This window comes from Agrobacterium sp. 22-223-1 (genome assembly GCF_053522385.1).
In genome coordinates, this window is record NZ_JBNWCN010000001.1 from 1,066,399 (window position 1) to 1,180,195 (window position 113,797).

The window sequence follows — 113,797 nt, forward strand, 5'->3', positions numbered from 1 at the left end:
AAAACCATGGCGCCGCAATCGGGTCGTATCACCATCGATGGCACCGATCTGACCGCAATCGGCCGCGACGACTGGTTTGCCGTTGCCGGCATCGTTCCGCAGGAGGTGCAATTGCTGAACGATACGTTGCGCAGCAATGTCGTACTCGGGAGGGTGCTGGATGAGGAAAAACTGCGCCGCTCGGCCGAGCGCGCCGCGATACTCGACAGGATAGAGGCGATGCCGGAGGGTTTCGATACGATTGTCGGGGAAAGGGGGCTGAAGCTTTCCGGCGGCGAGCGCCAGCGGGTTGCGATTGCCCGTGCGCTTTACGGCGAACCCTCCATTCTGCTGCTCGACGAGGCAAGCTCGGCGCTGGACGAGGAGACGGAGCGGGAAATCATGGACCAGTTAAGACGGGTCGACAGCGATATCACTATCATCGCCATCACCCACCGCCAGAGCAGCATCCGCGCGGGCGATCAGGTCATTGCATTGCCGAGCGGTACAATCGATGAATCGGCTTCTGAGGTGTCAGTCCCAAGCCATTGAAAAGATTCCGCCCCATCCTGACGCAGGACGGAGCGTTTTTATCGATAGCCGGCGTGGCTGCGCCTCAGTGTTCTTCGTACTGGCTGAAGCTCGGATCGGCCAGATCCGTAAAGCGGGTGAATTCGGACTGGAAGGCGAGCTTCACCGTGCCGGTCGGTCCGTGACGCTGCTTGGCGATGATGACGTCGGCCGTGCCTTTCACCTTGTCGAACAGGGCTTCCCATTCAGCATATTTGGGATCGGAAATATCGCGCGGCTCCATGTTCTTGACGTAATATTCCTCGCGGAACACGAAAAGCACTACGTCCGCGTCCTGCTCGATGGAGCCGGATTCACGAAGGTCGGAAAGCTGCGGGCGTTTGTCTTCGCGGCTTTCCACCGCACGGGAGAGCTGTGACAGTGCGATGATCGGAACGTTGAGTTCCTTGCCGAGCGCTTTCAGACCCGTGGTGATCTGGGTGATTTCCTGCACGCGGTTTTCGCCGCTCTTGCCGGAGCCGGTCATAAGCTGAACGTAGTCGACTACCAGAACATCGAGGCCGCGCTGGCGCTTCAGGCGGCGGGCGCGGGCGGAAAGCTGGGCAATCGAGATACCACCGGTCTGGTCGATATATAGCGGCACCTTCTGCATCATCTGGGAGCAGGCGACGAGCTTTTCGAAATCGGCCTCGGTAATGTCACCGCGGCGGATTTTCGAGGAAGACACTTCCGTCTGCTCGGAAATGATACGGGTGGCGAGCTGTTCGGACGACATTTCGAGCGAGTAGAAGCCGACGACGCCGCCGTTCTTCGCCTTGTACGACCCGTCCGGCTGCACTTCCTGCTCATAGGATGCGGCGATATTGTAGGCGATGTTGGTCGCAAGCGAGGTCTTGCCCATACCTGGACGACCGGCAAGCACGATAAGGTCGGAACGCTGCAACCCGCCCATGCGGGCGTCGAGCGAATGAATGCCGGTGGAAATGCCGGAGAGATTGCCGTCGCGTTCGAAGGCGGCGCCGGCCATGTCGATCGCCAATGCCACGGCATCGTTGAAGGACTGGAAACCGCCATCGTAACGGCCGGTTTCCGCCAGCTCGAACAGGCGGCGTTCGGTGTCTTCGATCTGCGCCTGCGGCGGCATGTCGAGCGGCGCGTCATAGGCGATATTGACGACATCCTCGCCGATCTGGATCAGCGCGCGGCGCAGCGCCAGATCGTAGATCGCGCGGCCGTAATCTTCCGCGTTGATGATCGATACGGCTTCCGCTGCCAGACGTGCGAGATATTGCGCCACCGTCAGATCGCCGATCTTGTCGTCGGCGGGCAGGAAGGTCTTGATCGTCACCGGATTGGCGGTCTTGCCCATGCGGATGATATCGCCCGCCACCTCGAAAATCTTGCGGTGTAGCGGTTCGTAAAGATGCACGGGCTTCAGAAAGTCCGACACGCGGTAATAGGCGTCGTTATTGACGAGGATGGCGCCGAGCAGCGCCTGTTCGGCCTCGATGTTGTTCGGCGCTTCGCGGTAATGCGGTTCCGCCGGTTGCGCGGGGGTGATCTTTCTCACAGCGTCGTTCATGGTTTGCGCGATCTCCCTTTGCCTTTGTCCTTGAACCTCGGGTTTGGCTTCCTGGGGCATGGCAGTCAATGATAATGTTGCAACACTCTATGGCAGGCTGACGTCCGCTCTGCGAAGCTCGATCACTTCTTCAGTTGTCCCCAGCAATCCACAGGCGGGTTGGGGACAAGGCGCCGGATCCTTCCGGCAAGGTGATTCGCTGCCATGAGTTTATCGCATGGCAGACCCGGCGTGAAAGAAACTTGAAAATCGTCAGTCTTGCGAATAAATAGGCAGAAAATAAGTAGTGTGCTAATTATAAGGCTTGCTGACATGTCCCGCGAGACCGACAAGGAACAGCTTCTGGATGAAGTCTCCGCTTTCACCCGCAAACTGCGCGCGTTTTTCGATGCGCGGGTGGGGGAGAGCGGGCTGACGCTTGCGCGCGCGCGAGCGCTCTTTGCGCTCTCGCGTCGTGGACCGCTGACGCAGACGGAGCTTGCCGAGGAAATGGAAATCGAAACGCCGACGCTGGTGCGGGTGCTCGATGGCATGGAGAAACAGAACCTCATCGAGCGCCGTTCCGATGAGAACGACCGCCGCGCCAAACGCATCCACATGACGGCGGAAGGGGAGAAAACCTCCGAGACGGTGCAGGCGATGGCGAAGTCGCTACGCTCCGAGATTGCCGCCGATATTTCCTCGCAGGAACTGGCCATGGCGCTCGATGTCATGCGCCGGCTTTCGGCCAATCTGCAAAATCTGGCGGCGGGGAGGGTGCAGTCGTGAGTACCCCTGTGCCACAAACCGCAGATGAGGCCGCTGCCCGAAATGCCGAGGCGGTCTCCAAACGCGCCGACCTTCCGGAAGAGGCTGTGACGCCGATGAGTGCTTCGGACGCGGGTGAAACCGTGCCGGAGCCTGCCGCCGCCGCACCTCAGCCGGTCGAGCGGCCGCTATGGCTGCGGCTGTGTTTCATCTTCGCGGGCCTGTCGTTCTTCATTACCCAGGGCCTGGGCATGAACCTCGTCATGGCCAATATCTACCAGTTGCAGGGTGAGTTTTCCGCCACCGTGGCCGAGGTCGCCTGGCTCTCCGCCGCCTATATGGCGCCCTATGCCACCTTTTCCATCGCGCTCTTCAAGGTCCGGGCGCAATATGGCCTGCGGCCTTTCGCCGAAGTTTCGATTATCGTGTTTGTCGTCGCTTCCTGTCTCAACCTGTTCGTGACAGACCTGCATTCGGCAATCGTTATCCGTTTTGTCAGTGGCATGGCCGCCGCACCGATCTCGTCGCTCGGCTTTCTCTATATTCTGGAGGCCTTTCCGCCTGCGCGGAAATTCTCGCTCGGTTTCAGCATAGCGCTGACCGGCACGTTGCTGTCGGCGCCGCTCGCGCGCATCGTCTCGCCATCCCTGCTGGAAATCGACGGCTGGAATGCGCTCTATTCCATGGAAGTGGGATTCGCGCTGGTCGCTTTCGCCATGATCTATGTGCTGAAAGTCACCCCACCCCCGCGCGCGAAAGTTATCGAGCGCATGGATATTCTGAGCTATCTTCTGTTTGCGGGTGGTCTCGGCTGTCTGGCGGTCATGCTCACGCTCGGCCGGTTCTACTGGTGGTTCGAAACCTGGTGGCTGGGCGTCCTTCTGGCGACGTCGATCGCACTTCTGACCCTTATGGCTTTCATCGAATTGCCGCGCAAGAACCCGCTGCTCGACCTGCGCTGGATTTTCTCGAAAACCAACCTGCACATTATTGCGGTCCTGCTCGTCTACCGTGCGGTTTCCTCCGAGCAATCTTCAACGGCGGTCAGCTTTTACCAGCAACTCGGCCTGCTGAACGAACAGACAACGACACTTTATGCACTTGTGCTGTTGGCGACCGTTCTCGGCGGTGCGGCCTGTGCGTGGCTGATGCTCACGAAATACGTCGATACCGCCCACGTGATTGCGCTGGCGCTGATCGCCGCCGGTTCGTTCATGGATAGCCAGTCCAACAATCTGACGCGGCCGGGTGAGATGTATCTCAGCCAGATGATGATCGCCTTTGGCGCGGCCATGTTCCTGCCGCCCGTCATGGCCAAGGGTTTTGCCGCCGCACTGGCCCGGGGTGCGCCCTATCTGGTGAATTTCATCACCATCTTCCTGTTCACACAGATCACCGGATCGATGCTGATGACCGGCCTGCTCGGCAGTTTCGTGACGCTGCGGGAGAAATTCCACTCCAATATTCTGGTGGAAAATATTCTGCTCACCAATCCCGTGGTCGCCCAGCGCGTCTCGCAGCTTTCCGGCGCTTACAGCCATGTCATCACCGATCCGGCATTGCTGAAGGCCGAGGGGCTGTCGCTGCTTGGCCAGCAGGTCAGCAAGGAGGCCTATGTGCTTGCCTATAATGACACGTTCCTGCTGATCTCCGTCGTCTCTGCGCTGGCGCTGGCCACGCTTTTGATCCACCTTGCATGGCTGCGCATCCGTCCTTTCCTTTTCCGGGAAGAAATCGATGCCGCACCGGCACCACAGTCTTGAACATTCCAAGAGTGACAAAATGCTGAAGAAGTTTTTTACCCCCGTTTCCATTCTCGTGCTGCTCGGCGGTCTCGCCGGCGTGGCACTGGTGCTTTACGCCTGGCGGCTGCCGCCGTTCCTTTCCACCGTCGAAATGACCGACAACGCCTTCGTGCGTGGTTATGTTACGACGATGAGCCCGCAGGTGAGCGGCTATGTGGTGGACGTGCCGGTGAAGGACTATCAGGAGGTCAGCCAAGGCGCGCTGCTGGCGAAGATCGACGACCGCATCTACCGCCAGAAGCAGGCGCAGGCGGAAGCAACGCTCGATACGCAGAAGGCGGCGCTCGATAATTCCCGCCAGCAGGAAAATGCGGCCAATGCCAATATTCTTTCCAGCCAGGCGGCGGTCGACAGCGCGCAGGCCTCACTGAAACAGGCGCAGCTCGCATCCGACCGTCAGGATAACCTCATCAAGAGCGGTGCGGGAACCTCCAGCCTTCAGGAAGAGGCTCATGCCGCGCTCGAAAAGGCGCGGGCTTCGCTCTCGCAGGCCAAGGCGGCGCTTGAAGTTTCGCGGCAGGATCTGCAAACCATCATCGTCAACCGCAGCTCGCTGCAGGCGGCCGTCGCCAATGCTGAAGCGGCCGTCGAGCTTGCCCGGATCGACCTCGCCAATACCGAAATTCACGCGCCCGTGGATGGCAGGCTTGGCGAAGTCGGCGTTCGCACCGGCCAATATGTCACCGCCGGAACGCAACTGATGGCCGTCGTGCCGCATGATGTCTGGGTCATCGCCAATTTCAAGGAAACCCAGCTTGCGGGCATGCAGGTCGGCCAGCCGGTGACGATTGCCGTGGATGCGCTGCATCGCCGCAAGCTTACCGGCCATGTGGAACGGTTCTCGCCCGCCACCGGCTCGGAATTCGCCGTCATCAAGCCGGATAATGCGACGGGCAATTTCGTGAAGATCGCCCAGCGTCTCGGCGTGCGTATCGCCATCGATGCCGATCAACCGCTGGCGGCGGATCTGTCGCCCGGCATGTCGGTGGTGGTGCATGTGGATAAGAGCGTGGCGCCGGAGGGGGCGGAGACGGCGGAGAAGTAGTCGATAGGTCTCGTGCGTGTGGCTTACCCCCCTCTGCCCTGCCGGGCATCTCCCCCACAAGGAGGGAGATCAGCTAGATGCCTGCTCCTCGCCTAAGCTTCTACGTTAAAGATGGCCGGAAGGTCGCCACGATTCGATCTCCCCCCTTGTGGGGGAGATGCCCGGCAGGGCAGAGGGGGGTGCCCTCCACACTCCCACACGGCAACAAAAAACCCCGGATGTCGCCATCCGGGGTTTTCCTTTGACCGTTAAGCCAAATCTTATTCGTCGTCGCCGTCGCGATCGGCTTCCGGATCGAAGAAGTCTTCCGGACGCAGCGCGTCTTCGTCAACGCCGTAGATGGCGTCAGCGGAGGTGAGGCTTTCGCCCTTGGCCTGACGCTCGGCTTCTTCAGCCGAACGGGCAACGTTCAGCTCAACCTGCAGCTCGACTTCGGCATGCAGGTGAAGGGTAACGTTGTGCAGGCCGATGGTCTTGATCGGCGTGTTCAGTTCGACCTGGTTACGGCCGATGTTGAAGCCTTCTGCGCCGAGGATTTCAACGACGTCGCGAGCGGCGACAGAGCCGTAGAGCTGGCCGGTTTCGCCAGCCGAACGGACGACGATGAAGGACTTGCCTTCCAGAGCCTCGGCAACCTTCTGGGCTTCCGACTTGCGCTCGAGGTTACGGGCTTCGAGCGTTGCGCGCTCGGTTTCGAAACGTGCCTTGTTGGCAGCGTTGGCGCGCAGCGCCTTGCCCTGCGGCAGCAGGAAGTTACGGGCGTAGCCGTCGCGAACCTTTACGGTTTCGCCCATCTGGCCGAGCTTGTTGATGCGTTCGAGAAGAATGACGTCCATCTTCTTGATCCTTTCTATGGTTTGGTTTCGTTCGTATTGTCGGTTTTCCGCGTCGGAGTAAGAGAGATCGTGCTGCGCACGTCGCTCAGGCCGAACACGAGAATGATGAACAGCGGAAAGACAAAGACCGCCGAGAGATAAGCGAGGATAAGAACCGGCAGCCGCCAGTCCTTGCCGCGGGCGCGCTTGTGCAGCGAGGCGTAACCCGCCATCAGGAAGCCCGCGCCGAAGGTGCCGCAGATAACCGCGCCGACCATGGCCGCGACGCCGCCGAGGAACATGGCGACGATGCCGGCCAGAAAGATGAAGATGGCGTTGCGGTGCATGCGCAGCGCGGAAGCGATGTCCTCGCGCGGGCGAAGCCCCTTGCCGAAGGAGCCGACCAGCCGGGTCGCGAAATAATAGGCCGAAAACAGAAGGATGACCCACAGGCCTCCCTGAACGATCGGCAGCATCAGCACCAGCAGCGATTTCGTCTGGGCGAGCGCTTCGGCATTGGGTTCGAACAGCGGCTCACGGTTCTGCACCGAGGTCATCATGATATCGACCATGCGGGCGACCAGATCGGGACCGTAACCGATCATCCAGCCGAGAATGACGACGGCGATTGAGACCAGAATGCACAGGTGCAGGACGATGCCGGAGAGCGGATACCAGGCGAGCAGATCATCCGGGCCGCCGAGTTCGGAAGCCGGGCGCGCCAGATTGGCGAGATGCGAAAGCCAGCCCGCCGGGATCAGCGTGAAGATCGCGATGGTCAGCGCAAACAGCGGCGACATGACGAGAGCGCCGATGATGGCCGTGGTGATGATCGCGACGATGGCGGCGCGATTGCCCCAGCCCATGCCGGCGATCAGGATCGGCATGGCGGAACCGGCATAGAGCAGGAAGGAAAAGGACGACTGTGCCGTTGCGCCAAGCGTCAAAAACGCGGCGCATATGCCGGCGAGAACGCCGGTGATCAGCACTGTCTGGTTCAACTTTTGCACTTCGCTGTCCTGCTGAAACGAAAGCAGTTAGAGGATCGCTCCCTGGAGCCTCATCCCCAACATGGGTTTTATGGTATCGATCCGCGCCCAACGCGGAAGGATCTGAACTCGCAACCTACTGATTAAAAGTCAGTTGCTTCAAAGGAGAAAACGAGGCCGCGTCAAGACGCAGCCTCGCTTCAATTCATTACGCTACGACGTAGGGCAGCAGGCCGAGGAAGCGGGCGCGCTTGATCGCCTGGGCGAGTTCGCGCTGCTTCTTCTGGGAAACGGCCGTGATGCGGGACGGAACGATCTTGCCGCGCTCGGAAATGTAGCGCTGCAGCAGACGTACGTCCTTGTAGTCGATCTTCGGAGCGTTTGCGCCGGAGAAGGGGCACGTCTTGCGACGGCGGTGGAACGGGCGGCGTGCCTGGGAAGAGGATGCGTCAGCCATTGGTCAAAACTCCTTCTTATGCACGGTCTTCGCGCGGACGGCGCGGACGGTCTTCGCGGTCGCCGAAGCCACCTTCGCGCGGTGCGCGCGGGCCACGATCTTCACGCGGGCCACGGTCCGGACGGTCGCCATCGCGGCGCGGACGGTCGTCACGGTCGCGCTTCTGCATCATCGCGGACGGGCCTTCTTCGTGGGCTTCGACGGCGATGGTCATGTAGCGAAGAACGTCTTCGTTGATGCGCATCTGGCGCTCGACTTCATGGATGGCGGCCGCCGGAGCGTCGATGTCCATGAGAGCGTAGTGAGCCTTGCGGTTCTTCTTGATGCGGTAGGTGAGGGACTTCAGACCCCAGTTCTCGATGCGTCCGACTTTGCCGCCGAACGATTCGATAACGCCCTTGTACTGCTCGACAAGTGCGTCGACCTGCTGGGCAGAAATATCCTGCCGGGCAAGGAAGATGTGTTCGTAAAGAGCCATTTAAGCTTTGCCTTTCTTGCGTTTCGTCCTTCACCCGGCAACGGCGCTAAGCCTCAACGACTGCTCTTGGGTAAGGCGGTAAGGCCTTAAAGCAAGAAAAGCGTTGTTCGAGACGGTCGAGAGCGGAGACACGGGAGGCCGGAAAAACCTTATGGTTCCTGCTGTTCCGTTACCGGAACCAGCCCTCCGTTCAGCCACCAGCCAATTGGACCGGGTGTTGTGAACAGCGCGCTTATACGCAATTTTGCCCGGAATGCAAGGGCGAGCGGTGAAAAAGCGCGCTGTAGAGCCGTCAGATCGCCATCGGATATTGGCGATGGATTGCCGCAATCCCTTTTAGTACCTCTTCCGACAGCGTCACATCCGCAGCCGCAATATCCACCTTCAACTGTTCGATCGTCGTCGCGCCGATGATGGCCGAGGCCATGAAGGGACGCGTGAGGCAGAAGGCGATGGCGAGCTTTGCCGGATCGATTCCATGCTGTGCGGCAAGCTCCAGATAGGCCTTGACCGGCGCTTCCTGAAGCGGCTGCAGGCGGCCGCCGAGGTCTCTGTTGATGGTGCCGCGCGATCCCGCCGGGCGCGCGCCGTTCTGGTATTTGCCGGTCAGAAGGCCCGCTGCCAGCGGCGAATAGGCGAGCAGGCCGACATCCTCGTGATGGGCGACTTCCGCCATGTCGAGATCGAAGCTGCGGTAGAGCAGGTTATATTCGTTCTGGATCGTGGCGACGCGCGGCAGGCCGTTGGCCTCGGCGATGTCGATATATTTCTGCGTGCCCCAGGCGCTCTCGTTGGAAAGGCCGATGGCGCGGATCTTGCCGGCCTTCACCAGTTCGCCGAGCGTTTCGAGCTTTTCGGTGATTTCGGCGAGCGTGCGCTGCTTTTCCTGACCGGAGGCGTCGAAGCTCCAGACGCCGCGGAAATGATAGGTCCCGCGGTTCGGCCAATGAATCTGGTAGAGGTCGATGTAATCGGTCTTCAGGCGCTTGAGGCTGGTATCCACCGCCTCGCGGATGGCTGCGGCGTCGATATCGCGGCCGCCGCGAATATAATCGCGTCCCGAACCGGCAACCTTGGTGGCGAGCACGACCTGATCTCGCTTGCCGGTCTTTTCGAACCATGTGCCGATATAGTCTTCCGTTCGGCCCTGGGTCTCGGCGGAAACGGGGGTGGTGGGATAGAGTTCTGCCGTATCGAAGAAATTGACGCCGTTTTCGACGGCGTAATCCATCTGCGCATGCGCGTCGGCTTCGGTGTTCTGCGTGCCCCACGTCATCGTGCCGAGGCAGATTTCAGACACGGAAATATCCGTGCGGCCCAATAGTCTCTGTTTCATGGAAATGTCCCGGTGCTTGGCCAGATAGTTTGGAAGGTGGTGTGAAAGTAATGGGGAATTGCCGCAGTGCAAGAAAAAATATGATGAAAAGAAAGGGGAAAACAGGACGGCAAAACCCCTGACATGGGCCTGCCATGGGGCTTCAAGCCTTGACTTCGCTGGCGGGAATGTGAATGGAAGTCCGAAAGAATAAAGGCAAGGCCAGACAAGAAGGACGACATCCCATGGGTATTGCATTCACATTTCCCGGACAGGGAAGCCAGGCCGTCGGCATGGGCAAGGAGCTGGCGGATACCTATCCGGAAGCGCGCGCCGTGTTTCAGGAAGTCGACGAGGCGCTCGACCAGAAGCTTTCCGATATTATGTGGAACGGCCCGGAGGAGACGCTGACGCTGACCGCCAACGCCCAGCCGGCCCTCATGGCGGTGTCCATGGCGGTCATGCGGGTTCTCGAAGCGCGCGGTTTCAAACTGTCCGATACGGTTTCTTATGTCGCGGGCCACTCGCTCGGTGAATATTCGGCGCTCTGTGCCGCCGGCACCTTCTCGGTTGCCGATACCGCCCGTCTTCTGCGCATCCGCGGCAACGCCATGCAGGCCGCCGTGCCGGTGGGCGAGGGCGCCATGGCGGCGATCATCGGGCTCGAGCATGACGCCGTTTCGGCAATTTGCGAAGAGGCGGCCATTCTCGGCGTCTGCCAGATCGCCAACGACAATGGCGGCGGTCAGCTCGTCATCTCCGGCGGCAAGGCCGCCGTCGAAAAGGCTGCGGCAATCGCTTCCGAAAAGGGCGCCAAGCGCGCCATCATGCTGCCGGTTTCCGCCCCCTTCCACTCCGCGCTGATGGCGCCGGCGGCGGAAGCCATGCGCGAGGCGCTGGCGGCCGTCGAAAAGCACAACCCGGTCGTGCCGGTTATCGCCAATGTGCGCGCCGCCCCCGTTTCCGATGCCAATGAGATCGCCGCCCTGCTGGTCGAGCAGGTGACGGGTCAGGTGCGCTGGCGCGAGACGGTGGAATGGTTCGCCGCCAACAATGTCACGCAGCTGTATGAGATCGGCTCTGGCAAGGTGCTGACGGGCCTTGCCCGCCGCATCGACAAGACGGTGAACGGCGTTGCCGTCAACGGCGCTGCCGATATCGACCAGCTTCTTGCCACCCTCATCGGCTGAGACGGATACTCCGGCTGCCGCATTCATCGGGCGCAACTGCGCTGAACATTTTCAGTCCGAAGCTCTAAAGAAGGAATAGGACATGTTTGATCTGACAGGCCGCAAGGCTCTCGTAACCGGCGCGACCGGCGGCATCGGCGAAGAAATCGCCCGCCTTCTGCACAGCCAGGGCGCAACCGTCGGCCTGCACGGCACCCGCGTTGAAAAGCTCGAAGCGCTGGCGGCGGAACTTGGCGAACGCGTCAAGATTTTCCCGGCCAACCTTGCCGACCGTGCCGAAGTAAAGGCGCTCGGCGAAAAGGCCGAAGCCGAACTGGAAGGCGTCGATATCCTCGTCAACAATGCCGGCATCACCAAGGACGGCCTCTTCGTGCGCATGAGCGACGAGGACTGGGATAACGTCATCGAAGTGAACCTGACGGCAATGTTCCGCCTGACGCGCGAGCTGACGCATCCGATGATGCGCCGCCGTTTCGGCCGCATCATCAACATCACCTCCATCGTCGGCGTTACCGGCAATCCCGGTCAGGCGAACTACTGCGCCTCCAAGGCCGGCATGATCGGTTTTTCGAAGTCGCTGGCGCAGGAAATCGCCACCCGCAACGTCACCGTCAACTGCGTGGCGCCGGGCTTCATCGAAAGCGCCATGACCGGCAAGCTGAACGACAAGCAGAAAGACGCCATCATGGGCGCCATTCCCATGAAGCGCATGGGAACCGGTGCTGAGGTCGCCTCGGCCGTTCTTTACCTCGCCTCCAACGAGGCGGGCTACATGACCGGCCAGACCCTGCACGTCAACGGCGGCATGGCGATGATCTGACGGCGCCTGAGGCCGTCATGAAAAGGATTGCGGCGCTGTTTAAGCACCTTCTTGGGTAGCTGGCGCCGCAAGGCCCCGCCGACTGGTTTTCGGCGAAATTGCCTGTCATACGCTGTGCTTAGCGCGTTTTCAGGCTTTTCGACCGATTGAAACCATGTTAAGCGGGCCAAGACTGTGAACAGTCGTCCCGGAGAGACAGGAAGCCGTTGCGATTTTGCGTGACGATGTCTAGCTTGGACCGGGTTGAACGGGTTTGCCAGCAGTGCCGGATTTGAACGGCGCATGAGGGCTTCTAACAGGGCAGGGTGCCGCAAGGCATTCCCTTCAAAATAAAGGTCGAGGAAACCGACATGAGCGATATCGCAGAACGCGTAAAGAAAATTGTAATTGATCATCTTGGCGTTGACGCCGACAAGGTTGTCGAAGGCGCCAGCTTCATTGACGATCTGGGCGCTGATTCGCTCGACACCGTTGAACTGGTCATGGCTTTCGAAGAAGAATTCGGCGTTGAAATCCCCGACGACGCAGCTGACTCGATCCTGACCGTCGGCGACGCCGTAAAGTTCATCGAGAAGGCCCAGGCCTGATCGACCTTGATGGGGGAGGTGCAATATCCTCCCGTCCTTGGCCCGGCTCGTCCGGGCCAATGTTTTATAGGCAGACGGTAACATGCCCCTGACGGTGCGTGTTCCGGGCAATGCATGGGGTCACGGGCCGGAAACGGCGCCCACAACCGTCATGCTGAGATTTGAAATACTGCAGCATCCGATGAACATCTCCTGATGTCCGGCGTTGCATGAAGACCGATGATTTGGATAAGGGCGGAGCATTGGCGATGAGGCGTGTCGTTATCACCGGTACCGGCATGGTATCTCCTCTTGGATGTGGGACGGAAGTGACCTGGGAGCGGCTGCTGGCCGGCCAGAACGGCGCCCGTCTCGTGACTGAATTCGAAGTCGAAGACCTTCCGGCAAAGATCGCCTGCCGTATTCCCGTGGGCGATGGTTCCAACGGCACCTTCAATGCCGATGACTGGATGGAACCCAAGGAACAGCGCAAGATCGATCCTTTCATCCTGTACGGTATGGCTGCCGCCGACATGGCGCTTGCCGACGCGGACTGGCATCCGGAAACGGACGAGGACCAGATCGCCACCGGCGTTCTGATCGGCTCCGGCATCGGCGGCCTTGAGGGCATTGTCGAGGCGGGCTATACGCTGCGCGACAAGGGCCCGCGGCGCATTTCTCCGTTCTTCATTCCCGGCCGCCTGATCAACCTCGTATCCGGCCAGGTTTCCATCCGCCACAAGCTGCGCGGACCGAACCATGCCGTGGTGACGGCCTGCTCGACCGGCGCGCACGCCATTGGCGACGCTGCCCGTCTGATCGCGCTCGGCGATGCCGACGTCATGGTCGCCGGTGGCGCCGAATCGCCGGTCTGCCGCATCGCGCTTGCCGGTTTCGCCGCATGCAAGGCGCTCTCCACCCAGCATAACGACAATCCGGAAAAGGCCTCGCGCCCCTATGACCGTGACCGCGACGGTTTCGTCATGGGTGAAGGTGCGGGCATCGTCGTTCTGGAAGAGCTGGAACATGCCAAGGCGCGCGGTGCGAAGATTTATGCGGAAGTCGTCGGTTACGGCCTTTCGGGCGATGCCTATCACATCACCGCACCGTCCGAGGACGGTGAAGGCGCCTATCGCTGCATGTCGATGGCGCTGAAGCGTGCAGGTCTCACGCCTGACGATATCGACTACATCAACGCCCATGGCACCTCGACCATGGCCGATACGATCGAGCTTGGCGCGGTCGAGCGGCTTGTCGGGGAATCGGCCTCGAAGATTTCCATGTCTTCCACCAAGTCGGCCACCGGCCATCTTCTCGGTGCCGCGGGCGCTATCGAGGCGATCTTCGCGACGCTTGCGATCCGCGACAACATCGTTCCGCCGACGCTGAACCTCGACAATCCCGATGTGGAGACGAAGATCGATCTCGTGCCGCACAAGGCGCGCAAGCGGCGGGTCGACGTCGCGCTCTCGAACTCCTTCGGCTTCGGCGGCACCAACGCCTCCCTCGTGCTGCGTCGTTACGAAGCATAATTGCGGCGGCGGCTCTGCCGCCGCTGGCGCCCTCCCACCGGGTGCTGACAAAGGACGTTCTTTCCTTTGAAGAACGCATTGCGGCTTGCGAAAGCCATTCCGGTTTTCGCGCCGATATTGTAGTCGTTTATGGGAAGCGTTTGCCGGTTCGGGATGATTTCCGGCCGCAGGCTGCTTCCTCCATCGGCTTTGTCCGAAACGATGTTCGTGAAGCGGAATAGCAAGGCTTCACGATATCTCTATGTGGTGCAGGAAGACATTCCGAACCTGTTTTTGCCGCATTACCTGCGCAAAAAGCGCTGACAACGCCGAACTGAAAAGGACCGACGGTGAGCGACACGAACCAGAACAGCCAGGGACCATACGGACAAAACGGCGCGGGCGAAGGCAATCGCGGCCCGATCATTCCGAAATCCCCGACGGAAGCCCTGCGGCCGGAAAAAGTGCCGGCTCCGCCCAAGCGCTCCCGCAAGGCCCATGGCCAGCTTGTAATCTTTCTGAATTTTCTGATGACGCTTGCGGTTGCGGTCTGTGTGCTGGCCATTGCCGCTTTCTATTACATGATCGATGCGTTCCAGGAGCCCGGTCCGCTTCAGACGAACACACATTTCACGGTGCGCAACGGCGCCGGCATCATCGAGATCGCCAATAATCTCGAGCGTAACGAGGTCATCTCCAACGCCCGTGTCTTCCGCCTGATGACCGGCAGCTACCTGCAGAAGGACCAGACGCTGAAGGCCGGCGAATATGAGATCAAGGCCGGCGCATCGATGAAGGACATCATGATGCTGCTGGAGTCCGGCAAGTCGATCCTTTATTCCGTGTCGTTGCCGGAAGGCCTGACCGTGAAGCAGATGTTCGCGCGCCTTGGAGCGGATGAAGTGCTGGACGGCGAATTGCCCTCGGCCCTGCCGCCGGAAGGCAGCCTGCGCCCCGATACCTACCGCTTCACCCGCGGCACCAAGCGCGAAGAAATCATCAACCAGATGAGTGCGGCGCAGGACAAGCTGATCGACATGATCTGGGAACGGCGCGATCCGGACCTGCCGATCAAGACCATCGAGGAATTCGTGACGCTCGCCTCTATCGTCGAGAAGGAAACCGGCAAGGATGACGAGCGCGCCCATGTCGCTTCGGTGTTCTACAACCGCCTGAAGAAGGGCATGCGCCTGCAATCCGACCCGACGATCATCTACGGCCTGTTCGGTGGCGACGGCAAACCGTCGGACCGCCCGATCTACCAGTCGGACCTGCAGAAGCAGACGCCGTTCAACACCTATGTCATCAAGGGCCTGCCGCCGTCGCCCATCGCCAATCCGGGTCGGGCGGCGCTTGAGGCCGTGGCCAATCCATGGCGCACGGATGACCTTTATTTCGTTGCGGATGGCACCGGCGGCCATGTGTTTGCGAAGACGCTTGAAGAGCATAACGCCAATGTGCGCCGCTGGCGCAAGATAGAGGCCGAAAAGGCGGCCTCCGGCGCCAATCCCGATGTTGTCGTGGATGGTCAGCCGGGCGGGGCCGAGGCGGAAAAGCCGGCCAACAATTGATAATCCTGACCGGGCCCTGCGATCCGCACGGGCCCGGTTTTGCACAGCATGACGGGGGGCTTCCAGATATGACATTGCAATCGATGACCGGCTTCGCACGCAGCGAAGGAACCTCCGGCCGTTACCGCTGGGCTTGGGAATTGCGCTCGGTAAACGGCAAGGGGCTCGATGTGCGCCTGCGTCTGCCGACCGGTCTTGAAGCGCTGGAAACGGCCCTGCGCGAAATCGCAGGCGAGCATCTTTCCCGCGGCAATATCCAGGCGGGTCTGACGCTGGCGATTGCGGAAAACCGGCTGGAGGCGGTGATCAACCGCGATGCCCTGGCAGCGGTTCTGGCGCTGAAGAAGGAGCTTGGCGATGTCGTGGAAGACAAGCCGCTGAGCTTCGACACGCTGCTCACGCTGCGCGGGCTCGTCGATTTTCGCGAGGCGGAAGATGACGCGGAGGCGCAGGCCGCGCGCAACGGCGATGTGCTTGCCGGCTTCGCTGCCGCCGTCGAGAAGCTGAAGGATATGCGCGAGCGGGAAGGGGCGTCGCTGTTTGCCATCCTGTCCGGTCATGTCAACCGGATCGAGCAGCTCGCGGACATCATTGAAAACGATCCTTCCCGCCAGCCGGAACAGATCGCGGCACGGCTCGCCCAACAGATCGCCCTCATCGGCGACGGCTTGCATGGTCTCGACCGTGACCGGCTGCATGCCGAGGCGGCGCTGCTCGCCACCAAGGCGGATCTGCGCGAAGAGATCGACCGGCTGCACGCCCATGTTCAGGCGTCGCGGGAGCTTTTGGCCAATGGTGGGCCGGTAGGACGCAAGCTCGATTTTCTTGCACAGGAATTTAACCGCGAGTCGAATACAATCTGTTCCAAATCGAACGCCAGTGCGGTAACCGCAGCAGGCATAGAGCTGAAAGTGGTGATCGACCAGTTCCGCGAGCAGGTCCAAAATCTGGAGTAGACCCATGGCCCCGGTGAATAATTCTCCCGTCACGATTGCCCGCAGAGGGTTGATGCTGGTGATTTCTTCGCCATCCGGCGCGGGCAAATCCACGATTGCGCGCAACCTGCTCGACAAGGACAAGAATATCGGCCTGTCCGTCAGCGTCACGACGCGCCCGCGCCGCCAGAGCGAGATTGACGGCATCCACTACCATTTCATTTCCAAGCGGGACTTCGAGCGCCTGCGGGATAGCGATGCGCTGCTGGAATGGGCTGAAGTTCACGGCAATTTTTACGGCACGCCGCGCGGGCCGGTGGAAGATGCCATGGCTGCCGGCCGCGACATGCTGTTCGATATCGACTGGCAGGGCGCCGAGCAGCTTCAGGACAAGATGAAGGCGGACGTCGTTTCGATCTTCATCCTGCCGCCGACCATGACCGAACTTCAATCGCGCCTGCATCGCCGTGCCGAGGACACCGAAGAGGTCATCAAGACCCGGCTCCTCAATTCCCGCGCCGAAATCGAGCACTGGCGCGACTATGACTATGTCATCCTCAATGACGACCTGCAGGCCGCCTTCGAGGCCGTCGAAGCCATCGTGAAGGCCGAACGCGTCCGCCGCGACCGCCGCCACGGCATGTTCGATTTCGTGCGGGCGTTGCTCGAGGAAGAGCCGAAGCTCTGATGGAAGGTAGCGTATGGCTACCGGCCCCAAAATCTTGAAATCGAAGCGGTTAGGCGCTATGTATATCCCAGTAGGATATACGAGGCTCCGACAGTGGCAACGTCAACGGTTTTTATAAGCAATCGCAGTCAAGCTGTAAGGCTACCGAAGGCCGTGGCTTTTCCTGATGACGTGCATAAGGTCGATGTTCTGAAAATCGGTCTCGCGCGTGTTATAGTGCCGCAGGGAAAGCGCTGGGACGACCTCTTTCTGACCGGCCCACGTGCAACGGATGATTTTCTTTCCGTTCGCGAAGAGCCTGCATTGGATGAGCGCGAGCCCTTCTGATGCTCACATATATGCTCGATACCAATATATGTATCTATGTGATGAAGACTTATCCTCCGGAGCTGCGGGAGAAATTCAACGCGCTGGCAGATCAACTGTGTATTTCGAGCATCACACTTGGCGAGCTCTATTATGGTGCTGAAAAATCCGTCCGGCGCCAGGAAAACATCAACGCCATTGAAAATTTTACCGCGCGTTTGGACGTTCTGCCTTTCGCCGACAAAGGCGCCGCACATTACGGCCAGATCAGGGCCGAACTTGCCAAGGTTGGAACGCCTTGCGGCGTTCATGATATGCAGATTGGTGGTCACGCCCGTAGCGAGGGGCTGATCGTCGTAACCAATAATATGCGCGAGTTTGTCCGGATGCCCGGTTTGCGAGTTGAAAACTGGGTATAGTCTCAGAGCTTCGCATTTATCCCAGCGCGTTCGCCAAAGTGACGAACTCCTCCACCGACAGCGTTTCCGCTCGCCGTGTGGGATCGATCCCCGCTCTTTCCAGCAGCGTCTCGCCGCCAAGGCTTTTCACGCTCTGGCGCAGCATCTTGCGGCGTTGGCCGAAGGCGGCTTCCGTCACCTTTTCAAGCTTGGCGACATCGCAGGGCAGCGGCTTGTCCTTCGGCAGCAGGTGCACGACGGTGGAGGTCACTTTCGGCGGCGGGCTGAAGGCCTGTGGCGGAACGTCGAAGGCCATTTCGGAAACCGTGCGCCAGCCGGCGAGAACGCCCAGCCGGCCATAATGGTTATCGCCTTCTTCGGCCACGATGCGCTGGCCGACTTCCTTCTGGAACATCAGCGTCATGGAGAGCCAGAAGGGCGGCCATTGTTTCGGCAGCAGCCAGTTGACCAGCAATTGCGTGCCGACATTGTAGGGCAGGTTGGCGATGATGCGCACCGGTTCGCCGGCGGGAACCAGAGCCTCGAAATCGGTCTTGAGGGCGTCGCCCTCGATGACTTCGAGCCGTCCGGGATAATGCGCTTCGATTTCCGCCAGCGCCGGCAGGCAGCGGCTGTCGCGTTCGACGGCGATGACCTTTTTTGCCCCGAGCGACAGAATGGCGCGGGTGAGGCCGCCGGGACCGGGGCCGACCTCTATCACCGTCACGCCGTCTAGCGGCCCTGCTGTCCTTGCGATCTTCTGGGTGAGGTTGAGGTCGAACAGGAAGTTCTGGCCGAGCGATTTCTTCGCGTCGAGCCCGTGGCGCTGGATGACATCGCGCAGCGGCGGTAGTCCGTCGATGGCCGCCATTATGCGTTGGCCCGGCTGCGGAGGGAAATGTCCGCCGCCATCTTCAGCGCCGCCACGAGGCTCGCCTCATTGGCTATGCCCTGGCCGGCAATGCCGAAGGCGGTGCCATGGTCGGGCGAGGTGCGGATGAAGGGCAGGCCGAGCGTGACATTGACGGAATCGTCAAAGCCGAGCGCCTTGGCCGGAATGAGCGCCTGATCGTGATACATGCACACCGCCACGTCATAACGCTTGCGGGCGGCATCGTGGAACATGGTGTCGGCGGGCAGGGGGCCGAAGGCATCGATCCCGTCCTTCCGCAACCGCATGGTTGCCGGGTGAACGATATCGCGATCCTCGGTGCCGAGTGCGCCATCTTCACCCGCATGCGGGTTGAGGCCGGCAACCGCCAGACGCGGCGCCTCGATGCCGAATTTCCGCCGGAGATCGGCATCGATGATCCGGCAGGTCGTGACGATCAGCTCTTCGGTGAGAGCGGCCGGCACATCTTTCACGGGGATATGGATCGTCACCGGGACGACACGGACCTTGGGGCCGGCAATCATCATCACGGGGATGACTTGCTCGCCGGTCTGGCGCAGGGCGAGATCGGCCAGAAATTCCGTATGACCGGGAAAGCCGAAACCTGCCTCATAAAGCACCGATTTCGCGATCGGATTGGTGACGACGGCCGCAGCCTTGCCCTCGACCGTCAACGAAACGGCCGTCTCGATGGCCTTGATCGTCGCGTGCGCCGCGCCGACATGCGGCTGACCCGCTTGCACTTCGAAGCCGACAGGAAGGGAGAGGATGGGGAAAGCCTGTTCGAACAGGCCGACGGCGCTTTCCGCATCGCAGGTCCCGATATTGACCGGCACGCCGATCAGCGCCGCACGGCTCGCCACCACATCGGGGTCACCGATGAAGATGAAGGGCGGCACGCCGTTCTCCCGGCGCTTAGCCCAGGCGGTGATAGCGATGTCGGGGCCGATACCGGCTGGATCTCCCTGTGTCAGGGCAAGCGGCAGGGATGCATATGTCACGGAAAGACCGGCTCTCGTATCAATATCAGGTGTTGACGATCTGCGCCTTCTTGCGCAGCTCATCCATATATTTCTTTTCGTTCGGGTTTTCGCCGTCTTTGGCCTTCATCAGGTCTTCGGACTTGAACACCATTTCCGCCGCATAGTCGTCAGAAACCTGGCGCTGCTTGCAGATGGCCAGATATTCGACGCCCTTTTCGGTGACGCGGGTGCCAGTGGTGCCGCCCTCCTTGGTCTTCTCCACCAGCGCCTTCCAGTCTTCCGGTAGCTCTGGCGCCAGAATGCGGCCAAGGTCCTTGATCGCCACGTCGCGCATGGTTGCGGCGAAGCTCATGGCCTGGTCGCAGCCGGGATAACGCTTGCGCGAGGCTTCAGCCTCGGCCTTGCGCTTGCCGGTAATGGCGTTGCGTTTCGATTCCGGGATAACGAAGATGACCTGCTGCAGGAAATATTCCGTGGTGACAGGCTTGTCGCCGCGTTCCTTCAGTCGGGTAACGAGATCCTGCGTCGACATCTTGCCGCGTGCGCCATAACGGGCGTTGACAAGGCGCGGCCAGCTCATCTGAACGGCGATGAAGGCCTTGAAATGATCGGCTCCGACACCCGCCTGCGCAAGCACCTTCGTCAATTGCTGCGGGGTCATCTTGTTGTTGCCGGCAAAGCGTGCGAAGGCCGCATCGACATCGTCGGTGCTGACCGACATCTTAACGCGGCCGATTTCCTCGCGCTTCAGCGCTTCGTCGACAAGCTGCTCACGCGCCTTTTCATTGAGATTACCGGACTGGCGCTGCAGCTTGAGGAAGGCGACGCGCTTGGCGATATCGTCATTGGTGATGGGGGTCTTGTTGACGACGATCTTGACGGTGCTATCGGCGAAGGCCTGGCCGGCATAGGGCACAACGGCCATGGGAACGGCGAATATCGCAAAGGCGAAAGCAGCGCCACGCAAAGCCGTCTTTCCGAAATTCATCATATCCTTCTCCCTTTCGTCGAGCAGGGTCCTGTTGCCCTGTCCCGCCAATCTGTTCTGCCTGGTGAGGGAAATATTGAACTCTCCCACTTTTCAGACCTGCACCTGTGCATCCGCACCGCGAATTTGCCACGTATATATCATCGCGATCCGCAAGACGGCAATGTGTCGGTTTGTTGAAAGAAAACCCGATAGGTTCCATGTGCGGCCGACATTGGCGTGTTGTTGCGGCGAAACCGTGGCTTTACTGGCCAAATGGTAAAAAGGCAGGTCACGATGCTGCGTAACCTGCCTCTAAACTCAGTAGTTGTTTGGCTTCCAGCCGATATCCATGTCGTTCCAGTCATCATTGGCCGAGCCGACACTGATATCGCCGAGCGTACGGAAGGCCAGACGGGCGTTGATCGACCAATCATTGGCGGCCTGGCGGCTGGAATTGATATTGCCTTCGTCGGAATAGCTGACCGTCAGGATCGTGCATTCATCCTGATAGGCAATGCCGATGCGGCGTTCGGCGGCAAACTTCCCGTTCAGATCGTAATTGATCGAACCGAATAGCGACCAATTGTCGTCCATGCGCAGCGAACCGGACGCCTGGATGATATCGCGGTCTTCGTTATAGCCGTATTTCGGCTGCGCCTTGACCTGCGTATAGCTGAGCTTGCCGGTAAGGCGGCGGTCCGAATAGCTGATGCCCGTCTCCGAGCGGTTGATGTCGAAATCGTCCTTGTCGAGACGCAGGCTCGACGACAGCGAAAGTCCGATCGGCGCATCGAAAGCGGCCATGGCGACGTAATCCGAACGGTCGGATTCGAGGCCCGAATTGGCGCCCGCATTGACGAGGTCGTAGGAGGCGAAGGAATTGTCGCCCGCCAGATGGAAGGACTGGCCGGCAATGGCGCGAACGCCGTAGCCGTTGTCGAACGTACCGTTGTAGCGGAAGCCGATATTGGCGCGCGTGCCGCCTTCGATCCGGTCGAAACCGGAGAATTTGTCGCGTTCGAACAGATTGGTCGCGTCGAAGACGAATGCCTGTGCGTCCTCGTTCGGAAGGCGGCCGGCATATTGTTCGTTCGGGCGCACGAAAATCTGTGCAATGGGCTCGATCACATGGCTGCTGTTGAGCGCGGTGAACAGCCAGGGATAACGCACTTCCAGGCCACCGGTGACCATGCCGCGGAAAGCTGCGCCGTCATGCATCATGCCCTCATAGGCATAGGAGGTCCCGCCCGAGGTGAAGGCCGCAGGAGACATGTCCGTCCAGAGCGCGTCGCCGCGCGCAGCAAGGATCGGCGTGATCTGCAGGCCGCTGTCCATCGTGAAGGTGCGCTTCCACTCGGCTTCGGTGGAAAGGCGCGTATAGTCGCCCTCAAGCCCGCTGAAACGCGGATAACCGCCAAGCGCGTAAGCATCCTGACGCAGGCGCGTGATGCTCGTCAGGTTGGTGGTCAGCGAAAGTTCGCCGCCATAAACCGGATCCGGCACGAAATACCGGTAGTCGACGACCGGATGGACGATTGCCTGCTTGCGTTCCTTGGCTTCGGTATTGTCCGTATCCTGAACGTTGAAATAATAACCGCGGGCTTCGAAGCTGTTACGCTCACTCGCACCGCTCAGATAAATCTGGTTGGTCTGAACGTCGTTTTTATAACCCTTCAGCCCATAGGTGCGCGAAAAGTTATTGTCGGTCTGCACCATGGCATCCCAGCCGAACGCCCAGCGCGGGTTGATCGAGAAATCACCCTTGCTTGCGATCATGCCGCGATTGTCGTTGAGGGCGTCGCTGGTGCCGGCCGTGAAGGTTTCGGACTTCTGCTGGCTGATGCCAGCGATCGTGACCGTGTGCATGCCGGTTTCGAAGCGCTGGCGCAATTCCGCCTGCAGCAGCAGCCCCTGCGTCGTGTAATAGGTCGGCGTGACTGTCACGTCTGAGGTGTCGGACAGGACGTGGAAATAGGGGACGCCGATACCGAAACCGAGATTGTCGGTAATGCTCATCTGCGGGAACAGGAAGCCGGATTTACGCTTCACCGTATTGTCCGGAACCGTAAGGAACGGCAGATAGGCGATCGAATGGCCGAAAAGCTGCAGGCGGGCCTTTTCCAGCCGCACCGTATGGGTCTTGCCGTCCTGAACGACGCGCTCGGCCTTGACCTGCCATAGCGGCGCCTTTTCGGGCCGCTCGGCGCAGGGCAGACACGCGGTGTAGACACCGTTGTTGAGCACCATCAGGTCGCCTTCGAGACGCTCGGCGCTTTCACCGGCAATACGGGTATTGTCCGTGGTCTCGACGCGCAGCGCATTGACGAAGCCCTGACCGAAATCGTCGGTCACGTCCATCTCGTCGGCATAAATCTTGTTGCCGCCCGGCTCGATCAGCTCGATGTTGCCATGGGCGATCACGCGGCCGGTCTGCTGGTTATATTCCACTTGCTGGGCCACCATGCGGTAGCCCGAATATTTCATGCGAACCACGCCCTTCGCGATCACGCGCTGGGAATCGCGATTATAGGTCAGTTCATTTGCTGTAAGCAGGAGTTTCGAATCGTCTTGGCTTGCCGACGCAAGCAAACCATCCTGGCCGAAAGCGACCGGGCTGGATGCCAAATACGCGCACACAGCGGCACCTGTCAGAAGGGCCGTCCAAAGCCGCCTGATATTCCCGCGGTCATATACCGCCACTAGCCGTCCTCCTGATGAAGCAGAATGGTTGCCCCCAAAGCCAACGCCACGATGACTGGAACCCAGACCGCGACGGTGGGAGGGACAACGCCACCACTCCCGAATGCCCTTACGAGCACGGTTACTACATAAAGCACGAAGCCGGAAACGATTCCACCCAGAATCACGGAGCGCGATTGGGCGAAGCGGCTGAACTTTAATGAAACGGTCGCGGCGATCAAGGTCATCGCAACCAGAAGCAGGGGCGTCGATAGCAGGAAATGATACTGCGTCTCAAGCGCCTTCGAAGATAGTCCAAAGGACTTTGCAACTTCGATCTTGTGAGAAAGGTCAAAGAAAGCAACGGTTTCCGTCTGCGTCATGCGCTCCTGAACGAATTCCCGTCTCAGATTGGTACTGATCCGCGTGCTTTCTTGCCGAACTGGCACATGCCCGGCGCGGGTTTCCGAAACGCCGTTAAGAAGCCAGTAACCATCTTCCAATTTAGCCGACTTCGCATCCTTACGCGAGACGATGTTTCCGTCCTTGTCGATGTCGATCAGAACCACGTCAAGAAGCAGCGTTCCATTGTCCTCGAAGCTCTTGGCGCCGATGATCGTATCCTGGCCGCCGCTTGCCTGGCGCATCCACGGAATGATCTCCTGCTGGCGACCGCCGCCCGCTTCGTTGCGCAGGCCGGCTTCCATCGCCAGCGACTTGTTCTGGCCCCATGCCGCGATGGGGTTCAGGATGGTGACCGACAGGATGCCGATGAAAACCGCGCCGAGCACGAAGGGAAGGATGAACTGCCAGGCGGAAATGCCGGCGGCGCGCGTCACCACCAGTTCGTAACGCCGGTTGAGCGAGATCAGCGTCGTCATGCCGACGAAAAGCGCGATGAAGGGCACGGTCTGTTGCAGGATCAGCGGCAGGCGAAGCGCCGTCAGGCCAAGGGCGGCCGGAACGGAATAGCCGGGCAGGCCGGACATGCGCCGTGCCGTTTCGCTGAAATCGGCAAGGTAAATGATCGAGGATACGCCGAGCACGAACCAGATGGCGGTGATCAGATATCGCTTCAGGAAATAGCGGGAGAGCGTGTTGAAAATCATGCGTTGCCGCTCCCAGAGCTTTTCGCCATCCGGCTGGAGAAGAGACGGCGCAGACGACCCATCGCATCGGCGATGATTTTCGGCATTTTCGGCTTGCGGCCAGTCAGCAGAATGAAGGCGGCGGCGCCGCCGCTGAGGCCCGGCACGGCATAGACCAGCGGAATGAAGGCCGCGCTCTGCTTGATCTGATTGGTGACGTAAAAACCAAGCCACCGCAGCATGAAGGCCGTCACCAGCGCGGCGACCATCGGATGCAGGCGCGCCTCGCGGTGCGAACGGGCATCGGCGGCGATGACCAGCGAAATCAGCGCGAAGGAGAAAGCGAACATCCAGTCCGACAGGCGCTTGTGCAGCTCGCTGCGGAAGGCTTCCGGCGAGCGCTTGTAGCTCGCATTGTTCTCGTCGGGCGAAAGAAGGAAACCAAGGCTGGCATCGCCCGGCGAGAGCGACGGCTCGGAATCCTGCTTTTCCGACATGGTCGAAAGGTCGAAGGCATAGGACAGGAACTTGACGATCGAGACCTTGCCGTCCGGCGTCTTCTGCTGCACTTCGCCGTCGCGCATGGTCAGCGACGTGCCGCTTTCATCGATCATGCCTTCCTTGGCATAATAGATGAGATCGAAATTCGGATCGCGGCGGTCGGCGACGAACAGGCCCTTGAGGATGCGACCCTGCCGCTGGGCGATCTGCACGTAAAGACCGTCCTGAATGGTGCGGAAAGTCTTTTCTTCGATCACGGAGGACAGAAGGTCGGCATAGGCGGCCGCCACCATCTGCCGGGCGGAGCTGCGGGCGGGCGGCTCGATGAAATTGGTGATGGTGAATGAAAACGCGCTCAGAATGGCGGCCAGAATGAGAACCGGGCGATACATGATCGACCGGGGCGATCCGGCCGCATCGATGATGGCAAGCTCGGAATCGTTGTTCATCGTCGTGAAGATCTGGGTGATGCCGATCACCAGCGCGAAAGGCAGGACGACGGGGATCAGCGTCGGCAGGATCATCGTCGCGAGCGCCATGAAGGAACCCATCGACTGGCCGGTATCGGTGACGAGATTGATTCTCTGGAGAACCTGGATGGTCCAGATGATGGCCAGCACCGGCAGCAGCGCGACCAGAAACATCTGCGTTGTCCGCCGCAGGATATAGTTCTCGAGAAGCTTCATACGGCCCTGTTCGACATTGTTTTTCCGTGCGATCGCTCGCCGAATTTCCGCCTATCTAATCGCATCGTTTGCAATTGGCTATTCCGGCGTGCTCACAAATATGTTTTGCGCGATGATTTTTCCATCGCCTGTGTCTTTTTGTGGAACAAGCTGTCGGTTTCATGACGCGATTTCGCATTCCACAAAAATGCCTTTCCTTTAACGACTGTAGGCCTTTAAAGAATGCGGGGTTGCGCCCGGGGCCGAAAAGGCCATGATCATGCGCATCGTGCAAGTCGTAGAAGAAGAGCAGGAAAACATGTCCGCCAAATTCGATATTTCTTTCGCCAATTCCGCCGCGCTTGAAAACGCGCTCGCCGTTGTGCTGCAGGCCTCGGGTGAGGCGCAGGCCGTCGCCGGCGCCTCCGAGGCCGATCCGGGCGGTGTGATCGAAAGGGCGGCGAAGATTTCGGGCTTTTCCGCAAAGTCCATGACGACGCTCGACGTGATCGCGCCGCAGGGTTCCGCCGCCGACCGGCTGCTCGTCATCGGCCTCGGCAAGCCCTCGAAGCTGGTCGCCCATGACTGGCTGCGCGCCGGCGGCACCGCCGCCGCCAGTTTCAAGAAGGCGGACAGGGTCGTCATCTATCTCGATGCGCCGGGCGTAGAGGTCGGTGCGCAGGCTGCTGCGGATTTTGCGCTTGGCCTGCTGCTGCGCGCCTATAGCTTCGATGCCTACAAGACCAAGAAAAAGTCCGACGAAGAGAAGACGCCGAAGAAGGTGGAGATCGTCATCGTCACGGCCGCCCATCAGGAAGCGGAAAAGGCTTTTGCCGTGTCCGAGGCCGTTGCGGGCGGTGTTACCCTGGCGCGCGATCTCGTCAACCTGCCGCCGAACGCTCTCGGTCCCGTCGAATTTGCCGAGAAGGCGGAGGAGCTGCGCAAGCTCGGCGTCGAGGTGGAAGTCCTCGGCGAGAAGGAGCTGAAGAAGCTCGGCATGAATGCGCTTCTCGGTGTGGCGCAGGGGTCGGCGCGTCCGCCCAGACTTGCGGTCATGCAGTGGAACGGCGGCAACAAGAAGGATGAGCCGATTGCCTTCGTCGGCAAGGGCGTCGTTTTCGATACCGGCGGCATTTCGCTGAAGCCCGGCCTCAATATGGAGGATATGAAGGGCGACATGGGCGGGGCCGCCGCCGTGACCGGCCTGATGCATGCGCTGGCCGCCCGCAAGGCCAAGGCGAATGTGATCGGCGTCATCGGCCTTGTGGAAAACATGCCTGACGGCAATGCCCAGCGTCCGGGCGATATCGTCACCTCCATGTCCGGCCAGACCATCGAGATCATCAATACCGATGCCGAAGGCCGGCTGGTTCTGGCCGACGCGCTCTGGTACACCAAGGATCGCTTCAACCCGAAATTCATGGTGAACCTCGCCACGCTGACGGGCGCGATCACAGTGGCGCTCGGCAATCTTCAGGCCGGTCTTTTCTCCAATGACGACGAGCTTGCAGCACGCCTCACGCAGGCGGGCGATGTGACGGCCGAAAAACTGTGGCGCATGCCGCTCGGCAAGGATTACGACAAGATCATCGATTCCAAATTCGCCGATATGAAGAACAGCTCGGGCCGTCTGGCGGGTTCCGTCACGGCCGCGCAGTTCCTCAAGCGTTTCGTGGGCGAAACCTCCTGGGCGCATCTCGATATCGCCGGCACCGCCATGGGGTCGCCGCTGACCGAGATCAACCAGTCCTGGGGATCGGGCTACGGCGTCAGGCTGCTGAACGAACTCGTTCGTGCCCATTACGAAGATTGAAACGAGCGGAGCGGCACGTCTGCGGATGACTGAAATTCTGTTTTACCATCTGACGGAATCGAAGCTGGAGGATGCGTTGCCGCCCTTGCTCGAGAAATCGCTGGAACGCGGCTGGAAGGTCGCGATCCAGACGGTGGGCGAGGAGCGCCGCGATTTTCTCGACACGCATCTGTGGACCTTTCGTGACGACAGTTTCCTGCCGCACGCCACCGATACTTCGCCCGCACCGCAAAACCAGCCGATTCTCCTGACGGCGTCGGACGAGAATACTAATGCGGCAAGTGTCCGCTTTCTCGTCGATGGCGCAGAGCCGCCGGCGGTGGAAGCCTATGAACGTATCGTGTTCATGTTCGACGGATACGATGCCTACCAGCTCGAAATGGCGCGGAATCACTGGAAAAGGCTGAAAACAGAGGGGCATTCCCTGACCTACTGGCAGCAGTCGCCTGAAGGCCGCTGGCAGAAGAAGGCCTGATCTCACCGCCGATTGGGCGTCCCCACGATTGGTTCCATACGCAAACAGACCGGCAAAAATTCGCACGTGGCGTCAATTGCCGGTTTTTGCATTATGCGCCGAAAGGAAACGCAGCGGAATGGGCTTCCGCTTCGAGCGAGGCGGTTGGTTTGACCTGCTCTGCTTCGGGCGGCTTCCTGTAACGCAACAGCAGAAGGACATGAGTATGGGACAGGCGATATCGCGACCGGAGGGAGAAACCGAGCGTCTGGTCGCGGTGCGGTCGATCATGTCTTTCAAGAATGCCGAAATGCCGGAGCTGAAAGTGCTGTCGCAACTGGGGCAGGGGGTTTTTGGCGTGGCGCGTGCGGCGGTCAATATTGTCGATGAGGATTGGCTTCATATCGCCGAGCAGGCGGGAATGGAACTGTCGGAATGCCCGCGCGATCTGTCGATCTGCAATCGCGTCATCGCCAAGCAGGATGTGGTGGTGATTTCCGATCTGACCGAGCATCCGCATTTCCGCTTCATGTCCTATGTCAAAGGGGGGCCGGAGCTGCGTTCCTATGCGGGTGCGCCGATCGAACTTGAGCCCGGTCTTGTTGTTGGCGCCTTTTGTTTGGTCGATACGGTGCCGAGAAATTTTTCCCGCGTCGAAATCGACAATCTCAGACACTTCGCGTTGCTGGCGGCTGCATTGCTGCGGCTTCAAAAAGCCAATTTCACCATGAGTCTGGCCGAACGCGAATTGCGTGATGCGGCGATGACCGATCCGCTGACCGGTTTTTATAATCGCAAGGCGCTGGAGGCGATTGTCGATGGCCAGCTCGGCGCGGCCCTGCGTGCAAACGAGGCCTTCGGTGTCCTCTATCTTGATCTGGACGGTTTCAAGACCATCAACGACACGTTCGGCCATCCTGCCGGCGACCGCGTTCTGACCGCCGCCGCCGGACGTATCCGCAAGGCAATCCGCAAGGACGACATCGTCGTGCGCATGGGCGGCGATGAATTCGCGATCTTTATACCGCGGCCCGACGCTCCCGATGTCATGAACGGGTTGGCGGACCGGCTTCTGGCCGCTTTCCGGAACCCCTTTGACGTGGACGGGCAGGAGGTGGACGCCCGCCTCAGCATCGGCGGCGCGCTTGCTCCGCAGGCGGGTGCCGACCGGGCAACGCTGCTATGCAGCGTCGACGAAGCGCTGTATCAGGCCAAAAAATCAGGGCGCGACCGTTTCGTCAGTCGCGCCCTTTGAGGCATTGTCCTTCGGGAAGCGTTTCTGCTTCTCAGTCGTAGAAGGAATCCACGAATTTGTGGCGGCCGAGCAGGAAGGCGTCGGCCACATGGGTCAGCGGCGCAAGATCGACATCTGAGCGGCCTGCCTTGATGATTTCCGAGAAACGCTCGTAAAGGGCCGGATATTCCCGTTCCGGCTGGGAGAGTTTTTCTTCGCCGTTGATCGAGAGCTTTGCGCCGCCTTCCGAAAGCACCATCCGTCCCGCTGCCGTTTCGGCAACGATATCCCAACTCTGCTTGCCGGTCTGACGCCAGTCGAATTCGGCATGGACGGGCGTTTTCGTCACATCGGAAAAATGCAGGTCGGCGGCAATCGGGGCGTCGCGGTTTTCCGGGAATTCGAGCGTCGCCTTGGTCAGGAGCAGGGCGCGCGGCAAGATATGGGTGATGATCGAAAGCGCGTTGATGCCGGGGTCGAACACGCCAAGACCGCCCGCCTGCCAGATCCAGGCCTGGTTCGGGTGCCAGTGGCGCACATCCTCTTTCCAGATGACATGCACGCTGTCGATTTTGGTGGAAGCCAGAAAGGCCTTCGCAGCCTCGACCGCCGGCGCATAACGCGAATGCCAGCTTGCAAACAGCGAAAGGCCCTTCGAATCCGCCAGCCGGACGAGATCCTGCACTTCCGAAAGGGTGGCGCCCGGCGGCTTTTCGAGGAAAACGTGCTTGTCGGCATTCAGCGCCGCGTAAGCCGCCTCGTAACGATATTGCGGCGGCATGCACAGCGACACCGCATCGATATCGGGCACAGCCTCCAGCATGGTCTCGATGGTGCCATAGGAAGCGACGCCGTCCACGGTGCCGTGACGGCTTGCGGTGCAGATCAATTCAAAATCCGGATTGCCTGCAATGGCGGGAAGATGCTGGTCGCGAACGATTTTGCCGACGCCGACGATGGCAAGCTTGGTGGCTGACATGAAGTGGAACCCGTGTGAGTGCTGCATGGGATAAAGTGTGATTTTTACAAGTTTTTAGCAGAAACGACCGAAGGAGCAAGGTGATCGTCTCCACGTGGCACGTCTTTTTTCAAGCTGTAACGTCATTACAAATTTCGACATGTGTATTCTCATATTGTATAGTATTTGAGATATAAAAATACTATTTTGAATATCTAAGTGATATTTTTTGTTAATCGGTGGTTTTAATATTAATTTTTTTCGTGTAAATTCCATAATTGTTGGCATTAATTTCGTATTTTACTTTAATATATTTTTGAATGATAGGTGCGGGGTGATTTTAATTAAAGACGACCGTTTGTCTGGCTTCGTTCAGAAAGTCAACGAAAGCAGCCGGCAATTCAATACATACGGATTGATTTTCGGTGCCATCCTCTACAATCTCTACGTGTTTGTGGACATAAGTCTGGTCCCGGAGATCATCTGGTTGGATCTGACCGTCCGCCTTTTTGTCATCACGCCGCTTCTGTTTCTTTATTTTCCCGCGCGATATTACGCGATCAGGATGCGGCCGGATGCCGTGGCGCATGAGGTCCTGCACGGGCTGGGCTGCATGTTGGTCGTCGCATCGATCATGTTCATCTATGCCAATGCGCAAACCTCGTCGGCGAGCGAATATTACATGGGCATCGTCACCGTCGTCCTTTATATGAATACGATACATCGCAAGCCGTTTCCGCTCGCTGTCCTCGGAACGGTCGGCTGCATGGCGGTTTTCATCGTCGGCATGGAATATGTCACCGTAACGAGCCAGGTGGCCAAGCTGCCGGCGATCATGTGTTCCGTCGGAATCAGCGCCGTCTCGCTGTTTGCGGCCTATCGTATCGAGCAGGTGGAAAGACGGGATTATCTAGCGTCGCTGCGCGAAAAGACGTTGCTGCAGCGGATTCAAACCGCAAATCACGAACTTCAGCAGCTTTCCAATACCGACCAGCTCACCGGCATTCGCAACCGCCGCAGCTTTGACGAGGCGGCGAGCGAGGCTTCGGGTGGCAGCGGCAGGCCGCGGGCGCTCATCCTTCTCGATGTCGACTATTTCAAGAACTACAATGACTCGGAGGGTCATGTAGCCGGTGATGACTGCCTGCGCAGGATCGCCGGCAGGCTGCGCAGCGCGCTTCGCAAGGATGATGGCGACAGAAGTTTCGTCGCGCGTTATGGTGGGGAGGAATTTGTGGTTCTGCTCGACAATTGCGTTGTTTCCGCCGCGCTCGCCATCGGCGAAAGGCTGAGATTGGCCGTGATCGACGAGGCCATACCCCATCTCAACCGTCCCGATGGGCGGGAAATCGTTACCGTCAGTCTCGGCATTGCCGTTTCCGGTGACGGCAGGGAAATCATATACGAGATGGTGAACCGGGCCGATATGGCGCTCTACGAAGCGAAGCGTCAGGGCCGTGACCGGCTGGTGCTCGCCTCCGGGCATATCGGAACGATTGTCGGGCCAGCAGAACTTTACGGCGTCGAAGCCGCGATGTCGGCATAGGATACTGAGGGTTTGGCGGCGCGCTATAAATTCTGTCCCGCGGGACGTGGGATTTTTGAGCCATGTGCCGGAATTCCGGCGCCAGAACACATAATAACCGGGGAATGCAGATGATGGAATTGATCGCCGCACAAGCGGCAGCATCGGCTGCCGAGCTTCCATTCCTGCTGCTTCAGGCGGCCGCCGTAGTTGGCATGGTGTCCGTGCTGATCCTCCTGCGGCGAAACATCGCTCTCGAGGACCCTCGCTACAAAGTCTATTATGGCATCGTCTTCGGAATGGCGGGCTTTCTGCTGACGCTGCTGGTGTCCGAGTTCATCAAGCTGCCCTCCAAGCCCTACATCCGCTCCGACCTGCTGTTCCTGGCCGGGGTGCTGGGGTCCTGGCAGGGGGGGCTGATCAGCCTGTCTCTTGTGGCGGCCGGGCGTTTCGTGTTCGGCGGTCCCGTGCTGTTCTTTGCGGCCCTGCAGGACATGGTCGTCATTTCGGCCTGCGGCATCATCATGTATGGCTGGATGCGCAAGCGCCGCCTCGCCGATCTGGGAATTCGGGATATTCTCACCGTCTTCGCGGTCAGGTTCATTGCCGTGCTGCTCGCCATCTCGATCTCATTCGCCCTTGGGCTGGTCGACCAGGCACTGTTTTTGAGTGCAGTGGGCCGCCGAACACTGGGCGCGGTCGCCGTCGGCCTGCCGATGATCTTCTGCCTGTTCATCCTTCTGCGCAGCGAGGCACGGGCGCGGGAAGAGACAAGGCAACGCGAGGTGGCGGCGCGGACGGATTCCTTGACCGGCCTGCCCAACCGGCGCGCCCTCAAGGACCATATAGAAACGACGATGCGGCAGGAGCCGGCCGTTCCGCACGCCCTTATTCTGATCGAGATCGTCAATATTGCCGATGTCGCCGCCTGCGAGGGCGAGGACTGGAGCGATCTTTTCTGGCCGAGGCTGGCGCGGGAAATCTGCGACCGGGAAGACGGCTTATTATGCAGATCCAATACGCCCTGCAGTTTCATGTTCGGCGATACGACACTTGCGGTCGTCATGCGGGGGATTTCGCTGGAGAAGTCTGAAAGTGCGAAACTCATGATGCATCTGCATGACGGGTTGAGCGCATTTTGCCGCTCGGCGGAGGCGGGGCCGGTGCCGCATCTCAAAATCGGTGCGGCGAATCTGGACAGGCTGTCCCGGCAGAACGTCGCTTCCTTCCTCAGGCACCTGAGCCTTGCGCTGAAGGGAAGCGATCATCCGGTGCAGATTTTCCCCTTCTCCTTTGCCGAGAAAGCGACGCGGGACGAGGCGGTGCGGCAGATGCTGGTCAACTGGATCAAATCCAGCACGCCGCCCATTTGCTACCAGCCGAAATACGAAATGCGCACTCGCCGCATGATCGGCGCCGAAGCGCTGCTGCGTGCGGTCGATGCGCGGGGGCAGGCGCTTTCGCCTTATTATGTGCTGGAGATCGCCGAACGCCATCGGCTGCTGGTGGAATTCGAATGGTCGACGATCGAAGCCGTCGTGCGCGATCTTCGCGACCTGCACGGCCTCGAGGCGGATTTTCATCTGGCGGTGAATATTTCCGCTTCGTCCTTTGCGAGCGCGCATTTCGCAGACCGGGTCGTGGCGCTGCTGCACGAAATGGCGGTGCCGGCGCATCGCCTCTCGATCGAAGTGACGGAGATGAGCAGGATACCGACCACCGATGTTGTGCAGCAGAATTTCGATACGCTGATTGCCGCAGGCGTCCGGCTGGCGCTCGATGATTTCGGCACCGGTTATGCCGCCCTCACTTTGCTGGCGCGGTTCCCGTTCGAAGAGGTCAAGATCGATCACTGGATGACATCGAGGCTCGACCAGTCGCGGTTCAGGGAGGCCATCGCGCTCGCCTTCGAGAGTGCGGAGCGTTACGGCGCAAAGCTGGTGACGGAAGGCATAGAAACCGAGGAACAGAGCCGGCTCCTCATGCAGATGGGCATTCGCTTCGGGCAGGGTTATCTTTATTCCCCCGCCGTACCGCTCGACCGGTTGCAGCCTCAAAGGGCGTGCGCCTAACGCGAGGGGACCCTTTGGGTCTTCCTGATCAGGGGTAAATTCGGCTGGGGCCGGATTGAATGTTTTCCCGGTCTGTGCTGAGAAAAGTCCTTTGATGAACGAATGTTATGACCCTCTTTACCGGTCATGCGGGCGAGCCGATGCTTGAAAACAACGATGCATGGAACGACATGCCCGGAAAGCCGGCCAAGCACCTGCCGAATGAGGCGGCCAGGGGCGCGGACAGCGCCGCCGGCCGCTCGTTTCGCGCAGCCGCCCATGCCGTATCAGGCGACCGACGCACGGCGGACAATCCTCGGCTGCTGACAGGATGGAATTTTCTCAGGTTGTTTCTGGCCTGGGCATTACTCATGGCGGCCGTCATTTGCGCTCTGGCGGCTTATCAATATGTCAGCCTGCTCGGCGAGTTGGGTCGGCAGAGCGATGCATTGCAGGCCGAGGCATCCCGCCGGGCCGATCAGCATGATGCCCATGTGACGGCGCTTTCGGCGGTGGCGCAGGCGGAGCAGGGGGCGGACTACGGCCTGCTGCTCGATGTCGCGGCACCCATTCTGCAATTTTACCCGCGCATCGATGAGGTTCAGCTGGTTTCCCTCAATGAGGCGGGGCCTGTTATCGGCACCCGGCCGCTGGAAAACGAGTTGGCAGCGGCGATCCGCAAGGCGGCGTCAGTCTTTACCGGCCGGCCCGCCCTGGTGGCGAGCGATCTCAGGCCCGGCCACTACATGATCGTCAAGCGCAGCCCCAATAGCGAGACGGCCTCGCAAGTGCTGGTGCTTGCCGTCGATGCCGCGCGGCTTCTGGCGTCCGATACTCCGTTCTGGTCGGCGAAACAGGCGGTGATCCGCCTCAAAATGCCTGACGGTACGCTCCTGTTCGGCCCGCCCTCGATGCCGGAAGCACCGCAATATGTCCGGCAGCTCAGCAGCGCCACCCAGCCCCTTACGCTGGAAATCGCGCTGTCCATCACCTGGCGCGATCTCTTGCCGGGCCGTGCCCTGTTGGCGGGCATGGCTGGGGCGAGCATCGTTTTCCTGCTCGGCACTGTCATGGCGAGACAGAGGACGCGCATGCGCGCCGCCGAAAGACGGGCCGAACTGAGTGGCATGGAGGCGAGGCTCACCCATGCTTCGCGGGTCAATGCACTCGGAGAGATGGCAAGCGGCCTTGCCCATGAACTGACCCAGCCCTTGACGGCGATATTGGCGCAGGCGCAGGCCGGGCGGCGGCTGCTGGCCCGTCAGGATGTCGCGGCCCTTTCCGGTGCCCTCGACGATATGATCGATCAGGCGCGATGCGCCGCCAATATGCTCGACCGGTTTCGCAATTGGTCGCTGCCGCACCGTCAACCGGTGGCGGCGCATGATCTGCGCGCCGCTCTGCGCAACGTCGATGCGCTGCTTGCCGGCGAGGCGGCCCGTCATGAGGCCAGCATCGACATCGAGATGCCTGATGCTCCGCTATTGGTGCGGGTCGATCCCGTTGAAATAGAGCAGGTCATGTTCAATCTGCTGCGCAACGCGCTCGATGCGCTCACTGCCATCGAAGGTAGACGCGCGATTACCGCCAGATTGAGCCGGAGCGGTGATTTGGCCCTTCTCGAAGTTGCCGATAACGGCCCCGGCGTCGCACCGGGCCTGCGCGACCGGCTGTTTACGCCTTTCGCCACCACGAAAACGAACGGCATGGGTCTGGGACTTGCCCTCAGCCAGCGGTTGGTGGAGCGCGCCGGCGGCGAAATCCGCTATGTCGAGAGTGAGAATGGCGCGCTTTTCCGCGTTGTCCTGCCGATTGCAGCGGAGGCACAGACCCCATGACGCTGCCCGTCTATCTCGTCGATGACGATGACGCCGTGCGCAAGGCGCTGATCCTGCTCCTGTCCACCGTCGGCATCAAGGCGAAAGGCTTTGCCGATCCGGTGGTATTTCTCGGTCAGCTATCCGGGCTCGAACCGGGTTGCCTTATCTTCGATATCCGTATGCCAGCCATTACCGGATTGAAGCTGCAGGAAAAGCTGACGGAAGAGGGGATCGACTGGCCTGTCATCATCATTTCCGGTCACGGCAATATCGAAGCCTGCCGCCGGGCCTTTCACAATGGCGCGGTGGATTTTCTCTCCAAGCCCGTGGATGAGCAGGATCTCATCGACGCGATCCAGAAGGCGCATCGGATATTGACCCGCAGGCTCGATGCAAAAGCGCTCCAGGCCGAGACCATGGCGCTTTTATCGCTGCTGACCGCACGGGAGAGGGAGATACTCGAGCGCATCGCACTTGGTTTCACAACGCGCCAGATCGCTGACGGGCTTGGCCTGTCGCCGCGCACGGTGGATAGCCATCGCTCCGCCATCGGCCTCAAGCTCGGCACCACCTCGCAGGCGGAAATGACAAGGCTCTGGCTGGAAGCCGGTGCGGATCGGTAGAACTACCGAGCCGCCGGCAAGTCTTACGGATTCGCGGCGGAACGCCATCCGCTTAAGGTGCAGTCCTCATCAAGCAAGAGGACCTCTCAATGATCCGCACCCTTCTCATCGCTTCGGCTCTCATCGCTCCTTCGGCTGCATTGGCGCAGACGCTGCCGACCGCGCCTTATCTGCCGCTCGAAATGGCGGAAAAGGCGGCCAAGGCTGCGCTTCAGGCCTGCTCGACCAAGGGCAACGCCGTCACCGTTGCCATCGTCGCCCGCGACGGCGCCACCAAGACGGTGCTGAAGGCGGACGGCTCCGGCCCGCACACGGTCTCCAGCGCAACCGGCAAGGCCTTTACTGCCGCATCGCTCGGCCGCGATACCGGCGAAATCGCCGAATTCGTCGCCTCCAAGCCCGCCAATGAAGGGCTGCGCACCATGGATGACCGTCTGGTCGTTCAGGCTGGCGGTCTGCCCATCAAGATCGGCGAAGCGCTGGTCGGCGGCATCGGCGTCGGCGGCGCGCCGTCGGGCGCGATCGACACCGAATGCGCCCGTGAAGGCCTCAACGCCATCGGCGCGAAGTAAGATTGTCAATAAGGTCCGGCGGCTTCATGGGAGGTCGCCGTATGCCTTGGGTTATCAATCTCCGTCATTCTGGCCTTAAGCCGGAATCCAGCCAGCCCAAGTCCTTGGGCTGAAAAGACCCTTCTAGCCGCGCATCACCCCGCCATTGCTTCCTCATACTCGCTGGAAAGCAGCAGCCATTGCTCCTCCGCGTCGGAAAGTTTGCTGGCGGCCTCACCGCGCTCTTTGACTTTCTGCGCGGCTTTGGCGGGGGCTTTTTCATATAGCGCCGGGTCGGCAAGTTCCGTGTCGAGCGACTGAATCAGTTTCTCAAGCTTCGCCGTCAGGGATTCGATTTCGTTGATCTTTTTCTTGAGCGGCGCAAGCTGGGCGCGCTTTTCCGCATTTGCCTTGCGTTGATCGGCTTTGGAAGCCTGATCGGCAACGGCGTCGGTCTTGTCTTCCTTCTTCTTACCGGAGGAAACGACGAGATCGCGATATTCCTCCATGTCGCCTTCGAAGGTCTTGACCGTGCCGTCAGCCACCAGCCACAGCCGATCCACTGTCGCCTCGATGAGATGGCGGTCGTGCGAGATGAGGATGACCGCGCCGCTGTAATCGTTCAGCGCCTCGATCAGCGCCCTGCGGCTGTCGATATCGAGATGGTTGGTCGGTTCGTCGAGGATGAGAAGGTTCGGCGCATGGAAGGCCGCAAGTCCCATCAGAAGCCGGGCCTTTTCGCCACCGGAAAGATCCTTTGCCGCCGTCGCCATCTTTTCGGTTGCGAGACCCATCTGTGCCACGCGGGAGCGCACCTGCGCCTCCGGGGCCAGCGGCATCAGCTTGCGCACATGTTCGACCGGCGTTTCATCCGGCACGAGATCATCGAGCTGGTGCTGCGCGAAGAAACCGATCTTGAGGCCAGGGGCGACGCGAAGATCGCCCGCCTGCGGCGCAAGCCGGCCGGAGATGAATTTCGCGAAGGTGGATTTGCCGTTGCCGTTGGAGCCGAGCAGCGCAATGCGGTCGTCATTGTCGATCCTGAGATTGAGCTGCTTCAGAATGGATTTGCCCGGCTCGTAACCCACAGCCCCGCCATTGATGGCGACGATGGGCGAGGCGGGCTGCTTTTCCGGCTCCGGGAAGGTAATCGGCTGGACGTGATCCTCGATCACGGCGGCGACGGTGCCCATGCGCTCCAGCGCCTTGATGCGGCTCTGCGCCTGCCGCGCCTTGGTGGCCTTGGCGCGGAAACGGTCGATGAAGCTTTGCAGGTGCTTGCGTGCGGCATCGTTCTTCGCCTTCGCCTTCATCTGCAATTCGTCGGCCTCGGCCTTCTGCCGCTCGAATTGGTCGTAACCGCCGCGATAGAAGGTCAGCTTCTTCTGGTCCAGATGCACGATGGAGTTGACGGCATTGTTGAGAAGATCGCGGTCGTGGCTGATGATGATGACGGTATGCGGATACCGCCGGATATAGTCCTCCAGCCAGAGCGTGCCTTCGAGGTCGAGATAGTTGGTCGGCTCATCGAGCAGCAGCAGATCGGGTTCGGCAAACAGCACGGAGGCGAGCGCCACGCGCATGCGCCAGCCGCCGGAGAAGGAGGAGGCCGGGCGAAGCTGCGCTTCGTGATCGAAACCGAGACCGGCAAGAATGCTGGAGGCGCGCGCTTCCGCCGAATGGGCGTCGATATCGACGAGCCGCATCTGGATTTCCGCGATACGGTGCGGATCGGTTGCGGTTTCCGCCTCGGCCAAAAGCGCGCTGCGCTCCCTGTCGGCCGAAAGCACGATGGAAATCAGCGATTCCTCGGTGCCTGGGGCTTCCTGTGCCACCTGACCGATGCGCGCCTGTTTCGGGATTGTCACCGAACCGCTTTCCGCCGAGAAATCACCGGTGATGACCCGGAACAGGGTGGATTTGCCGGCGCCGTTGCGGCCAACAAGGCCCGCCTTCACACCGGCGGGAAGCGTCACGCTGGCATGGTCGAGAAGCAGACGCCCGGCGATACGGGCGGAAAGATCGGTAATCGTAATCATGGCGCCGTTTTGGCCGAACTGTTTGGCCAAGGCAAGAGCGCCCGCGCCACATCGGGCGAGATTAAACTGTCAATCGCCGAGCTGCGCCAGATAGCTGCTGCGGCTATGCTGCGCCACCTCCCGCGAATAACCGACGACGCAGTTGCGGGTGCCGCAGCGGGCCGAAAGCAGAGCGAGTTCGGCATGGCTGAAAAATTCGGCGGGCGTTGCGGTTCCATCCACCGCAGCGACGCCGATTGAAACGGTCAGATGTTCGCCGTCTCCTTCCTGCGTCACGAAACGCAGCGCCTCCACACTTTGCCGCAACCGCTCGGCAATGGCCTCGGCCGTGTTCTGCGGCACGCCGGCAAACAGGAAGGCGAATTCATCGCCACCGATACGGGCGACGAAATCGTCCTTCTTGATGGTTTTGCGAAACAGGGCGGCAAGCCTTCTGAGCGCCTTGTTGCCGGCGGCGGAGCCGTATTTGCCGTTGATTTCCCGGAAATGGTCGATATCCAGCAGCGCGAGCGTGGTGGCGGAGGCGGCGCGGTCCTTTGAAAACAGGCCGCCGAGTTTTTCAAGAAAGGCAGCCCGGTTGGGAAGCGCGGTTAGCGCATCGCGCAGCGAGGCGGCCTGAAGCTCCCCCCGGTTTCTTTCAACCTCGCGGATTTTCACCAACCCCATGGCGATGAAATGCCGAAGGCTCGTCTGTTCTTCGTGGATATCGCCCAGCAAATCGACGAAGCGCTCCGTTGCGGGCGGCTCGCCATCTTCATCCTGCTCAAGGCTGGCCAGGAAAGTCTCGGTACGCTGAAGGCTTGCATCCAGCCGCGCGGAAATCTGCGTCAGTGTATCGAAGGCCTCGCTTGCCATCTGTTCGGCTTCGATGCGCGAAAAGCCGGGCAGATTGTGCCGCTGGCCGATGAGGTCGATTTCATGCTGCTGCGGCGCATTGCCGAGCGCGAGAATGTCACGGCCCATGGCCGGATTGTGTCCGGACAATATTTCATAGATCAATTCATAATTGCGCGGCAAAGGTGCAATGTTCATCTTGGCGATGAACTGCGTGATCTTGGTAACGACAAGAGCGCTTCTTGCCTGTTCGCGTTTTTTATCGCCCGCCGATGTCGTCACTGACAGCCCCAATAGCAATGGATTATTATGAATGGACCGGCGATAACCGATTGTTGAACGGCGTTATTCTTACAAGCGACGGTTTAAAATAGAATAAATCCACAAAGAATTTTGCTGTCACGAAGCATGAATTCCGCGTTGTGGAAGGCGGGTGTGCCCGAAGCGTACCTTGATCGATAATATGACAAATCCTGATTTGATTTCGGGCGGCGACCGTTTTTATATCGCTCCATCGATGTTGCAGAAGAGGGGCAGCCCATGACGACTTCCAGAACGCTCTATTCGCTATGCGGAAGCGATACTTCCCGGCCATTTTCTCCCCATTGCTGGAAAACCGTGCTTTCGCTGGCGCATAAGGGGCTGGATTTCGAGGAGCGGCCTTTACCCTTCACGGTGATCCCGACGGTGGAGGACGGGTTTTCGAAGACCGTGCCGATCCTGCGCGACGGCGATGAACTGGTGAGCGACAGTTTCGAAATCGCGCTTTATCTGGATGAAGCCTACCCGGAGCGCCCGTCGCTGTTCAACGGCGAGGGCGGCAAGGCCATGGCCCGTTTCGTCGAAAGCTGGTCGCAGACGGTGCTTCACCCGGCCATCGTGCGCATTGCCGTGCTCGATATCCACAATATGCTGGACGAGCCGGATCGCCGTTATTTCCGCGACAGCCGCACGAAAGCGCTCGGTCGTCCGCTCGAGGATGTGGTGGCGAACCGCGAGGCGGAAATCGCAGCCTTTCCGGCATTGCTTGCGCCGATCCGGCGTATGCTGAGCTTCCAGCCTTTCATCGGCGGCACATCGCCGCTTTTTGCGGATTACATCGTGTTCGGTGCGCTGCAATGGGCGCGGATTACCACCGGGGCGGATTTGTTCGCCGATAACGACCCCGTGCGGGACTGGTTCGAAGGCTGCCTCGATCTCTACGATGCGAGAGGCCGCAGTGTGACAGCGGCGTGAAATGTCTGGCATGATCGCCGCAATCTCGTCGATCCCCCTTGTTTTCGGGCCTTTGGGCGGGTAAAGACCGCCCACTTTCTCTGAAGGAAAAGGAAACGGACATATGGCGATTGAACGCACATTTTCGATGATCAAGCCGGACGCAACCAAGCGTAACCTGACGGGCGCGATCACCAAGGTATTTGAAGACAACGGCCTGCGCGTCGTCGCCTCCAAGCGCGTCTGGATGAGCAAGCGCGAAGCCGAAGGCTTCTACGCCGTTCACAAAGAGCGTCCCTTCTTCGGCGAACTCGTTGAAGGCATGACTTCCGGCCCGACCATCGTTCAGGTTCTGGAAGGCGAAAACGCCATCCTCAAGAACCGCGAAATCATGGGTGCCACCAACCCGGCCCAGGCCGCGGAAGGCACCATCCGCAAGACCTTCGCGCTCTCCATCGGCGAAAACTCCGTTCACGGCTCCGACGCCCCGGAAACCGCCGCACAGGAAATCGCCTACTGGTTCGCCGAAACCGAAATCGTCGGCTGATTCAAAATCTCAACGGCTTGAATCGCTGTTGCAGGCGATTGTGTGAAGCCGCTGAAAAGACTCGAAGAAACGGAGCCGAAAGGCTCCGTTTTTTTTGTTTTGGAGCGCTGCCTGCAAGACGGTGCGTTTCTGCGGAGACCTCACTTCATACTCCGTCACCCCGGACTGGATCCGGGGTCCAGCGCGATCAAGTCCTTGATCGCAAAGACTCTTACGCCACGCAGACGCGCGGCTGCTGGATGCCGGGTCAAGCCCGGCATGACGGAAGAGAGGTTTGCCACCCCCTACAGAGAACTGAGCCTAAGGCTGCAATTTTTTGTTAGGACGCCGGACACCCCTGAGCCGGCCGCATATCCGTCGTGCCATCCGGTTTGAACACCTCCGGATTGGGCGTATAAAGCGGGCCGACCACCAGCGGCTTGGCGGGAAGAAGCGACTGGTCGGTGTCGGAGCGGATCGTGGTTTCGATGGTCTGGAGAATGTCGCCTTCCGGCCCCTTGATGCGGATGGTGACCTTATAGGGCCGGTCCTGCTTCACACATTCCACCGGTGGGCTCTGAACCGTGATCTTTTCATCTTTCGGGAAAATCTTCTCGCGGCTGGTGAGGTCTGGACCGCCGCGCGGGTTTTCGAACGTCGCTTCCACCGTGCTGCCATCGCGAACGGGCGCGATGCGCTGGAGGGTCACCAGATAGGTGGCGATGGCGACGCGATAGTTGAAAACGAACATCCGGCCGGAAACCTTCGCCACTTCGCGCGGTTCGTCCCGCTGGCAGCCGGAAAGAGCGAGCATCCCCGCAATCGCAAGCAAGGGAAGGGCAATTCTTCTCATGATCGCACGTCCTTCTTCCGGTGATAGTGCCGGCTGGCTTTCTGCCGGTTGCCGCACACCGCCATATCGCACCAGATACGACTTCTGTTCTTGCTGCGGTCGATGAAAAGCCAGCCGCAATTGCCGCAGATCCGCAGCCGTTCCCGTGTCTCACCGGCAAGGAGCGAGAGGGCGGAATGGGCGGTGGCGTTGCCGAGGCTTTCGGCAAGCGGAAACGTCCGCAGCGCCGTGCCGCAGGCGAAGAGAAGCCCGGCCAGCCTGCCGTCGCCATCGTCGCCGCCGGTAATGGCGGCGCGGAAATAATCGTCGACAGCCTCGCGAAGATCGAGAAAAACCGCCTGCTTTTCCGCCTCGGGCGCAATGAGCATGGGAAACCTGTCACGTTCAGCACCGAGCCTTGTAGCCGCTTCGGCAAAGGCCGCGATCTGCGCCGGCACGGCAAAACGGTCGACTGATTTTGCCGCATCCGAGCGCAGGATCACGCTATTGGCGACATCCAGCGCCAATGCGCCGCCTGCGAAACGATGTTCTGTCCAGCGAAAGGTCATGCCGCACATTATAACTGTCAAAATAGGTTTTAACAGTTATAATCACGGCGGGAGGACGCGCTTGGCCTATTTCCTGCAACAATTGCTGAATGCCGTGCCGGTCGCCTCACTCTATGCGGTTCTGGCCTTTGGTTATGCCATCGCCTTTTCGGTCACCAAACGCGCCGATGTCACCTATGGCGCCATATTCGCCTTTGCCGGCCAGACCTGCCTGTTATTTGCCGATTTCGGCTGGAACCGGCTGTGGCTGGTTCTGCCGGCAACATTGGCGTTCGGGGCAGGGGCGGGCCTGTTCGGTGGGCTGTGGGCGGCGGGTTTTGTCGGCAGGGCGGTGATGCGGCCGCTGGCGAAAGCCTCTCCCAATGCCGTGACCGTCGCCTCCGTCGGCGTGCTGATCGCGCTGACCGAAAGCGCGAGGCTGGCCGCCGACACAAGGCAATTATGGCTGCCGCCGCTTTTATCTCAGCCGGTGCGCTTCTGGGCCGATGGCGGCTTTGCCGTGACCCTGACGCCGATGCAGATGCTGAACACGGCGGCCTTCTGCCTGCTCATTCTCGCAGGGTCGTTTTATCTTGGCCGTTCCGCTTTCGGCAGGCGCTGGAAGGCGGTCTCGGACGATGCTCTCGCCGCCGCTTTATGCGGGGTGAATGCGGGCCGGATATTTCTCGTCTCCTATTGTGCGGCGGGCCTCGTCGCCGCCATCGCCGGCGTGCTGGCCACATTCTATTACGGCACCATGGATTTCGGGGCCGGTCTGGTCTTTGGGCTGAAGGTGGTGCTGATTTCGGCGGCGGGCGGTTATGCCAGTCCGCTCATCTGCGGCCTTGGGGCCGCCGCCGTCGGCTTTGCGGAAACTTTCTGGGTCGGTTACGGACCGGCCGCCTGGCGCGATGCGGTGGTTCTGGCGATGCTGGTCGGCTGGCTGATTGTCATGCGAAGCAGAGTGGAAGCGCCCTGAGTCTGGCCCCTAGAGCGCTTTCGCGTTTCTTCGAATCGCGAAAGCGCTCTAACTCTTTGTTTCGTCGCATTTCCGGACGGAAAACCGGGCTCCACTTTTCCTGGAAATGCTCTATCGCCACTTGTCCTTCGCCGTGTCATCGGTCGTCTTCGCCGCAACCCAGTCGCCCGCCGAGCCATCCTTGCCATGTTCCTTTTTCCAGAACGGCGCGGATGTTTTCAGGTAGTCCATCACGAAATTGGCGCCATCGAAGGCGGCCTGTCGATGCGATGAAGCTACGATGACGAGGACGATATTTTCGCCGGCGGCGATCTTGCCGTGGCGGTGGATGGCGGTGAGGCCGAGAAGGCCGAAACGCTCCATGGCAAGTTTGGCGATGCGAGTTATTTCCGCCTCCGCCATGCCGGGATAGTGTTCAAGCTCCAGCGCCGCAAGCGTGCCGCCATCATCCCGGCAGAGCCCGGTGAAGGCCACGACCGCGCCGATGCTCCTGTCAGCTTCCGTCAGCCGACGGGTTTCTTCCGCAGCGTCGAAATCCTCTGCCTGCACGCGGACCGTTGGCTGCATCCGCTCATCCCCCCGTCATCGGCGGGAAGATGCCGATCTCGCGCGCGCCGACGATGCTTTCATCATGCTCGACATGTTCCTGATTGACGGCGACGCGGATCACGTTGGGGAATTCGAAGGCGGCTTCGTAATTCTCGCCGCGTGTCGCAAGCCAGGCGATCAGCTCACCGGCGGTGGTGACGGAGGAGGGGATGTCCAGCTCTTCTTCGTCCGTGCCGATCTTCTCGCGAACCCAGGCGAAATAAACGATCCGTGTCATCAGTCTTCGTCCACGATGTGCTTCAGGCCGGCCTTGAAGTAATCATAGCCGGTATACATGGTCAGCGCCGCCGCGATCCACAGCAGGGTAATGCCCATTTCGGTCGTGTAGGGCAGAACCTTGTCGCCCGCAGGACCCGCGAGCAGGAAGGCGATGGCGACCATCTGGATGGTGGTCTTCCATTTGGCGATGCGGGTGACGGGAACGCTCACCTTCAGCGCCGCCAGATATTCGCGCAGGCCCGAGACCAGAATTTCGCGGCAGAGAATGGTGATGGCCGCCCAGAGCGACCAGCCGGCAATGGTGCCATCCGCCGCCATCAGAAGCAGGACGGAGGCGACCAGCAGCTTGTCGGCGATCGGGTCCAGCATGCGGCCGATATTCGACGTCTGGTTCCAGATGCGCGCGAGATAACCATCGAGGAAATCGGTCAGCGAGGCGATGATGAACAGCCACAATGCCGTCCAGCGCGCGAAATCCGAGCTTTCCAGTTTCCCTTCGATGAAAAAGCACAAAACGATGACAGGAACCGCGAGGATGCGGCCATAGGTGAGTAGGTTGGGAATGCTGTATGCGCGCGAAGCCATGGGAAACCTGTCAGTCTAAGATTAGCTGCCTTGATGCCGCTGCCAGGGCATAGCGTCAACATGTGATTATGTTTTTTTAGCAGTTCGCCACGACGGCGCGGCATCAATCGCCGCCGCTCTCGTGGAAGTGATTGTAGATTTGCCGCGCAACCGTCTCCGAAATGCCGCTGACAGCCATCAGATCGTTGAGGCCGGCGCGGGATACCGCCTTGGCCGTGCCGAAATGCTGCAGCAGGGAGCGCTTGCGGCCCGGACCGATTCCCGAGATTTCGTCGAGCGGATTGCGCACCATTTCCTTCTTGCGCCGCGCCCGGTGCGAGCCGATGGCGAAGCGGTGCGCTTCGTCGCGCATGCGCTGAATGAAATAGAGCACGGGATCGCGCGGCGGCAGCGAAAAATCGCTGCGCCCATCCGCAAAGAAGCGTTCGCGGCCCGCCTCGCGGTCCACGCCCTTGGCGACACCGATGGCGGTCACACAGTCGCGAATGCCGAGTTCGTCGAGAATGGCCCGTACCGCCGTCATCTGGCCCTGACCGCCATCGATCAGGATCACATCGGGCCAGGCGGGGAAGGGCATATCGGCGGCTTCCTCCGGCGTCGGCGTCTGCGTCTGCCCACGGTCGGGCTTTCCCTCCTCCTTCAACAGACGCGAGAAGCGACGGGTCATCACCTCGCGCATCATGCCGAAGTCGTCACCGGGGGTGATGTCGGTCGATTTGATGTTGAACTTGCGGTACTGGTTCTTCACGAAACCTTCCGGCCCCGCCACCACCATGCCGCCCACGGCATTGGTGCCCATGATATGGGAGTTATCGTAAATCTCGATCCGGCGCGGCACATAGGAAAGACCGAAGGTTTCCGCAAAACCTTTCAGCAGCCGCGCCTGAGACGAGGTTTCCGCCAGCTTGCGGCCATGCGCCTCGCGGGCATTGGCAAGCACATGGTCGGTGATGTCCTTCTTCTCGCCGCGCTGCGGCACGCTGATTGTCACCTTGTGCCCGGCCTTTTCGCCGAGTGCTGCGGCCAGCAGTTCCTGCTCCTCCACCGTTTCGGAAAGCAGTATTTGCTTCGGCACCGGCTTGTCGTCGTAAAACTGCGCCAGGAATGCATTGAGGATTTCCGAACCGGGCAGGGAAGGGTCGGCCTTGGGGAAATAGGCGCGGTTGCCCCAGTTCTGGCCGGTGCGGAAAAAGAACACCTGAATGCAGGAGATGCCGCCTTCATGGTGGATGGCGAAGACATCCGCTTCCTCAATGCCGGCTGGGTTAATGCCCTGATGGCTCTGGACATGCGAAAGTGCGGCCAGCCGGTCGCGATAGACCGCGGCGCGCTCGAAATCGAGGTCCTCGGCCGCCTCGTTCATCTGCCGCGCAATCGCGGTCTTGACGCTCTGGCTCTTGCCGGACAGGAAATCCTTGGCTTCCTTGACGAGTTCTTCATACCCCTGATCGCTGATCTCATGCGTGCAGGGGCCGGAACAGCGCTTGATCTGGTAAAGAAGACAGGGACGCGTGCGGGTTTCGAACACGCTGTCGGTGCAGGTGCGGATCAAAAAGGCGCGTTGCAACGAATTGATCGTGCGCCCGACCGCGCCGGCCGAAGCAAAGGGGCCGAAATAATCGCCCTTGCGCGCCCGCGCTCCACGGTGTTTGAAAATCGCCGGCGCGCGGTTGTCTGCGGTAATGAGAATATAGGGAAAGGACTTGTCGTCGCGCAAAAGCACATTAAAGCGCGGCCGCAAGCGCTTGATGAGATTCGCTTCCAGCAGAAGCGCCTCTGTTTCCGTGCGGGTGGTGACGAATTCCATATGGGCGGTCAGCCGCACCATCTGGGCAATGCGGTTGGAATGCACGCGGCCCTGCGCGTAATTGCCGACACGCTTCTTCAGCGAGCGCGCCTTGCCGACATAAAGAACGTCGTTCGCCTCGTTGAACATGCGATAGACGCCCGGCGCATTCGGCAGGTGTTTGACGAATTCGCCGATCAGATCCATGCCCTTCAGGCCGGATTCGTTCTTCCAGCCCGCATTCCAGTCCATGCCGGCAACGTCGCTCGATGCCTCGGCCGCATCGGTCGCGGCAAGGTTTGCATCGTCGTCTTCGTCGTCGGTTTCATCGAAGAGAATACCGCCATCAGGCAGCTTCTTTCCGTTCATTCATTTATCTCCGCCACGTCAGGGGTTTCCCAGCCAAGATGCTGGCCGCCGTCGAGCGCGATCATTTGTCCGGTGACCGACGGCGTGTCGAAAAGAAAGCGAATCGTCCGCCCGAACTCGTCCGGTGCGGGACCACGCTTTAATATAAGGCCGTCGATCTGCGCCTGAAAGTCCTCGGGCGCCTGTCTTTCGCTTTTGAAGGTGGGACCCGGCCCGATGGCGTTGACCCGCACACGCGGCGCAAAGCTCTGCGCCATCGTCCGCGTGGCCGTCCAGAGTGCCGATTTCGAAAGCGTATAGGAATAAAACCGTGGCGTGAGCGCAAGCACACGCTGGTCGATGATATTGACGATCAGCCCGGATTTATCGGCGGACAGTTGCTCGACAAAGGCGGCGGCGATGAGGGAGGGCGCCCGCACATGCACGGCGAAATGTGCGTCGAAAATCGCCGGATCGGGCTTGTCCGCCGAGTCGTCGAGAAAAACCGACGCATTGTTGATAACGACGCCGATAGGCCCCAGTGCTGACGCAGCCTGTTCGATGAGCCCCGAAGCAGGGCCGGATTGTGTCAGATCCGCCTGAACGGCAACGGCTTTGCCACCTTTTTGCCTTATTTCGTTAGCGAATTCCTCGGCGCTGGCCATGGATGCATTGGCATGGACGGCGATGGCGAAGCCATGGGCGGCCAGATCGGTGGCGATCGCTCGCCCGAGCCGGCGGGCGGCTCCCGTTATCAAGACTGTCTTTTGTATATTTTCTTTCACGGCTGACCTGCATTTGCTCATATCCGTCCTATTTGCTGGATATAAATGCAAATCGCAAGCTGTCCATCGGCCCCAAAAGAATTGGGCGATTTTTTATTCACAATGCAATTTCGGTTTAATTTGAATATAACTAAGTTTAAAGACGATCTATTGCTGGTTAGGCTTCTGTTAGGGTTAATAAACCCCTTGTGGCAATTAGGCAACGTCTAATTCTAGTCACGTCGCTGCCCCAAACAATTCACATTTTGGCTCTTTGATCTCCGCATTCTCCTATCAAATTCAGTTTCCAGAGGGGCGATTAACCCGACGAGTTTACACCGCGTCTGAGAACAATAGTTTTGAGTACAGAGCGGTCCTGAAAGGAGAATAGCATGCGTATTTTCGTAGCAACCCTTATGGCTTCGACCATGGCAGCCGCCGGCTTTTCGGCTGCTCACGCCGCTGACGCCGTAAATGAAGTGCCGCAGGCACCGGTTTCCTACGACCAGCCCGCGCCGGTCAAGGATTGGTCCGGTGCCTACCTCGGTGGTACGGTCAACTACGATTGGGGCCGTTTCAGCTCCAGCAACGACGGTCGTGACGCCAAGGGCGCTGGCGGCGGTCTCTACGGCGGTTACAACTGGCAGAACGGCCAGCTGGTTTACGGTGCGGAAGCCGACGTCAACCTCGGTGACGAGCGCGGTTCTGCCGGTACGGTTGCCGGTAACGCCATCGAAGGCAAGCAGGGCGTCAACGGTTCGCTGCGTGGCCGCGTCGGTTACGACATGAACCCGTTCCTGCTCTACGGTACGGCCGGTCTTGCTGTCTCCGACAACAAGGTACGTGACGCGACCTCCAAGGACAGCGCCACCGCCCTCGGTTATACCGTCGGTGCCGGTGTAGAAGCCATGGTGACCGACAACATCACCGCCCGTCTGGAATATCGCTACAGCGATTACCAGAAGAAGGACTACGGTCTCGACTCCGGCGCGTTCTCGCGTGGTTTCGACGATCACTCCGTCAAGGCCGGTATCGGCGTCAAGTTCTGATCCCTCAAGGATCGCTATTGGAAAAGCCGGGGTTTTCGCCCCGGCTTTTTTGTTTTTCGGTCTCAAGCGTCGGGATGAATGCCCGGCCTTCCAGGCGTCCTTCTGCATCCGCCTCAGGCGGCGGCCTTCATTTCCGCATAGGCTTCGAAACGCTTGCCGAAGGTTTCCGGCCAGCCGGCCAGCGCATCGCGCCCTTCGGCCCATTCGCCGGCGAAACGCAGGTCGAGATAACCGATCATCGCGGCAAGGGCGAAATGGCCGCCATGCAGCTTCTTGCCGGTTTTCGGCAGGTTGGTGTTGAGATAATCAAGCCCGCGGACCACCTTGCTCCACTGCTTGTCGATCCATGGCTGGTGGATCTTGTCTTCCGGGCGAAAACGACGCTCGTAAACGATGGCGAGCAGGCAATCCATGATGCCGTCACACAGCGCTTCGAGAATTTCCACATCCGTGCGCTTGCCGTTCTTTTTCGGGTAGAGCTTGCCGCCCGAAAGACGGTCGAGATAATGCATGATCGCCACGCTGTCATAGACCGAGCCGCCTTCATCCAGAAGCAGGACCGGAATCTTGCCGAGCGGATTGTTGTCCATCAGCGTTGCGGGCTCGGCACTGGTATCGACACGCATGGAGGTAATGTCGATGCCGAGATGGCGCGCGGCCATACGTACCTTGGCGGAGTAGGGGGAGGCGGGCGAGTAGAGCAGTTCCATGGTCGGGTCCTGTGGGTTGTCGTCTGGGGACTGGAATAGTCAGTAAAACTGCATAGCGGTTTTATGTCTGGAAAATGTGTAAGAGAGCGCAACAGGGAACATTCGATGCGCTCTAGCGAATGGGGATGATTTCCGTGGCGTTGGCGCGGCAGCCCTTGCGGTCAAGCTCGGGGCAGTCGCGGAATGTCATGTCCCTGTTGAGGCAGATGCGCACTTCCTCAAGGCGCCTGCCGTCGCAGCTGATGGAGATGCCGCGTTTCGACAGGCCGGGATTGGCGTCGGTGAAGGCGGTTTCTATGGCGTCGGCGGAAAGAGTGGCGGCTTCGGCGCCCGAGGCGATCTTTCCCGGCAGCCGGATGGCTTCGAAGGCGGCGCGTGTCGCCGAGAAATAGTCCCTCTGCGACAGGCCGGAGCAGGAGCCGTGCTTGCGCCACTGGTGGCCGATCAGGCCCATGGAGGGCATGATGTCGAACATGGTGCGGCCGATTGCGTCCGGAACACGGTCGGGCTCGCCGCTTTGGCAGAATTCCGGATAGCCGTTTTCGTTCTGCGGCCAAAGCCCGTGCACCACGAAACCGTAACGCCTGTCGCTGCCGCATTGCTGGCGGTTGCCCGAGCCTTCGGAGCTGGCGCAGAACGCCGGTGACCAGGAGAGCGACAGCACGTAAAAATCGAACCCGTTTCCACGGGGTGCAGGGTTTTTGCCCGTCTCCTGTCGGGAAACGTCGCGCCCTGAAGCGTCCGGCCGGGAGTTGCCGGCGGCCTGCGATTGGGATTGTGTCTGCCGGTTGCCGGCGGGGCTGGTCGGTGCCGGATTTTCCCGCGCGAACCACAATGCGCCGAGCGACAGAAGGCCCAGGGCGATGAAACCGGCATAACGCTTCATTCCGTGTACGTTCTCCGGAAAATGGACGACCTCACATCGCCGGCGGGCGACGATCCGGTCTTACATCAACTTGTGAACGGGGCAAACCGCCAATCTTTGATGAAAAGGTTGAAAGCTTTGCCGCATAACGAATAAAGTCGAACGAATCTTCCGCAAAGACGGAACAGGGCTGGGGTGAGGCTGGAGGAAATAGGCGGGCATGACCGCATGAAATTCAAGAAATATATCTGGCCCGTCGTTGGCTTCGCGACGATCGGTTTTTCCGCATGGTTGCTCTTTCACGAACTGCGCGGCCTGTCGCTCGATGATCTCTGGGACAGTCTGAAAGCCATTCGCGTACGGGACTGGCTGTGTTCGGGCCTTGCAACCCTGCTGGCCTATGCCGCGCTCGCCGGTTACGACCGCATCGCGTTGCAGCATCTTGGCCGCAAAGTGAACTGGTTCTTCATCACGCTCACCTCTTTCACCACCTATGCGCTGTCCCACAATGTCGGGGCCTCGGTATTCTCGGGGGCCGTGGTGCGATATCGGGCCTATACGTCAAAGGGGCTGAGTGTGGCGGAAGTGGGCGTGCTCGTCGGCCTCTGCTCCTTCACCTTCCTCATCGGCACGATCATGCTGATCGGGCTGGTGCTGCTTTACGAGCCTGACATCACCGAACGGTTTACCGGCATTCTGCCCGTCGAAGCCTCCACCACCACAGGCGTGCTGCTGCTCCTTTTCGTCGGCCTTTATATTCTTGGCAGCCTGCTCAGGCTGAAACCCCTAAAAATCGGCTCCTTCGTGCTGCCGTACCCCGCGCCGAAGCTTGTTGCGCAGCAACTCGTCATCGGCCCGATCGAGCTGATCGGCGCGGCGGGCATCATCTATTTCGCGCTGCCGGAAGCCGGAAATCCCGGTTATATGGTCATTCTCGGCATATTTCTGGTTTCCTTCTCGGCGGCGCTCATCTCGCATGCGCCGGGCGGCCTGGGGGTGCTGGAGCTGGTCTTCGTCACCGGCCTGCCGGACATGAACCCGGCGGATGTCATCGCGGCGCTTCTGGTCTTCAGGCTGTTCTACCTCATCATTCCCTTCATCATGGCCCTGTTCGTGATCCTGTTCTTCGAACGGTCACAGCTTGCGCAGGCGCAGAGGCGGGAAGGGCTGAGATAGCCCCTCAATTGTCTTCCGATTTTTCCTCGCCGCGCAGCCAGAAGGCGCGCTGCGAGGCGAACCTGTCCTGCGCCAGCGTTGTCTTCAGGTAGGGCAGCAGCGTGTGCAACTCGTCCTTCAGCGTATAGGGCGGATTGACGATGATGAGGCCGGAGCCGCTCAGGCCATCCAGCCGGTCGCTTCTGACGGAAAGCTCCGCGCACAGCATTTTCGGAATGTCGAAGGATTGCAGCCGCTCGTGGAAGTCCTTGATCGGAGCGCCTTTCTTCAAGGGATACCAGAGGCAATAGGTGCCGGTTGAAAAACGCCGATAGGCCTTGTTCAAACCATCGGCCAGACGCTGATATTCATTCTCAAGCTCGAAAGGCGGATCGACGAGGATGAGGCCGCGCTTTTCCTTCGGTGGCAGATGCGCGCCGAGCGACAGCCAGCCATCCAGCTCGGTGACACGCACCTGGTAGTCCCCCTCGAACAGGCGTGCGAGCGCCCGGCTGTCATCCGGGTGCAGTTCCATGGCCGAAAGCCGGTCCTGCGGGCGAAACAGCATGCGCGCGAGTTTCGGTGAGCCGGGGTAGAATTTCACGCCACCTTCCGGATTGAGTTCCTTCACGGCGTCAAGATAGGGCTCCAGCAGTTCGGCGATGGGGGCGGGCAGATCGGCCTCCATCAGCTTGCCGATACCGGTCTGCCATTCGCCGGTCTTCTGCGCTTCTTCCGAGGTCAGGTCGTAAAGCCCGATGCCGGCATGGGTGTCCAGCACCCGAAAGGCCTTGTCCTTGTTCTGCAGGTAACGCACGAGGCGGGCGAGAACGGCATGTTTGAGGACATCCGCGAAATTGCCGGCGTGATAGATGTGGCGGTAGTTCATGGATGTGTCTCGCTTGCCGTTTATCCGGATGAATGGTCAGGATGAATATTCTTGATGGACGTCACTTCGGCCTTTTTGCCGCATCGTTGATGCAATATACAAAAGACATGAACGTTGCGACCCCGATTTCCGCTGAAAAAGCCGCCCCGAAGTCCGAAGTCCGTATCGGACACACGGTCTGCCCGCATGACTGTCCGAGCGCCTGCGCGCTCGAGGTCGACATCAATGCGGATGGCCGCATCGGCCGCGTGCGCGGGGCTAACGCCAATACGTACACCGCCGGCGTGATCTGCGCCAAGGTGGCGCGTTACTCCGAGCGCATCTATCATCCCGGCCGTCTTCTGACCCCGAAGCGCCGCAAGGGTGCGAAGGGCGCGGGCGACTGGCAGGAGATTTCCTGGGAAGCGGCTTTGGACGAGGTGGCGGACGCTTTCGTCAAGGCCGAAGCGCGGCATGGTACTGAGGCCATCTGGCCCTATTTCTATGCCGGCACCATGGGGCAGGTGCAGCGGGACTCCATTGAGCGCCTGCGCCACGCCAAGAAATATTCCGGCTTCTTCGGTTCGATCTGCACCAACATGGCCTGGACCGGTTATGTGATGGGCACCGGCGCACTGCGCGGCCCTGATCCGCGCGAGATCGCCAAGGCCGATGTCGTCGTCATCTGGGGCACCAATGCGGTCGCCACGCAGGTCAATGTCATGACCCATGCGGTGAAAGCCCGCAAGGAACGCGGCGCGAAGATCGTCGTTGTCGATATCTACGACAATCCGACCATGAAGCAGGCGGATATGCGCATCGTCGTCCGCCCCGGCACGGATGCCGCACTTGCCTGCGCCGTCATGCACATTGCCTTCCGCGACGGTTACGCCGACCGTGATTATATGGCGCGCTTCGCTGACGATCCGGCCGGGCTCGAGGCGCATCTGAAGACGAAAACGCCGCAATGGGCATCCGAAATCACCGGCCTTTCCGTCGATGAGATCGAGGATTTCGCAAGGCTGGTCGGCGCCACCAAGAAGACGTTCTTCCGGCTCGGATATGGTTTTGCCCGCCAGCGCAACGGCGCGGTCGCCATGCATGCGGCGCTTTCCATCGCCACGGTTCTCGGCTCCTGGCAATATGAGGGCGGCGGCGCGTTCCACAACAATGGCGACATCTTCCGGCTCAACAAGGCGGAGCTGATGGGCAGTTCTTACGCCGACCCAGAGGTGCGCCAGCTCGACCAGTCGCAGATCGGCCGTGTGCTGACGGGGAACGCCGAGGCGCTGCGCCACGGCGGCCCGGTGACGGCCTTACTCATCCAGAACACCAATCCCGTCAATGTCGCGCCCGAACAGCGGCTGGTGAAACAGGGTTTCCTGCGCGACGATCTCTTCGTCGCCGTGCATGAGCAGTTCATGACCGAGACGGCCGATGTGGCCGATATCGTGATGCCCGCCACCATGTTCCTCGAACATGACGACATCTACCGCGCCGGTGGCCAGAACCACATTCTGCTTGGGCCCAAACTGGTGGAGCCGCCGGAAACGGTGCGCACCAATCTCTTCGTCATCGAGGAACTGGCAAAACGCCTCGGCGTCGACCATATGCCGGGCTTCGGCCTTTCGGCCCGCGATCATGTCGACCGTATGCTCAAAGTCAGCGGCTGGGGCGATTTCGACACGCTGGCTGAAGAAAAGTGGATCGATGCGCAGCCGTCCTTCGAGGTGGCGCATTATCTCGAAGGATTCGGTTACGGCGATGGCAAATTCCGCTTCAGCCCCGAATGGGCGACTGGACCGTCTCCGAACAAGCCGCCGAAAAATATCGGTGTGATGGGGCCTGTTGCGCAATTTCCGAAATTCCCGGATCAGGTCGACGTCATCGAAACTGTGGACGGTGACCATCCCTTCCGGCTGGCGACATCGCCGGCGCGCAATTTCCTGAACTCCACCTTCGCGGAAACGAAGACCTCCGTGCAGAAGGAAGGCCGTCCGGAATTGATGATCTGTCCCGAAGATGCGAGCGGCAACGGCATCGCCGATGGCGACATCGTCCGCATCGGCAATGCGCGCGGCGAAGTGCGCCTCCATGCGAAAATCGTGGAGGGTGCAAGACCGGGTGTGCTGATCGCCGAAGGGCTGTGGCCAAACATGGCGCATCTGGATGGCGAAGGCATCAATGTGCTGACCGGCGCCGATGCCGTCGCCCCTTATGGCGGTGCGGCTTTTCACGACAACAAGGTGTGGCTCCGCCGCGATGACGAGGCCCGCGAGGCTTGATATTGCGCCGCAACACGGGCAGGCTGAAATCCCACGACAGGCAAGGACATATCCGGTGACACAGACGCAGGCGAAAAACATTCCGGCCGACACGGATGCGGGCAGGATCCGGCTGGTGGAAAAAGAAACCGTCTGGAAGGGCTTCGTGCATATGCAGAAGCTCGTTTTCGACCAGCGCATGCCGGATGGCAAAACCATCCGTATCGTCAGGGAAGTCCACGACCATGGCAGCGCCGCCGCCATTCTCCTTTATGATCCGAAGCGCGACAGCGTGGTGATGGTGCGCCAGTTCCGCCCCGCCGCCTTCGTGAACGGCGATCCAAGCTTCATGATCGAGGTGCCGGCGGGGCTTCTCGACGACGACGACGCGGCCGTCGCCATTCGCCGTGAGGCGATGGAAGAATCCGGCTACGCCGTCGAAAAGGTCGACTATCTGTTCGATATGTATGCCAGCCCCGGCACGCTGACGGAAAAGGTCAGCCTCTTCGTCGCCCGCATCGATCTTGACGTGCAGGCCGGCGGCGGCGGCGGGCTGGAGGAAGAAGGCGAGGATCTGGAGGTTCTGACCTACCGGCTGGATGAAGCCTTCGCGATGATCGCATCGGGTGAAATCACCGATTCCAAGACGATCATTCTGCTGCAATGGGCGATGTTGAATCGCGCCGGACTAGGAAAGTGACGGTCAAGGCCTTCGTAATGGACGCGGTTACTTGCGCCCTAAATTTTTCCATTTAGTGACCTGATCCGCGGTTGCTTGTTTTCGTTGTGCCCGCTCTTTCCTTATCTTGGCGATGAGACTTCGCCGGGCTTGGGAATCAATTGTCTTCACAACACGCACGGCGACCTCCTTTTCAAGTATGAAAAAATTGCAGCTCAGCCTCGCCTATATTTTTACGAGAATGGGAGAGGGAGCTGGCTTAGTCACTGGACTTATTACCACGAATGGCATTGCCTAATCAAAACCTGCCTCTCACACCCATCCCCACGAAAATCGACTGCAAGTCGCCACCGCCGGCATTCTTCTCCGATGACAGGTTGCCTGCGCCTGCGCCGCTATAGTGGGTGTCTCCGCGCCCGAGGCTGGTATAGTCATACGCGCCGTCGAGATAGATCGAGGCATTCTCGGTCAGGTCATAGGCGACGCCGGCCTTCACCCCGAACATGCCGGCGACGTCGAATTTGTCGGTAAAGCGCATGTCGCGCAGCCAGTGATCGTCGGTCGCCTTGCCGTAGACCATGGCGCCGCCTTCGAGGCCCAGATTGAGCGACCAGTTGCCGAACCTCTGGCCGCCCGTCAGGTTGCCGTAGAAGACCGGGATTTGCTGGCGATAGGTGATCCCCTTGAGGCCATCCTTGAATTTGCCCGAGAAATCGCGGGGGGAGAAAACGCTGTAAACGGCGTTGCCGCCATAAGCCGACCATTGAACATCCGTATAACGAAAACCGACGCCGGCGCTGAGATATTGCTGCGGATCGTCCAGCAACATGCGATTGAGTTCGAGGCTTCCCGAAAAATAATGGTCGAGCCGCGTGTCGTCATGCTGGGAACGGTGGCTCCAATTGTCCTTCGAGCTATCTCTGGAAAAAGGCCAAACCCAGTCATAGTCGGTCATATAGCCGTCGCCCTCGAAGCCGACGCGGCCTTCCGCCTTGACGCGCCAGCCGGGCGCAAGTTCAAGCCCGAGCGAGCCGCGCAATGCCATGGCGTTTTTGGTTTCCCATTCCAGTTCACTCAGCTTGCGCCCACCGATATGGACGGTTTCGGTCGCTCGAAGATTGAGAACGCCGGCATCCACTGAGGCTGTAATGCCGCTTTGCTCAGCCGCGACGGGCAGGCTGGCGCCCGCCATCAGGACAACAGAAAGCGGCAGGGAAGATCTCGAAAATGGCATAATCGCTCCTGAATGACCGGAGGGCCCGAAATAAGGGCCGTTGCGGGCATTAAAGATGATTATGGTAAACGATCGGTTTATTTTCCCAAAAATACCATTATGGGTGCTTTTTGTACTTTAGTTATAGCTTTATCAGGAGGCGGAGATGAGGTTTGAATACTCAGTATTACTTTCGTCATCCGTGAAGATCGCCTTGCCGTCTTCCATTCGAACCTTGCCTTCGGCAAGTCGCTTCAGGGTAAGCGGGTAGAGCTGGTGCTCGACTGTCAGTATCCGCGCCGCCAGCGTGTCGGCCGTATCGCCGGAAATGACCGGCACCGCACCCTGCGCGATGGTCGGACCTTCATCCATGCCTTCGGTGACGAAATGCACGGTGCAGCCGGAAATCTTCATGCCGCTGTCAATGGCGCGTTGGTGGGTGTGCAGGCCGGGGAAAAGCGGCAGCAGGGAAGGGTGGATATTGATGATGCGCCCTTCATAGGGAGCAATGAAATCCCCCGATATCAGCCGCATGTAACCGGCGAGACAAATGATATCGGGCGCGATTTCACCAAGTGCGGCCAGAATGGCGCCCTCATGCTCGGCCTTGCTGGCATAGGTCTTGCGCTCGAAGACCAGCGTGGGAATGCCCATGCCCCGTGCCTTTTCCAGCCCGCCCGCAGACGCCTTGTCCGAGATGACGCAGACGATTTCCGCCGGAAAATCCGCCGCCTGACAGGCCTTGGCCAGCGACACCATGTTGGAGCCGCTGCCGGAAATGAAAACGACGACGCGTTTGCGGCCGGACGGGAAGGCGGCGCTCATCATAGGCCGAGAGCGCCCTTGTAGATGGTGCCATGCGCGCCTTCTTCGCGGGCGACCATGCGGCCGAGCGGGAAGACGGTCTCGCCTTCGGCAGTCAGAACCTCGGTGACCTTTTCGGCATTTTCAGCCGAAACGACGACGATCATGCCGACGCCGCAATTGAAGGTGCGCAGCATTTCCTTCGCTTCGACGCCGCCGGTTTTCGCCAGCCACGAGAAGACGGCGGGAACCTTGATCGCGTCGAGATCGATTTCGGCGGCGAGATGCTTGGGCAGAACGCGCGGAATATTCTCCGGGAAACCGCCGCCGGTAATATGCGCCAGCGCCTTCAGCGCGCCGGTCTCGCGGATCGCCTTCAAAAGCGGCTTCACATAGATGCGGGTCGGCGTCAGCAGCGCTTCGCCGAGCTTCTTGCCGTCCGCGAAGGGGGCAGGGGCGCTCCAGTCGAGACCGGAGATCGACACGATCTTGCGCACCAGCGAAAAGCCGTTGGAGTGAACGCCGGAAGAGGAGAGGCCGAGAATGACGTCGCCTTCGGAAATATCGCCGGCCGGCAGAAGCTGGCCGCGTTCGGCCGCACCCACGGCAAAGCCCGCGAGATCGTAATCGCCATCGGAATACATGCCGGGCATTTCAGCGGTTTCGCCGCCGATCAGCGCACAGCCGGATTCGCGGCAGCCGGCGGCAATGCCGGAAACGATGGCCGCACCCTGGTCCGGGTCCAGCTTGCCGGTGGCGAAATAATCGAGGAAGAACAGCGGTTCTGCGCCCTGGACGACGAGATCGTTGACGCACATGGCGACGAGATCGATGCCGACCGTGTCGTGATAGTCAGCGTCGATGGCGATCTTCAGCTTGGTGCCGACGCCGTCATTGGCGGCCACCAGAACCGGATCGGTGAAGCCCGCGGCTTTCAGATCGAACAGGCCGCCGAAGCCGCCGATTTCGCCATCCGCGCCGGGACGCCGCGTCGAACGCACCGCCGGTTTGATCTTTTCGACCATCAGGTTGCCGGCGTCGATATCCACACCTGCATCACTATAGGTAAGACCGTTCTTGCCCGACTGGCTCATGGCTCTCGTCTCCGCTGGTTCCTTTGGCGTCGCCATTCGCACGGGACGGGGCCTGATGCAAGGGTTTGAGTGGCAAAAGCTCCGGTTTTTAACGGCTTTGGCGGGGCTTGCCGGATTGGGTGCTCACGATGGCTGCGACGCGGCGCGACAGACGAGATTGAGCAGGCCGTCATTGGACGTATCGGAATTTTCCTCTATCGGCCGTCCGTTCTCGCCATAACGTGCGGCGATCTCAAAGCCCGCCGCTTCCAGCTGGCGGGTCTGGGCGGCAAGGTCGATGAAATAAAACAGGCCGCTCCAGCGATGCGCCTGATCCGCGAGAATGGCATATTCCGGTGTCCGCCGTGTCGAAGGTTGCAGGCGCAGATAGTTGATCCAGCTTTGCGGATGCAGCGAATTCACCACCTCGCGCGGGTGCCAGGAGCGGCGGTGCAGCGGCATGCCGCCGGCCCGCTTCCATTGCCGGTTATGAAAAGAAAAGATGAAGTACCCGCCCGGTGACAGAATGCTTCGGACGGCATTGATGATGGCAAGCCGGTCCTCATGGTCGAAGGCGCTCAGAATCGCGAGCGCGCCGAGCACGCAATCGAAACGTTCCGCGCCGAACTGGCCGATCGCCCGCACATCCATGTCGAGAAACGTGGCGGTGGGAAAATTGCGCCGCGCCAGCGCAAGCATCGGCTGCGAGCGGTCAATGCCGATATAGTCTCCCACCAGCGGCAGAAGCGGCTTCGTCGTTCGGCCGGTGCCGACGCCGAGGTCAAGCAGCCGCTTGCCCGCATAGGCATGGCGGAACTGGTCGAGAATGATGCGTTCGGCCGGGTAAAGCTGCTGGTTGTCATACCATTCGGCAACTTCGGGATTATCGAAGAGACCGGCATTATATTCCGCGATGCCATTTTCACTGGTGCTCTGCATCGTGCCCCCCGGCCGCCGGACATGAAGGAGCGCCGCTGGCCCGCCCGGCAATATTTGATAGTTGTCTAATATTTACCGTCGGTCAACCTGCCGTTGCGAGGGGTTGGCCGGAAATGAGGGATTTTGCCGCTGTGCGGGCAGTCTCCTTCTGCCCACGCGCGAAAGCGCCGGTCTTGACCATGTGCATATGCGCATCCTATCTCCATCATGGGCGGTGACGGTGCGGCGATAAAGGATGAACGGATGCAACCCCATGTAAGCGGTACGAGCCTGCGCCGGCAGGTGTTTTTCTGGATCGGCGTGCTTGCCGTCTTTGTCCTTTTCCTGATGGTCTTCAGCTCCATTCTCCTGCCTTTCGTGGCGGGCATGGCGCTTGCCTATTTTCTCGACCCGGTTGCCGACTGGCTGGAACGGCGTGGCCTTAGCCGGTTGATGGCCACCGTCGTCATCCTCGTCTCCTTCGTGCTGCTCTTCGCGCTGTCGCTCATCATCATCATTCCGCTGATCGTCGCCCAGGCCTCGGAATTCATCACGCGCATCCCGCAATATATCTCGTCATTGCAGCAGCTGATTGCCGGCGCCGACACCAATCTCCTGCCGGATTGGGTGAGCAGCCAGATCGACGCCGTGAAGGAGAATTTTTCGAAGCTTTTGACCGAAGGCGCGGGTTTCATCGGCACGCTTTTGACGCAGATATGGAATTCCGGCAAATCGCTGGTCGATGTCATGTCGCTGCTGGTCGTCACGCCCGTGGTCGCCTTCTATCTGCTGCTCGACTGGGACCGGATGATCGACAAGGTCGATAGCTGGATACCGCGCGATTATGTCCATACCGTCCGCCAGATCGCCCGCGACATGGACAAGACCATTGCCGGTTTCGTGCGCGGGCAGGGGTCGCTCTGCATCATTCTCGGCGTTTATTACGCCGTCGGCCTGTCGCTGGTGGGTTTGAATTTCGGCCTGCTAATCGGCCTTTTCTCAGGCCTCATCAGCTTCATTCCCTATATCGGCTCCATGGTCGGCCTCATCCTCGCCGTCGGCGTCGCCATCGTGCAGTTCTGGCCGGATTACATCTATGTGTTTCTGACCCTCGTTGTGTTCTTCTCCGGCCAATTCATCGAAGGCAACATCCTGCAGCCGAAGCTCGTCGGCAAAAGCGTCGGCCTGCATCCGGTCTGGCTGATGTTCGCCCTTTTCGCCTTCGGTGCGCTTTTCGGTTTCGTCGGGCTTCTCGTCGCGGTGCCGGCGGCGGCGGCGGTCGGCGTGCTTGTCCGCTTCGCCTTGTCGCGGTATCTTGAAAGCGATCTTTACCACGGGCATGCCGCCAACCTTCCCTGGGACACAAACCCTGCCCTGGAAGAAGGGGAAACGTCCTCCGGCAAGGTTGACTCTCAGAGCTGACGATGACTGACCAAATCAAAACCGACAACGCCCGGTCGAAGGCCGAGCAGCTGCCGCTCGCATTCTCGCACCAGTCCGCTTCCGGCAGGGATGATCTCCTCGTCTCCGCCTCGCTTGCGGCTGCCGTCAGCCTCATCGATGAATGGCCGAACTGGCGCTCGCCCGTCGTCGTGCTGGCCGGGCCACCGGGTTCGGGAAAATCGCATCTCGCCAATATCTGGAAAAATATCAGCGACGCGCGCGACATTCACCCCGAGACGGGTTCCGATGCCGCGCGTGCTGCCGAAACGGGACCGGTTCTTTTCGAGGACGCCGACCGGCGCGGTTTTAACGAAACCGAACTCTTCCATGTCATCAACAGCGTGCGCCAGCACGGCACCACGCTTTTGATGACGAGCCGGCAATGGCCGGCCGCATGGCCGGTGACGCTGCCCGACCTGCGCTCGCGCCTCAAAGCCGTAACGGTGGTGGAAACCGGCGAGCCGGACGAGGGGCTGCTGGCGCAGGTGCTGGTGAAACTCTTCGCCGACCGACAGCTTTACATGGATGACAAACTCATAGGTTACATCGTCAATAGAATGGAGCGTTCGCTCGATACGGCGCAGACGATCGTGGACCGGATCGACAGGCTGGCGCTTTCGCGTGGAACGAGAATTACACGGCCGCTGGTGGCGGAGGTCCTCAACGCGATGGACAACGCAGCAGCGGGCAGCGGACTGGACGTCGATTGACTGTCACAGTTCCGTCGTCAAACTGTTATACGGGCAAGAAGGACGATCGCGCGATGCAGCAGGATCACGGGACGGAAATCGGTCAGGGGATGGAACAGGGAATGGACGCTATCGCGCAGGAAGACTTCAACAAGGTTCAGCCGGTGACCGAAGGCGAGAGCCTGTGGGACAGCCCGGCGCGTTTCATCAACCGCGAATTCTCCTGGCTCCAGTTCAACCGCCGCGTTCTCGAAGAAACGCTGAACACGGATCATCCGCTGCTGGAGCGGCTGCGCTTCCTCTCCATTTCGGCCGCCAACCTCGATGAATTCTTCATGGTCCGCGTTGCCGGCCTCGAAGGGCAGGTGCGCCAGAAGATCACCGTCAAGACGCCGGACGGCAAGACGCCGGCCGAACAGCTCGAAGATATTCTGAAGGAAATCGACAATCTGCAGATGGAGCAGCAGGCCTCGCTCGCCGTTCTGCAGCAATATCTCGCCAAGGAAGAAATCTTCATCGTGCGGCCGGCCGCACTTTCGGATGCGGATCGCACCTGGCTGGGCACCGAATTCGAGGAACGCATTTTCCCGGTGCTGACGCCGCTGTCCATCGACCCGGCGCATCCGTTCCCCTTCATTCCGAACCTCGGTTTCTCGATGGGTCTGCAGCTCGACAGCGTCAACGGCCGCGAGCCGATGACGGCGCTCCTGCGCCTGCCGCCGGCGCTCGACCGTTTCGTGCGCCTGCCGGATGACAAGAACGCCATCCGTTACATCACGCTGGAAGATGTGGTCGGCCTGTTCATTCACCGGCTTTATCCCGGCTATAGCGTCAAGGGATTCGGCACGTTCCGCATCATCCGCGACAGCGATATCGAAGTCGAAGAAGAGGCGGAAGATCTGGTCCGTTTCTTCGAAAGCGCGCTGAAGCGCCGCCGCCGCGGTTCCGTTATCCGCATCGAGACCGACAGCGAAATGCCGCAGTCGCTCAGGCAATTCGTGGTGCACGAGCTTGGCGTGCCGGATAATCGCGTTGCCGTTCTGCCCGGCCTTCTCGCGCTCAACACCATCTCGGAAATCGTCCGCGCGCCGCGCGACGACCTGAAATTCGAACCATACAACGCCCGTTTCCCCGAGCGCGTGCGCGAACATGCCGGCGATTGCCTCGCCGCCATCCGCGAAAAGGACATGGTGGTTCACCATCCCTATGAGAGCTTCGACGTTGTCGTGCAGTTCCTGCTGCAGGCCGCGCGCGATCCCGAAGTGCTCGCCATCAAGCAGACGCTTTACCGCACCTCCAATGACAGCCCGATCGTTCGCGCGCTGATCGACGCGGCGGAAGCCGGTAAATCCGTCACCGCGCTGGTCGAGTTGAAGGCGCGTTTCGACGAAGAGGCGAATATCCGCTGGGCGCGCGATCTGGAGCGGGCCGGCGTGCAGGTCGTCTTCGGCTTCATCGAACTCAAGACCCACGCCAAGATGTCGATGGTGGTGCGCCGCGAGGACGGCAAGCTCAGAACCTATTGCCACCTCGGCACCGGCAACTATCACCCGATCACCGCCAAGATTTACACCGACCTGTCCTTCTTCACCTGCAACCCGAAGATCGCCCATGACATGGCGAATATCTTCAACTTCATCACGGGTTACGGCGAACCGGAAGAGGGCATGAAGCTCGCCATTTCGCCCTATACGCTGCGCGCACGCATCGTGAAGCACATCAATGAAGAGATCGAACATGCCAAGCGCGGTGCGCCGGCGGCGATCTGGATGAAGATGAATTCGCTGGTCGACCCTGAAATCATCGATTCTCTTTACCGCGCAAGTGCTGCGGGCGTGGAGGTCGATCTCGTCGTGCGCGGCATCTGCTGCCTGCGCCCGCAGGTCCCGGGCCTGTCGGATAATATCCGCGTCAAATCCATTGTCGGACGCTTCCTCGAACACAGCCGCATCTTCTGCTTCGGCAATGGTTTCGGCCTGCCGTCGGACAAGGCGCTGGTCTATATCGGCTCGGCCGACATGATGCCGCGCAACCTTGATCGGCGCGTGGAAACGCTGGTTCCGCTCACCAATCCCACCGTGCATGAGCAGGTTCTTTCACAGATTATGCTGGGCAATCTCATTGACAACCAGCAGAGCTACGAGATACTTGCGGACGGAACGTCGAGGCGCATCGAGGTGCGTAAAGGCGAAGAACCGTTCAACGCGCAGCACTATTTCATGACCAATCCCAGCCTTTCCGGACGTGGTGAAGCCTTGAAATCCAGTGCGCCCAAATTGATTGCCGGGTTGATTTCGTCCCGCAAGAAACAGGCTGAATGACTCGATCAGAAGCACAGGGGCGGCTGACCGGCCTTGCCCCCGTTTCCGTCATAGATATTGGTTCGAACTCCGTTCGTCTCGTCGTATATGAAGGTCTTTCCCGCGCGCCTGCGGTGCTGTTCAATGAAAAGGTCCTGTGCGGCCTTGGCAAGGGACTGGCGCTGACGGGCCGCATGCATGAGGAAGGCGTCAGCCGGGCGCTCATGGCGCTTCGGCGTTTCCATGTCCTTTCCGAGCAGGCGCAGGCGCAGAAGCTCTACGTGCTGGCGACGGCTGCGGCGCGTGAGGCGGAAAACGGCCCGGATTTCATCCGCGAGGCCGAAGCCATTCTCGGCTGCGAGATCGAGGTGCTGTCAGGCGAAAAGGAAGCGCTTTATTCCGCCTATGGCGTGATCAGCGGTTTCCATGATCCAGACGGCATTGCCGGCGATTTGGGCGGCGGTTCGCTCGAACTCATCGACATCAAGGGTAAGAGCTGCGGCGAGGGCATCACCCTGCCGCTCGGCGGCCTGCGGCTGTCGGAGCAGTCGGACGGCTCGCTGGAAAAGGCGGCGACGATTGCCCGAAAACACGTCAAATCCTTCGCCAAGCTTCTGGCGGCGGGTGAGGGGCGCACCTTTTACGCGGTGGGCGGCACCTGGCGAAACATCGCCAAGCTGCATATGGAGATATCGGGCTATCCGCTGCATATGATGCAGGGTTATGAATTGCCGCTGGAGGAAATGCTGAATTTTCTCGAGGAGGTCATCGTTTCCCGGGATAGCAAGGACCCGGCCTGGCAGGCGGTCTCCAAGAACCGCCGCTCGCTTCTGCCCTTCGGCGCCATCGCCATGCGCGAAGTTCTGAAAATGATGAAGCCTGCCAGGATCGCATTCTCGGCGCAGGGCGTGCGCGAAGGTTATCTCTATTCGCTGTTGACGGAAGAAGAGCGGGACTCCGATCCGCTGCTGGTTGCCGCCGATGAACTTGCCATTCTGCGCGCCCGCTCGCCGGAACATGCGCGCGAACTGGCGGACTGGAGCGGCCGCACCTTCCCGGTCTTCGGCGTTGACGAGACGGAAGAGGAGAGCCGTTACCGGCAGGCGGCTTGCCTTCTCGCCGATATCAGCTGGCGCGCCCATCCCGATTATCGCGGATTGCAGGCGCTCAACATCATCGCCCACTCTTCTTTCGTGGCGATCACCCATCCTGGCCGCGCCTATATTGCGCTCGCCAATTATTATCGCTTCGAAGGTCTGAACGACAACGGCACCACGCAGCCGCTCGCCGCCATGGCGGGCGACCGGTTGCAGGAGCTCGGTAAATTGCTCGGCGGCCTGCTGCGCGTCGTCTATCTCTTCTCGGCCTCGATGCCGGGCGTCGTCGACCACCTCAAATTCCGCAAATCCGGCAATCCCGATCTTGATCTGGAATTTGTCGTGCCGCACGATTATTGCGATTTCGCCGGCGAGCGACTGGATGGCCGCCTGCAGCAACTGGCGAAGCTGACGGGCAAGCGGCTGGCATTCGTGTTCGAGTAACGAACGGCGCGTTTCTGTTTCGCGACAGGACGGTTCTTGCGTCCGCTAGGACCAGCGCTCGCAAAAGGCTTCTATGTCGCTCGACTGAAAGTCGGAAAGCCGCGCCATGATCGTTTCGAATGGCCAGTCCCACCATGCGATTGATGCAAGCTTTTCTGCGATGGGCCGCGAAAATCGTTCGCGAATGATCTTTGCGGGAACGCCGCCGACGATGGTATAGGGCGGCACATCTTTGGTGACGACCGCGCCGGCGGCGAGCACTGCCCCGTCTCCAACCGTGACACCCGGCAAGACGATAACCCCGTGACCGATCCAGACATCGTGACCGATGACGGCGCGGTCCTCCCTGCGCCGGTCGAAAAAGGCGTCATCGCGCACGGCATCCGCAGAATAATATTCAGGGCAATAGCTGAAACGGTGCATGGATGGCCGGTCCATAGGATGGTTCGGAGCGCCTATCCTGACCTCTGCGGCGATGGCGCAGAATTTTCCGATCGTTGCATCGCCCACCATGCAACGGGGGCCGAGATAGGAGTAATTGCCGAGGTTGGCATTGTGCAGGGAGGTGTCAGCCAGAATTTCGCAGCATTCGCCGATATTGGAATCTCTTATGCTCGCCGTCGCATGGATGACGGTCTCTGCGATTTTCGGGCGCTTGATCTGTGCGGTCGAATTCATTCCAGCCTCCGGATTTGCGCCTGCTTAACCGGCGATGATGAAGGTGCTGTGACTTGGAATGGCCAAAGGAGCCCGGCCGGGCCGGGCCTCCTTTCTAAAACGCAGGTCGCGCGCGATGCCGCGTGACGCGAAATCCTGCCTTCACGCGGAATGTATCACTTACTGGGGACATCCGCCGCGGCAGGCGTTTTCTTCCAGTAGTGGTCGGATATGTTTTGAGCGTTCCGAATGATGTGGCCGGCAATTTCGGGGTCTCCGCCCTCGAAGGTTTTCGGGTCGGCTCCGCATAACATCAGGAAGAGCTGCTGATGGGCGACAGCGGCAAAATAGTCGTGGGGCGGCGGCTGCATGTCTGAATCGACGGCCCGGAATGCCTCATCGACCTCTTTGCTGGCACGCTCGAGCGCTGCGTGAATGGTGGCCATCATCGCTGCTTCCGTGCGCTCCAATATGGCCTGTACCTGCCGTTCCGCCGGTGTCAGGACCGGGCAACTCTCACTCATCGAATATCTCTCCTGTCGGTGCAACCATTCCACCGCGCGATATTATCGCAAGGATTGTGTCCGCTTTGCGGGAAAGATTGATATCGTGGTCCTGAAACGCAACACACTGGCTGGCCACCGTGCCGCGATGCGCGGATCCAAACGGCAATGGGCTGGCACTGCTTTGCAAATGGCTCAGCCGTGCCCGAGCGCCTTGCGGATGCAGGCGCTGAGATAGGCATATTGCAACGGCGTTATCGTCGCCATGGCCTCCGTGCGGCTGGCAAGCCTGTCCTGATAGCCGACCGGAATATCGAACTGGCTGAAGGTGAAATCCCAGCGGGTGCCTTCGACGATATTGTAAAAATGGTCGGTACCGCTGACAGCGGTTTTGGCAAGCTCTCCGCCGAAAATATCCTGCACCACCAGCGCGGTGACGCTGCCTTGGCCCTTGGCGGGGTTTTCGCGCGACCAGAGGCCGCTCGTCTCGCCCGACCAGCTTTTCTTCAGGGCGTAATAAAGTCTTTCTGCATGGTCCTGCATGAAACGTCTTCTTTTCCGCAAGCATGTTTCGGTTAAAGCATTTCCAGCGAAAGTGCGCTCGGTTTTGCGTCCGGAAATGCGTAAAAACAAAGAGTTAGAGCAATGGAGGTGAACCGGCGTTCACCGGAATTGCTCTAGCTCTGGAAAACCGGAACGGAGCGCCATGCAGACATTTGTGTCTGCCGGGCGCTCCGTCCGGATCATTCGCGGCCGTCAAAGCAAGTGACAGCAGCCTTGGTTTTATTTCGCCTCGAGCAGGTCCTTGACGTCCAGCAGGACGAATTCGTTGTCGTCAGCCTTGTCCAGCGCACGGCCGGCCGAGAAGGGCAGGTTGTTGTCGTTGCCGACGACGATATGGGTGGCATCGACGCGGTCGACATTCTCGATGGTGACGAAAGGCATGTCGTAATAGCCGTTGCCGCCGCCCTGACGCTTCTTGTTATCCGGATCGGAAATCTTCATCAGGTCGATATAGCCGATCTTGCGGGCGGCCTTGCCGACATTGGCGTCGTTGAATTCGATCTTGTAGATGCGCTTCAGCTTGGCAGCGCGGGCGAAGCAATCCGCAGCCGGAGCTTTGGGGTCGGCGCAGGCCTTGTCGGCCGTCCCGGCGCCGTTGTCGCGCTCGATGACGAGGGCGGTGGTGTCGTCCAGCATGTTGAAGTCGCCGATTGCCTCGCCGCCTTCCGCCAGCGGATAAAGCCAGCTGCGGCCGGTCCACGCCTTCTTGGCGGTGTCGAGTTCGATGATGCGCAGCGCGGTCGCGCCGTCTTCGGTTTTTTCCACCTGGCCGTCGGCCATGTAGAGCGGGCCTTCCAGCAGGCCGTAGAGCTTCGAGCCGTCCTTGGAGAGCGCCATGCCCTCATAACCGCCGGAACGTTTCAGGTTGAAAGCGGGCATTTTCTGCGTGGGATTGCCGGGCAGGGCAAGAGCCGGATGGTCGGGAGATTTCACCTCGATGTCGCCGGCCTTGGTCGAGATCACGTCGGTCAGCTTGCCGTCGCGGGTGAATTTCAGAATGTAGGGGCCGAATTCCTCGCCGACCCAGAAACCGTCAGAGACCGGCTGAATGGATTCGACGTCGAAATCCGCGCCCGTCAGGTAACGCTTGCTCGAGCCTTCCAGAACGATGGGGAAGGGCGCCTTCATGTCGGGATCGGAGAGGAACACGGTTTCAAGCGCGTTGACCTTGCCGGCGTCCCAGTCGAACTTCAGATGGTGAAGCATCAGCATGGCATCGCTGGAATTGAGCTTGGAACCGAAACCGTTGTCGGAAAGGCTCCAGAAGCTGCCGTCCGGCATCGCCCTGATGCCGGAAAAGCCCTGCATCGGCTGGCCGTTGAACGGCATGGAAAGGCCGGTCAGGCGCACGCCGTCCTTGCCGGGCACGGTGCCGAGGCCCTCGGCGCGCTTGCGGTCGGCCGTGGTGAATTTGGCGGAGGTCTTGAGGTGCTCCGGCGCATCGGCAGGCGCGGCGATCATGGTGTTGGCAGGCAGAACGGCATGCGAGACCAGCTTTGCCGGAAACTCCTTTTCCGCCGCATGCGCCGCCGCGGCGAGCGCGAGAACCGCGAAAGGTGCGAAAAGAATATGTTTCATGATGGAGACCCCTCTCAATACCTGTTGAAGACAGGATTGACGCGATAGGGTGGTCGCATGACAGGCAGGTGATTGCCGTTTGAAGCTTTGATGAATTTTGATGACGGCCATCGTCGGCAGATGGGCCGCACGGCTTTTTTGCGCCGGTGGCCCTTATGCGGCGGGCGCCTGATATTGGCTGAGCGTGCAGACGCCGAGCGTCTGTCCGCGGCCCTTCACCGCATGTTCGCCCAGATATTCGCTGCGCACGCCCTTCGGAAGCACCAGCTGATGGGCGAGGTCGGCGGAAATCAGCACCGGGTGGCCGAGCATCTTGCTCAGCGATTCGAGCCGCGAGGTTGTGTTCACCGTATCGCCGAAATAGGTGATCTTGTGGTGATCGACACCGATTTCCGCGGTGATGACCGGCCCGCCATGAATGGCAAAGCGCAGGCGCGGCACCTCGCCGAAGCGGGAAAGCCACATGTCGCGGGTGTTTTCAATGGTCGCCTGAATATCGAAGACGCAGCGCACGCAGGCCGCCCGCCTTATCGCCATGTGATAGGGCCAGGTGATGATGGCGGCGTCGCCGATATAGTCGTCGATGACGCCGCCGTGTTTTCTGACCGGTGCAGCATAGCTTGCAAAAATTTCGCCGAGAAATTCCTGGGCCTTCAGGTCGCCATGGGTTTCGGCGAAGGAGGTGGAGCCGACGAGATCGATGAAGATGAAAACGCGGTCTTCGCTGACCGGCCGGCGATAACGCCCCAGGATGAGGTCGATGAAGATATCGCGGCCGAGAAGCTCGCGCACCCGCATGATGAAGACGATGATGCCGCAGACAATGAGGGTGAAGATCAGCGTCTGCACCTCGGCATGGACGGCGCGTTTCCAGGTGCCGGGAAATATCCCGCTCAACCACAGGATCGTGCCGCCAAGCCCGAAGCCGCAAAAGACGAGGATGGCATAGATGACGAGGCCGACGGCGATATAGGCCGGCGTCGGCAGGGCGCTCACCTGCCGCGACAGGCCGGGCATGATGTAACCGCGCTCGAAGGCGAGGATGGGTGCGCAGGCAAACAGCGCATAGGTCGCGCCGATCAATGCGCCGCCGCCATATTCCAGAAAAGCGTAGGCCACTCCGCTGCCGGCCACGGCAACGAAGAGCACCACGTAATCCAGAATGGGCAGCAATTTTCTCATGTCGGTTCTTGGGTCTCGGGAAGGGAAGGCTTTAGTCTCGGGAAAGAAGGGCAGGCCGCTCCCTTCGGGCGAAGCTTCTGTTCAGGTCATATGCGACATTAATGTGGAAAAAGCGCCGCAAAAAGTGAGCAATCGGTAAGGTTGCATGAAGGATTGGTAAGGCTGTTGCGCTGTTGCCGCAAAATCGGTGTTGCCGCCCTTATACGCCTGATAGGATGTTCTGTAATAGACGGTTTCAAGCGGGGATTGCGGCCGGTCATCCGGCGAGCGGTTCGACCATTTGACGGGGAAGGCGGAAAAACGCAGCCGGTTGCCGTCGATCCAGGCCCGGTCGAACAGGGTTTCTCCCTTGCGGGCGAAGGTGATAGCGGCGCAGGCGCGGCCGTCAATGTCGAAGGGAATGTTCTCCTTCCAGCCGCTCAAGCCGCAGCCCATGCCTTTCGGGTCGCGATTATAGCGGTCGACGACGTCGCAGTTGGGGTGGAGAGCGGCGGGCTGTTACGGCTCGCTTGCCGCAACCTCCACCGCTTCGACCTTCTTGCCGGCGAAACGCAGCGCCACTTCGCCATTGATGAGCTTCAGGGCCACATCGCCGAAGAGTTCCCGCCGCCAGCCGGTCAGCGCCGCCACGGTTGCCTTTTCGCCCTCGGCGGCAATCTTGTCCAGATCGTCGCTATTGGCGATGACCTTGGCGGCGACGCCATGCTTGTCCGCCGTCAGCTTCAGCAGAACTTTCAAAAGTTCCACGGCAGCGCCGGAGCCTTCCGGTGCGTGGCTATGACGCGGCGCCTTCGGCATTTCCTCTTTCGGCAGCGCCAGCGCCGCATTCACCGTTTCGACGATGGCGGTGCCGGAGGCGGAGCGCTCCCAGCCCTTGGGAATGGTGCGAAGCCGCGACAACGCCTCGGCGTCCTTCGGCTGCTGCTGGGCGATTTCGAAGATCGCATCGTCCTTCAGGACGCGCGAGCGCGGCACGTTGCGCGACCGCGCCTCACGCTCGCGCCAGGCGGCGATGAATTTGAGGATGGCGAGTTCCGTCGGCTTGCGCAGACGCGATTTCAGCCGCAGCCAGGCATCGTCGGGATGCATGTCATAGGTGTCGCGAGACTCGAGAATATCCATCTCTTCGGTCAGCCACAGCGAGCGGCCTTCGCGCTCGAGCTGGGCTTTCAGCGAGAGATAGACATCGCGCAGATGGGTCACGTCGGCCAGCGCGTAATCCAGCTGCTTTTCGGTCAGCGGACGACGGCTCCAGTCGGTGAAACGCGAGGATTTGTCGATCTGCACGTTTTTGATCTTCTGCACCAGCTGGTCGTAGGAGATCGAATCGCCGAAACCGCAGACCATGGCTGCGACCTGCGTGTCGAAGATCGGGTGCGGAATAAGCCCGCCGAGATGGTAGATGATCTCGATATCCTGTCGCGCCGCATGGAAAACCTTCACGACAGCAGGATTGGCCATCAGTTCGAAAAGAGGGGTCAGATCGAGACCCTTGGCCAGCGGATCGACCAGTACTTCGAGCGTCGGGCTTGCCATCTGCACGAGGCAGAGTTCCGGCCAGAAGGTCGTTTCCCGCAGAAATTCGGTGTCGATGGTGATGAATTCCGATTTCGCCAGTTCCGTGCAGGCTTCGGCGAGGGCGGCAGTCGTTTCAATCATTGTTATTGGCCAATCGTGAAAATTATCCGTCTTACTTTCCCTTTGCCGGGCGCATGTCAATACAAAGCCCGCTTTTGAAGGCTCAAGGATCGTTTTTCTCGGGCGGATGGGGCTCCGCTTCATCCTTTTTGAGTGGCGGAGCCGCGGCGAGCTTCTGGAAATAGGCTGAGGTGCGCAAAAGCGAGCTGAACCGCCAGTTCCGCTCCTCCACGGGCACACCTTCGCGCACCTGCAGCCGGTAGATTGTATAGGCGATGAAAACGATCTGGATCGCGGCCGTATAGCTGAACAGTGCCTTCGGGCCGAACTGGTCGATCAGCACGGAAGCGAGCAGCGGCCCGACGGTTGCGCCCACCGACCAGAAGAACAGCAGTCCGGCCGACATCATGGCGTGTTCGCCTTCCCTGGCATGGTCGTTGCCATGGGCGGAACTCAGCGAATAGAGCGGCAGGGCGAAGGCGCCGAAGATGAAGACGCCGATGATGTTGCTCCATTCATCCGTGCCGGCGAAGAAGGCGAGAAACAGGCCGACGACGACGGAGCCCGCCGTGGTGGCGAGAATGATGATGCGCCGGTCATAACGGTCGGAATAGACGCCGAGCGGATATTGCAGCACCACGCCGCCGATGATGCCGGCGCTCATGAAGGTGGCGATGGCGGTGACGGAAAGGCCGATCTGTTCGGCATAGATCGGGCCGATATTGCGAAACGCCGCCATGCTGAGGCCGACGGCCACGCAGCCGACGACGGCAAGTGGCGAGATGCGCCACACCGCGAAGAGATTGAAGGGTATCTGTTTCGGCGGCGCAGGGTTGGATTTGTCGGCAAGCGAGATCGGCACCAGCGATAGCGTCAGCGCCATGGCAATCAGCGAAAACACCACCGGTCCGTCGATGCCCGCGACGGGAATGATATATTGCGCAAGCGTGACGGAGCCGAGATCGACGAAACGATAGATGGAGAGCGTGCGCGCCCGATTGGAATTGGTGACCTGCGCGTTGATCCAGCTTTCGATGGCCGCGAAAAGACAGGCGACGGCAATGCCGGTGACGAAGCGCATCAGCATCCAGAACAGGGGATGGATGAGGAGCGGCATGGCGATCGCTGCGGCGGATGCGACGGCCGCCATGGTGGCGAAGGTGCGGATATGGCCGATCTTGCGCAGAAGGCGCGTCACCGAAATGCAGCCAAGCGCGAAACCGAAGCTGTAGGCGGCGCTGATGAGGCCGATGGTGCTGGCGGAAAACCCTTCGGAGAGACCGCGCAGCGCTATATAGGTTCCCTGCAGGCCGTTGCCGCCGATCAGGATACCGGCGGTGACGAGAAGCGGGATAAGAGGTCTGATCTGGCTCATTGCGGGCCGACTCGGTTTGGCGGGCTGGATTAGTCCTATCTAAAGCGAAGGCAGGGGAAAGGACAGGCTGAAGGCGACATTGTTGTGCTTTGCCTTGACAAATCAGGCTGGCCATGCGCTTTTCCGGCAAATTTCGACAGTGCCGCCCATCTGGCCTCCATCAGGCCCACGACACGTTCCAGGATAAAAAAATGCATCGTTACCGCAGCCACACCTGTGCCGCTCTCCGCAAGTCCGACGTCGGCGAAACCGTTCGCCTTTCCGGTTGGGTTCATCGCGTGCGAGATCATGGCGGCGTTCTCTTCATCGACCTTCGCGACCATTACGGCATCACCCAGGTCGTCGCCGATCCGGACAGCCCGGCCTTCAAGGTTGCCGAAACCGTGCGCGGCGAATGGGTCATCCGCATCGACGGCCTCGTCAAGGCGCGTTCGGAAGACACCGTCAACAAGGGCATGGCGACCGGCGAGATCGAGCTTTATGCGCAGGAAATCGAGGTTCTCGGCGTTGCCAAGGAACTGCCGCTGCCGGTCTTCGGCGAGCCTGACTATCCTGAAGACGTTCGCCTGAAATACCGCTTCCTCGATCTTCGCCGCGAAACGCTGCACAAGAACATCGTCAAGCGCACGCAGATCATCTCCGCCATGCGCACCGGCATGGCCGATGCCGGTTTCGCCGAATATACGACGCCGATCCTCACCGCTTCCTCGCCGGAAGGCGCGCGCGACTTCCTCGTGCCCTCGCGTATCCATGAAGGCAAGTTCTTCGCCCTGCCGCAGGCGCCGCAGCAATATAAGCAGCTTCTGATGGTGGCCGGTTTCGACCGTTATTTCCAGATCGCGCCGTGCTTCCGCGATGAAGACCCGCGCGCCGACCGCCTGCCGGGCGAATTCTACCAGCTCGACGTCGAAATGAGCTTCGTGACCCAGGAAGATGTCTGGACCACGATGGAGCCGATGATGACGGCCGTGTTCGAGAAATTCGCCGAAGGCAAGCCGGTTACGAAACAGTGGCCGCGCATTCCCTATGACGAGGCGATCCGCAAATATGGTTCCGACAAGCCGGACCTGCGCAACCCGATCGTCATGGAAGCCGTGACAGAACATTTCGACGGTTCGGGCTTCAAGGTCTTCGCCAACATGATCGCTTCCAACCCCAAGGTTCAGGTCTGGGCCATCCCGGCCAAGACCGGCGGCTCGCGCGCTTTCTGCGACCGCATGAACGCATGGGCGCAGTCTCAGGGCCAGCCCGGCCTCGGCTACATCTTCTGGAAGGAAGAGGACGGCAAGGTCGGCGGTTCCGGCCCGCTCGCCAAGAATATCGGCGAGGAACGCACCGAGGCGCTGCGCCAGCAGCTCGGTCTTGAGGCGGGCGATGCCTGCTTCTTTGTCGCCGGCGATCCCGCCAAGTTCTACAAATTCGCCGGTGAGGCGCGCACCCGCGCTGCCGACGAGCTGAACCTGATCGACCGCGACCGTTTCGAAATGTGCTGGATCGTCGATTTCCCCTTCTTCGAATATAACGAGGAAGAAAAGAAGATCGACTTCGCCCACAACCCCTTCTCCATGCCGCAGGGCGGTCTGGAAGCGCTGGAAGGGCAGGATCCGCTCTCCATCAAGGCGTTCCAGTATGACGCGGTCTGCAACGGCTTCGAAATCGCCTCCGGCTCGATCCGTAACCAGTCGCCCGAGCTGATGGTCAAGGCCTTCGAAAAGGTGGGCCTGTCGCAGAACGATGTGGAAGAGCGCTTCGGCGGTCTCTACCGCGCCTTCCAGTATGGCGCGCCTCCGCATGGCGGTTGCGCTTTCGGCATCGACCGCGTGGTCATGTTGCTGGTCGGCGCCAAGAACCTGCGCGAAATCACGCTGTTCCCGATGAACCAGCAGGCGCAGGACCTCCTGATGAACGCGCCGTCGCCGGCAACGCCGACCCAGCTTCGTGAGCTGGCGCTGCGCGTCGTTCCGTCCAAGAAGGACTGATCTGGAACTATTCAGGTTTCGAACAAAGGGCTGGCGGCAACGCCGGCCCTTTGCGTTTTTTACAACGAACGCGGCAAAGCCACAATTTTACCGCGAGTCGAACCGAATTCCGCACATAATCAGCCGAAATCCGATCCCAGTATAGGTCCCGCGTTCACTTGGGGGACGCAAGACTATCAGGGGTTTTAAACTTGGGACAGCGCCGGCCGAACTTCGCTTTCGGTTCCGGTGCGATCATATTTAGAAGGATTTCAGAATGGTACATGAAACGGGAAAAGATAATGCCCCGGCGAGCGGGCAGGTTCCTCCAGCCCATCCGCGCGGCAATTTCGCTGTCAGTCTGCGCTCGCCGGGCGCAAAGTTCCTGATGATCGGCTTCATATCGATGGTTCTGCTCGTGCCGCTCCTGCTGGTCTGGGGGCTGACGGAAGAGCGTGCCTCGCGAGCGGAAGAGGTTTCCGGACGGATCGCGAATGGCTGGGGCGGCGATCAGGTCGTGAACGGTCCCTATCTTGCCGTGCCCTTCGATGTGGAGCGCCGCCGCGAGGTGGACGGTCGCAGCATCGTCGACCGCGTCACCGAGTGGGTGCTGGTCATGCCGGAAACGCTTGATGTCACGGCCGACCTGAAGACGGAGGAGAAGCAACTGTCGATCTACAGCCTGCCGGTCTATAACGGCAACCTCTTGCTGAAAGGCCGCTTCGGTTCCGGTATCCTGCAGGACCTTGCGCGCTTCTCCGGCACGCCGCGACTGGACAACGCCATTCTCGTTCTCAGCATTCAGGATATTACCGGCATCCGGTCCAGCGCCGGCGTCAAAATCGATGGCGGCCCGGTTCTGCCCTTTGATCCCGGTATGCGGGATATCTCGGTCATGACCAACCGCGCCGGTCCGGAAGTATCGATCCGGTCCGATGCCGGTGTGCACAGGCCGATTGAGAAAAACCTCATCGAAACGGGCTTCGCCTTCGACATCGCCTTTTCCCTGAATGGCTCGGGCAGTTTCGCCGTTGCGCCGGCGGGCCAGACGACGAGTTTTGCAGCGAACGCCGATTGGCCGCATCCGGGTTTCGAAGGCCTGTTCCTGCCCGAGCAAAAGACTGTCACTGCCACGGATTTCAAGGCCAGCTGGACAATTCCCTATCTTGCAAGGGGCATAGACCGCGTGGTGGAGGGGACGCGCCTACCGCTGTCGAGCAGCCTGATGACGATCAATCTCGTCGAACCCGTCAAGTTCTACCAGATCATTGCGCGGACGCTGAAATATTCGATCGGTTTTATCTCGCTGGTTTTCCTCGCCGTCTTCATCGTCGAACTCAAGGGCGGCAATGTCGTGCACTGGATACAATACGTGCTGACGGGGCTGGCTCTGGTCATATTCTATGTTCTGCTGCTTGCACTCTCCGAGCATACGGGCTTTGCGATCGCCTATGCCGCGGCATCGATGTCGACGGCGGCGCTGATCGCCTCCTATCTCGGAAGCGCAACCAATAGTCGCAAGAGTGGCGTGGCGCTGTTTACGGTTTTGGCGGTCGCCTATGGCGTCATGTATCTGGTTCTAAATGAAGATGAATATGCGCTGCTGGCCGGTGCGGTGATTTCCTTCATTGCCATTGCAGCAACCATGTACGCCACCAGGCAGGTCGACTGGTCGGGCACCGCATCCTCACGCGCAGGCAATACCTCGGACAATATGGCATAGTTTCCGTTCGCTCCGAAGGGACCGTCCGGACGGCCAAAACGCCGGCTTTTCCTTATCCGGCTTGGTATCCGGGGTGAAGAGCGGGGAGCATGGGGCGAGGTGGGAAAGCATTGCTTTCCCACCTCTTATCCGTTCTTTTCTATTGCAGACATCTTGCTCGCGCAGGCCTGTTGCTTGCAAGTGTCGTAAGCTTCTTCCATTTGATCTGCGGGTTGTCACAAAAACTTAATCAAACTGACAAATCCGGTAGAGGACTTCTTAAGTCTTGTCGATCATTCATCGCCCTCATGAAATTTCACAAACGAGGGTTGAATGTTTTCGCTGGTCTCGACGTTCAAAATAGCGCATCGCGTGTCTATGCTGGCGCTGGCCGCGCTGTGCGGTATCGCCGTCATCGCGGGCATGCTGCTCTGGCAAAGACAGATGGAGGCGCGTTATCGCGTCGCTGAAGATGCATTGATCCAGAGGGACGGCGTGTTGATCACACTGGTGGATGCCCTGCATGAAAGCCGCCTGAACCAGAAGGATTTCCTGCTGTCGAAAGATATGAATTCCGTCGCGCAGTTCGACCAGACGATGGGGAAGGTCGAGCGGTCCGTCGCTTCCCTTGACGGCGGTGCCGCACCGCAGACGCGTGCGAAACTCGACGTGCTGGCGCAGGGTGTCGTTGCCTATGATGATCGCATGAAGGCGCTGGTCGCCAAAAACGCGGAGCTTGGCCTCACGCCTGCCGAAGGCCTTGAGCGCGCCATGCGCAACGGCGTGCATTCCATCGAAAAACTCATCGACGTCGTCGCCAATGCCGAAATCCGCGCCAGCATGCTGATGATGCGCCGGCACGAAAAGGATTTCATCCTGCGGCGGGATGAGGCCTATGTCGCAAAACACGCAGCCGAGGTAGAGACCTTCAAGGCGCTGGTGAAGCTGGAATATCGGCCGGGTGCGGAGCGTCAGCGCATCATGGATGCACTGGAAATATATACCGCCTCCTTCCGCTTTTATGCTCAGGCCGTGCTGGAGGAGGAGAAGGCGCGCGAAACCGTCGCCTCCGCCTATAATGCGCTGCTGCCCGTGGTCGCGGAGATTTCCACGATTTACCGGCAGGAGCGGGAAGCAAGCGCTCTCGAGAACAGCGCAGCGGCGGATAGAACGGTTTCGATTGTCGTCGCCCTTATCGCGCTCACCGTCGTGAGCCTTTTTGCCGGGGTCTATCGCATCGGACGTTCGATAACCCGCCCGGCGACCGCGATTACCGGAGCGATGCGCCGTCTGGCCGAGGGCGAAACGGAATTTGCCGTTCCCGGTCTGCACCGCCGGGACGAATTCGGCGCCATGGCCCACGCATTGGAAATCTTCCGGCAGGCGGCCATCGCAAAAATCGAACTGGAGACGCAGGCGCTTGCGGCCCGGCAGCAGGCCGAAGCCGAAAAGGCGCGGTTCCAGCGCGAGGCGGAAACCGAAGCGCAGGCAAGGCTGATGCAGGCGACGACCGGCCTTGCGGCCGCACTTCGCCGCCTTGCAGACGGTGATCTCTCCTTCGAACTGAACGAGCCTTTCGCCCCGGATTTCGAAGCCCTGCGTCACGATCTCAACCGGACGATCCGCCAGCTCGATGCCGCCATGTCCGGCGTCGTGCAGTCGAGCGTGGCCATCGATGGCGGCAGCCAGGAGATCAGCCAGAGTGCCGCCGATCTCGCCCGCCGCACCGAGCAGCAGGCCGCCTCGCTGGAGGAAACCGCCGCCGCGCTGGATGAATTGACGGCGAATATCCGCATTTCGGCGGAACGTGCGGTGGAAGCCCGCGCGGTCGCCCATTCGACCGACGAGGACGCCAGCCGTACGGCCGACCTCGTTGTCGATACGATCATGGCTATGGAGAAGATCGAGCAATCGTCAGGCCGGATCGGCAATATCATCGGCGTCATCGACGAGATTGCCTTCCAGACCAACCTTCTTGCGCTCAATGCCGGCGTGGAGGCGGCGCGCGCAGGCGAGGCGGGGCGCGGTTTTGCCGTCGTCGCGCAGGAGGTCAGGGAACTGGCGCAGCGCTCTGCGAAGGCCGCTGCCGAAATCAAGCTGCTTATCCATGCCTCCGGTACAGAGGTGAAGGACGGCGCGCGCTTCGTGCGGGAAACCGGCGCGGCCCTGTCGCGCATTGGCGGCTCGGTGAAGACGATCAACGACCATATCGAAGCCATCGCCGCCGCGACGAAAGAGCAGTCTCTGGGGCTCTCCGAGATCAACACCGCGGTCAACCATCTCGATCAGGGCACGCAGCAGAACGCCGCCATGGTCGAGGAAAACAATGCCGCCAGCGCCATGCTGGCGGGAGAGACGGCGCGTCTCAAGCAACTGGTCCATCAGTTCCGTCTGGGCGATGCAGAAATGCGGGAGTATGGCGGGCGCGAAGCGGCCTGAGGCATACGATCGCAGACATCGAAAGCGGGCGCGCAACTTGCGGCCCGCTTTTTTGCTGTTTATAGGTGAGTTACTCACCACGGACCCGGTGAAATTCCGGGTGGCTCTTCTGGCCGCCGATCCGCCAGACAACGCAAAGCACCGACATTTCATTTCAATCTACCGGACATGGCTCCGGCCGGTGCGTCATTCTTTGCGAAAAATCAGATGAATAGATTTCAGACTTACAGACGTGAGTGGTTTTCCAATATTCGCGGCGATCTCCTTTCCGGCATCGTCGTGGCACTCGCCCTCATTCCCGAAGCCATCGGCTTTTCCGTCATCGCCGGGGTCGATCCGAAGGTGGGATTGTTCGCCTCCTTTGCGATTGCCTGCGTCTCCGCCTTCACCGGTGGCAGACCGGGCATGATCTCGGCGGCAACCGCCGCCACCGCCGTCCTCATGGTCACGCTCGTCAAGGAACACGGGCTGCAATATCTCTTTGCCGCCACCATTCTCATGGGTGTGCTGCAAATTCTGGCGGGCCTTGTAAAACTCGGCCGGGTGATGCGCTTCGTCTCGCGTTCGGTCATGACCGGCTTCGTCAATGCGCTGGCGATCCTGATCTTCATGGCGCAATTGCCCGAGCTGATCGGCGTGCCGGTCGAAACCTACGTCATGATCGCGGCCGGTCTTGCGATCATCTATCTCTTCCCGCTGGTCACGAAGATCGTACCATCGCCGCTGGTCGCCATCATCGCTCTCACCTGTGTCGCCGTCTTCTCCGGCATGGATATCCGTACGGTCGGCGATCTCGGTGAGTTGCCCTCGACGCTGCCGATATTCGTCCTGCCGCAGGTGCCGCTGACCTTCGAGACGCTGCAGATCATCTTTCCCTATTCCGTGGCGCTTGCCGCCGTCGGTCTTTTGGAATCGCTGCTGACGGCGCAGATCGTCGACGATATGACGGATACGGGCAGCAACAAGAGCCGGGAATGCATCGGGCAGGGGACGAGCAACATCGCCTCCGCCCTCATCGGCGGCATGGGCGGCTGCGCCATGATCGGCCAGTCCGTCATCAATGTCAGTTCGGGTGGTCGGGGCCGCTTGTCCACCTTCGTGGCGGGTGCGTTTCTGCTGTTCCTCATACTGGTGCTGGATGATCTCGTGCGCATCATTCCCATGGCCGCGCTGGTGGCGGTGATGATCATGGTCTCCATCGGCACATTCTCGTGGCGCTCCATCCTCGATCTGCGCCGCAACCCGCCATCCTCCAGCATCGTCATGCTGGTGACGGTCGGCACGGTGCTTGCGACCCATGATCTCGCAAAGGGCGTGTTGGCCGGCGTCCTTCTCTCCGGCGTGTTTTTCGCGGGCAAGGTCTCAAAGCTTTTCCATGTCCGGCCGGAGCTTTCGGCCGATGGCCGGGAGCGGATCTATCGCGTCGATGGCCAGATTTTCTTCGCCTCGACGGAAAGCTTCATCGCCGCCTTCGATTTCGCCGAGGAGGTTGAGGCGGTGACAATCGATGTCACGCAGGCGCATCTGTGGGACATTTCCGCGGTCGGTGCACTGGACAAGGTGGTGCTGAAATTCCGCAAGGCCGGCAGGCGGGTCGAGGTGATCGGCGTCAACGAGGCGAGCGCCCACATGATCGACCGCTTCGCCCTGCACGATAAACAGGATGGTGCTGTCGCGCCGCTGCACTGAGTGCAAAAGAAAAGCCCCGGCATGACCGGGGCTTTTTTAGTTTTATTCGTTTGCCGTCACCGTGACGCCGAGCATTTTCGGCAGGGTGTTCGGCGCACCCATGGCAGCGCCCATGATCATCGGGAACGGAACCGGCTTTTCCGGCTCCGCCGTGATCGAGAAGTTCTTCGGATTGTCGACATAGGCGTTGACGGCCGCCGACACCATGTTCTGCAGTTCTGGCACATTGAGCGAGGCCATCATGATCGGGGCCATGCCCTTGATGGTCTGGGCAAGCTGATCGCCCGTCATGCCCTGCTGGCTTGCGGCATAGTCGATGGCGCGCTTGGTGATGCTGGCGTCTTCGAAGCTGATTTCAGCGTTGATGAAGGAGAGCTGCTGCATCAGGCCGAGCATGGCGAGGCTTGCCGCCTGGTCCGCCTGTTCCTTGTTCGGATTGGCGGCCTGCGCCTTCACCGTCTCCTGCATCGACTTGATGAAGGCGAGCGTGTAGCCGGAGAAACCGAACGACATGTTCAGGCGGCCGACATCATCGAGGTCGATGGCGTATTCTTCAACATCGATAGTACCGGAGGCCACTTCCCAGCTGCCGCTCATGGTCATGTCGCCGGAGAGCGCCTGCAGCTTCAGCTTTTCGATCGCGTCCTTGGTCGCAGGATCGGTCACTTCGCTGAGATCGGCCTTGAAGCCGGATGCGTCGAGTTCGAAGCCGATAGAGTTCTTGTCATCGCTGACCGACATCGTCGCGCTGGTTTCCTCAAGCGAGAAAGCCGGCTTGCCGTCGATGGAAACGGAAACCGGACCGCTATGCGCTTCGTCGTAGAACATCAGCGCATCGACGGTGCCGGTGGTGGAGTCTGCGGGAATGACGAGACCGGACATGTAAATGTCGCTTGCCTTGATCTCTACATTTTCCTGCTTGTAGTCGATATTGTCGAAGCGGGCGTTCTTGATCTTGTAGCCGCCGTTGTTTTCCTCGACGCCTTCGAGCGTCACATTGCCGACCGGGATCTTCTTGGCCGGATCGGCGACCGCGTTGAAGGTCACGCTGTTCAGGGTCACCGTCGAGCCGTTGACGGCGACGGAACCGGCGGCGATTTCGCCGCCCTGCGCGGCATAGGCCGCATTGATCTTCTTCAGCACATCCCCGCCATCCAGCGCGAAAGCCGGCGCCGAAAGCGTAAGAAGCGCGGCGCTCGCGAAAAGAACCTGCCGGGTGGATTTCAGTCTCATGATGTTTCTTCCCTCAACGTACGGCTGTGTACCGTGTTCGAATTCGAATGCTGATACTTATATTCGCGATTATTCAAAGGTCTATAGGATTTAGATCGATTCCCATGACGGCGGCATTGCGGCATTTGCAACGCGGTTAACAAAAAATCGCATGAAAGGGTTGCGTTCATCCACAGGCGCGACCCCCGAATTTCTTGCCGGGAATCGGCATTTCCGCTAGTCAAGCACCATGGGAAAAAATCTTGTACCTCCGTCCGGCGGAGACGATAACATTCATCCGGTCGATTTGAAGGCGGCGCTTGAAGAGCGCTACCTCGCTTACGCCTTGTCCACGATCATGCATCGTGCGCTGCCGGATGTGCGCGACGGCCTGAAGCCGGTTCACCGCCGCATCATTCACGCCATGAGTGAAATGGGCATTCGCCCCAACTCGGCCTTCAAGAAATGCGCCCGTATCGTCGGTGACGTGATCGGTAAATTCCACCCGCATGGCGACCAGTCTGTCTATGATGCGCTGGTGCGTCTCGCGCAGGATTTCTCGCAGCGTTATCCGATCGTCGACGGGCAGGGCAATTTCGGCAATATCGATGGCGACGGCGCCGCCGCCTATCGTTACACCGAAGCGCGCATGACCGAGGTTGCGGCACTGCTGCTCGAGGGCATCGGCGAGGATGCGGTGGATTTCCGTGCCACCTATAACGAGGAAGACGAGGAACCCGTCGTCCTGCCGGGCGCTTTCCCCAATCTGCTCGCCAACGGCGCCTCCGGCATCGCGGTGGGCATGGCGACCTCGATCCCGCCGCACAACGCGCATGAACTTTGCGACGCGGCGCTTTACCTCATCAAGCATCCCGATGCGACGGTGGAAAAGCTGGTGGAATTCATTCCCGGCCCCGACCTGCCGACCGGCGGCGTGATTGTCGAAAGCCGTGAGAATATTCTCGATGCCTATAAGACCGGTCGTGGCGGTTTCCGCGTGCGTGCCAAATGGGAGACGGAAGATCTCGGCCGTGGCGGTTACCAGATCGTCATCACCGAAATTCCCTTCCAGGTGCAGAAATCGCGCCTGATCGAGAAGATCGCCGAGCTGCTGATTGCCCGCAAGCTGCCGCTTCTCGAGGATATTCGCGACGAATCGGCCGAAGATGTGCGCATCGTGCTGGTGCCGAAGAGCCGCACCGTCGATGCGACGCTGCTGATGGAATCGCTGTTCCGCCTGTCCGACCTCGAAAGCCGCCTGCCGCTCAACATGAACGTGCTGTCGCTCGGCAAGGTGCCGAAGGTGATGGCGCTGAACGAGGTGCTGAGCGAGTGGCTGGCGCACCGCAAGGACGTGCTGGTCCGCCGTTCCCGCCATCGTCTGGCGGCCATCGACCGCAGGCTGGAAATTCTGGGCGGCCTGCTCGTCGCCTATCTCAATCTCGATGAGGTCATCCGCATCATCCGCGAGGAGGATGAGCCGAAACAGGTGATGATGGCCAAGTGGTCGCTCACCGACAATCAGGCCGAAGCCATCCTCAACATGCGGCTGCGCAACCTGCGCAAGCTCGAGGAATTCGAAATCCGCAAGGAGTTCGACGACCTCAGCAACGAAAAGGCCGAGATCGAGGCGCTGCTCGCTTCCGATGACAAGCAATGGCAGACCGTCGCCTGGGAAATCGGCGAGGTCAAAAAGAAATATGCCAAGGCAACCGAGATCGGTCGCCGCCGCACGCAGTTCGCCGATGCGCCGGATGCCGATATCGAGGCCATCCAGCAGGCGATGATCGAAAAGGAACCGGTCACCATCGTCATCTCGCAGAAGGGCTGGATCCGGGCGCTGAAGGGGCATATGTCCGACACCTCGTCGCTCACTTTCAAGGAAGGCGATGGCCCGAAGCTGGCCTTCCCGGCGCAGACGACCGACAAGCTGCTGTTGCTGACGACAGGCGGCAAGGCCTATACGCTCGGCGCTGACAAGCTGCCGGGCGGTCGCGGCCATGGCGAGCCGATCCGCATCATGGTCGATATGGAGAACGATCAGGACATCCTGACCGCCTTCGTGCATGATCCGTCGCGCAAGCTGCTGCTCGTCTCCACGGCCGGCAACGGTTTCATCGTACCCGAGAGCGAAATGGTCGCGAATACCCGCAAGGGCAAGCAGATCATGAACGTCTCGATGCCGGATGAAGCCAAGCTTGCCGTGCCGGTCACGGGCGACCATGTCGCCGTCGTCGGCGAAAACCGCAAGCTCCTGGCCTTCCCGCTGGCGCAGGTGCCGGAAATGTCGCGCGGCAAGGGCGTGCGCCTGCAGCGCTACAAGGATGGCGGCGTTGTCGACGTTAAATGTTTCGCGCTTGCCGAAGGCTTGTCATGGTCCGACACGGCCGGGCGTCTCTTCAACAAGGTGGGCGAAGAACTGCGCGAATGGCTGGCCGACCGCGCAACAGCGGGCCGCACCGTGCCGAAGGGCTTTCCGCGTAGCGGGAAGTTTGGTGGGTAATATGTGAATGACGTTCCCGGCGGCAAAGCCGGGATGTCTTTCCTGCCTTACTTACAAGAGCTCGGCATTCGCTGAGGCGTTGACGACAGCTCATTTTTCTTCCGGCGTATAAACTTCCCACCCGCGCGGCGTCAGATGCTCCTGCGGATGGTAGCGGGTCTTGTAGCCCATCTTCTCCGAACCATCGACCCAGTAGCCGAGATAGACATGCGGCAGGCCAAGGGCGCGGGTGCGGGTGATGTGATCGATGATCATGAAGGTGCCGAGCGAGCGCTTTTCAAGATCGGGATTGAAGAAGGAATAGACCATCGACAGGCCGTCGCTCATCACATCGCTGAGCGCCACGGCCAGCAGTTCGCCGCGCTTGCTGGAATCGATGCCGGAGCCGGGTTCGCGTACGCGGTATTCGATGATGCGGGTGTTCACATGCGTGTCTTCCACCATGATCGCATAGTCCAGCGCCGACATGTCGGACATGCCGCCCGACTGGTGGCGGTGGTCGAGATAGCGACGAAACAGGGCGAATTGTTCGGTGGAGGGCTCGGCGGCGTGAACGGTGGCGACGACATCCCTGTTGGCGGCAAGAACGCGCCGCATCGATTTCGTCGGCTGGAACTGCTCGGTCAGGATGCGCACGGAGACGCAGGCGCGGCAGTTTTCGCAGGCCGGGCGATAGGCGATGTTCTGCGAGCGCCTGAAACCGCCCTGAGTCAGCAGATCGTTCATTTCCGAAGCGCGCGGGCCGACCAGATGGGTGAAGACCTTCCGCTCCATCTGGTTCGGCAGATAGGGGCAGGTGGCCGGCGCCGTAAGATAGAATTGGGGAGAGGGCGTCGCCTGCGTGTTCATCGAACCGTGATCGCCTCCTGCGTCTGTTATGAAAGCGCGCCGCGATTTCACGGGGTTGGCGGCGGCGCTTCAAGCGACATGCATAATGTCACAGAATGGCAAAATGCCGGAAAACGTCAACTGCGAGATGCGGCATTTGCGGGGGTTGAAAGCTACGTTTGCGTAGCTTTCCGCAATATCAGCGCGTTCTGACGATGACGGTGCCGAGCAGGAAGTCGTGAACGAGGCGCGAGCGCTCGGTAAACAGGCCTGCAAGCAGGATCAGCGGCGTCAAAACCGAGTTGATGACCCAGAAAAGCACGATGTGAACGGTCGACAGCAGGAAATCGATTCGCCGTCCGTCCATCCGCGCCATGGCGATCCCCATCGCCCGCATGCCGGGGGTGGCCTGCGAGGGGCCGCCGAGCGTCATGCCGAAATAAAGTACCGCAACGATGACGAACAGCGCCGGATAGAGGAACCAGCCAAGGCCAAGGGTAATCACGCCAAGAAAGAAGACGATGACCGCCGCCGGAATGCACAGCAGGAGAACGATCGCATAATCGATCAGGAATGCGAAAATCCGCCGGCTCAGGACGCCGCTATAGGCGCGCCAGTCATCCGGTGCGGCATAAGTGGGGTTCTGGTCGAGGCTCATCGGTCGTTTTCTCCTGAGAGGACATGACAGCGCGGCATGAGTGCCGTGTCAGCAGACAATATGGGAAGAAAACGACCGAATACAATAAGTGCGGGTCTCAGCCCTTTGCCAGTTTGCGTGCGGCCTCGATGGCGAAATAGGTCAGAACGCCATCGCAACCCGCGCGCTTGAAACAGAGAAGCGTTTCCATCATCACCCGCTCGCCGTCGATCCAGCCATTCATGGCGGCTGCCTTGATCTGGGTATATTCGCCGGACACCTGATAGGCGAAGGTCGGCAGGCCGAAATTTTCCTTCAGCCGCCAGCAGATGTCGAGATAGGGCAGGCCGGGCTTGACCATCAGCATATCCGCGCCTTCTTCCACATCGAGCGCCGCATCGCGGATCGCCTCCATGCCGTTGGCAGGGCTGATGTAATAGCTGTTCTTGTCGCCCTTCAACAGGCCGGCCGTGGAGATGGCCTCGCGATAGGGACCGTAATAACCGGAAGCGAATTTCGTCGCATAGGACATGATGCCGACATTCTGGTGTCCGGCGGCATCGAGGCCGCGACGGATGGCGCCGATCCGGCCATCCATCATCTCCGATGGAGAAATAATGTCCGATCCGGCTTCCGCCTGAAGGATCGCCGCCTTGATAATCTGTTCCACGGTCTCGTCATTGACGATCTCGTCGCCGCGCAGAATGCCGTCATGACCGTGGCTGGTGAAGGGATCGAGCGCGACATCGGTGATCATGCCGATATTGGGAACGGCTTTCTTGACGGCGATGGTTGCCTGATTGATGAGGTTATTCGCCTCGAGCGCGTTGGAACCGGTCTCGTCGCGCAGCTCCATTTCGATGTTCGGGAAGGTCGCGATTGCCGGAATGCCGAGATCGGCTGCTTCTTTCGCGGCTTCGACCAGCTTGTCGACGCTCATGCGGTTGACGCCCGGCATCGCCGGAATGGGATCGAGAATATTGCTGCCCGGCACGATGAAGACCGGCCAGATGAGATCGTCGACGGTGAGGCGGCTTTCCTGCACCAGACGGCGCGTCCAATCCGCTTTGCGATTGCGCCGCATGCGACGATGGCCGGTGATCTCGTCGACCAGATGCGTTTTGTCCTGCATGTAAGAATGTCCTTCGATCAAATTTGAAAGCTGCATAGCATGAAGCTTGGCCCATGCGAATGCGACAATCTTCCCTCATCGGCGTCCTGCGATGACGATGATGCTTTGACAAGGCAGGCGGCGGGATTCAATATGGGCTGGTCGCCCGTTCGTCGAGACCGTATCTTCCGGCCATGGAACCTGATTCTCAACCTCTGCCGAAACGCCCGCTTACGGAAATCCTCTTTCTGGTCTTCATGAGGCTGGTCGCGGTTTCCTGTTTCTGGTTCGGCCTGCAATATTGGGCGATGCTGACGGGCTATTCGCTTGGGGGCCATGGGCGGTTCGATATGCTGAACCTGCCCTGGCGCGTGGCCGGCAGCGCGCTGGCGGTTATTTTTCCTGTCGCGGCACTCGGTCTGTGGCTCGGGGCCTCTTGGGGCGCGGTCATGTGGGTCATGGGCGCGGGCGCGCAGATCGCCATGTATAAGGTGTGGCCGCATATCTTCGGCGCCAACACGCTCGTACCCGTCATGCACGGCCTTGTGGCAACCATTTATATACTATTCCTGGTCGCTTTCTGGCTGGATCAGCGCCAGAATGAAGAACGCGCAAGAATTGATTTACCATAAGAATAAAGCAATTCGGCCTGATTTTGGGCCGTATTTCATGGCTAAGTCATTGATTTATAATAGATGACTTTGGACCGTTCCCGCTTCGCCACAAGTTGGGCCCTCCGGGGAAAATGCAGGTAACCATTTGTTAATCGTAGCTTTTAAGTAGAATTTTATGCGCATTGATTAGGTTCTCACTCAAGGCGGGAGACAAACAAACACACCGCCAAACAAAACAGTGAGGCAGTCATGATCAATAGCAAAGTTAAGCCCCAGGCCGTTGTTGCCGATGCACATGAAGATACCATCCGCTCGCTCTACATGGAGTCGCTGCACCTGGTGGAACGTCTCCACCGCCGCCTCCTCGATGTCATCAAGGATGAGTTCGACCGTCAGGGTCGCGATGACGTCAACGCCGTTCAGGCCCTGCTGCTGTTCAACATCGGCAATTCCGAACTGACGGCCGGCGAGCTTCGTTCCCGCGGTTATTACCTCGGCTCGAACGTCTCCTACAACGTCAAGAAGCTGGTCGATCTCGGCCTCATCAACCACCAGCGCTCGCGTGTCGACCGCCGTTCGGTCCGCATCAGCCTGACCGAAAAGGGCCAGGAAATCGCCGAAACGGTTGCCCGCCTTTATGAACGCCACGTCGGTTCGATCGAAAAGGTCGGCGGCATCGGCACCGGCGAGTTCTCCGAAATGAACAAGCTGCTGCAGCGCCTCGATCGCTTCTGGAACGACTCGATCGCTTACCGTCTCTAGTATCTTAGCGGATTGTTTCCGCTGCGATATTAGAGTTGACTGAATGGCACGCAGATGCGCAACGGGGCACTAGAATGCATTTCGTTGCGCCTGTTTGCGTTGCAGGTACGTGCCTGAAAGATCAATTGACCGCCAGTTTCTTTGCGTACCGTGGTATCCACTCCACGATGCGCCCTATATAGCGGACCTTGTTCCGTTTAGATCTATCCTCTCTCTGTATGTCTAGCGTAATCGCGTTGACCAAATTGCGATCATGAAGCGTGAGGTCGATAAATTCGCCATTCTCGTATGTTCCGAACGGTTGCTTTTCCTCAGCCTAGTAGCTGCTGCCTGACTGCTAGTCTTACTCACACTCGAATCAAGCCGCAGCTTTTACCGGTTGGCAACCGGAAGCTGTTAAGTACCGCGCAGCATTGGGACCACGGTGGCATTCATGAGAGCATTTTTAAGCGCGATTTTGAGGGTTTTTGAAGCCTTCATTCACCATAAAACAGTGAAAACGATAGTAGGGTTCATCGGTGCCGTCTTGACCCTGTATATTGCTTACCGAGCACTGCCTTCTGACGCCCCACAACCTCCGGCAAATCCGCCAGCAGCTACCGCTCATGAGAAGTCGGGGTCCGTAACAACACCGCAAGCCTCTGCCGTCACGGCGCCACTTTCCACTCCTGTGGCTCAGACCCCTGAATTAAAGCCAGAAGAATGGATTCCTCTTTCGCGTGAGGGCCGAATTAACATAAGAGGGATCGGATTCTGGTACACGACATACGCGAAGGTTCATAGCAGGCCCGCCTCCGCAACAGTTCAGGTGGATGGCAAGGATGTAATCGTACAGGAAGGACGTTCCGCGAATATCATTGGGAGCAATGGTCGGAGCTGCGTCCTCAAAGGGAGGGGCATCACGAAGGAAGATTTAGAATTCAATCTGACTTGCTACGACTGATGATTTTGACGGCGTACCCTCGAATCTCGGCAACAACCTCTGATATGAAGTGAACAGTTGGACGGGGTAAGGCATGCTGAGGAATTTCATCTATAGAATGGCAATCAAGATTGCTCTACGGCATCCTTTGCCGCGCATGATTCCGACATCGCCTCCAGCTTCCCGTGCTAACAACTATTTTGCAGTCGAGCTTTTCTATGACGAAACAGATAGAAGGCATGCTTTGGTTGAGGCTGACTTGGGTCACGCTTACAAAGGCATATTTTTCAACGAGGCGTTCGGCGGTGGACATCACTGCAGCATTCTCAAGCCGCAAGTGAGCCGCCTACGGTTTAAAGTCCGGCATTATTACCATGGATATGAAATTTCCACGCACTCGGCCCTTCTATTCATTCTGCAGCAATCCGTCAGGTATCCATTCTGGGCGGTAACGAAGGACAAGGCTCGTCAATATCTATTCAACCGAAAGACCCTGGTTCGCTATGATCGGATTGAACTTCTCAGGGTTTTCGTTCAGAAGACGACCGACAACCGCAATTACGCGGTCGATACAATTTCTCTGCTTCAAGACCTCTACAGCTACAGGGGGTTCGGACATCCTCAGCGGCAGTCAGTCACAAATCACTATCGCTTAATCCTCAAATCTTTCTCTGAAACGGGTGATTTAGCCTTCACCAACGGGAAATATTCCCTAACCGGACAAGGTGTTGCAACGCTCGCCCAATATGAGCTTGAGGAACGCAGATTCAAAGAGAGTATCGGCCAGCAGAAGCTTGTCGGCAAATTGACTTTGGTCGTGATTTTTGTCGGAATACTTCAAGCACTGGCAACCTATTTTGCAGCCTAGCGCAGTATTCATGATTTAGTTTGATTTTCCTGTGCGTGTTTAAACAGCATCGAGATTGGCAATCGCTTTCCCTCAAAGCCATCCACCCACCATGTAACAGCCAGCTCAACGATCATCAGGACGACTCGATTCATGCCGTCTGTAATTTCTGCGGCGGTTTCACGGTTAAGGTCGAGGGCATCGGTTTTTCCCCGGCTTATGGATTCGCGTTGAAACTGTTTCATCTTTTGCGTGCCGAGGCGGACTTGCTAGACCGCCTTTGCCCTATTTCTCAGGCGAACAAAGCTTCGTGAGATGAGAGCCGTGACACGAATCGGCCATATTGATATGGGACCGGCAAGGGTGAAGGAGCCGGCTGTTTCTCCTGCTGTCGCGGCAAGTCCCGACCGTTCTGCCAGACAATGGCGCCCAATGGATGGGTGTCGAGTATTACCAGCCGGCAGACACGTTGTACGTGTTTGTTAATCATATTGATTTAGGCATTGTTGAGAATGCCGAAGAGAGTGGCTGGTAGGTAGAATGACAAAGAAATCCGTTTCCGATTCCGTATCGCGCCGCGCGCTTCTGCGTTCGGCCGTTTCCGTTGGTGCCGCCGCGCTTGCCGCGCCGGCCTTTGCGCAGAACGCGCTCAACGATCTCATGGGCTCTTCGCGCCGCGGCAACTGGGATGACCAGTTCGACGCCAATACGTCGCGTTCGGCCGTGGGCGTGGTTTCCAACAATCCGGTTCTCGGACGCGAAGCGCCGGTCTACATGCAGCAGGCGATCATGCAATATCAGCAGATCGTGCAGAATGGCGGCTGGCCGGAAGTGCCCGCGTCCCAGCAGCGTCTCCAGATCGGCGTCTCGGATCCTTCCGTACAGGCGCTGCGCCAGCGACTGATGGTGTCCGGCGACCTGCCGCGTGAAGCCGGCATTTCCAGCGCCTTCGATAGTTACGTCGATGGCGCGCTGAAGCGTTTCCAGGCCCGTCATGGCCTTCCGGCCGATGGCGTCAGCGGCGAATACACCACGAAGGCGCTCAATGTTTCCGCGCAAATCCGTCTGGCGCAGCTGCAGACCAACCTCGTTCGCATCCAGTCCATGTCCGGCGATCTCGGTCAGCGTCACCTGATGGTGAATATCCCGGCCGCCGCCATCGAAGCCGTTGAAAATGAACGCGTCGTGCTGCGCAACACGGCCGTCGTCGGCCGCGCCAGCCGCCCGACCCATGTGATCAATTCCAAGATTTACGAGGTCATCCTCAACCCTTACTGGACCGCGCCGCGCTCGATCGTCGAAAAGGACATCGTGCCGCTGATGCAGAAGGACCCGACCTATCTGGAGCGGAACAACATCCGCCTCATCGACGGCAAGGGGCAGGAAGTTTCGCCAACCGCGGTCGACTGGTTTGCGCCCAAGGCGCCGAACCTGATGTTCCGTCAGGACCCCGGCAAGATCAACGCCATGTCGTCCACGAAGATCAACTTCCACAATCCGAACAATGAATATATGCACGACACGCCGCAGCAGGGCCTGTTCAACAAGCTGATGCGTTTCGAATCCTCCGGCTGCGTGCGCGTGCAGAACGTGCGCGACCTGACGAGCTGGCTGCTGCGCGACACGCCCGGCTGGTCGCGTCAGGAAATGGAGCGCGTCATCGCCACCCGCGTCAACACGCCGATCAAGCTGGCGCAGGAAATCCCGGTCTATTTCGTCTACATCACCGCCTGGTCGGCGAAGGACGGCGTGGTGCAGTTCCGCGATGATATCTATGAAAAGGACGGCAACGCCGAACTGGCGCTCAACACCACGAGCGGCATGGAACAGCCCGCCGGCCCGGTGGATGACGATCTGTTGCCGCGCAACTGATCCGGCATCGCCGCCATTTCATTCCATCACCATGAGCCGCACCTTCGGGTGCGGCTTTTTTCTTGGCGATTTTCTGAAAACATCTGTCGTTTTTTGTCGCAACGTCGCAGTTTGACGGGCAAATCTCGCTGCCCGTATTGCTCTTGTCGGGGCAGGGCGCTAAGACGCCATCGCATTACTGTTTCAGGAGCCTTCACCATGTCGAACACAGATGCTTTCTTCTCCCGTCCGCTTGCCGATGTCGATCCGGAAATTTTCGGCGCGATCGAGAAGGAACTGGGTCGCCAGCGCCACGAGATCGAACTGATCGCCTCGGAAAACATCGTTTCCCGCGCCGTGCTCGAAGCGCAGGGTTCGATCATGACCAACAAATATGCGGAAGGTTATCCGGGCAAGCGTTATTACGGCGGCTGCCAGTTCGTTGACATCGCTGAAGAACTCGCCATCGAACGCGCCAAGAAGCTGTTCGGCGTCAACTTCGCCAACGTCCAGCCGAACTCCGGTTCGCAGATGAACCAGGCCGTGTTCCTCGCGCTGTTGCAGCCGGGCGATACCTTCATGGGTCTCGATCTGAACTCGGGAGGCCACCTGACGCATGGTTCGCCGGTCAACATGTCCGGCAAGTGGTTCAATGTCGTCTCCTACGGCGTGCGTGAAGGCGACAACCTGCTCGACATGGACGAGGTGGAGCGCAAGGCCAAGGAACACAAGCCGAAGCTCATTCTCGCCGGCGGCACCGCCTATTCGCGTGTCTGGGACTGGAAGCGCTTCCGCGAGATCGCCGATGAAGTCGGCGCCTACCTGATGGTCGACATGGCGCACATCGCCGGCCTCGTCGCCGGTGGCCAGCATCCGTCGCCGTTCCCGCACTGCCATGTCGCCACCACCACCACGCACAAATCGCTGCGCGGCCCGCGCGGCGGCATGATCCTCACCAATGACGAGGATCTGGCCAAGAAGTTCAACTCGGCCGTCTTCCCCGGTCTGCAGGGCGGCCCGCTGATGCATGTCATCGCCGCCAAGGCCGTCGCCTTCGGTGAAGCGCTGAAGCCCGAGTTCAAGGACTATGCCGCTCAGGTCGTCAAGAACGCCAAGGCGCTGGCCGAAACGCTGGTCGAAGGCGGTCTGGATGTCGTCTCCGGCGGCACCGATAACCACCTGATGCTGGTCGATCTTCGCAAGAAGAACGCCACCGGCAAGCGCGCGGAAGCAGCGCTCGGCCGCGCTTACATCACCTGCAACAAGAACGGCATTCCTTTCGATCCGGAAAAGCCCTTCGTCACCTCCGGTGTCCGTCTCGGCACGCCAGCCGGCACGACGCGCGGTTTCAAGGAAGCGGAATTCCGCGAAATCGGCAAGCTGATCGTCGAGGTTCTCGATGGTCTGAAGGTTGCCAATTCGGATGAGGGCAACGCCGCCGTCGAAGCTGCGGTGCGTGAAAAGGTCGTCGGCCTGACGGACCGTTTCCCCATGTATCCGTACATGTAAGAGAAAGGACGAAGATGCGCTGCCCTTTTTGCGGTTCTGAAGACACGCAGGTCAAGGACTCGCGTCCGGCGGAGGACAATACCTCCATCCGCCGGCGGCGCATCTGCCCCGATTGCGGCGGCCGCTTCACGACCTATGAGCGCGTGCAACTGCGCGAGCTGATGGTCATCAAGAAAAGCGGCCGCAAGCTGCCCTTCGACCGGGAAAAGCTGGTGCGATCCTTCGAGATCGCCCTGCGCAAGCGCCCGGTCGATCGCGACCGGATAGAGCGTGCCGTCTCCGGCATCGTCCGCCGTCTGGAAAGTTCCGGCGAGACGGAAATCCCCTCGGAAGAAATCGGCCTTCAGGTTCTCGAAGCGCTGAAAAGCCTCGATGACGTGGCCTTCGTGCGTTACGCCTCGGTCTATCGCGATTTCAGCCATGCCGAGGATTTCGAGAACGTGATTGCCGAAATCAACGCCAAGATCGCCCGCGATACGGACGCCGGAGTCTAGCTGTGACCACCCGCGCCGATGACGAAAGATTCATGGCTCGGGCAATCGAGGTTTCGCTTCGCCATCAGGGCCAGACGCTCACCAATCCCTCCGTCGGCTGTGTGCTCGTCAAAGACGGGAAAATCATCGCCGAAGCCGTGACCGCCATCGGCGGCCGCCCGCATGCCGAACGGCAGGCGCTGGAAATCGCCGGCGAGGCGGCGCGCGGCGCGACCGCCTATGTGACGCTCGAACCCTGTTCCCACTGGGGCAAGACCCCGCCCTGCGCCAATGCCCTGGTGGAATACGGCGTCACCCGCGTCGTGGTGGCGGTGGATGATCCGGACGAGCGTGTTTCCGGCCGTGGTTATGCGATTTTACGGGATGCCGGCATTGTCGTGGAAACCGGCCTGTTGCGGGATGAAGGTAAGAGAGCGCTGGCCGGTTACCTCACGCGTCAGGTGAAAAAACGCCCGCATGTGATTCTGAAGCTTGCCATTTCCGCCGATGGCATGATTGGCAGCAAAGGCGAAGGGCAGGTGGCGATTACCGGTCCCGAGGCACGCCATGCCGTGCATGAACTTCGGGCGCGTTGCGATTGCATTCTTGTGGGGATTGGCACGGCGATTGCTGACGATCCGGAACTGACGGTGCGAATTGCCGGCATGGAGCAGCGTTCCCCGGTGCGGATCGTGCTGGACCGGCATTTTGAGTTGCCGCTGACATCGAAGCTGGTGAGGACTACGCGGGAGGTGCCGGTGGTCGTCGCGGCTATACCCCCCTCTGCCCTGCCGGGCATCTCCCCCTCAAGGGGGGAGATCGATGGAGCGCCGCTCCGCCCCGCATCGACGGCCAGAGAGGGTGCACCACAAGCGCAATTTGACCGAGCGGACAGCCCCTTGCCGATCTCCCCCCTTGAGGGGGAGATGCCCGGCAGGGCAGAGGGGGGTAGCCGCGACCGCCGCCGCCAACTTCTGGAAAACGCCGGCGTCCAGATCCTCGAAGCCTCAACGCTCGAAAACCTCCTCCACATTCTCGCCGAAAGCGGCATGTCGGAACTTCTGGTCGAAGGCGGCGCCTTTGCCGCAAAATCATTCCTTGAAGCCGGGCTGGTGGACCGTATCATGCTGTTCGAAAGCCCGGTCGTGATCGGTGAGGGCGGCATTGAAACGCCGCTCAACCGTGCCGATATTCCGGGCGACTATGCTCTGGTCAGCGAGACCGCCTATGGGCGGGATCGCTGCTTCGATTATGAAAGGCCGATTTGATGTTTACCGGAATTGTCACCGACGTCGGAACCGTTTCCGAGCTGGAAGCTCTGGCCGAAGGCGTGCGTCTGCGGGTGGCGACCAATTACGACCCCAAGACCATCGATATGGGCGCGTCCATCTCCCATGGCGGCGTCTGCCTGACGGTGACGAGATTGCCGGAAGACGGCAGCAATGAGCGCTGGTACGAGGTCGAGGCATGGGAAGAGGCGCTGCGCCTGACGACGATTGCCGGCTGGCAAAAGGGCACCCACGTCAATCTGGAGCGGGCGCTCAAGATCGGCGATGAGCTTGGCGGCCACATCGTTTCCGGGCATGTGGATGGCAGGGCGGAAATCCTTTCGGTGGAATCGGAAGGTGAGGCGGTGCGCATCCGCCTGCGCGCGCCGGAGCATCTGGCGAAATTCGTGGCGCCCAAGGGTTCCGTGGCGCTCGACGGCACGTCGCTCACCGTCAATGCCGTCGAAGGCACGGATTTCGACGTGCTGCTGATCCGCCACACGCTAACTGTCACCACCTGGGGCGAACGCCAGCCGGGCGATTTCGTCAATTTCGAAGTCGATACCATGGCGCGTTATGCCGCAAGGCTTGCGGAATTTCCCTCGGCGTAATGTGACGATGCTTTGGAGAGGATGACGCACCGACGCCTCCTCCGTCATTCCGGCCTTGAGCCGGAATCCAGCCAGCCCAAGTCTTTGGGCTGAAAGAACTTTTCCCGCCGCGCAGACGCGCGTCGACTGGATTCCGGCTCAAGGCCGGAATGACGGAAAGGGGAGTGGCCAACACCTGAAATCGCGGCATATTGCAATTGTTCTCAAGCACCCCGCTTCCGATGAAGCTGGAAACGCTATAAGACTTTTTAGGCCGTTTGATATCGACCGCGAGCCAAACGGGGTAGGGGAAATACATCATGCCGTCCTTCGAATTGCTGACAGCCTTTTTCATAACCACCGCCTTGTTCGCCTATATCCCCGGTCCGGCCATGCTTTATGCGGCGGCGCAGACCATGGCGCGCGGACGGTTTGCCGGGCTGATGGCGGTGCTTGGAATCCATGTCGGCTGCTATTTCCACATTTTCGCCTCTGCGGCAGGGCTTTCGGTGCTGTTTCAGGCCGTCCCGTGGCTTTATCTCGCTGTGAAGCTCTGCGGCGCGCTTTATCTCGTCTGGCTCGGCTTCTCGATGCTGCGCAGCAAGCTTGAAGGCGAGGCGGTCAATCTGACCATCGAGCCGAAATCGGCCCGCCGCGCCTTTATCGACAGCATCATTGTCGATGTGCTCAATCCGAAGACGGCGCTGTTCTTTCTGGCCTTCCTGCCGCAATTCGTGGACCCTGCGGCGGCCTTTCCGGTCTGGCTGCAATTGCTGATCCTCGGCATCGCCGTCAATTTCATTTTTTCCTCGGCCGATCTTGTCGGCGTGCTTCTCGCAGGCGCCATGGTTGGGCGTTTGAAGCGTTCCGGGGCGGTGCAGGTGCTCGCTCGACGCGCTGCCGGAACGGTGCTGATGGGGCTTGGCGTCCATCTCGCCTTCCAGAAAACCTGATTGTCGCGAAGCCGCGCCGGGAGGCGTGAAACCCGGCCAAATGCCCCGCAAACGCGGCCTCTTGCGCCGCTGACACATGAAATTACTTGCCAAAAATGGCCAGCCGTGGTTTGACCGCCGCAAAAGCCGGTATGATCCGGCATTAAGCTTTTCAGGAAAATATCATGTCCAAACCCCATCTTCTTATCGTGGAAGCACGTTTTTACGACGATATGGCGGATGCCCTTCTCGAAGGCGCGAAATTCGCGCTCGATGAGGCTGGCGCCACCTATGATGTCATCACCGTTCCCGGCGCGCTGGAAATCCCCGCCGCCATCGCCATGGCGCTTGACGGTGCTGACAATGACGGCACGGAATATGACGGTTTCGTTGCGCTCGGCATGGTAATCCGCGGCGAGACCTACCACTTCGACATCGTCTCCAACGAATCCTCCCGCGCCCTGATGGATCTCGCCGTCAGCGAATCGCTGCCGATCGGCAACGGCATCCTCACCGTCGAGAATGACGAACAGGCATGGGCGCGCGTGCGCCGTTCCGACAAGGACAAGGGCGGTTTCGCGGCGCGTGCGGCGCTGACGATGATCGAGCTGAAGAAAAAACTGGGTGGCTGAACGCATGTCGAATGTTGAAAATGGCGGCGAACCGCGCCAGCCTTCGGTAAAGCCCGCCAACCAGCGCGGCGCGGCCCGCCTTGCGGCCGTGCAGGCGCTTTACCAGATGGATGTCGGCGGAACCGGCGTTATGGAAGTCGTGGCCGAATACGAGGCGCACCGTCTCGGGCAGGAAGTCGACGGCGATACCTATCTGAAGGCCGACCCGTCCTGGTTCCGTTCCATCGTTTCCGGCGTCGTCCGCGATCAGACGAAGATCGACCCGCTGGTTCGCTCCGCCCTTCTGGAAGACTGGCCGCTGTCGCGCCTCGATGCCACCGTGCGCGCCATCCTGCGTGCAGGCACTTTCGAGATTCTGGAGCGCAAGGACGTGCCGGTCGCCGTCATCGTCACGGAATATGTCGAAATCGCCCGTGCTTTCTTTGAACACGACGAGCCGAAGCTGGTGAATGCGGTACTTGACCGCATTGCCAAGCAGGTGCGCGGCGAGGCAAAACGCTAAAAAAACTTAGGTGAGGAAGACATGAGCGCCGTTTCCGTCCCCGGACTTGAAGTTCAACTGGACGAGGCGAAGCGCAACGTCTTTCTCCTCACCATCGCGCAGGCGATCATGGGATCGGCTGCGCCCCTGAGCTTTTCGGTCGGCGCTCTTGCCGGCTATCAGCTGCTCGGCGCGGATAAGTCGCTGGCGACCGCGCCTCTCACCGGTTTCAATATCGGCGTTGCGCTCGGCGCGATCTGCGTGGCGGCTGCATCCCGCTTCCTTGGCCGCAAGGCAGGCTTCATGGTCGGCGCGCTGATGTGCTCCATCGGCGGCGGCATTGCCGCCGTGGCGCTTTTCCGTTCGGATTTCTGGCTGTTTGCCGTCGGCCTGCTGCTGATCGGCATTTCCGGCGGTTTTACCCAGAAGATCCGCTTCGCAGCGGCCGACGCCTCTCCATCCTTCTACAAGCCGAAGGCGATCTCCTGGATTCTGGCGGGCGGCATCATTTCCGCTATCGTCGGGCCTCAACTCGCCATCTTCGGCAAGGATTTGCTTGCGCCGGTCACCTTTGCCGGCGCTTTTCTGGCGCTCGTTCCGCTCGGCCTCGTTTCGATCGCCATTCTGGCGTTTCTGAAATTGCCCGATCCCAAGGCGGCTGCCGCCCATGTCGAATCGGTAAGGCCGCTGTCGGAAATCGTCCGCACGCAGCGTTTCGTCACCGGCATGATCTGCGGCATCGGTTCCTATGCCCTGATGACCTTCATGATGACCGGCGCACCGCTCGCCATGGTGGTCGGCTGCGGTTTCCCCACCGAACTCGCCACGCTCGGCATCCAGTGGCACGTGCTCGCCATGTTCGGCCCGAGCTTCTTCACCGGCATGCTGATTTCCCGATTCGGTTCGGAAAAAATCGTCGCGGCGGGCCTCATCGTGCTGATGGCCTGCGCCATCGTCGCCCATATGGGCATAGAGCTGTGGAATTTCTGGGCGGCGCTCATCCTGCTCGGCCTAGGCTGGAATTTCGGCTTCATCGGCGCAACCGCCATCATCACCTCCAGCTACCGCCCGCATGAGGCGGACAAGGTGCAGGGTTTCCACGATATCGTGCTATTTGGCACCGTGGCGCTGTCATCCTTCTCTTCCGGCAAGGTGTTTACGGCCTGGGGCTGGTCGGTGATGAACCTCGTCATCTGGCCGGTTGCCGGGCTTTGCCTCCTGCTTGTCCTGTCACTTGTCCTGACAAGCCGCAAAAAAGCAGCCTGAGTCGCGCGCCGCACTCTACTCCTTTCAAGTTTCAGGCAAATTTGTGGGCTTGACGCGGCACCTCGCGCCAACGCAATCTCCGCTCCGAGGACATTTTTCCTTGGGAGGGGAACAAATGCCCAAGACGGGATTTGGGACAGGCCGTCCGCATCTCCCTGCACAAGGTTTCGCCACGCCGGGGAGGGAGTGAGACCCGGCCTTTTGGGAGGTAAGTGCGCATGACCGTAATACCCATAGTAATTTTATGCGGTGTCCTGTCCGTGGTTTACGCGGTATGGGCCACCAAAAGCGTTCTCGATGCCGATCAGGGCAACGAGCGTATGCGTGAAATAGCAGGTTTTATCCGTGAAGGTGCGCAGGCTTATCTCACCCGTCAATATCTCACCATCGCCATCGTCGGACTGATCGTCGCCATTCTGGCCTGGTATCTTCTGTCATCCATGGCGGCCATCGGCTTCCTCGTCGGCGCGGTGCTTTCAGGCGTCGCCGGCTTCGTCGGCATGCATGTCTCCGTGCGCGCCAATCTGCGCACCGCGCAGGCCGCCTCGCACAGCCTTTCCGCCGGTCTCGATATCGCCTTCAAGTCGGGCGCCATCACCGGCATGCTGGTGGCGGGTCTCGCGCTGCTCGGCGTCTCCATCTATTATTTCATCCTCACCTCGGTGATGGGCCATCCGGCCGGCTCGCGTGAGGTGATCGATGCGCTGGTGTCGCTCGGCTTCGGCGCATCGCTGATCTCCATCTTCGCCCGCCTCGGCGGCGGCATCTTCACCAAGGGTGCGGATGTCGGCGGCGATCTCGTCGGCAAGGTGGAGGCCGGTATTCCCGAGGACGATCCGCGCAACCCGGCAACCATCGCCGACAATGTCGGCGACAACGTCGGCGATTGCGCCGGCATGGCCGCCGACCTCTTCGAGACCTATGCCGTATCTGTCGTCGCGACCATGGTTCTCGCCGCGATATTCTTTGCCGGAACGCCGATACTGGAAAGCGCCATGGTCTATCCGCTGGCGATCTGCGGCGCCTGCATCCTGACCTCGATTGCCGGCACCTTCTTCGTGAAGCTCGGCACCAACAATTCCATCATGGGGGCGCTCTACAAGGGCCTGATCGCCACCGGTGTCTTCTCGGTTGCGGGTCTTGCGGTCGCCACTCATGCCACGGTCGGCTGGGGAGTGGTGGGCACGGTAGCCGGCATGGAAATCACCGGCACCAATCTCTTCTTCTGCGGATTGGTCGGCCTCGTCGTGACGGCGCTGATCGTCGTCATCACCGAATATTATACCGGCACCAACAAGCGGCCGGTCAACTCCATCGCCCAGGCGTCTGTCACCGGCCATGGCACCAACGTCATCCAGGGCCTTGCGGTCTCGCTGGAATCGACGGCGCTGCCGGCCATCGTCATCGTTGGCGGCATCATCGGAACCTACCAGCTCGGCGGCCTGTTCGGCACTGGCATCGCGGTCACCGCCATGCTCGGCCTCGCCGGCATGATCGTGGCCCTCGACGCCTTCGGCCCGGTCACGGACAATGCTGGCGGTATCGCCGAAATGGCCGGTCTCGATCCTGACGTGCGCAAGGCGACCGATGCCCTGGACGCTGTCGGCAACACCACCAAAGCCGTCACAAAGGGTTACGCCATCGGTTCTGCCGGTCTCGGCGCACTGGTGCTGTTCGCCGCCTATGCCAATGACCTCTCCTATTTCGCCGCCAATGGCGACACCTATCCCTACTTCAAGGATATGGGCGAGATTTCCTTCAGCCTCGCCAATCCTTACGTCGTTGCGGGCCTGCTGTTCGGCGGCCTCATCCCCTATCTCTTCGGCGGCATCGCCATGACGGCGGTGGGCAAGGCGGCAAGCTCGATCGTCGAGGAAGTACGCCGCCAGTTCCGCGAAAAGCCCGGCATCATGGCCGGAACGGAAAAGCCTGATTACGGCAAGGCCGTGGATCTGCTGACACGGGCGGCGATCAAGGAAATGGTCATCCCGTCGCTCCTGCCGGTTCTGGCGCCGCTTGTCGTTTATTTCGGCGTGCTGGCCATTTCCGGCTCCAAGGCGTCGGCCTTCGCAGCACTTGGCGCATCGCTGCTTGGCGTCATCATCAATGGCCTCTTCGTGGCGATTTCTATGACCTCCGGTGGCGGCGCATGGGACAATGCCAAAAAGAGCTTCGAAGACGGTTTCATCGATAAGGACGGCGTGCGCCACGTCAAGGGTTCGGACGCCCACAAGGCGTCGGTGACGGGCGATACGGTCGGCGATCCCTACAAGGATACCGCCGGTCCAGCCGTCAACCCGGCGATCAAGATCACCAATATCGTGGCGCTGCTGCTGCTGGCGGTTCTTGCCCACTGAGGGCTTAGGTTCCGACAAATGAAAAAGGCCCGGGGAGCGATCCCCGGGCCTTTGAATTTTCCGTTTCTTCTTCCGATCAGGGGGTGTTGTTGCCCTGACCCAGAATGCTCTTGGCGATATTGGCGCCGGAGGTGCCGCCGGAAAGCAGCTGCTGCAGGAAGGTGAGGTCCTTGCCGCCCGTCGGTGTGGTGCGCGAAATCGTGTCGAAGACCTTGCCGTCCTGCAGCGTATAGTTGGCCTTGCGCTCGATCACGCCGTCCTTGTTGAAGTAGATCGCGAGAATGTTCTGCTCGACCAGCGCCGGCTTCATGAAGGCCGCGCGGCGCACGCGCTTCTGCGAGATGTAATAGAAAACCTCGTTGCCGAAGGTCGCGGTGGTGGAGGGCGTGCCCATGGTCAGCAGAACCTGCTCGCGGCTCGAACCTTCCGGGATCAGCTGGAGCGACTGCTCGTCCATGACATAGCCGTTATGGAACACATCGGTCGTGCTGCTGCAGGCGGAAAGCAGGCCGGATGCGAGCACGATTGCGATGGCGGTCTTGCTCAGAACATTGCCGTGACTTGCGGATTTCTGCTTGCTCAACTGCTTTTCCCCGACTGCGATCATGAATGGCACCTTCCGGCATTGCGTGGTGCACAGTGTCTGTGCACATGATTGTGTCAATCCGGGGACGGAAAATCCCGGTCACTCCCCAAATTCAATGCTTTCCCGGTCTTTTGGAACTCCTCCGGTTCTCTTCGACTGTTTCAGGCGAAAGACGAACGTGACCGCGACAGCATTGCAATTCGTGGATGCTTCGGTAAACCAGCTTTGACGATCATGCAACAAGTGCGATGGGCGGTAAGCGAATTCACCCGTCCCGTTCGGAAAAAAAAACGATGATATTCGGGCTGTTCAAGAAGAAAAACAACAATCGCGCCATTGTCGACCGGCAATATGCGACTTTGACGGCCGCTGCCCGCACGCCCGCTTTCTATCTCGATCTCGGTGTTCCCGATACGGTCATGGGCCGCTTCGAGATGCTGTCGGTCATCATGATTCTCTATTTCCGCCGCACCAAATCCTCCGATGTCAGCGGGCAGGAAATTGCCCAGGAGATCGTCGACGCCTTTTTTCAGGACCTCGATCATTCCATCCGCGAACTGGGAATCGGCGATCAGGGCGTGCCGAAACGCATGAAGAAATTCGCCGGCATGTTCTATGGGCGGCTCGAATCCTATGCGGCGGCGCTGGATGCTTCCGACCGCGTTGCCCTTGCCGCAGCGCTCCGGCGCAATATATATCCGCAGGTAGATGAGAAGGCGCCCGAGATGGAGGGGCTGGCAGGCTGGATGATGGACGCATCCACGCAACTTGCCACCCAGTCCGAAGACACAATAGCAACCGGAAGCCTGACGCTGCCCTTGCCTGGACGATGAGGTTCACGATGAACGCGCGACACCCTGCAAATGACGACCTGCCTTTTTCCTATCCCGTAAAGGTAGGCCATATTTCCGCCAATCCGGTCAGGATTGGTCTCGAAGCCAGTGCCGAGGAACTGAAGGCGCTGGCGAAATTCTGGAATGTGGTTTCCGTCGAATATCTGAAGGCGGAGCTGCAGGTTTCCCGCTGGAAGAAGGATGGCGTGAAGATCAAGGGCGAAGTGCATGCGGCGGTAACGCAATCCTGCGTCGTCACGCTGGAGCCGATCTCGAGCAAGATCGACGAGCCAGTCGAGCAGATTTTCGTTCCGGAAGGTTCGAAACTGGCGCGGATGGTGACCAATGAGGAAGGCGAGATCGTGCTCGACCCCGACGGCCCGGATATTCCCGACCAGTTCACCGGCGACAGCATCGATGTCGGCGCCGTGGTCGCGGAATTTGCGGCGCTCGCGATCGATCCCTATCCGCGCAAACCGGATGCGGAATTTGCCGAAGCGGTCGAAAAAGAGCCTGAAGAAGAAAAGCGCCCGTCGCCCTTTGCCGTGCTCAAAGATTGGAAAAAAGACTGAATGGCCCCGTTGGGCTGAAATAATTTTATTGTAACGAAGGCCGGAAAAGGTATTTTCGCGCAAAACCGCTGATTGGCGGGAAGAAGGATAAGGGACGAGTGATCAGAATTGCAATTGACGTCATGGGTGGCGATTTCGGCCCAGATGTTGCCATACCCGGTGCCGCCAAGGCGCTTGAACGGCACAACGATGTAACTTTTCTGCTCTACGGGCAGAAGAGCAAATGCGACCCCATTCTGGCACAATATCCCGCACTTCGGGAAAAGTCGGTCTTCCACGATTGTGAAGTCTCGGTCAGCATGGACGAGAAGCCGAGCCAGGCGCTGCGCCGTGGCCGCTACGTCTCCAGCATGTGGCGCGCCATCGAGGCCGTGAAGCTCGGCGAGGCGGATGTCGCCGTTTCCGCCGGCAATACCGGCGCGCTGATGGCCATGGCGAAATTCTGTTTGCGCACCATGGCGCGAGTGGAACGCCCGGCAATCGCCGGCATCTGGCCAACGCTGAAGGGCGAAAGCATCGTGCTCGACATCGGCGCGACCATCGGCGCCGATTCCCAGCAGCTTCTGGATTTCGCCCTGATGGGCGGCGCCATGGCGCGCGCGCTCTTCGATATCGACCGTCCGACCGTTGGCCTGCTCAATGTCGGCGTCGAGGAGGTCAAGGGTCAGGAAGAGGTGCGTGAGGCCGGGCGTCTCATTCGCGAGGCTGATCTCGCCACCATCGATTATCGCGGTTTCGTCGAAGGCGACGATATCGGCAAGGGCACGGTGGACGTGGTGGTGACCGAAGGTTTCACCGGCAACATTGCACTCAAAGCGGCCGAAGGCACGGCGCGCCAGATCACCACGCTGCTGCGTGAGGCGATCTCCCGCAGCTTCTTTGCCAAGATCGGCTATATTCTGGCGAAAAGTGCCTTTGACGTACTCAGGGAAAAGATGGACCCCCGCAAGGTCAATGGCGGCGTGTTTCTCGGCCTGAACGGCATTGTCATCAAGAGCCATGGCGGCACGGATGCCCTCGGTTTTGCCTCCGCCGTCGATGTCGGCTACGACATGGTCCACAACGGCCTGACGGCCAAGATTGAAAATGATCTGAAGATTTACCACGCAAGACGGCTTCCGCCCCCGGCGCCCGAAGCTCTCGTGGCTGACGAGGAATAAGGGAATGATCCGCTCTATAGTTCGTGGTTTCGGGGCAGCGCTTCCGAAGCGTGTCATGACCAACAGCGAAATCGAAGGCGTCGTCGAGACGTCAGACGAATGGATCGTGCAGCGCACTGGCATCAAGCAGCGCTATATCGCCGGCGAAGGTGAAACCACCGCGTCGCTCGGCGAAGCGGCGGCGCGCGCCGCGCTCGATAATGCCGGCCTGACGCCCGACGATATCGACCTCATCATTCTGGCCACCTCGACCCCGGATAATACCTTTCCGGCAACGGCGGTGAACATCCAGAACCGGCTGGGCATGACCCATGGTTTCGCCTTCGACATGCAGGCCGTCTGCTCCGGTTTCGTTTATGCCGTATCGACCGCCGATCTCTATATTCGCGGCGGCATGGCCAAGCGCGTTCTGGTGATCGGCTCCGAAACCTTCTCCCGCATCCTCGACTGGAAGGACCGCACCACCTGCGTTCTCTTCGGCGACGGCGCCGGCGCGCTGGTTCTGGAGGCCGGCGAAGGCGAGGGCACCTCCGCCGATCGCGGCATCCTGACGGCGCAGCTTCGCTCCGACGGCTCGCACAAGGAAAAGCTCTATGTCGATGGCGGACCTTCCACCACAGGCACGGTCGGTCATCTGCGCATGGAAGGCCGGGAAGTGTTCAAGCACGCCGTCGGCATGATCACCGACGTCATCGAACAGGCCTTCGAGGCGACGGGCACGACGTCCGACGATCTCGACTGGCTGGTTCCGCATCAGGCCAACAAGCGCATCATCGACGGTTCGGCAAAGAAGCTCAACATCGACCCGGAAAAGGTCGTGATCACCGTCGATCAGCACGGCAATACCTCGGCCGCCTCCATTCCGCTGGCGCTCGCCGTTGCCGCCGGTGACGGACGCATCAAGAAGGGCGATCTGGTCATGCTGGAGGCCATGGGCGGCGGCTTCACCTGGGGCGCGGTGCTGCTGCGCTGGTAAAGGCCTGATTTCCGCGTTTGCCGGGGCGATGGCGCGAAATCGGTTGTGATTTTCGCGCTCTCGCCCCGATTGGAAGCGCCGGAGCGGCCCGAGGCTGTGTCAAAACCGTATCAGTCGCTCTAAGCCCTTGCACTGATTGCCGAAAGCCTCAAATGAATCTGGAACAATCCCTTGACCGGTCGCCACAAGGGAAATAATCTCGGCGGCTCCTAGAGAAGAGTTCAGACACGGTTTGTGGGGAAAAATGGCCGGGAAGACAGTGACACGCGCAGATCTTGCAGAATCTGTGTTTCGTAAAGTCGGGCTGTCCCGCACCGAATCCGCCGAGCTGGTCGAAACGATCATCGACGAAATATGCAACGCGATCACCCGCGGCGAAGTCGTCAAGCTCTCTTCCTTCGCAACTTTCCAGATCAGGGAAAAGAACGAGCGCATCGGCCGCAACCCGAAGACGGGTGAGGAAGTTCCGATTTCGCCGCGCCGCGTCATGACCTTCAAGGCCTCGAACGTGCTGAAGCAGCGCATTCTGAAGGCCCATACGGCCCGCAAGGCCAAGCAGAAGGGCCAGAAGGCGGGGGCATAATCCCTCACTCAAGGTCGGAGCGACACGCCTTTTTTGCCGTATCGCAAGCCTTTTCCCCATTCTTCTTGTGAACATACTTGAATTTCAACGTGCAAGCCGTTGAAATCCAGTCGACTCACATCATAATCATTTTAGTGATTTGTATCTCGCCGCGACGGCGTCGGCGCGGGGTCGTAACCGACTTTGCGTGGTGTTTGACCGGCGGGTGAAAAGCGTTCTCGTTCAGTGTCCGGCCGGATGCATGGCGCTCCGGTTCGGATGGGAGTGGAAATTTGGATAAAAGCCCCGACGCGTTTCGGACGATCAGTGAAGTGGCGGATGAGCTGAACCTGCCGCAGCATGTGCTGCGTTTCTGGGAAACACGCTTTCCGCAGATCAAGCCGATGAAACGGGGCGGGGGCCGCCGTTATTACCGTCCTGACGATATCGATCTCCTGAAGGGCATTCGTCACCTTCTTTATGACCATGGCTACACCATCAAGGGTGTACAGAAGCTGCTGAAAGCCAATGGCAACCGCTTCGTGGCGGCCATCGCCTCCGGTGATCTCGCGACCATGGAAGCCATCATGGCGGCGAGCGGTGAAAAGGAAGTCGCCGAACCGCGTGTCGTCGATAGCGATGGGGACGAGGTCGTCGGTCGCCCGAAGGCCAAGCCAAGCGGCCGTTTTTTCGGCTTCGGCGGTGGCGGCGGCGATGCGGAAATATCGGTCGGCAAGTCGAGCATCGGCAAGGACGATCAGGCGCTTTTGCAGGAAGCCCTGTTCGATCTCCTCGAATGCAAGCGCCTTCTCGATCAGGTTCGCTGAGGGTTTATCCACAGCTCATTTGCGTGCGTTCCATTCGGGAAATCGAGAAAACAAGGGGTTAGGGCGTTTTCCCGATTCTCTGAAAAACGAAAACGCCCGGCAATGCCAACCTTTCGGAAACTCCTTTGGCCGATAATGCGGCTCCGTAAAAAGGAGTCCGATCGTGAGCAATCGAAAATCGACAGCACGACGCCGCACGGCGAAGAAATCGGGTGGCGGCAGCGTTTGGCCCTGGGTGCTGATGCTGGGCGTCGTTGCCGGCGGCATTCAGGCTTACGAACATCGCGACAGTCTTTTGCCGCAGCGTCATGTTGCAAAGGCGACATCTCCGGCTACGAGTTCTTCGAAAGTCGCGACGGCGGCCAAACGCGATTCCGTCACGCCGGAAAAAGTGGCGTCCATTCGCCCCGCATCGCCGGCTCTGCCCGGCAACGGCCCGGTGCCGCCGCGCCCGATCGCCATGCCATCCGTCTCGCAGCCGAGCCAGGTCGCCGCTATCCTGCCGGAAACCCGTCCTTCGGTCGAAAAAATCTCGCTCGGTGAAAAAAGCGGTACATTTGCCTTTTGCGGTCGTTCCGGCCTCAACAATTGCGTGGCCGATGGCAACACCTTCTGGATGAAGGGCGTGAAAATGCAGCTTGCCGGCATAGAAGTGCCGCAGATCGACCGGGCGCGCTGCATGGAAGAGCGCCAGCGCGGCTTCGTCGCGAAGGTCAGGCTTCGCGACATGCTGAATGCCGGCGCCTTCGATGTGGGGTCCTCCGCTGCTGTGGGTGGGCAAGCCACGGAACGCAAACGGCTTTCGCGTTCGGGCGTATCCTTCGCCGATCAACTCGTGCGGGAAGGGCTCGCGCATCCGGCATCGGCAAAAAATCAGTCCTGGTGTGGCTAAAGCGTTCTCGCTTTTCTTCGAATCGGAAAAACGTTCCAGCTCTTTGTTTGCCGCATTTCCGGACGGAAAACCGGGTTCCACTTTTCCTGGAAATGCTCCGAGGCCCCGTTGACCGAAACGGTTCGGCCTGTGTAGATGAGGCTCAGTCGTGTTTGGGACCGGCCCCAATGCCGGGCGCCAGAAGCATGACGATTTTTTGCAGCGCCCCGACCGAAACGGTAAGCGGCGCGGCAATGCGGACGTGGCGAAATCGGTAGACGCAGCAGACTTAAAATCTGCCGACCATTGGTCTTGCGGGTTCAAGTCCCGCCGTCCGCACCACTTTTTTCCCCTGACTTATCGTCTGTGTCCACCTTCTGAGCCGGCGTAAAACACCCGTTCACGTGCACGGCATCGTCACTTGAAAATCATCAAAAAGAACCTATTGACCTTGCCACGATGGGAAGCCCTATCTTTTTTTTAACACAGAAAAGAGGGGTCATACGCATGTCACAAATGGAGATCCGGGCGAGCCATCAGATTGCGATCGATGGCATGACATGCGCCTCCTGTGTCGGACGCGTGGAAAAGGCGATTGCCAAGGTGCCGGGCGTTCTGAAAGCATCGGTCAATCTGGCAACGGAACGTGCCGACATTTCCTTTTCCGGACCGCCGGATGTGCCGGCCGTTATCGAGGCGGTGTGGCAGGCCGGTTACAGCGTCGAAGAGAAAACCATCGAACTCGATATTGAGGGCATGACCTGCGCCTCCTGCGTCGGACGTGTCGAAAAGGCGTTGAAGGCCGTATCCGGTGTTTCCGGTGCAAGCGTCAATCTGGCGACGGAACGTGCCACCATCCGCGTCGCCGGCAACGCCGCCTCTGCGGCCAATCTGGCGGATGCCATCAAACGGGCGGGCTATAAGGCGAATGAGGTTGTTGCCGACAAAGCCACGGATGGAGAGCAGGACAAGCGCGAGGCGGAACTGCGCAGCCTCAAAATCAGCCTCGCCGTCGCCGTTGTTCTGACGCTACCGGTTTTCGTGCTGGAAATGGGGTCGCATCTGGTGCCCGCCATCCATGATTTCGTGATGGAAGCGGTCGGCATGCAGGAAAGCTGGTATCTGCAATTTGCGCTGACGACGCTGGTTCTGTTCGGGCCCGGCCTTCGTTTCTTCAAGAAAGGCATACCCGCACTTCTGCGGCTGGCGCCGGACATGAATTCGCTTGTTGTGCTGGGCACCGCCGCCGCCTGGGGATTTTCGGTTGTCGCAACCTTCATGCCGAAAATCCTGCCGAGCGGCACGGCCAATGTCTATTACGAGGCGGCGGCGGTCATCGTCACGCTCATCCTCCTCGGACGGTTCCTCGAAGCGCGTGCCAAAGGCCGCACCAGCGAGGCGATAAAGCGGCTGGTCGGCCTGCAGGCCAAGTCCGCCCGCGTGCTGCGCGATGGCGAAACCATCGATGTGCCGTTGCAGGATGTGCGCACCGGCGATGTGATCGTCGTTCGCCCCGGCGAGAAAGTACCGGTCGATGGGCTGGTCCTCAGCGGCTCTTCCTATGTCGATGAATCGATGATCACGGGCGAACCGGTGCCGGTCACCAAGGCGGCGGGTTCCGAAGTCGTCGGCGGCACGGTCAACCGCAACGGTTCTTTCACCTTCCGCGCCACCAAGGTCGGCGCCGATACGCTGATCGCCCAGATCATCCGCATGGTCGAGGAGGCGCAGGCCGACAAGCTGCCCATTCAGGCGCTGGTGGACAAGGTGACCAACTGGTTCGTGCCGGCGGTGATGCTGGCAGCGCTCGCTACCTTCATCGTCTGGTTCATGTTCGGGCCCGATCCGGCCTTGACCTTCGCGCTCGTCAATGCGGTTGCGGTGCTCATCATCGCCTGTCCCTGCGCCATGGGCCTTGCCACGCCGACCTCGATCATGGTCGGCACCGGCCGCGCCGCCGAAATGGGCGTGCTGTTCCGCCGCGGCGATGCGCTCCAGACGCTCCGCGATGCCGATGTGATCGCCGTCGACAAGACCGGCACCCTGACGCTCGGCAAGCCGAAACTGGTGCATTTTACCACGACAGAGGGCTTCGATGCGGATGAGGTGTTGCGCCTCGTCGCCTCGCTGGAGAACCATTCCGAACATCCGATTGCTGAAGCGATCGTCGAGGCTGCGAAACATGGCGGCCTGACGCTTGCCGATGCGGAAGGCTTCGAGGCAACCCCCGGATTTGGTGTTGCAGCCATGGTCGACGGCCGCAGGGTGGAAGCGGGCGCGGACCGGTTCATGACCAAGCTCGGTTACGATGTCGCGATGTTCGCAGCCGATGCCGAGCGGCTGGGCAGGGAGGGGCAGTCGCCGCTTTACGCCGCCGTCGATGGCAGGTTGGCTGCGATCGTCGCGGTTGCCGATCCGGTCAAGCAGACGACCCCGGAAGCGATTGCGGCGCTGCATGCGCTCGGCCTCAAGGTCACGATGATCACGGGTGACAATCGCCGCACCGCTGAAGCTATTGCCCGTCGGCTTGGCATTGACGAGGTTGTTGCGGAAGTGCTGCCCGACGGCAAGGTGGAGGCCGTCAAGAGGCTTGCCGTCGGCGGGCGACGTGTCGCCTTTGTCGGCGATGGCATCAACGATGCGCCGGCGCTGGCCGCGGCCGATGTCGGCCTCGCCATCGGCACGGGCACGGATGTCGCCATTGAAAGCGCCGATGTGGTGCTGATGTCCGGCGATCTGCGCGGTGTGGCCAACGCCATCGCGCTCTCCAAGGCCACGATCCGCAATATCGGCCAAAACCTGTTCTGGGCCTTCGCTTACAATGCCGCTCTCGTTCCGGTGGCGGCCGGAATATTGTATCCTGTCAACGGCGTTCTGCTGTCGCCTGTCCTTGCCGCCGGAGCCATGGCGCTTTCAAGCGTCTTCGTATTGACGAACGCGCTGCGCCTGAAAAGCTTCCGCGCGCCGCTGGTGGACAGATCGTCCGGCATGCAGCTCGCAGCGGCCGAATAGGAGGCGAACATGATGACGCCTGGCAACACAATCTATCTGCCGCAGATCGGACGCAGCATCATGGCGGCGCAGGGTGAGACCGTGCTTCAGGCCGCATTGGCCGCAGGGGTCACCTATCCGCATGGCTGTCGCATGGGCCGCTGCGGCGCCTGCAAATCTCATCTCATTTCCGGCGAAATCGATCTTCTCAAGCATACACCCTTCTCCTTGACCGAAGAGGAAAAAGCCGATGGCCTGACGCTTGCCTGCCGGGCCGTGCCGTTGAGCGATATGACGATCAGCTGGCTCGACGGGGCGGATGAGATCGCCGATATTCCGACCGGCCGCTTTGAGGGCGTGGTTGCGGAGGCGGTGGATGCCACGCATGATATCAAGCTCATCCGCATCCGGCTTGACGATCGCGGGCAGTTTACCTTCAAACCCGGACAATATGTGCGCCTGCTTTATCCTGACTGTTCGCCGCGCGATTATTCCATTGCCAGCAGGGTGGATGAGGAACTGATTGAATTCCACATCCGGCATGTTCCCGGCGGCATGACGAGCGGCCGCATCTTCTCGCTCGCAAGCGCGGGTGATCCCGTCACGATAGTCGGGCCTTTCGGCTCTTCGTTCCTGCGGGAAAAACATTGCGGGCCGATCCTCGGTATTGCCGGCGGTTCGGGGCTCGCTCCCGTCAAAGCGGTTGTCGAGGCGGCGCTCGCAACGGGCCGCGAACGACCGGTTCATGTCTATTTCGGCGCGCGCGCCGAGCGTGATCTCTATATGCTCGACCGCTTCGGCGATCTTGTCGCGCGGCATGGCAATCTGAGTTTCGTTCCGGTTCTCTCGCATGAGGAACATGCCGATATCCGGTGCGGTTATGTCGGTGCGGCCGTGGCGGATGATTTCGACGATCTCGATGGCTGGAAAGCCTATATTGCAGGCCCGCCGGCCATGATCGAGGCGACGGTGCCGCAGCTTCTGGCGCGCGGCATGCGCACCGCCGACATTCATGCAGACGTGTTTTTCACCCCGGAAAGATAGGAGCAGGATCGATGAATATTGGCACAGCCGCCACCGCATCCGGTGTTTCTGCGAAGATGATCAGGCATTACGAGACAATCGGCCTGATCAAATCGGCAAACCGTACGGAGTCCGGATACAGGGTCTATACGGCCAATGATCTGGAAACGCTGCGTTTCATCCGGCGCGGACGAGATCTCGGTTTTTCCATCGAAAAGATCAGGCAGCTCATGACGCTCTGGCGCGATCCGGGCGGCGCCTCCTGCGATGTCAAACGCATCGTCATGGAACATGTCGTCGATCTGGAAGCAAAGATGCATACGCTTCGCGAGATGGCCGACACGCTGCGAAATCTTGCAACCTATTGCCCTGACAACGGTGAGCCGGATTGCCCGATCATCCATGATCTCGCCCATGCCGAGGATATCGATTTTACGACCGTGGCCATCGTGCCCAAGCGCACCGGAATGCTGAAGGGCACCTCCGGTCCGGTGATGGATCTACAGCGCCCGGTGAAATAAGCGGCCGTTTTCCGTTTGGGAAACGGGCGTGGATTGCAGTGCAGACGCCAATTGTGGTGAAGGAGACCAAGCCATGTGGATACAGATAATACAGCGCTTCCTTATTCTGTGCCTGATGCTGGCGATCGTGTCCGTCATCGCGTTTCTTTTGCCCTATATGGCGGGCGGCGATCCGGCCCGCACCATTCTCATGTCGCGCATGCGCGATACGGCGCTCGATCCGCATGCGGTCGAGGCGCTCAGGGTCAGCCTCGGGCTGGACCGCCCGCTCTATGTGCAATATTTCGCATGGTTGTCGGGCGCGCTGCGGGGCGACCTCGGATTTTCCTTCACCAGCAGCCAGCCGGTCGCCGCCGAGCTTTTGCGATCGCTCTGGGTGTCGGTGACGCTGGCGCTGACGGCGCTGGCGGTCGCGGTGGCCGTCGCCCTGCCGCTCGGCACCCTGGCGGCGATGCGTCCCGGCGGTCGGCTGGACAATTTTGCGACGCTGATGATCCAGACCTTCGTTGCAACGCCCGAATACTGGTTTGCGCCCATGTCGGCGCTGGTCTTCGCGCTCTATCTCGGCTGGTTACCCTCGGCCGGATGGGATAGCTGGCGTTCGCTGGTGCTTCCCGCCCTGACCCTGACGTTGCGGCCGCTTGCCTATTTCACCCAGGTGACGCGCGCGGCAATGGCCGAGGTGCTGCGCGCGCCCTATATCACGGCGGCCCGCAGCCGCGGTCTCGGCATGCATGGCACGGTCATGCGCCACGGTATCCGCAACGGCTCGCTGCCGGTGGTCACCTTCTTCGCCCTGTGGCTTGCCGGCCTGCTTGGCGGATCGGTGGTCGTGGAGGTGATCTTCGCCATTCCCGGCATGGGCCGGCTTCTCTACGACGCCGTGGTCAATCGCGATATTCCGATGCTGCAGGGCGGTTTCATTTGCATCGTGGCGCTCTCCATCCTGATCAATACCCTGGCCGACAGCTTTTATGTCCTGATCAATCCAGCAATGCGAGCTCACCATGACCATTAGCCACTTCCCGAGCGCGTCTGCCGCCGCCATGCCGATGACCACGCCCAAGCGCCCTTCGAACCTCGCCCGGTTCACGGATTTCATCCGACGTCGGCACTGGACCTTCTATGCGGGATCGGCGATTTTTCTCGTCATCATCCTGCTGCTGGTGATCGCACCGTGGATTTCGCCCTATGATCCGGCAAAGCAGAGCCTTCGGCTCAGGCTGAATGCGCCGAGCGCCGCCTATTGGCTTGGGACGGACCATCTCGGGCGCGATGTCTTGAGCCGGCTGTTGATCGGCGGCCGCTTCACGGTCACGATTGCCGCCATCACCGTCATTCTGTCGGTCGTGATCGGAACCTTCATCGGCATCATCAGCGGCCGCAGCCGTGGCATCCTCGACGA

104 protein-coding genes, 1 tRNA gene, 1 pseudogene and 1 other annotated feature (2 of these 107 running past the window's edge) are annotated in these 113,797 nt (G+C 60.0%); of the genes and pseudogenes, 63 read left to right on the forward strand and 43 right to left on the reverse strand.

Translation table 11 applies throughout. The features are described from left to right. Positions 1 to 531: the end of an ABC transporter ATP-binding protein gene (locus ACQZ60_RS05305; RefSeq protein ID WP_448734869.1), read on the forward strand. Its footprint begins 1,164 nt before the window's first position; the window shows 531 of its 1,695 coding nt (coding positions 1,165-1,695); its start codon lies off the left edge, out of view; it ends in the stop codon at positions 529 to 531. A 64-nt stretch (positions 532 to 595) separates the two neighbouring features. On the opposite strand, the gene ACQZ60_RS05310 is transcribed toward ACQZ60_RS05305, so the two are convergent. After that, on the reverse strand, positions 596 to 2,092 hold the full coding sequence (locus ACQZ60_RS05310) for a replicative DNA helicase (protein WP_003520716.1): 1,497 nt from the start codon (positions 2,090 to 2,092) through the stop codon (positions 596 to 598). A gap of 312 nt (positions 2,093 to 2,404) precedes the next feature. Between ACQZ60_RS05310 and ACQZ60_RS05315 the strand changes: the two genes are divergently transcribed. From ACQZ60_RS05315 to ACQZ60_RS05325, 3 genes are read left to right on the forward strand one after another with little or no spacing between them, the layout of a single operon-like run. Further along, positions 2,405 to 2,860 (forward strand): MarR family winged helix-turn-helix transcriptional regulator, encoded by a 456-nt coding sequence (locus ACQZ60_RS05315; protein WP_080852347.1) that lies wholly within the window; start codon positions 2,405 to 2,407, stop codon positions 2,858 to 2,860. After that, a complete protein-coding gene (locus tag ACQZ60_RS05320) occupies positions 2,857 to 4,602 on the forward strand; it encodes an MFS transporter (RefSeq protein ID WP_448734870.1) in 1,746 nt (581 codons plus the stop codon). The genes ACQZ60_RS05315 and ACQZ60_RS05320 overlap by 4 nt, the downstream gene beginning before the upstream one ends. 19 nt (positions 4,603 to 4,621) lie before the next feature. Then, positions 4,622 to 5,689, forward strand: coding sequence for an HlyD family secretion protein (locus ACQZ60_RS05325; RefSeq protein WP_142778987.1), 1,068 nt, complete (start codon positions 4,622 to 4,624; stop codon positions 5,687 to 5,689). 260 nt (positions 5,690 to 5,949) lie between these two features. Here the strand turns inward: ACQZ60_RS05325 and rplI are convergent, their stop codons facing one another. From rplI to ACQZ60_RS05350, 5 genes are all read right to left on the reverse strand, one after another. Continuing rightward, positions 5,950 to 6,525 carry a 50S ribosomal protein L9 gene (gene rplI, locus ACQZ60_RS05330; RefSeq protein ID WP_003520720.1) on the reverse strand — a complete coding sequence of 192 codons (576 nt, stop codon included), beginning with the start codon at positions 6,523 to 6,525 and terminating at the stop codon, positions 5,950 to 5,952. A 14-nt stretch (positions 6,526 to 6,539) separates the two neighbouring features. Further along, positions 6,540 to 7,514: a DUF2232 domain-containing protein gene (locus ACQZ60_RS05335; RefSeq protein WP_448734871.1), complete on the reverse strand. Its 975-nt coding sequence runs from the start codon at positions 7,512 to 7,514 to the stop codon at positions 6,540 to 6,542. A 187-nt stretch (positions 7,515 to 7,701) separates the two neighbouring features. Further along, positions 7,702 to 7,950 carry a 30S ribosomal protein S18 gene (gene rpsR, locus ACQZ60_RS05340; protein WP_003502063.1) on the reverse strand — a complete coding sequence of 83 codons (249 nt, stop codon included), beginning with the start codon at positions 7,948 to 7,950 and terminating at the stop codon, positions 7,702 to 7,704. Between the two features lie 16 nt (positions 7,951 to 7,966). After that, a complete protein-coding gene (gene rpsF / locus ACQZ60_RS05345) occupies positions 7,967 to 8,428 on the reverse strand; it encodes a 30S ribosomal protein S6 (RefSeq protein ID WP_003520723.1) in 462 nt (153 codons plus the stop codon). A gap of 292 nt (positions 8,429 to 8,720) precedes the next feature. Further along, positions 8,721 to 9,764 carry an aldo/keto reductase gene (locus ACQZ60_RS05350; RefSeq protein ID WP_080817284.1) on the reverse strand — a complete coding sequence of 348 codons (1,044 nt, stop codon included), beginning with the start codon at positions 9,762 to 9,764 and terminating at the stop codon, positions 8,721 to 8,723. 224 nt (positions 9,765 to 9,988) lie between these two features. Here ACQZ60_RS05350 and fabD point away from each other — a divergent pair, with 224 nt between their 5' ends. The 9 genes from fabD (at position 9,989) to vapC (ending at position 17,749) form a co-directional block, all read left to right on the forward strand. Beyond that, on the forward strand, positions 9,989 to 10,933 hold the full coding sequence (fabD, locus tag ACQZ60_RS05355) for an ACP S-malonyltransferase (RefSeq protein WP_003520725.1): 945 nt from the start codon (positions 9,989 to 9,991) through the stop codon (positions 10,931 to 10,933). 82 nt (positions 10,934 to 11,015) lie between these two features. Beyond that, entirely contained in the window at positions 11,016 to 11,753 is a 738-nt protein-coding gene (gene fabG / locus ACQZ60_RS05360) for a 3-oxoacyl-[acyl-carrier-protein] reductase (protein ID WP_003520726.1), read from the forward strand. A gap of 350 nt (positions 11,754 to 12,103) precedes the next feature. Then, positions 12,104 to 12,340, forward strand: a complete 237-nt coding sequence (locus ACQZ60_RS05365) for an acyl carrier protein (protein WP_003502080.1) — start codon at positions 12,104 to 12,106, stop codon at positions 12,338 to 12,340. A 248-nt stretch (positions 12,341 to 12,588) separates the two neighbouring features. Beyond that, entirely contained in the window at positions 12,589 to 13,851 is a 1,263-nt protein-coding gene (gene fabF, locus ACQZ60_RS05370; protein WP_448734872.1) for a beta-ketoacyl-ACP synthase II, read from the forward strand. Positions 13,852 to 14,180: 329 nt separating this feature from the next. Next, positions 14,181 to 15,401: an endolytic transglycosylase MltG gene (mltG, locus tag ACQZ60_RS05375; protein ID WP_448734873.1), complete on the forward strand. Its 1,221-nt coding sequence runs from the start codon at positions 14,181 to 14,183 to the stop codon at positions 15,399 to 15,401. A gap of 68 nt (positions 15,402 to 15,469) precedes the next feature. Beyond that, complete coding sequence (locus ACQZ60_RS05380) at positions 15,470 to 16,357, forward strand: YicC/YloC family endoribonuclease (RefSeq protein WP_031233981.1); 888 nt, start codon at positions 15,470 to 15,472, stop codon at positions 16,355 to 16,357. A 4-nt stretch (positions 16,358 to 16,361) separates the two neighbouring features. Beyond that, the gene (gene gmk, locus ACQZ60_RS05385) at positions 16,362 to 17,024 is read left to right on the forward strand and encodes a guanylate kinase (protein WP_448734874.1); all 663 of its coding nucleotides are present in this window, start codon (positions 16,362 to 16,364) and stop codon (positions 17,022 to 17,024) included. A 93-nt stretch (positions 17,025 to 17,117) separates the two neighbouring features. Further along, positions 17,118 to 17,351 (forward strand): type II toxin-antitoxin system VapB family antitoxin, encoded by a 234-nt coding sequence (gene vapB / locus ACQZ60_RS05390; RefSeq protein WP_031233980.1) that lies wholly within the window; start codon positions 17,118 to 17,120, stop codon positions 17,349 to 17,351. Next, positions 17,351 to 17,749 (forward strand): type II toxin-antitoxin system tRNA(fMet)-specific endonuclease VapC, encoded by a 399-nt coding sequence (gene vapC / locus ACQZ60_RS05395; protein WP_448734875.1) that lies wholly within the window; start codon positions 17,351 to 17,353, stop codon positions 17,747 to 17,749. Before vapB ends, vapC begins: the two co-directional genes overlap by 1 nt. A gap of 16 nt (positions 17,750 to 17,765) precedes the next feature. Here vapC and rsmA read toward each other — a convergent pair whose 3' ends face one another. From rsmA to ACQZ60_RS05425, 6 genes are all read right to left on the reverse strand, one after another. Further along, positions 17,766 to 18,599 (reverse strand): 16S rRNA (adenine(1518)-N(6)/adenine(1519)-N(6))-dimethyltransferase RsmA, encoded by an 834-nt coding sequence (gene rsmA, locus ACQZ60_RS05400; protein ID WP_448734876.1) that lies wholly within the window; start codon positions 18,597 to 18,599, stop codon positions 17,766 to 17,768. Continuing rightward, entirely contained in the window at positions 18,599 to 19,621 is a 1,023-nt protein-coding gene (pdxA, locus tag ACQZ60_RS05405) for a 4-hydroxythreonine-4-phosphate dehydrogenase PdxA (protein WP_031233979.1), read from the reverse strand. The genes rsmA and pdxA overlap by 1 nt, the downstream gene beginning before the upstream one ends. A gap of 25 nt (positions 19,622 to 19,646) precedes the next feature. Then, positions 19,647 to 20,594: a SurA N-terminal domain-containing protein gene (locus ACQZ60_RS05410; protein ID WP_003520739.1), complete on the reverse strand. Its 948-nt coding sequence runs from the start codon at positions 20,592 to 20,594 to the stop codon at positions 19,647 to 19,649. 297 nt (positions 20,595 to 20,891) lie between these two features. Continuing rightward, positions 20,892 to 23,273 carry an LPS-assembly protein LptD gene (locus ACQZ60_RS05415; protein ID WP_035263019.1) on the reverse strand — a complete coding sequence of 794 codons (2,382 nt, stop codon included), beginning with the start codon at positions 23,271 to 23,273 and terminating at the stop codon, positions 20,892 to 20,894. After that, positions 23,273 to 24,361 (reverse strand): LPS export ABC transporter permease LptG, encoded by a 1,089-nt coding sequence (lptG, locus tag ACQZ60_RS05420; protein ID WP_035263022.1) that lies wholly within the window; start codon positions 24,359 to 24,361, stop codon positions 23,273 to 23,275. The genes ACQZ60_RS05415 and lptG overlap by 1 nt, the downstream gene beginning before the upstream one ends. Then, positions 24,358 to 25,527, reverse strand: a complete 1,170-nt coding sequence (locus ACQZ60_RS05425) for an LptF/LptG family permease (RefSeq protein ID WP_035263025.1) — start codon at positions 25,525 to 25,527, stop codon at positions 24,358 to 24,360. Before ACQZ60_RS05425 ends, lptG begins: the two co-directional genes overlap by 4 nt. Positions 25,528 to 25,825: 298 nt before the next feature. Here ACQZ60_RS05425 and ACQZ60_RS05430 point away from each other — a divergent pair, with 298 nt between their 5' ends. From ACQZ60_RS05430 to ACQZ60_RS05440, 3 genes are all read left to right on the forward strand, one after another. Next, positions 25,826 to 27,319, forward strand: a complete 1,494-nt coding sequence (locus tag ACQZ60_RS05430; protein WP_059753150.1) for a leucyl aminopeptidase — start codon at positions 25,826 to 25,828, stop codon at positions 27,317 to 27,319. A 25-nt stretch (positions 27,320 to 27,344) separates the two neighbouring features. Then, complete coding sequence (locus tag ACQZ60_RS05435) at positions 27,345 to 27,794, forward strand: DNA polymerase III subunit chi (protein ID WP_020813398.1); 450 nt, start codon at positions 27,345 to 27,347, stop codon at positions 27,792 to 27,794. Positions 27,795 to 27,999: 205 nt separating this feature from the next. Further along, positions 28,000 to 29,028 (forward strand): sensor domain-containing diguanylate cyclase, encoded by a 1,029-nt coding sequence (locus ACQZ60_RS05440; protein WP_031234552.1) that lies wholly within the window; start codon positions 28,000 to 28,002, stop codon positions 29,026 to 29,028. A gap of 31 nt (positions 29,029 to 29,059) precedes the next feature. Here the strand turns inward: ACQZ60_RS05440 and ACQZ60_RS05445 are convergent, their stop codons facing one another. Next, positions 29,060 to 29,986, reverse strand: coding sequence for a Gfo/Idh/MocA family protein (locus ACQZ60_RS05445; protein ID WP_448734877.1), 927 nt, complete (start codon positions 29,984 to 29,986; stop codon positions 29,060 to 29,062). A gap of 466 nt (positions 29,987 to 30,452) precedes the next feature. Here ACQZ60_RS05445 and ACQZ60_RS05450 point away from each other — a divergent pair, with 466 nt between their 5' ends. The 5 genes from ACQZ60_RS05450 to ACQZ60_RS05470 all read left to right on the forward strand — a co-directional run bounded on the left by ACQZ60_RS05450 (position 30,453) and on the right by ACQZ60_RS05470 (position 36,556). Beyond that, a complete protein-coding gene (locus ACQZ60_RS05450; RefSeq protein ID WP_245267404.1) occupies positions 30,453 to 31,511 on the forward strand; it encodes a GGDEF domain-containing protein in 1,059 nt (352 codons plus the stop codon). Between the two features lie 110 nt (positions 31,512 to 31,621). Beyond that, a complete protein-coding gene (locus ACQZ60_RS05455) occupies positions 31,622 to 33,562 on the forward strand; it encodes an EAL domain-containing protein (protein ID WP_031234553.1) in 1,941 nt (646 codons plus the stop codon). Between the two features lie 107 nt (positions 33,563 to 33,669). Beyond that, positions 33,670 to 35,379, forward strand: coding sequence for a sensor histidine kinase (locus ACQZ60_RS05460; RefSeq protein WP_448734878.1), 1,710 nt, complete (start codon positions 33,670 to 33,672; stop codon positions 35,377 to 35,379). Then, positions 35,376 to 35,984, forward strand: a complete 609-nt coding sequence (locus ACQZ60_RS05465) for a response regulator transcription factor (protein ID WP_448734879.1) — start codon at positions 35,376 to 35,378, stop codon at positions 35,982 to 35,984. Before ACQZ60_RS05460 ends, ACQZ60_RS05465 begins: the two co-directional genes overlap by 4 nt. Before the next feature lie 89 nt (positions 35,985 to 36,073). Continuing rightward, positions 36,074 to 36,556: a GlcG/HbpS family heme-binding protein gene (locus ACQZ60_RS05470; RefSeq protein WP_448734880.1), complete on the forward strand. Its 483-nt coding sequence runs from the start codon at positions 36,074 to 36,076 to the stop codon at positions 36,554 to 36,556. A gap of 134 nt (positions 36,557 to 36,690) precedes the next feature. Here ACQZ60_RS05470 and ACQZ60_RS05475 read toward each other — a convergent pair whose 3' ends face one another. Together ACQZ60_RS05475 and ACQZ60_RS05480 are read right to left on the reverse strand one after the other, a co-directional pair. After that, on the reverse strand, positions 36,691 to 38,574 hold the full coding sequence (locus ACQZ60_RS05475) for an ABC-F family ATP-binding cassette domain-containing protein (RefSeq protein ID WP_448735316.1): 1,884 nt from the start codon (positions 38,572 to 38,574) through the stop codon (positions 36,691 to 36,693). A gap of 69 nt (positions 38,575 to 38,643) precedes the next feature. Continuing rightward, the gene (locus ACQZ60_RS05480) at positions 38,644 to 39,690 is read right to left on the reverse strand and encodes a GGDEF domain-containing protein (RefSeq protein WP_196379456.1); all 1,047 of its coding nucleotides are present in this window, start codon (positions 39,688 to 39,690) and stop codon (positions 38,644 to 38,646) included. A gap of 258 nt (positions 39,691 to 39,948) precedes the next feature. Here ACQZ60_RS05480 and ACQZ60_RS05485 point away from each other — a divergent pair, with 258 nt between their 5' ends. Both ACQZ60_RS05485 and ndk read left to right on the forward strand, forming a co-directional pair. Continuing rightward, positions 39,949 to 40,644: a glutathione S-transferase family protein gene (locus ACQZ60_RS05485; protein WP_020813408.1), complete on the forward strand. Its 696-nt coding sequence runs from the start codon at positions 39,949 to 39,951 to the stop codon at positions 40,642 to 40,644. A gap of 103 nt (positions 40,645 to 40,747) precedes the next feature. Continuing rightward, a complete protein-coding gene (gene ndk, locus ACQZ60_RS05490) occupies positions 40,748 to 41,170 on the forward strand; it encodes a nucleoside-diphosphate kinase (RefSeq protein ID WP_003496769.1) in 423 nt (140 codons plus the stop codon). Positions 41,171 to 41,489: 319 nt separating this feature from the next. On the opposite strand, the gene ACQZ60_RS05495 is transcribed toward ndk, so the two are convergent. Next, on the reverse strand, positions 41,490 to 42,002 hold the full coding sequence (locus ACQZ60_RS05495; protein ID WP_020813409.1) for a hypothetical protein: 513 nt from the start codon (positions 42,000 to 42,002) through the stop codon (positions 41,490 to 41,492). Continuing rightward, positions 41,999 to 42,559 (reverse strand): CGNR zinc finger domain-containing protein, encoded by a 561-nt coding sequence (locus ACQZ60_RS05500; RefSeq protein WP_448734881.1) that lies wholly within the window; start codon positions 42,557 to 42,559, stop codon positions 41,999 to 42,001. Before ACQZ60_RS05500 ends, ACQZ60_RS05495 begins: the two co-directional genes overlap by 4 nt. A gap of 52 nt (positions 42,560 to 42,611) precedes the next feature. Here ACQZ60_RS05500 and ACQZ60_RS05505 point away from each other — a divergent pair, with 52 nt between their 5' ends. After that, positions 42,612 to 43,508 (forward strand): branched-chain amino acid ABC transporter permease, encoded by an 897-nt coding sequence (locus ACQZ60_RS05505; protein ID WP_020813411.1) that lies wholly within the window; start codon positions 42,612 to 42,614, stop codon positions 43,506 to 43,508. A 111-nt stretch (positions 43,509 to 43,619) separates the two neighbouring features. On the opposite strand, the gene ACQZ60_RS05510 is transcribed toward ACQZ60_RS05505, so the two are convergent. From ACQZ60_RS05510 to ACQZ60_RS05530, 5 genes are all read right to left on the reverse strand, one after another. Further along, positions 43,620 to 44,075, reverse strand: a complete 456-nt coding sequence (locus ACQZ60_RS05510) for a molybdenum cofactor biosynthesis protein MoaE (protein WP_448734882.1) — start codon at positions 44,073 to 44,075, stop codon at positions 43,620 to 43,622. Positions 44,076 to 44,079: 4 nt separating this feature from the next. Then, positions 44,080 to 44,334 carry a molybdopterin converting factor subunit 1 gene (gene moaD, locus ACQZ60_RS05515; protein ID WP_065654069.1) on the reverse strand — a complete coding sequence of 85 codons (255 nt, stop codon included), beginning with the start codon at positions 44,332 to 44,334 and terminating at the stop codon, positions 44,080 to 44,082. Next, positions 44,334 to 44,921 (reverse strand): CDP-diacylglycerol--glycerol-3-phosphate 3-phosphatidyltransferase, encoded by a 588-nt coding sequence (gene pgsA, locus ACQZ60_RS05520; protein ID WP_059752461.1) that lies wholly within the window; start codon positions 44,919 to 44,921, stop codon positions 44,334 to 44,336. The genes moaD and pgsA overlap by 1 nt, the downstream gene beginning before the upstream one ends. A 103-nt stretch (positions 44,922 to 45,024) precedes the next feature. Beyond that, positions 45,025 to 47,076: an excinuclease ABC subunit UvrC gene (uvrC, locus tag ACQZ60_RS05525; protein ID WP_196377655.1), complete on the reverse strand. Its 2,052-nt coding sequence runs from the start codon at positions 47,074 to 47,076 to the stop codon at positions 45,025 to 45,027. After that, positions 47,073 to 47,861: an SDR family oxidoreductase gene (locus ACQZ60_RS05530; RefSeq protein WP_448734883.1), complete on the reverse strand. Its 789-nt coding sequence runs from the start codon at positions 47,859 to 47,861 to the stop codon at positions 47,073 to 47,075. Before ACQZ60_RS05530 ends, uvrC begins: the two co-directional genes overlap by 4 nt. A 350-nt stretch (positions 47,862 to 48,211) precedes the next feature. Between ACQZ60_RS05530 and ACQZ60_RS05535 the strand changes: the two genes are divergently transcribed. Next, positions 48,212 to 48,868, forward strand: coding sequence for an outer membrane protein (locus ACQZ60_RS05535; protein WP_448731783.1), 657 nt, complete (start codon positions 48,212 to 48,214; stop codon positions 48,866 to 48,868). 113 nt (positions 48,869 to 48,981) lie between these two features. Here the strand turns inward: ACQZ60_RS05535 and ACQZ60_RS05540 are convergent, their stop codons facing one another. Both ACQZ60_RS05540 and ACQZ60_RS05545 read right to left on the reverse strand, forming a co-directional pair. After that, positions 48,982 to 49,578 carry a glutathione S-transferase gene (locus ACQZ60_RS05540; RefSeq protein WP_448734884.1) on the reverse strand — a complete coding sequence of 199 codons (597 nt, stop codon included), beginning with the start codon at positions 49,576 to 49,578 and terminating at the stop codon, positions 48,982 to 48,984. A gap of 112 nt (positions 49,579 to 49,690) precedes the next feature. Continuing rightward, entirely contained in the window at positions 49,691 to 50,464 is a 774-nt protein-coding gene (locus tag ACQZ60_RS05545; RefSeq protein WP_448734885.1) for a ribonuclease T2 family protein, read from the reverse strand. Positions 50,465 to 50,671: 207 nt separating this feature from the next. On the opposite strand from ACQZ60_RS05545, the gene ACQZ60_RS05550 reads away from it, so the two are divergent. After that, positions 50,672 to 51,619 (forward strand): lysylphosphatidylglycerol synthase domain-containing protein, encoded by a 948-nt coding sequence (locus tag ACQZ60_RS05550; protein WP_003520764.1) that lies wholly within the window; start codon positions 50,672 to 50,674, stop codon positions 51,617 to 51,619. 4 nt (positions 51,620 to 51,623) lie between these two features. On the opposite strand, the gene ACQZ60_RS05555 is transcribed toward ACQZ60_RS05550, so the two are convergent. Next, positions 51,624 to 52,487: a 23S rRNA (adenine(2030)-N(6))-methyltransferase RlmJ gene (locus ACQZ60_RS05555; protein ID WP_080852312.1), complete on the reverse strand. Its 864-nt coding sequence runs from the start codon at positions 52,485 to 52,487 to the stop codon at positions 51,624 to 51,626. 41 nt (positions 52,488 to 52,528) lie between these two features. On the opposite strand from ACQZ60_RS05555, the gene ACQZ60_RS05560 reads away from it, so the two are divergent. Both ACQZ60_RS05560 and ACQZ60_RS05565 read left to right on the forward strand, forming a co-directional pair. Beyond that, positions 52,529 to 54,751 carry a molybdopterin-containing oxidoreductase family protein gene (locus ACQZ60_RS05560; RefSeq protein WP_448734886.1) on the forward strand — a complete coding sequence of 741 codons (2,223 nt, stop codon included), beginning with the start codon at positions 52,529 to 52,531 and terminating at the stop codon, positions 54,749 to 54,751. A 55-nt stretch (positions 54,752 to 54,806) separates the two neighbouring features. Then, positions 54,807 to 55,430, forward strand: a complete 624-nt coding sequence (locus ACQZ60_RS05565) for an NUDIX domain-containing protein (protein ID WP_448734887.1) — start codon at positions 54,807 to 54,809, stop codon at positions 55,428 to 55,430. Between the two features lie 277 nt (positions 55,431 to 55,707). On the opposite strand, the gene ACQZ60_RS05570 is transcribed toward ACQZ60_RS05565, so the two are convergent. The 4 genes from ACQZ60_RS05570 to ACQZ60_RS05585 all read right to left on the reverse strand — a co-directional run bounded on the left by ACQZ60_RS05570 (position 55,708) and on the right by ACQZ60_RS05585 (position 59,438). Beyond that, positions 55,708 to 56,643, reverse strand: a complete 936-nt coding sequence (locus ACQZ60_RS05570; protein WP_448734888.1) for an omptin family outer membrane protease — start codon at positions 56,641 to 56,643, stop codon at positions 55,708 to 55,710. A gap of 132 nt (positions 56,644 to 56,775) precedes the next feature. Continuing rightward, positions 56,776 to 57,450, reverse strand: coding sequence for a phosphoribosylglycinamide formyltransferase (gene purN, locus ACQZ60_RS05575; protein ID WP_448734889.1), 675 nt, complete (start codon positions 57,448 to 57,450; stop codon positions 56,776 to 56,778). After that, the gene (gene purM / locus ACQZ60_RS05580) at positions 57,447 to 58,520 is read right to left on the reverse strand and encodes a phosphoribosylformylglycinamidine cyclo-ligase (protein WP_078054076.1); all 1,074 of its coding nucleotides are present in this window, start codon (positions 58,518 to 58,520) and stop codon (positions 57,447 to 57,449) included. Before purM ends, purN begins: the two co-directional genes overlap by 4 nt. A 123-nt stretch (positions 58,521 to 58,643) precedes the next feature. Further along, entirely contained in the window at positions 58,644 to 59,438 is a 795-nt protein-coding gene (locus tag ACQZ60_RS05585; protein ID WP_448734890.1) for a class I SAM-dependent DNA methyltransferase, read from the reverse strand. A gap of 243 nt (positions 59,439 to 59,681) precedes the next feature. Between ACQZ60_RS05585 and ACQZ60_RS05590 the strand changes: the two genes are divergently transcribed. From ACQZ60_RS05590 to ppx, 4 genes are read left to right on the forward strand one after another with little or no spacing between them, the layout of a single operon-like run. Next, positions 59,682 to 60,839: an AI-2E family transporter gene (locus ACQZ60_RS05590; protein ID WP_003520774.1), complete on the forward strand. Its 1,158-nt coding sequence runs from the start codon at positions 59,682 to 59,684 to the stop codon at positions 60,837 to 60,839. Positions 60,840 to 60,841: 2 nt separating this feature from the next. Then, entirely contained in the window at positions 60,842 to 61,570 is a 729-nt protein-coding gene (gene hdaA, locus ACQZ60_RS05595) for a DnaA regulatory inactivator HdaA (RefSeq protein ID WP_196377663.1), read from the forward strand. After that, a complete protein-coding gene (locus ACQZ60_RS05600) occupies positions 61,567 to 63,870 on the forward strand; it encodes an RNA degradosome polyphosphate kinase (protein ID WP_371259433.1) in 2,304 nt (767 codons plus the stop codon). The genes hdaA and ACQZ60_RS05600 overlap by 4 nt, the downstream gene beginning before the upstream one ends. After that, positions 63,867 to 65,390: an exopolyphosphatase gene (gene ppx, locus ACQZ60_RS05605; RefSeq protein WP_003520777.1), complete on the forward strand. Its 1,524-nt coding sequence runs from the start codon at positions 63,867 to 63,869 to the stop codon at positions 65,388 to 65,390. The genes ACQZ60_RS05600 and ppx overlap by 4 nt, the downstream gene beginning before the upstream one ends. Positions 65,391 to 65,435: 45 nt before the next feature. Here ppx and ACQZ60_RS05610 read toward each other — a convergent pair whose 3' ends face one another. From ACQZ60_RS05610 to ACQZ60_RS05645, 8 genes and pseudogenes are all read right to left on the reverse strand, one after another. After that, positions 65,436 to 66,068: a DapH/DapD/GlmU-related protein gene (locus tag ACQZ60_RS05610; RefSeq protein ID WP_448734891.1), complete on the reverse strand. Its 633-nt coding sequence runs from the start codon at positions 66,066 to 66,068 to the stop codon at positions 65,436 to 65,438. Between the two features lie 155 nt (positions 66,069 to 66,223). After that, positions 66,224 to 66,571, reverse strand: a complete 348-nt coding sequence (locus ACQZ60_RS05615) for a hypothetical protein (RefSeq protein ID WP_448734892.1) — start codon at positions 66,569 to 66,571, stop codon at positions 66,224 to 66,226. A 174-nt stretch (positions 66,572 to 66,745) separates the two neighbouring features. Then, positions 66,746 to 67,093 (reverse strand): YunG family protein, encoded by a 348-nt coding sequence (locus ACQZ60_RS05620; RefSeq protein ID WP_020808978.1) that lies wholly within the window; start codon positions 67,091 to 67,093, stop codon positions 66,746 to 66,748. 240 nt (positions 67,094 to 67,333) lie between these two features. After that, a complete protein-coding gene (locus ACQZ60_RS05625) occupies positions 67,334 to 68,692 on the reverse strand; it encodes an esterase-like activity of phytase family protein (RefSeq protein ID WP_448734893.1) in 1,359 nt (452 codons plus the stop codon). A gap of 153 nt (positions 68,693 to 68,845) precedes the next feature. Continuing rightward, complete coding sequence (locus ACQZ60_RS05630) at positions 68,846 to 69,874, reverse strand: adenylate/guanylate cyclase domain-containing protein (RefSeq protein ID WP_059752500.1); 1,029 nt, start codon at positions 69,872 to 69,874, stop codon at positions 68,846 to 68,848. 210 nt (positions 69,875 to 70,084) lie between these two features. Next, a pseudogene (locus ACQZ60_RS05635) lies at positions 70,085 to 70,342 on the reverse strand (hypothetical protein); the annotation flags it as partial. 30 nt (positions 70,343 to 70,372) lie between these two features. After that, entirely contained in the window at positions 70,373 to 71,533 is a 1,161-nt protein-coding gene (gene rnd / locus ACQZ60_RS05640) for a ribonuclease D (RefSeq protein WP_020808974.1), read from the reverse strand. An 82-nt stretch (positions 71,534 to 71,615) separates the two neighbouring features. After that, positions 71,616 to 72,887: an MFS transporter gene (locus ACQZ60_RS05645; RefSeq protein ID WP_020808973.1), complete on the reverse strand. Its 1,272-nt coding sequence runs from the start codon at positions 72,885 to 72,887 to the stop codon at positions 71,616 to 71,618. 191 nt (positions 72,888 to 73,078) lie between these two features. Here ACQZ60_RS05645 and aspS point away from each other — a divergent pair, with 191 nt between their 5' ends. The 4 genes from aspS (at position 73,079) to ACQZ60_RS05665 (ending at position 80,675) form a co-directional block, all read left to right on the forward strand. After that, complete coding sequence (aspS, locus tag ACQZ60_RS05650) at positions 73,079 to 74,866, forward strand: aspartate--tRNA ligase (RefSeq protein WP_031233448.1); 1,788 nt, start codon at positions 73,079 to 73,081, stop codon at positions 74,864 to 74,866. A gap of 256 nt (positions 74,867 to 75,122) precedes the next feature. After that, positions 75,123 to 76,568: a cell envelope integrity protein CreD gene (creD, locus tag ACQZ60_RS05655; RefSeq protein ID WP_020808972.1), complete on the forward strand. Its 1,446-nt coding sequence runs from the start codon at positions 75,123 to 75,125 to the stop codon at positions 76,566 to 76,568. 312 nt (positions 76,569 to 76,880) lie between these two features. Continuing rightward, positions 76,881 to 78,986, forward strand: coding sequence for a methyl-accepting chemotaxis protein (locus ACQZ60_RS05660; protein WP_448734894.1), 2,106 nt, complete (start codon positions 76,881 to 76,883; stop codon positions 78,984 to 78,986). A gap of 78 nt (positions 78,987 to 79,064) precedes the next feature. Further along, positions 79,065 to 79,120: a sequence feature (sul1 is cis-regulatory element that is thought to sense ions involved in sulfur or methionine metabolism; They are found in Alphaproteobacteria), on the forward strand. Positions 79,121 to 79,193: 73 nt separating this feature from the next. Then, positions 79,194 to 80,675 carry a SulP family inorganic anion transporter gene (locus ACQZ60_RS05665; RefSeq protein ID WP_448734895.1) on the forward strand — a complete coding sequence of 494 codons (1,482 nt, stop codon included), beginning with the start codon at positions 79,194 to 79,196 and terminating at the stop codon, positions 80,673 to 80,675. 42 nt (positions 80,676 to 80,717) lie between these two features. On the opposite strand, the gene ACQZ60_RS05670 is transcribed toward ACQZ60_RS05665, so the two are convergent. Then, positions 80,718 to 81,908: a hypothetical protein gene (locus ACQZ60_RS05670; RefSeq protein ID WP_003520791.1), complete on the reverse strand. Its 1,191-nt coding sequence runs from the start codon at positions 81,906 to 81,908 to the stop codon at positions 80,718 to 80,720. Between the two features lie 229 nt (positions 81,909 to 82,137). Between ACQZ60_RS05670 and parC the strand changes: the two genes are divergently transcribed. Continuing rightward, positions 82,138 to 84,390 carry a DNA topoisomerase IV subunit A gene (parC, locus tag ACQZ60_RS05675; protein ID WP_059752521.1) on the forward strand — a complete coding sequence of 751 codons (2,253 nt, stop codon included), beginning with the start codon at positions 82,138 to 82,140 and terminating at the stop codon, positions 84,388 to 84,390. Positions 84,391 to 84,480: 90 nt separating this feature from the next. On the opposite strand, the gene ACQZ60_RS05680 is transcribed toward parC, so the two are convergent. From ACQZ60_RS05680 to hemB, 3 genes are all read right to left on the reverse strand, one after another. Further along, on the reverse strand, positions 84,481 to 85,239 hold the full coding sequence (locus ACQZ60_RS05680; RefSeq protein WP_003520795.1) for an arginyltransferase: 759 nt from the start codon (positions 85,237 to 85,239) through the stop codon (positions 84,481 to 84,483). 178 nt (positions 85,240 to 85,417) lie between these two features. After that, a complete protein-coding gene (locus tag ACQZ60_RS05685; RefSeq protein ID WP_035260406.1) occupies positions 85,418 to 85,876 on the reverse strand; it encodes an RDD family protein in 459 nt (152 codons plus the stop codon). A gap of 97 nt (positions 85,877 to 85,973) precedes the next feature. After that, positions 85,974 to 86,987 (reverse strand): porphobilinogen synthase, encoded by a 1,014-nt coding sequence (hemB, locus tag ACQZ60_RS05690; protein ID WP_035218909.1) that lies wholly within the window; start codon positions 86,985 to 86,987, stop codon positions 85,974 to 85,976. Positions 86,988 to 87,160: 173 nt separating this feature from the next. Between hemB and ACQZ60_RS05695 the strand changes: the two genes are divergently transcribed. From ACQZ60_RS05695 to ACQZ60_RS05705, 3 genes are all read left to right on the forward strand, one after another. After that, a complete protein-coding gene (locus ACQZ60_RS05695; RefSeq protein ID WP_003496683.1) occupies positions 87,161 to 87,598 on the forward strand; it encodes a DUF6163 family protein in 438 nt (145 codons plus the stop codon). A gap of 234 nt (positions 87,599 to 87,832) precedes the next feature. Continuing rightward, complete coding sequence (gene ldtR / locus ACQZ60_RS05700; RefSeq protein WP_026363448.1) at positions 87,833 to 88,342, forward strand: transcriptional regulator LdtR; 510 nt, start codon at positions 87,833 to 87,835, stop codon at positions 88,340 to 88,342. Positions 88,343 to 89,382: 1,040 nt separating this feature from the next. Further along, the gene (locus ACQZ60_RS05705) at positions 89,383 to 90,132 is read left to right on the forward strand and encodes a hypothetical protein (RefSeq protein WP_155246251.1); all 750 of its coding nucleotides are present in this window, start codon (positions 89,383 to 89,385) and stop codon (positions 90,130 to 90,132) included. Positions 90,133 to 90,140: 8 nt separating this feature from the next. Here ACQZ60_RS05705 and ACQZ60_RS05710 read toward each other — a convergent pair whose 3' ends face one another. Further along, on the reverse strand, positions 90,141 to 90,356 hold the full coding sequence (locus tag ACQZ60_RS05710) for a hypothetical protein (RefSeq protein ID WP_020809947.1): 216 nt from the start codon (positions 90,354 to 90,356) through the stop codon (positions 90,141 to 90,143). A gap of 295 nt (positions 90,357 to 90,651) precedes the next feature. Between ACQZ60_RS05710 and ACQZ60_RS05715 the strand changes: the two genes are divergently transcribed. From ACQZ60_RS05715 to ACQZ60_RS05760, 10 genes are all read left to right on the forward strand, one after another. After that, positions 90,652 to 91,983 (forward strand): L,D-transpeptidase family protein, encoded by a 1,332-nt coding sequence (locus ACQZ60_RS05715; RefSeq protein ID WP_003520799.1) that lies wholly within the window; start codon positions 90,652 to 90,654, stop codon positions 91,981 to 91,983. A gap of 198 nt (positions 91,984 to 92,181) precedes the next feature. After that, on the forward strand, positions 92,182 to 93,471 hold the full coding sequence (gene glyA / locus ACQZ60_RS05720) for a serine hydroxymethyltransferase (RefSeq protein ID WP_020809946.1): 1,290 nt from the start codon (positions 92,182 to 92,184) through the stop codon (positions 93,469 to 93,471). A 14-nt stretch (positions 93,472 to 93,485) separates the two neighbouring features. After that, positions 93,486 to 93,965: a transcriptional regulator NrdR gene (nrdR, locus tag ACQZ60_RS05725; RefSeq protein ID WP_003496675.1), complete on the forward strand. Its 480-nt coding sequence runs from the start codon at positions 93,486 to 93,488 to the stop codon at positions 93,963 to 93,965. A gap of 2 nt (positions 93,966 to 93,967) precedes the next feature. Continuing rightward, positions 93,968 to 95,212 (forward strand): bifunctional diaminohydroxyphosphoribosylaminopyrimidine deaminase/5-amino-6-(5-phosphoribosylamino)uracil reductase RibD, encoded by a 1,245-nt coding sequence (gene ribD, locus ACQZ60_RS05730; RefSeq protein ID WP_020809945.1) that lies wholly within the window; start codon positions 93,968 to 93,970, stop codon positions 95,210 to 95,212. Continuing rightward, entirely contained in the window at positions 95,212 to 95,823 is a 612-nt protein-coding gene (locus ACQZ60_RS05735; protein ID WP_003520802.1) for a riboflavin synthase, read from the forward strand. The genes ribD and ACQZ60_RS05735 overlap by 1 nt, the downstream gene beginning before the upstream one ends. Positions 95,824 to 96,122: 299 nt before the next feature. Continuing rightward, positions 96,123 to 96,755, forward strand: a complete 633-nt coding sequence (locus ACQZ60_RS05740) for a LysE family translocator (RefSeq protein WP_020809944.1) — start codon at positions 96,123 to 96,125, stop codon at positions 96,753 to 96,755. Between the two features lie 164 nt (positions 96,756 to 96,919). After that, entirely contained in the window at positions 96,920 to 97,366 is a 447-nt protein-coding gene (locus ACQZ60_RS05745) for a 6,7-dimethyl-8-ribityllumazine synthase (protein ID WP_020809943.1), read from the forward strand. Positions 97,367 to 97,370: 4 nt separating this feature from the next. Further along, positions 97,371 to 97,868: a transcription antitermination factor NusB gene (gene nusB, locus ACQZ60_RS05750; RefSeq protein WP_004441180.1), complete on the forward strand. Its 498-nt coding sequence runs from the start codon at positions 97,371 to 97,373 to the stop codon at positions 97,866 to 97,868. A gap of 21 nt (positions 97,869 to 97,889) precedes the next feature. After that, positions 97,890 to 99,113: an MFS transporter gene (locus ACQZ60_RS05755; protein WP_020809941.1), complete on the forward strand. Its 1,224-nt coding sequence runs from the start codon at positions 97,890 to 97,892 to the stop codon at positions 99,111 to 99,113. Between the two features lie 218 nt (positions 99,114 to 99,331). Further along, entirely contained in the window at positions 99,332 to 101,470 is a 2,139-nt protein-coding gene (locus tag ACQZ60_RS05760) for a sodium-translocating pyrophosphatase (RefSeq protein ID WP_035261631.1), read from the forward strand. 76 nt (positions 101,471 to 101,546) lie between these two features. On the opposite strand, the gene ACQZ60_RS05765 is transcribed toward ACQZ60_RS05760, so the two are convergent. Continuing rightward, positions 101,547 to 102,077, reverse strand: a complete 531-nt coding sequence (locus ACQZ60_RS05765) for an outer membrane protein assembly factor BamE (protein WP_003520808.1) — start codon at positions 102,075 to 102,077, stop codon at positions 101,547 to 101,549. Positions 102,078 to 102,349: 272 nt separating this feature from the next. Here ACQZ60_RS05765 and ACQZ60_RS05770 point away from each other — a divergent pair, with 272 nt between their 5' ends. The 13 genes from ACQZ60_RS05770 to ACQZ60_RS05830 all read left to right on the forward strand — a co-directional run. Beyond that, positions 102,350 to 102,889, forward strand: coding sequence for a ubiquinol-cytochrome C chaperone family protein (locus ACQZ60_RS05770; protein ID WP_269830786.1), 540 nt, complete (start codon positions 102,350 to 102,352; stop codon positions 102,887 to 102,889). Positions 102,890 to 102,897: 8 nt separating this feature from the next. Next, positions 102,898 to 103,461 (forward strand): YceD family protein, encoded by a 564-nt coding sequence (locus ACQZ60_RS05775; protein WP_448734896.1) that lies wholly within the window; start codon positions 102,898 to 102,900, stop codon positions 103,459 to 103,461. Positions 103,462 to 103,559: 98 nt separating this feature from the next. Next, positions 103,560 to 104,621: a phosphate acyltransferase PlsX gene (gene plsX, locus ACQZ60_RS05780; protein WP_003520811.1), complete on the forward strand. Its 1,062-nt coding sequence runs from the start codon at positions 103,560 to 103,562 to the stop codon at positions 104,619 to 104,621. Between the two features lie 4 nt (positions 104,622 to 104,625). Continuing rightward, a complete protein-coding gene (locus tag ACQZ60_RS05785) occupies positions 104,626 to 105,597 on the forward strand; it encodes a beta-ketoacyl-ACP synthase III (RefSeq protein WP_059752548.1) in 972 nt (323 codons plus the stop codon). A gap of 244 nt (positions 105,598 to 105,841) precedes the next feature. Beyond that, a complete protein-coding gene (locus tag ACQZ60_RS05790; RefSeq protein WP_003502236.1) occupies positions 105,842 to 106,180 on the forward strand; it encodes an integration host factor subunit alpha in 339 nt (112 codons plus the stop codon). Positions 106,181 to 106,452: 272 nt separating this feature from the next. After that, positions 106,453 to 106,986: a MerR family transcriptional regulator gene (locus ACQZ60_RS05795; RefSeq protein ID WP_448734897.1), complete on the forward strand. Its 534-nt coding sequence runs from the start codon at positions 106,453 to 106,455 to the stop codon at positions 106,984 to 106,986. 163 nt (positions 106,987 to 107,149) lie between these two features. Further along, positions 107,150 to 107,878, forward strand: coding sequence for a nuclease (locus ACQZ60_RS05800; RefSeq protein ID WP_448734898.1), 729 nt, complete (start codon positions 107,150 to 107,152; stop codon positions 107,876 to 107,878). Positions 107,879 to 108,113: 235 nt separating this feature from the next. After that, positions 108,114 to 108,199 (forward strand) — tRNA-Leu (locus tag ACQZ60_RS05805). Positions 108,200 to 108,364: 165 nt separating this feature from the next. After that, positions 108,365 to 110,869, forward strand: coding sequence for a heavy metal translocating P-type ATPase (locus tag ACQZ60_RS05810; RefSeq protein WP_448734899.1), 2,505 nt, complete (start codon positions 108,365 to 108,367; stop codon positions 110,867 to 110,869). Between the two features lie 12 nt (positions 110,870 to 110,881). After that, positions 110,882 to 111,892, forward strand: a complete 1,011-nt coding sequence (locus ACQZ60_RS05815) for a 2Fe-2S iron-sulfur cluster-binding protein (protein WP_269830969.1) — start codon at positions 110,882 to 110,884, stop codon at positions 111,890 to 111,892. An 11-nt stretch (positions 111,893 to 111,903) separates the two neighbouring features. Beyond that, positions 111,904 to 112,392: a Cu(I)-responsive transcriptional regulator gene (cueR, locus tag ACQZ60_RS05820; protein WP_003520818.1), complete on the forward strand. Its 489-nt coding sequence runs from the start codon at positions 111,904 to 111,906 to the stop codon at positions 112,390 to 112,392. Positions 112,393 to 112,465: 73 nt separating this feature from the next. Continuing rightward, the gene (locus ACQZ60_RS05825; protein ID WP_020810438.1) at positions 112,466 to 113,410 is read left to right on the forward strand and encodes an ABC transporter permease; all 945 of its coding nucleotides are present in this window, start codon (positions 112,466 to 112,468) and stop codon (positions 113,408 to 113,410) included. Continuing rightward, positions 113,400 to 113,797, forward strand: the start of a protein-coding gene (locus ACQZ60_RS05830) for an ABC transporter permease (RefSeq protein WP_020810437.1). 508 nt of this gene lie beyond the right edge of the window; 398 of the gene's 906 nt are visible here — the first part of the coding sequence; the start codon lies at positions 113,400 to 113,402; its stop codon lies beyond the right edge, outside the window. The genes ACQZ60_RS05825 and ACQZ60_RS05830 overlap by 11 nt, the downstream gene beginning before the upstream one ends.

Excerpts from the sequence above, each read along its gene's own strand:
- ACQZ60_RS05310 (WP_003520716.1), bottom strand. The coding sequence starts at position 2,092 with ATGAACGACGCTGTGAGAAAGATCACCCCCGCGCAACCGGCGGAACCG.
- ACQZ60_RS05315 (WP_080852347.1), top strand. The coding sequence starts at position 2,405 with ATGTCCCGCGAGACCGACAAGGAACAGCTTCTGGATGAAGTCTCCGCT.
- ACQZ60_RS05325 (WP_142778987.1), top strand. The coding sequence starts at position 4,622 with ATGCTGAAGAAGTTTTTTACCCCCGTTTCCATTCTCGTGCTGCTCGGC.
- rplI (WP_003520720.1), bottom strand. The coding sequence starts at position 6,525 with ATGGACGTCATTCTTCTCGAACGCATCAACAAGCTCGGCCAGATGGGC.
- rpsR (WP_003502063.1), bottom strand. The coding sequence starts at position 7,950 with ATGGCTGACGCATCCTCTTCCCAGGCACGCCGCCCGTTCCACCGCCGT.
- rpsF (WP_003520723.1), bottom strand. The coding sequence starts at position 8,428 with ATGGCTCTTTACGAACACATCTTCCTTGCCCGGCAGGATATTTCTGCC.
- ACQZ60_RS05350 (WP_080817284.1), bottom strand. The coding sequence starts at position 9,764 with ATGAAACAGAGACTATTGGGCCGCACGGATATTTCCGTGTCTGAAATC.
- fabD (WP_003520725.1), top strand. The coding sequence starts at position 9,989 with ATGGGTATTGCATTCACATTTCCCGGACAGGGAAGCCAGGCCGTCGGC.
- fabG (WP_003520726.1), top strand. The coding sequence starts at position 11,016 with ATGTTTGATCTGACAGGCCGCAAGGCTCTCGTAACCGGCGCGACCGGC.
- ACQZ60_RS05365 (WP_003502080.1), top strand. The coding sequence starts at position 12,104 with ATGAGCGATATCGCAGAACGCGTAAAGAAAATTGTAATTGATCATCTT.
- fabF (WP_448734872.1), top strand. The coding sequence starts at position 12,589 with ATGAGGCGTGTCGTTATCACCGGTACCGGCATGGTATCTCCTCTTGGA.
- ACQZ60_RS05380 (WP_031233981.1), top strand. The coding sequence starts at position 15,470 with ATGACATTGCAATCGATGACCGGCTTCGCACGCAGCGAAGGAACCTCC.
- gmk (WP_448734874.1), top strand. The coding sequence starts at position 16,362 with ATGGCCCCGGTGAATAATTCTCCCGTCACGATTGCCCGCAGAGGGTTG.
- vapC (WP_448734875.1), top strand. The coding sequence starts at position 17,351 with ATGCTCACATATATGCTCGATACCAATATATGTATCTATGTGATGAAG.
- rsmA (WP_448734876.1), bottom strand. The coding sequence starts at position 18,599 with ATGGCGGCCATCGACGGACTACCGCCGCTGCGCGATGTCATCCAGCGC.
- ACQZ60_RS05410 (WP_003520739.1), bottom strand. The coding sequence starts at position 20,594 with ATGATGAATTTCGGAAAGACGGCTTTGCGTGGCGCTGCTTTCGCCTTT.
- lptG (WP_035263022.1), bottom strand. The coding sequence starts at position 24,361 with ATGATTTTCAACACGCTCTCCCGCTATTTCCTGAAGCGATATCTGATC.
- ACQZ60_RS05425 (WP_035263025.1), bottom strand. The coding sequence starts at position 25,527 with ATGAAGCTTCTCGAGAACTATATCCTGCGGCGGACAACGCAGATGTTT.
- ACQZ60_RS05430 (WP_059753150.1), top strand. The coding sequence starts at position 25,826 with ATGTCCGCCAAATTCGATATTTCTTTCGCCAATTCCGCCGCGCTTGAA.
- ACQZ60_RS05435 (WP_020813398.1), top strand. The coding sequence starts at position 27,345 with ATGACTGAAATTCTGTTTTACCATCTGACGGAATCGAAGCTGGAGGAT.
- ACQZ60_RS05440 (WP_031234552.1), top strand. The coding sequence starts at position 28,000 with ATGGGACAGGCGATATCGCGACCGGAGGGAGAAACCGAGCGTCTGGTC.
- ACQZ60_RS05445 (WP_448734877.1), bottom strand. The coding sequence starts at position 29,986 with ATGTCAGCCACCAAGCTTGCCATCGTCGGCGTCGGCAAAATCGTTCGC.
- ACQZ60_RS05455 (WP_031234553.1), top strand. The coding sequence starts at position 31,622 with ATGATGGAATTGATCGCCGCACAAGCGGCAGCATCGGCTGCCGAGCTT.
- ACQZ60_RS05460 (WP_448734878.1), top strand. The coding sequence starts at position 33,670 with ATGACCCTCTTTACCGGTCATGCGGGCGAGCCGATGCTTGAAAACAAC.
- ACQZ60_RS05465 (WP_448734879.1), top strand. The coding sequence starts at position 35,376 with ATGACGCTGCCCGTCTATCTCGTCGATGACGATGACGCCGTGCGCAAG.
- ACQZ60_RS05470 (WP_448734880.1), top strand. The coding sequence starts at position 36,074 with ATGATCCGCACCCTTCTCATCGCTTCGGCTCTCATCGCTCCTTCGGCT.
- ACQZ60_RS05475 (WP_448735316.1), bottom strand. The coding sequence starts at position 38,574 with ATGATTACGATTACCGATCTTTCCGCCCGTATCGCCGGGCGTCTGCTT.
- ACQZ60_RS05485 (WP_020813408.1), top strand. The coding sequence starts at position 39,949 with ATGACGACTTCCAGAACGCTCTATTCGCTATGCGGAAGCGATACTTCC.
- ndk (WP_003496769.1), top strand. The coding sequence starts at position 40,748 with ATGGCGATTGAACGCACATTTTCGATGATCAAGCCGGACGCAACCAAG.
- ACQZ60_RS05495 (WP_020813409.1), bottom strand. The coding sequence starts at position 42,002 with ATGAGAAGAATTGCCCTTCCCTTGCTTGCGATTGCGGGGATGCTCGCT.
- ACQZ60_RS05500 (WP_448734881.1), bottom strand. The coding sequence starts at position 42,559 with ATGTGCGGCATGACCTTTCGCTGGACAGAACATCGTTTCGCAGGCGGC.
- ACQZ60_RS05510 (WP_448734882.1), bottom strand. The coding sequence starts at position 44,075 with ATGCAGCCAACGGTCCGCGTGCAGGCAGAGGATTTCGACGCTGCGGAA.
- moaD (WP_065654069.1), bottom strand. The coding sequence starts at position 44,334 with ATGACACGGATCGTTTATTTCGCCTGGGTTCGCGAGAAGATCGGCACG.
- pgsA (WP_059752461.1), bottom strand. The coding sequence starts at position 44,921 with ATGGCTTCGCGCGCATACAGCATTCCCAACCTACTCACCTATGGCCGC.
- uvrC (WP_196377655.1), bottom strand. The coding sequence starts at position 47,076 with ATGAACGGAAAGAAGCTGCCTGATGGCGGTATTCTCTTCGATGAAACC.
- ACQZ60_RS05530 (WP_448734883.1), bottom strand. The coding sequence starts at position 47,861 with ATGAGCAAATGCAGGTCAGCCGTGAAAGAAAATATACAAAAGACAGTC.
- ACQZ60_RS05535 (WP_448731783.1), top strand. The coding sequence starts at position 48,212 with ATGCGTATTTTCGTAGCAACCCTTATGGCTTCGACCATGGCAGCCGCC.
- ACQZ60_RS05540 (WP_448734884.1), bottom strand. The coding sequence starts at position 49,578 with ATGGAACTGCTCTACTCGCCCGCCTCCCCCTACTCCGCCAAGGTACGT.
- ACQZ60_RS05545 (WP_448734885.1), bottom strand. The coding sequence starts at position 50,464 with ATGAAGCGTTATGCCGGTTTCATCGCCCTGGGCCTTCTGTCGCTCGGC.
- ACQZ60_RS05550 (WP_003520764.1), top strand. The coding sequence starts at position 50,672 with ATGAAATTCAAGAAATATATCTGGCCCGTCGTTGGCTTCGCGACGATC.
- ACQZ60_RS05555 (WP_080852312.1), bottom strand. The coding sequence starts at position 52,487 with ATGAACTACCGCCACATCTATCACGCCGGCAATTTCGCGGATGTCCTC.
- ACQZ60_RS05560 (WP_448734886.1), top strand. The coding sequence starts at position 52,529 with ATGAATATTCTTGATGGACGTCACTTCGGCCTTTTTGCCGCATCGTTG.
- ACQZ60_RS05570 (WP_448734888.1), bottom strand. The coding sequence starts at position 56,643 with ATGCCATTTTCGAGATCTTCCCTGCCGCTTTCTGTTGTCCTGATGGCG.
- purN (WP_448734889.1), bottom strand. The coding sequence starts at position 57,450 with ATGATGAGCGCCGCCTTCCCGTCCGGCCGCAAACGCGTCGTCGTTTTC.
- purM (WP_078054076.1), bottom strand. The coding sequence starts at position 58,520 with ATGAGCCAGTCGGGCAAGAACGGTCTTACCTATAGTGATGCAGGTGTG.
- ACQZ60_RS05585 (WP_448734890.1), bottom strand. The coding sequence starts at position 59,438 with ATGCAGAGCACCAGTGAAAATGGCATCGCGGAATATAATGCCGGTCTC.
- ACQZ60_RS05590 (WP_003520774.1), top strand. The coding sequence starts at position 59,682 with ATGCAACCCCATGTAAGCGGTACGAGCCTGCGCCGGCAGGTGTTTTTC.
- hdaA (WP_196377663.1), top strand. The coding sequence starts at position 60,842 with ATGACTGACCAAATCAAAACCGACAACGCCCGGTCGAAGGCCGAGCAG.
- ppx (WP_003520777.1), top strand. The coding sequence starts at position 63,867 with ATGACTCGATCAGAAGCACAGGGGCGGCTGACCGGCCTTGCCCCCGTT.
- ACQZ60_RS05610 (WP_448734891.1), bottom strand. The coding sequence starts at position 66,068 with ATGAATTCGACCGCACAGATCAAGCGCCCGAAAATCGCAGAGACCGTC.
- ACQZ60_RS05615 (WP_448734892.1), bottom strand. The coding sequence starts at position 66,571 with ATGAGTGAGAGTTGCCCGGTCCTGACACCGGCGGAACGGCAGGTACAG.
- ACQZ60_RS05620 (WP_020808978.1), bottom strand. The coding sequence starts at position 67,093 with ATGCAGGACCATGCAGAAAGACTTTATTACGCCCTGAAGAAAAGCTGG.
- ACQZ60_RS05625 (WP_448734893.1), bottom strand. The coding sequence starts at position 68,692 with ATGAAACATATTCTTTTCGCACCTTTCGCGGTTCTCGCGCTCGCCGCG.
- ACQZ60_RS05630 (WP_059752500.1), bottom strand. The coding sequence starts at position 69,874 with ATGAGAAAATTGCTGCCCATTCTGGATTACGTGGTGCTCTTCGTTGCC.
- rnd (WP_020808974.1), bottom strand. The coding sequence starts at position 71,533 with ATGATTGAAACGACTGCCGCCCTCGCCGAAGCCTGCACGGAACTGGCG.
- ACQZ60_RS05645 (WP_020808973.1), bottom strand. The coding sequence starts at position 72,887 with ATGAGCCAGATCAGACCTCTTATCCCGCTTCTCGTCACCGCCGGTATC.
- aspS (WP_031233448.1), top strand. The coding sequence starts at position 73,079 with ATGCATCGTTACCGCAGCCACACCTGTGCCGCTCTCCGCAAGTCCGAC.
- creD (WP_020808972.1), top strand. The coding sequence starts at position 75,123 with ATGGTACATGAAACGGGAAAAGATAATGCCCCGGCGAGCGGGCAGGTT.
- ACQZ60_RS05660 (WP_448734894.1), top strand. The coding sequence starts at position 76,881 with ATGTTTTCGCTGGTCTCGACGTTCAAAATAGCGCATCGCGTGTCTATG.
- ACQZ60_RS05665 (WP_448734895.1), top strand. The coding sequence starts at position 79,194 with ATGAATAGATTTCAGACTTACAGACGTGAGTGGTTTTCCAATATTCGC.
- ACQZ60_RS05670 (WP_003520791.1), bottom strand. The coding sequence starts at position 81,908 with ATGAGACTGAAATCCACCCGGCAGGTTCTTTTCGCGAGCGCCGCGCTT.
- parC (WP_059752521.1), top strand. The coding sequence starts at position 82,138 with ATGGGAAAAAATCTTGTACCTCCGTCCGGCGGAGACGATAACATTCAT.
- ACQZ60_RS05680 (WP_003520795.1), bottom strand. The coding sequence starts at position 85,239 with ATGAACACGCAGGCGACGCCCTCTCCCCAATTCTATCTTACGGCGCCG.
- ACQZ60_RS05685 (WP_035260406.1), bottom strand. The coding sequence starts at position 85,876 with ATGAGCCTCGACCAGAACCCCACTTATGCCGCACCGGATGACTGGCGC.
- hemB (WP_035218909.1), bottom strand. The coding sequence starts at position 86,987 with ATGCAGGACAAAACGCATCTGGTCGACGAGATCACCGGCCATCGTCGC.
- ACQZ60_RS05695 (WP_003496683.1), top strand. The coding sequence starts at position 87,161 with ATGGAACCTGATTCTCAACCTCTGCCGAAACGCCCGCTTACGGAAATC.
- ACQZ60_RS05705 (WP_155246251.1), top strand. The coding sequence starts at position 89,383 with ATGGCAATCAAGATTGCTCTACGGCATCCTTTGCCGCGCATGATTCCG.
- ACQZ60_RS05710 (WP_020809947.1), bottom strand. The coding sequence starts at position 90,356 with ATGAAACAGTTTCAACGCGAATCCATAAGCCGGGGAAAAACCGATGCC.
- ACQZ60_RS05715 (WP_003520799.1), top strand. The coding sequence starts at position 90,652 with ATGACAAAGAAATCCGTTTCCGATTCCGTATCGCGCCGCGCGCTTCTG.
- glyA (WP_020809946.1), top strand. The coding sequence starts at position 92,182 with ATGTCGAACACAGATGCTTTCTTCTCCCGTCCGCTTGCCGATGTCGAT.
- nrdR (WP_003496675.1), top strand. The coding sequence starts at position 93,486 with ATGCGCTGCCCTTTTTGCGGTTCTGAAGACACGCAGGTCAAGGACTCG.
- ACQZ60_RS05735 (WP_003520802.1), top strand. The coding sequence starts at position 95,212 with ATGTTTACCGGAATTGTCACCGACGTCGGAACCGTTTCCGAGCTGGAA.
- ACQZ60_RS05740 (WP_020809944.1), top strand. The coding sequence starts at position 96,123 with ATGCCGTCCTTCGAATTGCTGACAGCCTTTTTCATAACCACCGCCTTG.
- ACQZ60_RS05745 (WP_020809943.1), top strand. The coding sequence starts at position 96,920 with ATGTCCAAACCCCATCTTCTTATCGTGGAAGCACGTTTTTACGACGAT.
- nusB (WP_004441180.1), top strand. The coding sequence starts at position 97,371 with ATGTCGAATGTTGAAAATGGCGGCGAACCGCGCCAGCCTTCGGTAAAG.
- ACQZ60_RS05755 (WP_020809941.1), top strand. The coding sequence starts at position 97,890 with ATGAGCGCCGTTTCCGTCCCCGGACTTGAAGTTCAACTGGACGAGGCG.
- ACQZ60_RS05760 (WP_035261631.1), top strand. The coding sequence starts at position 99,332 with ATGACCGTAATACCCATAGTAATTTTATGCGGTGTCCTGTCCGTGGTT.
- ACQZ60_RS05765 (WP_003520808.1), bottom strand. The coding sequence starts at position 102,077 with ATGATCGCAGTCGGGGAAAAGCAGTTGAGCAAGCAGAAATCCGCAAGT.
- ACQZ60_RS05770 (WP_269830786.1), top strand. The coding sequence starts at position 102,350 with ATGATATTCGGGCTGTTCAAGAAGAAAAACAACAATCGCGCCATTGTC.
- ACQZ60_RS05775 (WP_448734896.1), top strand. The coding sequence starts at position 102,898 with ATGAACGCGCGACACCCTGCAAATGACGACCTGCCTTTTTCCTATCCC.
- ACQZ60_RS05785 (WP_059752548.1), top strand. The coding sequence starts at position 104,626 with ATGATCCGCTCTATAGTTCGTGGTTTCGGGGCAGCGCTTCCGAAGCGT.
- ACQZ60_RS05790 (WP_003502236.1), top strand. The coding sequence starts at position 105,842 with ATGGCCGGGAAGACAGTGACACGCGCAGATCTTGCAGAATCTGTGTTT.
- ACQZ60_RS05810 (WP_448734899.1), top strand. The coding sequence starts at position 108,365 with ATGTCACAAATGGAGATCCGGGCGAGCCATCAGATTGCGATCGATGGC.
- ACQZ60_RS05815 (WP_269830969.1), top strand. The coding sequence starts at position 110,882 with ATGACGCCTGGCAACACAATCTATCTGCCGCAGATCGGACGCAGCATC.
- cueR (WP_003520818.1), top strand. The coding sequence starts at position 111,904 with ATGAATATTGGCACAGCCGCCACCGCATCCGGTGTTTCTGCGAAGATG.
- ACQZ60_RS05825 (WP_020810438.1), top strand. The coding sequence starts at position 112,466 with ATGTGGATACAGATAATACAGCGCTTCCTTATTCTGTGCCTGATGCTG.